Annotated in this window: 100 protein-coding genes, 1 tRNA gene and 1 pseudogene (2 of these 102 cut by a window edge); 51 read left to right on the plus strand and 51 right to left on the minus strand. The window is 65.1% G+C overall.

The window, feature by feature from the left end:
• From G5B40_RS10580 to G5B40_RS10605, 6 genes are all read right to left on the minus strand, one after another.
• A protein-coding gene (locus G5B40_RS10580) for a glutathione S-transferase (protein WP_165098308.1) crosses the window boundary here: on the minus strand, positions 1-187 show its beginning. The gene continues 443 nt to the left of window position 1, outside the view; the window shows 187 of its 630 coding nt (coding positions 1-187); the start codon lies at positions 185-187; the stop codon falls past the left edge of the window.
• Between the two features lie 3 nt (positions 188-190).
• On the minus strand, positions 191-814 hold the full coding sequence (locus tag G5B40_RS10585) for a LysE family translocator (protein WP_165098310.1): 624 nt from the start codon (positions 812-814) through the stop codon (positions 191-193).
• 248 nt (positions 815-1,062) lie between these two features.
• Positions 1,063-1,530: a MarR family winged helix-turn-helix transcriptional regulator gene (locus G5B40_RS10590; protein ID WP_165098312.1), complete on the minus strand. Its 468-nt coding sequence runs from the start codon at positions 1,528-1,530 to the stop codon at positions 1,063-1,065.
• Positions 1,531-1,584: 54 nt separating this feature from the next.
• The gene (locus tag G5B40_RS10595; RefSeq protein WP_343040103.1) at positions 1,585-2,418 is read right to left on the minus strand and encodes a carbon-nitrogen hydrolase family protein; all 834 of its coding nucleotides are present in this window, start codon (positions 2,416-2,418) and stop codon (positions 1,585-1,587) included.
• 31 nt (positions 2,419-2,449) lie between these two features.
• On the minus strand, positions 2,450-2,707 hold the full coding sequence (gene grxC / locus G5B40_RS10600) for a glutaredoxin 3 (RefSeq protein WP_165098314.1): 258 nt from the start codon (positions 2,705-2,707) through the stop codon (positions 2,450-2,452).
• Between the two features lie 46 nt (positions 2,708-2,753).
• Positions 2,754-3,590, minus strand: coding sequence for a ComFC family protein (locus tag G5B40_RS10605; RefSeq protein ID WP_165098316.1), 837 nt, complete (start codon positions 3,588-3,590; stop codon positions 2,754-2,756).
• On the opposite strand from G5B40_RS10605, the gene G5B40_RS10610 reads away from it, so the two are divergent.
• The 5 genes and pseudogenes from G5B40_RS10610 (at position 3,573) to G5B40_RS10630 (ending at position 8,038) form a co-directional block, all read left to right on the plus strand.
• Positions 3,573-4,514 (plus strand): methyltransferase domain-containing protein, encoded by a 942-nt coding sequence (locus G5B40_RS10610; RefSeq protein ID WP_246209465.1) that lies wholly within the window; start codon positions 3,573-3,575, stop codon positions 4,512-4,514. The two genes, G5B40_RS10605 and G5B40_RS10610, sit on opposite strands and share 18 nt — an antisense overlap.
• A 123-nt stretch (positions 4,515-4,637) precedes the next feature.
• Positions 4,638-5,693 (plus strand): ferrochelatase, encoded by a 1,056-nt coding sequence (gene hemH / locus G5B40_RS10615; protein ID WP_165098317.1) that lies wholly within the window; start codon positions 4,638-4,640, stop codon positions 5,691-5,693.
• A 68-nt stretch (positions 5,694-5,761) separates the two neighbouring features.
• Positions 5,762-5,837 (plus strand) — tRNA-Ala (locus G5B40_RS10620).
• Positions 5,838-6,622: 785 nt separating this feature from the next.
• Positions 6,623-7,150, plus strand: coding sequence for a hypothetical protein (locus G5B40_RS10625; RefSeq protein ID WP_246209466.1), 528 nt, complete (start codon positions 6,623-6,625; stop codon positions 7,148-7,150).
• Positions 7,151-7,204: 54 nt separating this feature from the next.
• A pseudogene (locus G5B40_RS10630) lies at positions 7,205-8,038 on the plus strand (IS5 family transposase).
• A gap of 744 nt (positions 8,039-8,782) precedes the next feature.
• On the opposite strand, the gene G5B40_RS10635 reads toward G5B40_RS10630, so the two are convergent.
• The 6 genes from G5B40_RS10635 to G5B40_RS10660 form a co-directional block, all read right to left on the minus strand.
• The gene (locus G5B40_RS10635; RefSeq protein WP_165098319.1) at positions 8,783-11,854 is read right to left on the minus strand and encodes a putative Ig domain-containing protein; all 3,072 of its coding nucleotides are present in this window, start codon (positions 11,852-11,854) and stop codon (positions 8,783-8,785) included.
• Complete coding sequence (locus G5B40_RS10640) at positions 11,851-12,264, minus strand: hypothetical protein (RefSeq protein WP_165098321.1); 414 nt, start codon at positions 12,262-12,264, stop codon at positions 11,851-11,853. The genes G5B40_RS10635 and G5B40_RS10640 overlap by 4 nt, the downstream gene beginning before the upstream one ends.
• 9 nt (positions 12,265-12,273) lie before the next feature.
• A complete protein-coding gene (locus tag G5B40_RS10645; protein ID WP_165098323.1) occupies positions 12,274-12,540 on the minus strand; it encodes a spike base protein, RCAP_Rcc01079 family in 267 nt (88 codons plus the stop codon).
• A 156-nt stretch (positions 12,541-12,696) separates the two neighbouring features.
• Positions 12,697-14,151 carry an undecaprenyl-phosphate glucose phosphotransferase gene (locus tag G5B40_RS10650; RefSeq protein WP_165098326.1) on the minus strand — a complete coding sequence of 485 codons (1,455 nt, stop codon included), beginning with the start codon at positions 14,149-14,151 and terminating at the stop codon, positions 12,697-12,699.
• Between the two features lie 170 nt (positions 14,152-14,321).
• The gene (locus G5B40_RS10655) at positions 14,322-15,521 is read right to left on the minus strand and encodes an outer membrane beta-barrel protein (RefSeq protein WP_165098328.1); all 1,200 of its coding nucleotides are present in this window, start codon (positions 15,519-15,521) and stop codon (positions 14,322-14,324) included.
• A 15-nt stretch (positions 15,522-15,536) separates the two neighbouring features.
• On the minus strand, positions 15,537-16,178 hold the full coding sequence (locus tag G5B40_RS10660) for a polysaccharide biosynthesis/export family protein (protein ID WP_165098330.1): 642 nt from the start codon (positions 16,176-16,178) through the stop codon (positions 15,537-15,539).
• Positions 16,179-16,519: 341 nt separating this feature from the next.
• Here G5B40_RS10660 and G5B40_RS10665 point away from each other — a divergent pair, with 341 nt between their 5' ends.
• Positions 16,520-17,143, plus strand: coding sequence for a sulfotransferase family protein (locus G5B40_RS10665; RefSeq protein WP_165098332.1), 624 nt, complete (start codon positions 16,520-16,522; stop codon positions 17,141-17,143).
• Positions 17,144-17,158: 15 nt separating this feature from the next.
• Here G5B40_RS10665 and G5B40_RS10670 read toward each other — a convergent pair whose 3' ends face one another.
• Complete coding sequence (locus tag G5B40_RS10670) at positions 17,159-18,385, minus strand: urate hydroxylase PuuD (RefSeq protein ID WP_165098335.1); 1,227 nt, start codon at positions 18,383-18,385, stop codon at positions 17,159-17,161.
• 80 nt (positions 18,386-18,465) lie between these two features.
• Positions 18,466-18,819, minus strand: coding sequence for a hydroxyisourate hydrolase (gene uraH, locus G5B40_RS10675; protein ID WP_165098338.1), 354 nt, complete (start codon positions 18,817-18,819; stop codon positions 18,466-18,468).
• Between the two features lie 148 nt (positions 18,820-18,967).
• Here uraH and puuE point away from each other — a divergent pair, with 148 nt between their 5' ends.
• From puuE to G5B40_RS10695, 4 genes are read left to right on the plus strand one after another with little or no spacing between them, the layout of a single operon-like run.
• Positions 18,968-20,386 (plus strand): allantoinase PuuE, encoded by a 1,419-nt coding sequence (gene puuE / locus G5B40_RS10680; RefSeq protein ID WP_165103528.1) that lies wholly within the window; start codon positions 18,968-18,970, stop codon positions 20,384-20,386.
• Positions 20,383-21,204 (plus strand): bifunctional allantoicase/(S)-ureidoglycine aminohydrolase, encoded by an 822-nt coding sequence (locus G5B40_RS10685; protein ID WP_165098340.1) that lies wholly within the window; start codon positions 20,383-20,385, stop codon positions 21,202-21,204. The genes puuE and G5B40_RS10685 overlap by 4 nt, the downstream gene beginning before the upstream one ends.
• 53 nt (positions 21,205-21,257) lie before the next feature.
• The gene (locus G5B40_RS10690) at positions 21,258-21,689 is read left to right on the plus strand and encodes an ureidoglycolate lyase (protein ID WP_246209467.1); all 432 of its coding nucleotides are present in this window, start codon (positions 21,258-21,260) and stop codon (positions 21,687-21,689) included.
• A gap of 53 nt (positions 21,690-21,742) precedes the next feature.
• A complete protein-coding gene (locus tag G5B40_RS10695) occupies positions 21,743-23,158 on the plus strand; it encodes a uracil-xanthine permease family protein (protein ID WP_165098346.1) in 1,416 nt (471 codons plus the stop codon).
• A gap of 40 nt (positions 23,159-23,198) precedes the next feature.
• On the opposite strand, the gene G5B40_RS10700 is transcribed toward G5B40_RS10695, so the two are convergent.
• Positions 23,199-24,590 (minus strand): aspartate aminotransferase family protein, encoded by a 1,392-nt coding sequence (locus G5B40_RS10700; protein WP_343040105.1) that lies wholly within the window; start codon positions 24,588-24,590, stop codon positions 23,199-23,201.
• A 112-nt stretch (positions 24,591-24,702) separates the two neighbouring features.
• Here G5B40_RS10700 and G5B40_RS10705 point away from each other — a divergent pair, with 112 nt between their 5' ends.
• On the plus strand, positions 24,703-25,401 hold the full coding sequence (locus G5B40_RS10705) for a CDP-alcohol phosphatidyltransferase family protein (protein WP_165098348.1): 699 nt from the start codon (positions 24,703-24,705) through the stop codon (positions 25,399-25,401).
• 94 nt (positions 25,402-25,495) lie between these two features.
• Here the strand turns inward: G5B40_RS10705 and ileS are convergent, their stop codons facing one another.
• Entirely contained in the window at positions 25,496-28,492 is a 2,997-nt protein-coding gene (gene ileS, locus G5B40_RS10710; RefSeq protein ID WP_165098350.1) for an isoleucine--tRNA ligase, read from the minus strand.
• A gap of 262 nt (positions 28,493-28,754) precedes the next feature.
• Between ileS and G5B40_RS10715 the strand changes: the two genes are divergently transcribed.
• Positions 28,755-29,105, plus strand: coding sequence for a hypothetical protein (locus G5B40_RS10715; protein ID WP_165098352.1), 351 nt, complete (start codon positions 28,755-28,757; stop codon positions 29,103-29,105).
• A 22-nt stretch (positions 29,106-29,127) separates the two neighbouring features.
• On the opposite strand, the gene argE is transcribed toward G5B40_RS10715, so the two are convergent.
• Positions 29,128-30,276, minus strand: coding sequence for an acetylornithine deacetylase (argE, locus tag G5B40_RS10720; protein WP_165098354.1), 1,149 nt, complete (start codon positions 30,274-30,276; stop codon positions 29,128-29,130).
• Between the two features lie 502 nt (positions 30,277-30,778).
• Between argE and G5B40_RS10725 the strand changes: the two genes are divergently transcribed.
• From G5B40_RS10725 to G5B40_RS10740, 4 genes are read left to right on the plus strand one after another with little or no spacing between them, the layout of a single operon-like run.
• Positions 30,779-31,405 carry a paraquat-inducible protein A gene (locus G5B40_RS10725; RefSeq protein ID WP_165098356.1) on the plus strand — a complete coding sequence of 209 codons (627 nt, stop codon included), beginning with the start codon at positions 30,779-30,781 and terminating at the stop codon, positions 31,403-31,405.
• Positions 31,402-32,055, plus strand: a complete 654-nt coding sequence (locus tag G5B40_RS10730) for a paraquat-inducible protein A (RefSeq protein WP_246209468.1) — start codon at positions 31,402-31,404, stop codon at positions 32,053-32,055. Before G5B40_RS10725 ends, G5B40_RS10730 begins: the two co-directional genes overlap by 4 nt.
• The gene (locus G5B40_RS10735; RefSeq protein WP_165098358.1) at positions 32,048-34,750 is read left to right on the plus strand and encodes an MlaD family protein; all 2,703 of its coding nucleotides are present in this window, start codon (positions 32,048-32,050) and stop codon (positions 34,748-34,750) included. Before G5B40_RS10730 ends, G5B40_RS10735 begins: the two co-directional genes overlap by 8 nt.
• Positions 34,751-34,755: 5 nt before the next feature.
• Positions 34,756-35,322, plus strand: a complete 567-nt coding sequence (locus tag G5B40_RS10740) for a PqiC family protein (RefSeq protein ID WP_165098360.1) — start codon at positions 34,756-34,758, stop codon at positions 35,320-35,322.
• Between the two features lie 21 nt (positions 35,323-35,343).
• Here the strand turns inward: G5B40_RS10740 and G5B40_RS10745 are convergent, their stop codons facing one another.
• Together G5B40_RS10745 and G5B40_RS10750 are read right to left on the minus strand one after the other, a co-directional pair.
• Positions 35,344-35,652 (minus strand): hypothetical protein, encoded by a 309-nt coding sequence (locus tag G5B40_RS10745; protein ID WP_165098362.1) that lies wholly within the window; start codon positions 35,650-35,652, stop codon positions 35,344-35,346.
• On the minus strand, positions 35,649-37,514 hold the full coding sequence (locus G5B40_RS10750) for an OmpA family protein (RefSeq protein ID WP_165098364.1): 1,866 nt from the start codon (positions 37,512-37,514) through the stop codon (positions 35,649-35,651). Before G5B40_RS10750 ends, G5B40_RS10745 begins: the two co-directional genes overlap by 4 nt.
• Before the next feature lie 368 nt (positions 37,515-37,882).
• Between G5B40_RS10750 and G5B40_RS10755 the strand changes: the two genes are divergently transcribed.
• Complete coding sequence (locus G5B40_RS10755) at positions 37,883-39,103, plus strand: NAD(P)/FAD-dependent oxidoreductase (protein ID WP_165098367.1); 1,221 nt, start codon at positions 37,883-37,885, stop codon at positions 39,101-39,103.
• Between the two features lie 3 nt (positions 39,104-39,106).
• Here the strand turns inward: G5B40_RS10755 and dnaA are convergent, their stop codons facing one another.
• From dnaA to mutM, 4 genes are all read right to left on the minus strand, one after another.
• Positions 39,107-40,471 (minus strand): chromosomal replication initiator protein DnaA, encoded by a 1,365-nt coding sequence (gene dnaA, locus G5B40_RS10760; protein ID WP_165098369.1) that lies wholly within the window; start codon positions 40,469-40,471, stop codon positions 39,107-39,109.
• A gap of 77 nt (positions 40,472-40,548) precedes the next feature.
• On the minus strand, positions 40,549-40,989 hold the full coding sequence (locus tag G5B40_RS10765) for a rhodanese-like domain-containing protein (RefSeq protein ID WP_165098371.1): 441 nt from the start codon (positions 40,987-40,989) through the stop codon (positions 40,549-40,551).
• 403 nt (positions 40,990-41,392) lie between these two features.
• Positions 41,393-41,659, minus strand: a complete 267-nt coding sequence (gene rpsT / locus G5B40_RS10770; protein ID WP_165098373.1) for a 30S ribosomal protein S20 — start codon at positions 41,657-41,659, stop codon at positions 41,393-41,395.
• Positions 41,660-41,828: 169 nt separating this feature from the next.
• Complete coding sequence (gene mutM, locus G5B40_RS10775) at positions 41,829-42,692, minus strand: bifunctional DNA-formamidopyrimidine glycosylase/DNA-(apurinic or apyrimidinic site) lyase (protein ID WP_165098375.1); 864 nt, start codon at positions 42,690-42,692, stop codon at positions 41,829-41,831.
• A gap of 74 nt (positions 42,693-42,766) precedes the next feature.
• Here mutM and ubiE point away from each other — a divergent pair, with 74 nt between their 5' ends.
• From ubiE to G5B40_RS10795, 4 genes are read left to right on the plus strand one after another with little or no spacing between them, the layout of a single operon-like run.
• Complete coding sequence (gene ubiE, locus G5B40_RS10780) at positions 42,767-43,549, plus strand: bifunctional demethylmenaquinone methyltransferase/2-methoxy-6-polyprenyl-1,4-benzoquinol methylase UbiE (RefSeq protein WP_165098377.1); 783 nt, start codon at positions 42,767-42,769, stop codon at positions 43,547-43,549.
• Positions 43,549-45,093 (plus strand): 2-polyprenylphenol 6-hydroxylase, encoded by a 1,545-nt coding sequence (ubiB, locus tag G5B40_RS10785; RefSeq protein WP_165098379.1) that lies wholly within the window; start codon positions 43,549-43,551, stop codon positions 45,091-45,093. The genes ubiE and ubiB overlap by 1 nt, the downstream gene beginning before the upstream one ends.
• A gap of 13 nt (positions 45,094-45,106) precedes the next feature.
• Complete coding sequence (locus G5B40_RS10790; RefSeq protein WP_165098381.1) at positions 45,107-46,222, plus strand: NADH:flavin oxidoreductase/NADH oxidase; 1,116 nt, start codon at positions 45,107-45,109, stop codon at positions 46,220-46,222.
• 55 nt (positions 46,223-46,277) lie between these two features.
• Positions 46,278-47,360, plus strand: a complete 1,083-nt coding sequence (locus G5B40_RS10795; protein ID WP_165098383.1) for a mandelate racemase/muconate lactonizing enzyme family protein — start codon at positions 46,278-46,280, stop codon at positions 47,358-47,360.
• A gap of 13 nt (positions 47,361-47,373) precedes the next feature.
• Here the strand turns inward: G5B40_RS10795 and G5B40_RS10800 are convergent, their stop codons facing one another.
• Positions 47,374-48,678 carry an NAD(P)H-dependent oxidoreductase gene (locus G5B40_RS10800; RefSeq protein WP_165098385.1) on the minus strand — a complete coding sequence of 435 codons (1,305 nt, stop codon included), beginning with the start codon at positions 48,676-48,678 and terminating at the stop codon, positions 47,374-47,376.
• Between the two features lie 98 nt (positions 48,679-48,776).
• Between G5B40_RS10800 and G5B40_RS10805 the strand changes: the two genes are divergently transcribed.
• Entirely contained in the window at positions 48,777-50,033 is a 1,257-nt protein-coding gene (locus G5B40_RS10805) for a flavin-dependent oxidoreductase (RefSeq protein ID WP_165098387.1), read from the plus strand.
• Between the two features lie 14 nt (positions 50,034-50,047).
• Here G5B40_RS10805 and G5B40_RS10810 read toward each other — a convergent pair whose 3' ends face one another.
• Positions 50,048-50,311, minus strand: a complete 264-nt coding sequence (locus G5B40_RS10810) for a hypothetical protein (RefSeq protein WP_165098390.1) — start codon at positions 50,309-50,311, stop codon at positions 50,048-50,050.
• A gap of 146 nt (positions 50,312-50,457) precedes the next feature.
• Between G5B40_RS10810 and G5B40_RS10815 the strand changes: the two genes are divergently transcribed.
• A complete protein-coding gene (locus G5B40_RS10815) occupies positions 50,458-51,639 on the plus strand; it encodes a MalY/PatB family protein (RefSeq protein WP_165098393.1) in 1,182 nt (393 codons plus the stop codon).
• 323 nt (positions 51,640-51,962) lie between these two features.
• On the opposite strand, the gene G5B40_RS10820 is transcribed toward G5B40_RS10815, so the two are convergent.
• Together G5B40_RS10820 and ubiA are read right to left on the minus strand one after the other, a co-directional pair.
• Positions 51,963-52,814, minus strand: a complete 852-nt coding sequence (locus G5B40_RS10820; RefSeq protein ID WP_165098396.1) for a DUF3800 domain-containing protein — start codon at positions 52,812-52,814, stop codon at positions 51,963-51,965.
• Positions 52,815-52,995: 181 nt separating this feature from the next.
• Positions 52,996-53,979, minus strand: coding sequence for a 4-hydroxybenzoate octaprenyltransferase (gene ubiA, locus G5B40_RS10825; RefSeq protein WP_165098399.1), 984 nt, complete (start codon positions 53,977-53,979; stop codon positions 52,996-52,998).
• 9 nt (positions 53,980-53,988) lie between these two features.
• Between ubiA and G5B40_RS10830 the strand changes: the two genes are divergently transcribed.
• Genes G5B40_RS10830 through G5B40_RS10840 form a run of 3 tightly spaced genes read left to right on the plus strand, consistent with a single transcriptional unit; the run spans position 53,989 to position 56,682 of the window.
• Positions 53,989-54,720: a 16S rRNA (uracil(1498)-N(3))-methyltransferase gene (locus G5B40_RS10830; RefSeq protein WP_165098402.1), complete on the plus strand. Its 732-nt coding sequence runs from the start codon at positions 53,989-53,991 to the stop codon at positions 54,718-54,720.
• The gene (locus G5B40_RS10835) at positions 54,717-55,259 is read left to right on the plus strand and encodes a hypothetical protein (protein ID WP_165098405.1); all 543 of its coding nucleotides are present in this window, start codon (positions 54,717-54,719) and stop codon (positions 55,257-55,259) included. The genes G5B40_RS10830 and G5B40_RS10835 overlap by 4 nt, the downstream gene beginning before the upstream one ends.
• Before the next feature lie 52 nt (positions 55,260-55,311).
• Positions 55,312-56,682, plus strand: coding sequence for a glutamate--cysteine ligase (locus G5B40_RS10840; protein ID WP_165098408.1), 1,371 nt, complete (start codon positions 55,312-55,314; stop codon positions 56,680-56,682).
• Between the two features lie 249 nt (positions 56,683-56,931).
• Here the strand turns inward: G5B40_RS10840 and G5B40_RS10845 are convergent, their stop codons facing one another.
• The 5 genes from G5B40_RS10845 to G5B40_RS10865 form a co-directional block, all read right to left on the minus strand.
• Positions 56,932-57,729 carry a ferredoxin--NADP reductase gene (locus G5B40_RS10845; protein WP_165098411.1) on the minus strand — a complete coding sequence of 266 codons (798 nt, stop codon included), beginning with the start codon at positions 57,727-57,729 and terminating at the stop codon, positions 56,932-56,934.
• Positions 57,730-57,933: 204 nt separating this feature from the next.
• Entirely contained in the window at positions 57,934-58,101 is a 168-nt protein-coding gene (gene rpmG, locus G5B40_RS10850; protein ID WP_165098413.1) for a 50S ribosomal protein L33, read from the minus strand.
• Between the two features lie 108 nt (positions 58,102-58,209).
• Entirely contained in the window at positions 58,210-59,394 is a 1,185-nt protein-coding gene (locus G5B40_RS10855) for an MFS transporter (protein ID WP_211907317.1), read from the minus strand.
• Positions 59,395-59,402: 8 nt separating this feature from the next.
• Positions 59,403-60,089, minus strand: a complete 687-nt coding sequence (locus G5B40_RS10860; RefSeq protein WP_165098417.1) for an NUDIX hydrolase — start codon at positions 60,087-60,089, stop codon at positions 59,403-59,405.
• A gap of 72 nt (positions 60,090-60,161) precedes the next feature.
• Positions 60,162-60,563, minus strand: a complete 402-nt coding sequence (locus tag G5B40_RS10865) for a DUF983 domain-containing protein (protein ID WP_246209469.1) — start codon at positions 60,561-60,563, stop codon at positions 60,162-60,164.
• Between the two features lie 171 nt (positions 60,564-60,734).
• Between G5B40_RS10865 and G5B40_RS10870 the strand changes: the two genes are divergently transcribed.
• From G5B40_RS10870 to G5B40_RS10885, 4 genes are read left to right on the plus strand one after another with little or no spacing between them, the layout of a single operon-like run.
• Positions 60,735-61,232, plus strand: coding sequence for a CREC-EF hand family protein (locus tag G5B40_RS10870; RefSeq protein WP_165098422.1), 498 nt, complete (start codon positions 60,735-60,737; stop codon positions 61,230-61,232).
• Positions 61,233-61,264: 32 nt separating this feature from the next.
• Entirely contained in the window at positions 61,265-61,855 is a 591-nt protein-coding gene (locus G5B40_RS10875) for an RNA polymerase sigma factor (RefSeq protein ID WP_165098424.1), read from the plus strand.
• 14 nt (positions 61,856-61,869) lie between these two features.
• Complete coding sequence (locus tag G5B40_RS10880; protein WP_165098426.1) at positions 61,870-62,379, plus strand: hypothetical protein; 510 nt, start codon at positions 61,870-61,872, stop codon at positions 62,377-62,379.
• A complete protein-coding gene (locus tag G5B40_RS10885) occupies positions 62,376-62,867 on the plus strand; it encodes a periplasmic heavy metal sensor (protein ID WP_165098428.1) in 492 nt (163 codons plus the stop codon). Before G5B40_RS10880 ends, G5B40_RS10885 begins: the two co-directional genes overlap by 4 nt.
• A gap of 26 nt (positions 62,868-62,893) precedes the next feature.
• Here the strand turns inward: G5B40_RS10885 and G5B40_RS10890 are convergent, their stop codons facing one another.
• Together G5B40_RS10890 and G5B40_RS10895 are read right to left on the minus strand one after the other, a co-directional pair.
• Positions 62,894-64,378 (minus strand): diguanylate cyclase, encoded by a 1,485-nt coding sequence (locus tag G5B40_RS10890; protein WP_165098430.1) that lies wholly within the window; start codon positions 64,376-64,378, stop codon positions 62,894-62,896.
• A gap of 48 nt (positions 64,379-64,426) precedes the next feature.
• Entirely contained in the window at positions 64,427-64,792 is a 366-nt protein-coding gene (locus G5B40_RS10895) for a response regulator (protein WP_165098432.1), read from the minus strand.
• Positions 64,793-64,885: 93 nt separating this feature from the next.
• On the opposite strand from G5B40_RS10895, the gene G5B40_RS10900 reads away from it, so the two are divergent.
• The 4 genes from G5B40_RS10900 (at position 64,886) to rpoD (ending at position 70,020) form a co-directional block, all read left to right on the plus strand.
• Complete coding sequence (locus tag G5B40_RS10900; protein WP_165098434.1) at positions 64,886-65,164, plus strand: DUF3572 domain-containing protein; 279 nt, start codon at positions 64,886-64,888, stop codon at positions 65,162-65,164.
• A 3-nt stretch (positions 65,165-65,167) separates the two neighbouring features.
• A complete protein-coding gene (locus G5B40_RS10905; protein WP_165098436.1) occupies positions 65,168-65,854 on the plus strand; it encodes an HAD family hydrolase in 687 nt (228 codons plus the stop codon).
• A gap of 42 nt (positions 65,855-65,896) precedes the next feature.
• Positions 65,897-67,870 carry a DNA primase gene (dnaG, locus tag G5B40_RS10910; RefSeq protein ID WP_165098438.1) on the plus strand — a complete coding sequence of 658 codons (1,974 nt, stop codon included), beginning with the start codon at positions 65,897-65,899 and terminating at the stop codon, positions 67,868-67,870.
• A 74-nt stretch (positions 67,871-67,944) separates the two neighbouring features.
• Positions 67,945-70,020 (plus strand): RNA polymerase sigma factor RpoD, encoded by a 2,076-nt coding sequence (gene rpoD, locus G5B40_RS10915; protein WP_165098440.1) that lies wholly within the window; start codon positions 67,945-67,947, stop codon positions 70,018-70,020.
• Positions 70,021-70,112: 92 nt separating this feature from the next.
• Here the strand turns inward: rpoD and G5B40_RS10920 are convergent, their stop codons facing one another.
• The 5 genes from G5B40_RS10920 to G5B40_RS10940 form a co-directional block, all read right to left on the minus strand.
• Positions 70,113-70,532, minus strand: a complete 420-nt coding sequence (locus tag G5B40_RS10920) for a PACE efflux transporter (protein ID WP_165098442.1) — start codon at positions 70,530-70,532, stop codon at positions 70,113-70,115.
• Positions 70,533-70,727: 195 nt separating this feature from the next.
• Positions 70,728-71,747, minus strand: coding sequence for a phytanoyl-CoA dioxygenase family protein (locus tag G5B40_RS10925; protein ID WP_165098444.1), 1,020 nt, complete (start codon positions 71,745-71,747; stop codon positions 70,728-70,730).
• A gap of 101 nt (positions 71,748-71,848) precedes the next feature.
• Positions 71,849-72,703, minus strand: a complete 855-nt coding sequence (locus G5B40_RS10930) for a 2-keto-4-pentenoate hydratase (protein ID WP_165098446.1) — start codon at positions 72,701-72,703, stop codon at positions 71,849-71,851.
• Positions 72,704-72,779: 76 nt separating this feature from the next.
• A complete protein-coding gene (locus G5B40_RS10935; RefSeq protein WP_246209470.1) occupies positions 72,780-73,004 on the minus strand; it encodes a hypothetical protein in 225 nt (74 codons plus the stop codon).
• A 2-nt stretch (positions 73,005-73,006) separates the two neighbouring features.
• Positions 73,007-74,161, minus strand: a complete 1,155-nt coding sequence (locus G5B40_RS10940) for an aromatic ring-hydroxylating oxygenase subunit alpha (RefSeq protein ID WP_165098448.1) — start codon at positions 74,159-74,161, stop codon at positions 73,007-73,009.
• Positions 74,162-74,569: 408 nt separating this feature from the next.
• On the opposite strand from G5B40_RS10940, the gene G5B40_RS10945 reads away from it, so the two are divergent.
• Complete coding sequence (locus tag G5B40_RS10945; RefSeq protein ID WP_165098450.1) at positions 74,570-78,226, plus strand: vitamin B12-dependent ribonucleotide reductase; 3,657 nt, start codon at positions 74,570-74,572, stop codon at positions 78,224-78,226.
• 289 nt (positions 78,227-78,515) lie between these two features.
• Here the strand turns inward: G5B40_RS10945 and G5B40_RS10950 are convergent, their stop codons facing one another.
• The 6 genes from G5B40_RS10950 to G5B40_RS10975 form a co-directional block, all read right to left on the minus strand.
• A complete protein-coding gene (locus tag G5B40_RS10950; protein WP_211907318.1) occupies positions 78,516-80,834 on the minus strand; it encodes a PHP domain-containing protein in 2,319 nt (772 codons plus the stop codon).
• Positions 80,835-80,891: 57 nt separating this feature from the next.
• Positions 80,892-82,163: a TRAP transporter large permease gene (locus tag G5B40_RS10955; RefSeq protein WP_165098452.1), complete on the minus strand. Its 1,272-nt coding sequence runs from the start codon at positions 82,161-82,163 to the stop codon at positions 80,892-80,894.
• A gap of 28 nt (positions 82,164-82,191) precedes the next feature.
• Positions 82,192-82,692, minus strand: a complete 501-nt coding sequence (locus G5B40_RS10960) for a TRAP transporter small permease (RefSeq protein ID WP_165098455.1) — start codon at positions 82,690-82,692, stop codon at positions 82,192-82,194.
• Between the two features lie 32 nt (positions 82,693-82,724).
• Complete coding sequence (locus tag G5B40_RS10965; RefSeq protein ID WP_165098458.1) at positions 82,725-83,774, minus strand: TRAP transporter substrate-binding protein; 1,050 nt, start codon at positions 83,772-83,774, stop codon at positions 82,725-82,727.
• A gap of 73 nt (positions 83,775-83,847) precedes the next feature.
• On the minus strand, positions 83,848-84,663 hold the full coding sequence (locus G5B40_RS10970) for a phosphosulfolactate synthase (RefSeq protein WP_165098460.1): 816 nt from the start codon (positions 84,661-84,663) through the stop codon (positions 83,848-83,850).
• Positions 84,660-85,466, minus strand: coding sequence for a GntR family transcriptional regulator (locus G5B40_RS10975; RefSeq protein ID WP_165098462.1), 807 nt, complete (start codon positions 85,464-85,466; stop codon positions 84,660-84,662). Before G5B40_RS10975 ends, G5B40_RS10970 begins: the two co-directional genes overlap by 4 nt.
• A 332-nt stretch (positions 85,467-85,798) precedes the next feature.
• Between G5B40_RS10975 and G5B40_RS10980 the strand changes: the two genes are divergently transcribed.
• Complete coding sequence (locus G5B40_RS10980; RefSeq protein WP_165098464.1) at positions 85,799-86,464, plus strand: GntR family transcriptional regulator; 666 nt, start codon at positions 85,799-85,801, stop codon at positions 86,462-86,464.
• Between the two features lie 4 nt (positions 86,465-86,468).
• Here G5B40_RS10980 and G5B40_RS10985 read toward each other — a convergent pair whose 3' ends face one another.
• Genes G5B40_RS10985 through G5B40_RS11000 form a run of 4 tightly spaced genes read right to left on the minus strand, consistent with a single transcriptional unit; the run spans position 86,469 to position 91,009 of the window.
• The gene (locus G5B40_RS10985) at positions 86,469-87,734 is read right to left on the minus strand and encodes a pyridoxal phosphate-dependent decarboxylase family protein (protein ID WP_165098466.1); all 1,266 of its coding nucleotides are present in this window, start codon (positions 87,732-87,734) and stop codon (positions 86,469-86,471) included.
• Between the two features lie 46 nt (positions 87,735-87,780).
• A complete protein-coding gene (locus G5B40_RS10990) occupies positions 87,781-88,830 on the minus strand; it encodes an amino acid ABC transporter permease (RefSeq protein WP_165098468.1) in 1,050 nt (349 codons plus the stop codon).
• Positions 88,827-89,996, minus strand: coding sequence for an amino acid ABC transporter permease (locus G5B40_RS10995; protein WP_165098470.1), 1,170 nt, complete (start codon positions 89,994-89,996; stop codon positions 88,827-88,829). The genes G5B40_RS10990 and G5B40_RS10995 overlap by 4 nt, the downstream gene beginning before the upstream one ends.
• Positions 89,993-91,009 carry an amino acid ABC transporter substrate-binding protein gene (locus G5B40_RS11000; protein WP_165098472.1) on the minus strand — a complete coding sequence of 339 codons (1,017 nt, stop codon included), beginning with the start codon at positions 91,007-91,009 and terminating at the stop codon, positions 89,993-89,995. The genes G5B40_RS10995 and G5B40_RS11000 overlap by 4 nt, the downstream gene beginning before the upstream one ends.
• A 414-nt stretch (positions 91,010-91,423) precedes the next feature.
• Between G5B40_RS11000 and G5B40_RS11005 the strand changes: the two genes are divergently transcribed.
• From G5B40_RS11005 to G5B40_RS11065, 13 genes are all read left to right on the plus strand, one after another.
• Complete coding sequence (locus G5B40_RS11005; RefSeq protein WP_165098474.1) at positions 91,424-92,323, plus strand: hypothetical protein; 900 nt, start codon at positions 91,424-91,426, stop codon at positions 92,321-92,323.
• A gap of 31 nt (positions 92,324-92,354) precedes the next feature.
• Complete coding sequence (locus tag G5B40_RS11010) at positions 92,355-93,974, plus strand: DUF2272 domain-containing protein (protein WP_165098477.1); 1,620 nt, start codon at positions 92,355-92,357, stop codon at positions 93,972-93,974.
• Between the two features lie 395 nt (positions 93,975-94,369).
• A complete protein-coding gene (locus G5B40_RS11015; protein ID WP_246209472.1) occupies positions 94,370-95,074 on the plus strand; it encodes a sugar transferase in 705 nt (234 codons plus the stop codon).
• Between the two features lie 256 nt (positions 95,075-95,330).
• Positions 95,331-97,040, plus strand: a complete 1,710-nt coding sequence (locus G5B40_RS11020; RefSeq protein ID WP_165098479.1) for an ABC transporter ATP-binding protein — start codon at positions 95,331-95,333, stop codon at positions 97,038-97,040.
• A gap of 18 nt (positions 97,041-97,058) precedes the next feature.
• Entirely contained in the window at positions 97,059-99,443 is a 2,385-nt protein-coding gene (locus tag G5B40_RS11025) for a glycosyltransferase (RefSeq protein WP_165098481.1), read from the plus strand.
• Positions 99,433-100,815 (plus strand): O-antigen ligase family protein, encoded by a 1,383-nt coding sequence (locus G5B40_RS11030; RefSeq protein ID WP_165098483.1) that lies wholly within the window; start codon positions 99,433-99,435, stop codon positions 100,813-100,815. Before G5B40_RS11025 ends, G5B40_RS11030 begins: the two co-directional genes overlap by 11 nt.
• Before the next feature lie 16 nt (positions 100,816-100,831).
• Entirely contained in the window at positions 100,832-101,755 is a 924-nt protein-coding gene (locus G5B40_RS11035; RefSeq protein ID WP_165098485.1) for a sulfotransferase, read from the plus strand.
• The gene (locus G5B40_RS11040) at positions 101,752-102,723 is read left to right on the plus strand and encodes a UDP-glucuronic acid decarboxylase family protein (RefSeq protein WP_165098487.1); all 972 of its coding nucleotides are present in this window, start codon (positions 101,752-101,754) and stop codon (positions 102,721-102,723) included. Before G5B40_RS11035 ends, G5B40_RS11040 begins: the two co-directional genes overlap by 4 nt.
• A 72-nt stretch (positions 102,724-102,795) precedes the next feature.
• On the plus strand, positions 102,796-103,578 hold the full coding sequence (locus G5B40_RS11045; RefSeq protein WP_246209474.1) for a glycosyltransferase family 2 protein: 783 nt from the start codon (positions 102,796-102,798) through the stop codon (positions 103,576-103,578).
• Complete coding sequence (locus G5B40_RS11050) at positions 103,571-104,542, plus strand: glycosyltransferase family 2 protein (protein ID WP_165098491.1); 972 nt, start codon at positions 103,571-103,573, stop codon at positions 104,540-104,542. Before G5B40_RS11045 ends, G5B40_RS11050 begins: the two co-directional genes overlap by 8 nt.
• 34 nt (positions 104,543-104,576) lie before the next feature.
• Positions 104,577-105,698 carry a glycosyltransferase family 4 protein gene (locus tag G5B40_RS11055; RefSeq protein ID WP_246209846.1) on the plus strand — a complete coding sequence of 374 codons (1,122 nt, stop codon included), beginning with the start codon at positions 104,577-104,579 and terminating at the stop codon, positions 105,696-105,698.
• 28 nt (positions 105,699-105,726) lie between these two features.
• Positions 105,727-106,863 (plus strand): glycosyltransferase family 4 protein, encoded by a 1,137-nt coding sequence (locus G5B40_RS11060; protein WP_165098495.1) that lies wholly within the window; start codon positions 105,727-105,729, stop codon positions 106,861-106,863.
• 40 nt (positions 106,864-106,903) lie between these two features.
• Complete coding sequence (locus tag G5B40_RS11065; RefSeq protein WP_165098497.1) at positions 106,904-108,136, plus strand: right-handed parallel beta-helix repeat-containing protein; 1,233 nt, start codon at positions 106,904-106,906, stop codon at positions 108,134-108,136.
• Positions 108,137-108,471: 335 nt separating this feature from the next.
• Here G5B40_RS11065 and scpA read toward each other — a convergent pair whose 3' ends face one another.
• A complete protein-coding gene (gene scpA / locus G5B40_RS11070) occupies positions 108,472-110,604 on the minus strand; it encodes a methylmalonyl-CoA mutase (protein ID WP_165098500.1) in 2,133 nt (710 codons plus the stop codon).
• A 322-nt stretch (positions 110,605-110,926) separates the two neighbouring features.
• Here scpA and G5B40_RS11075 point away from each other — a divergent pair, with 322 nt between their 5' ends.
• A complete protein-coding gene (locus G5B40_RS11075) occupies positions 110,927-111,334 on the plus strand; it encodes a DUF4174 domain-containing protein (protein ID WP_246209475.1) in 408 nt (135 codons plus the stop codon).
• 314 nt (positions 111,335-111,648) lie between these two features.
• Here G5B40_RS11075 and G5B40_RS11080 read toward each other — a convergent pair whose 3' ends face one another.
• Positions 111,649-113,640, minus strand: a complete 1,992-nt coding sequence (locus G5B40_RS11080; protein ID WP_165098506.1) for an acetyl-CoA carboxylase biotin carboxylase subunit — start codon at positions 113,638-113,640, stop codon at positions 111,649-111,651.
• 250 nt (positions 113,641-113,890) lie between these two features.
• Between G5B40_RS11080 and G5B40_RS11085 the strand changes: the two genes are divergently transcribed.
• A protein-coding gene (locus tag G5B40_RS11085) for a choice-of-anchor L domain-containing protein (RefSeq protein WP_165098509.1) crosses the window boundary here: on the plus strand, positions 113,891-114,866 show its 5' portion. It continues 428 nt past the right edge of the window; only the first 976 of its 1,404 coding nucleotides appear in the window; the start codon lies at positions 113,891-113,893; its stop codon lies beyond the right edge, outside the window.

Below are 114,866 nucleotides of genomic sequence, written 5' to 3' on the forward strand. Positions count from 1 at the left end.
GCTCCGCGACCGGCACATGATGGCTGCCGGCCTTCTTCCTGTGCGCGTCGGCGAAATGTTCGCCCGCCATGATGTCGACCTCGACCCGTTCGACCTCCACTCTCTTCTCCGCAAGGAAGATCGAGACCCGGCGCGGGTTCGGCGCGCGATGAGATTCAAAAATACGGACCAGCGTGGGAAGCGACATGACTCAGGCCCTCCTGACCAGGAGCGTCGCCGCGCCCATCGCGATCAGCGCGGATCCGCCGCCCCGGTTCATCCAGCGCATGACGGAGGGCCGCTGGATCCGCCCGCGCAAGGTCCCCGCGGCGAGCGCGTAGATCAGAGCATTGAGCGCGCCGAGGAGCGTGAACGTCGCCACCAGCGCCAGAAGCTGCGGCGCGGCGGGAAGCGCCGGATCGACGAATTGCGGCAGGAAGGCGATGAAGAAGACGATGCTCTTGGGGTTGGTCGCGGTGACGGCGAAGGCGTGAAGGCCCATCCGCGGGCCGGATTTCCCGGCGCCCTTCGCGGCGATCGCCCCGCCACCGACCGGCGCCCGCAGCAATTTCCAGCCAAGCCAGATCAGATAGGCCCCGCCGATCCACTTTAGCGCAATGAAGAGCGTCGCGGAGGCGAGAAGCAGCGCGCCGAGCCCCAGAACCGAAAGCGTGATCGCCAGAAGATCGCCGAGAAACACCCCGAGCGTCATCCAGAGCGCGACCCGCCGTCCGGCGCCGAGCGCATAGGCGGTGACGAGCAGGATGGTCGGTCCGGGAATGGCGAGCAGAACAGCGGAGGCGGCGGCGAAGGCGAGCCAAAGGTCGAGAGGCATGAAAGACTCCGGGCGGTTGAGCACGGAGGAAACGATGGGATGGAAGCGCGGTCAAGGGGCGCTGGACCATGCTCGGTCATCAAGGCTTCGGCGCAGGCCCATCACGGTTCTTCGCCGGATCAAGGCCCGGAAGGCCCGGCGCTTTCGGGTGTCGCATCCAGCATTCGACGGGCCGGATCGACAGCCACTCACCCGTGGCTCCGCTGGCCGCGCGTCGTCGATGGGCCGACCGCCCGCGCAGCGCCGCGTCAGCCGGATTTGCGTGGTTTCGTGTGCTCAGCCGCGGAGAGAAACAGCCTGAGTTCGCGAAGCGCCGGGAGCGCGGAGCGGAGCCGGTCGCGACCGACGCCCGCCGTGATCTCCGCGAAAACCGGGGCGAGCGCGTTGATTGCGCGATTGCGCATTTCCAGCCCGCTCTCGGTAAGTGAGACGAGCTTCCGTCGCCTATCCTTCTCGTCAGGTCGCACCCGGACATGGCCTGCCGCCTCCAACCGCTGAATGGTGTTGGTCATCGCGCCCTTGGTGAGCTGGAAGACCTTGGCGAGCTGCGCCGGGCTCTTTTCGCCCCCGAGATGAGAAAAGTGGTTGAGCACCGCGAATTGCGAAAGCTCCAGTCCATCGGGCAGCGCGCGCTGCAACCGCAACTCCACCAGTTGCTCGATCGCCCTGATCTCGGTCAGGACCGTGAACGTGATCGGATCGTCGATCGCACGCATCGTCACCCCCACAGCGAAACCCGTTCAGCATCGAACGTCCTCGCCCGCGTCGCGTCAAGGGCCGTGAAACACCCGCGCGCCGGAAAGCGACGGCACCCGCGCCCGCGCCGCATCGACAGCCGCCATGTCGAGATCGGCGAAAAGCACGCCCGCCGTCTCGCCCATCACCGAGACCTCGCCCCAGGGCGCGACGATCATCGAATGGCCCCATGTTTCTCGCGAACGGCCTTCGGCCGCTGGATGGGTCCCGCACTGCGCCGGCGCGAGAACATAGCAGCCGGTCTCTATTGCGCGCGCGCGGAGCAAAGGCTCCCAATGCGCGGCGCCGGTCGGGCGGGTGAAGGCGGAGGGAATTGCGATGAGCCGCGCGCCGGCCCGCGCCAATCTCAGATAGAGCTCAGGAAAACGGAGATCGTAACAGATCGTAAGACCGAGCCCGCCCCACGGCGTTCGCGCCAGCGTCGCCGCCTTCCCCGGCCGATAGCCGGCGCTCTCGCGGTAAGCTTCGCCGGCTCCGGGAGCGGCGTCGAACATGTGGATCTTGTCATAGCGTGCGACGATTCCGCCGTCCGGGCCGAGGAGAAAGGAACGATTGACGAAACGTCCGTCCGGGCTCTCACCGGAAAGTGCGAGCGAGCCGATGAGGACCCATACCCCCATCTCCACCGCGACGGCGCGCAGCCGGGCCAGAGTCGGATCCTCCGCCTCGCTTCGCAGCATCTCGCGCTGCCGGGCGCGGCTCATCGAGACGATATTGGTGACTTCGGGGGTCGCGATCAGTTCGGCGCCGCCCTTAGCCGCGTCGCGAACCAGCGCCTCCGTTCGCGGCATATTGGCCGCCGGATCGTCGGAGGAGGTCAGTTGAACGATGGCGGCGCGAAGCATCATCGGTGGATCATGCGGCCGGCGTCCCAACGTATCAAGCGGCGAGAATCCGGTCCAGTCGCCCCGAACGCTCCAACGCATAGAGTTCGTCGCAGCCGCCGACATGCGCGCCGCCGATGAATATCTGGGGCACCGTCCGACCGCCTTCGGCGCGCTTCGTCATCTCCACCCGTTTCGAAGGGTCGGCCATTACGTCGGTTTCGACATAGCTGACCCCCTTTTCGTCAAGGAGGCGCTTCGCCATGCGGCAATAGCCGCAGATCGGCGTGGTGTAGATTTCAACCGTGTTCATGTCTCGGAACCGCTGCTTCACTTTGTTTGACAATGCGGATTTCTATCTAGGCGGGCCAGTCATCTCGGGCAACTCTCGCAAAGACGAGCGCGTTCACGTCTGCGGCGCCGGCGGCGCGGCAGATCTCAGCGCAGCCGGAAAGCGTCGCGCCGGTGGTCAGAACGTCATCGATCAGAAGCACCCGCCGTCCGGCGACCCTGCCGCGCCAGCGGCGCGAAAGCGCGAAGGCGCCCGCGACATTCTCCATTCTCTCCGCCCGGCTCTTGCCATCCTGGCTTCCGGTCGGGCGCGTTCGGACCAGAAGGTCGAGCGCGAGCGCGGACCCGCGGCCGGCGCCGCGCGCCACTTCCCGCGCCAACTCACCCGATTGGTTGTAGCGTCGTTTCACCATGCGGCGCCAATGCAGCGGCGCCGGCGCGATCAGATCGGCTGAAGCGGCAAGCGCCGCGCCTGCGCCCGCCTGCGCGCCGAGCATCCAGCCGGCGGCGAGCGACGCAACCTCGAGCCGGTCGGCGTGCTTGAGGCCAAGCGCGAGCTTTCTTCCCGCGCCGCCATAGACCACCGCCGCCACCCCGCGAGACCACGCCGGCGGCGCATGGGCGCACGAATCGCATACGGCGTCTTCGCCAAGCCCGGCGGCGAGTGGCGCGCCGCATCCGCCGCAAGCGGGCGGCGCGATGAACGCGGTCTCTCGCCAGCAGGCGGCGCAGACGCCGCCTTCCTCGGCGATCGACGAGCGACAAGCCGGGCAGGCGACCGGATAAACCAGCCCCACCACAAAACCCGCCGCCCGGCGCAACCAGCCGGGAGCCTTGCGCCGCCGGGCTGGTGAGCTATACCGCCGGTCATAGCCGGAGGCGTCGATATGAAGCTTTTCGACCATCGCGCGCGCATCATGCGCGCCGGCAGGGTTAAGAAACTCCTAACATCGGAAGAAACAGCCGATTCCAGGTTTCTGATCGAACGCGCGGCGGCCAGCCTCGCCGAGCGGCTCGACGATATCGCGCGCGACTTTCCCCGGGTCCTGATTCACGGCGCCGGCCTCGGCGCTTTCGCTGCGGCGCTAGGCGGCCGCGCAGGGGGCGCGCGGCTGGTGCAGACGGAAAGCGCCGCGGCGTTGGCCGCGCTTGCATCCGCGCGCGCCCCCGGCGCTGAGACGCGCATCGCGCCGGAAGAAAGCCCCGGTGAAGCAAGAAGAGGGTTCGATCTCGCGATCAGCGGCATGACGCTTCACCGCGCGAACGATCCGGTTGGCGTTCTGTCGCAACTCCGGCTCGCGTTGAAGCCGGACGGGCTGCTCCTCGCCGCACTTTTCGGCGGGCGCACGCTGGCGGAACTGCGCGCCGCTCTCGCCGAGGCGGAGGCCGAGGTCGAGGGCGGCATCTCGCCCCGCGTCTCGCCGATGGGGGAGATACGCGACCTAGGCGCGCTTATGCAGCGCGCCGGATTTGCGATGCCGGTCGCCGATGTCGACCGGATCGACATCGCTTACGAAACGCCGTTCCACCTGATGCGCGACCTGCGCGCGATGGGCGAGGCGAACCCCCTTTACGCCCGTCGGCGCGTCTTCAGCCGCCGCGCCACGATGCGCCGCGCGGCGGAGATCTACGCGGCGCATTACGGACGCGCCGACGGGCGGGTGAGCGCGACGTTCGAGATCGTTCATCTCGCCGGATGGGCGCCGGCGGAAAACCAGCCGAAACCACTCCGGCCGGGCTCCGCCAGATCGCGCCTTGCAGAAGCGCTGGGCGCCGAAGAGCGTTCGGCCGGGGAAAAGGCGCCCGGCGGAGCGCCCTCGGGCGAATGAGCGCAGGCGCCTTTGCGCGGAACGCCGCGCGCGCTAGATGAGTTGGCGACCGCCTGACGCACCCGGCGCGCGGCGGCCGCGAACAGCAAAGCGGGAGACCGTCCGAGCGAATGGGGGGACGTTATGCACGACGAAACCGGACCGGCGCGCCCCCGGAACGCGCCGGATGATCACCCGGCCCTGCCGGCGCGAAAGACCGGGGTCCTCCTGGTCAATCTCGGCACGCCGAACGCAACCGATTACTGGAGCATGCGGCGCTATCTGCGGGAGTTTCTTTCCGATACGCGCGTGATCGAGGCGCCGAAATGGCTCTGGCGACCAATCCTGCATCTCTTCATTCTGACGACGCGGCCGCAGAAATCGGGCGCCGCGTACGACGCTATCTGGAACCGGGAGAATGACGAAAGTCCGTTGCGCACCGTCACCCGCGCACAGACCGAGAAGGTCGCGGCGCGGCTCAAGGCGACGCATGGAGACCAGATCGTCGTAGATTACTGCATGCGCTACGGCGATCCTTCCACCGGATCGAAAATCCAGGAACTGAGCGATCTCGGCTGCGACCGGATCGTCTTTTTCCCGCTCTACCCGCAGTATTCGGCGACAACGACGGCGACCGCGAACGATCAGGCGTTCCGCCAGTTGATGAAAATGCGCTGGCAGCCCGCCTTTCGCACAGTCGCCAACTACTGCCGCCATCCGCTCTACGCCGAGGCTCTGGCGCAATCCGTGAAGCGCGCCTACGAAGCGATGGATCGGCGCCCGGACGCGCTGGTCGCCTCCTATCACGGCTTGCCGAAAGAATATCTGGAGCGAGGCGACCCCTATCACTGCCATTGCCATCTGACGACACGGCTTCTGCGGGAAAGACTCGGCTGGCCGGAGGGGGAGGTCACGACCTGCTTTCAGTCGCGTTTCGGCCCGAAAGAATGGCTGCAGCCCTACGCCGTGGACCACGTCGCCGCGCTCGCAAGAGCCGGCAAGCGCCATATAGCGGTGCTCGCGCCCGCATTCTCCGCCGATTGCGTCGAGACGCTGGAGGAGATCAATGCCGAAATCAGGGAGGCGTTCGAAGCCGCCGGCGGCGAACGCTTCGACTATATCCCCTGCCTAAACGACGATGCGACGCATATCGACATGATGGAGGCGATCCTGAACGTCGAACTGACCGGCTGGATATGAACGCGTGAAGCTTGCCGCGCGGCCATTGACAGCGCCGCCCGCCGGCAATAACACCCGCTCACTGGTGAGGGGCCGTAGCTCAGTTGGGAGAGCGCGTCGTTCGCAATGACGAGGTCAGGGGTTCGATTCCCCTCGGCTCCACCATCTCGCCTTTTGACGTTGAAATTTCCGCTAACACCTTGAAAGGAAAGGCGGATTCAGCGGTTCGATAACCCGAATCCAGCGAGTACCGCAGAGGCTCTGCAAAGGCCAGTCTGAGGACTGTTCTCTTGAAGGCCAAGCTGCCATTTTCGTAAAGATTCCAAGGGCTTCCCAAAAATTCGAGCGCTGGTTCGATAAACTCCTCCAGCCTGCCCTTCGGCGGCACGATTCCAGTCGCTTTTTCGGTTAGCAGCAGCTTCTCACGCTCCAACTTGGCGATCTTGCCTTCATAGGCCTTGATGACGCTTGCGTTGTCGGCCTCAACGATGCGCTCCAGAAGCGTTTCGATCTGCTTCTCGGCATCGCGAAGCTGCTTTGTGATCTGTTCCTTCTCGCGCTCCGCTTGGGTCAGGCGCATGTTCCAGGCGTCCTTGAACATCGCTTTGGCAACAGTGAAGACAGTCCGCGTCGGCTGAAGGCTCTTGAGAATATCGGCAAAGCCGTCCTCAACCTTGTCGCGCGGAATCGATTTGCGCTCGTTCTCGCAGCCCCGCGTGTCGCACAGGTAATAGGGGTAGTGCTTCGTGCGACCTTTCGACCAGCACGATGTCATCGGCTGCACCCCCGTCGAAATCGTGGACTTCATAGTCCATTCGGTGAACGAAGTCTTGCAGGAAGAGTTCGGGCAGACGCTTGGTTCGAAAGGCGTCCACATCATCGACCCCTTCACAGGCACGGGGACGTTCATCACGCGCCTTCTCCAATCAGGACTCATCAAGCCCGGATAGATGGAGAACAAGTTCCGAAATGAAATCCACGCCAACGAAATTGTGCTTCTGGCGTACTATATCGCCGCCATCAATATTGAGGCCGTCTATCACGGTCTCCAGGGCAGCGACTACGTTCCGTTCGAGGGCATTTGCCTGACCGACACTTTCCAGATGTACGAGAGCGATGATCTAATCTCACACTACATGCCAGACAACTCAGAACGTCGCAAACGACAGAAAGCAACGGACATTAGAGTCATTGTTGGCAATCCACCATATTCAGCAAGCCAGGGAAGTGCAAACGATGACAATGCAAACGTTTCATACTCTGGTTTAGACGAAAGGATTCGCGCCACATATGCGGATCGATCCAGGGCGGGCATGAAGAATGCCCTGCACGACAGCTACATTCGCGCCATTCGATGGGGCAGTGACCGTATTGGAGATGCAGGAGTCATGGCCTACGTCTGCAATGCAGGATGGATAGATGGAAATGCAGCCGACGGCCTGCGTTCTTGCCTCAGAGCCTGCCCCGAAATGAGTTGAGCGATATCAGAGGGTTGTGATTCACGTCGGTTTGCAACGACTGACGGAGGCCCGATGCCCTGGGATGATATCGCCCGCGCGGAATATGCGCGACGGTCAGCGCGCTATGCAAGCGACCTGACGGATCGGGAATGGGAGGTGATCGCCGCCTACATGCCTGATCGACGCGGTCTGGGCCGCCCGCGCACGACCGATCTGCGGGAGGTGATGAACGCGATCCTTTACATCGCCTCGACCGGCTGCCCTTGGCGCTATCTACCGACGGAGTTTCCGCCTGTTTCGACCGTGCAGCGTTACTTCTACCGCTGGCGGGACGAAGGCTTCTGGCCCGCACTCAACAATGCGCTGGTGATGGTGTCACGGGAGCTGGAGGGGCGCGAGGCGTCTCCGACCGCAGGCGTGATCGACAGTCAGAGCGTGAAAACCACAGAGGCGGGAGGGGTTTGCGGCTACGACGCTGGGAAAAAGATCAGGGGCCGCAAGCGCCACATGGTGGTCGATACGATTGGGCTGATGGTTGGCCTGGTCGTTCACGGCGCCGGCGTGCAGGACCGCGACGGCGCCCCGCTCGTGCTGGCGTCCATCCGCAGACGCTGACCGTGGCTGCGCCACGTCTTCGCAGACGGCGGCTATGCCGGGAAGAAACTGCGCCGCGCCCTGACCGGGTTCGGCGACTGGCGCATCGAGATCATCAAGCGATCTGATCGCGCCGAAGGGTTCGAGATCATTCCAAGGCGATGGGTTGTCGAGCGCACCTTCGCATGGCTTGGAAGATGCCGCCGTCTCGCCAAGGACTGGGAGCGATCCATCGCCTCGTCCGAGGCGTGGGCGAACGTCGCGCATATCCGACTGCTCACCAGACGCCTCGCAAGGTATTGTTATGTTTGACCGAGTTTCGAGCCAGGCTCTCAGCTTCACGACGCCGTCTGTCAGATCAAGTGCTGACTTCTACAGATGAACGCTTCTTTTCGCAGACCGTACAATTCAGGCGTGCTTAGCGTTGCTGCTTCAAATCGAGTGACAAGTTTCATGTCATCCTCCTTTGACTTCAAGGAGGCTCTGAACCATTCAGAGCCTTTCGGCTCCGCACCCATCATCATCGGCCAGTGAAGGCGCTGATGGTTCGGCACTGACGCTAGAACGTCATAGGCGGATGCGCAGGGAGCGCGTCTGCGGTTTGCGGCGGCTATCGCCCAAAGCACTACAGGATTGATCTCGGTTGATCGGAAAGAAGCGGGCATCGGGTTTGCCCGCCGTCACAGTGCGCTCGCCAAGTGCAGCGCCAGCGTTTCCAGATGCGGATTTTCGCCAGAAGATGCGCAAGACACGAAGCAGGGCATGACGGATGCGGCTGGCTGAAGGGCAGTCGCCGCTTTTCTGACCGCGTAGCACTCACCTCTTTGATAGGGGCGGGCTTGCTTTGAGGACACCCAATAATCGCTTTGCGATTTCCTTGGCCGAACGCGGCACGGTGTTCAATGGTCTGCCCGCACCACCTGGCTGCGCCAGCCGTGTTGACCATGAATCCCGAGCCTTTGCCTTCGGCCTGACGGGAGGGCGTTAGCAAGCCAAACGCCTTGTGCGCCTCCGCATGGCCCGGGCGGCTGTAACCGCCGCCCAGGAAAGTGGCGGCTATACCGCCGTCCCTTTGGCCTGGCGCACCGGCGTTCCGATCCCGCCTTCCGCGGCGAGCTGTGGAATCGGGCCCAGCCCGTCGCCGTCGCCCTCGTAGAGAAGACCATGTTGAAGGACATCGTCCTGCATCGAGGTCCCATAGTCGAGCGGGGCTTGCCACGCGTAGCGCCAGAGCGTCCCGGCAGCCCAGGCGCCGGTCGAACGGGTCAGCACGACGCTGGAGCCGCTGATCTCGGCCGTGAATTCGACCGGAGCGGTTCCGGTCGCACTGTTGCCGTTGCTCCACGTCGCGCCGCCATCCTCGGAGACCTCGAAGCCCTGCACCGTCGGCCAGCCCGAGGGCGGCGTATCTCCGACGATGCTCCATGCAGTCTGAAGCGTCCCACCATTCGGCAGCGTCGCGGGAATGGTGATCGTCGCGCCGGAGCGCACCGCGGCGCCGAGCGTCGGGTCGGTGATGGTCGAGACGCCGAAGGCGCGGAACGCCGCCTCCGCCATGCGGATCGCCAGCCGCTCATGGCCGTAGGGAGTGTCGGGGTTCTCATGCGGGCCGCCCACGGCCTCGATGACCACATCGCTGGTCGGCGGGCCGAGCAGGATCGAGTTGGCGGCGGCGTAGGTCTCATATTGCTCGTTGATGCGCTGCATCTGGAAGCTCTGATCGCTCGTCGTCCCCGGCTGCGCGTCGAGAGGCCCGGTCGTCGCCTTGATGTGCGGCGTGACCGGGGAGATCGCGAAGCCCATCGTGGCCGGGAACGTCCCGTCATAGAGCCAGTGATCGACGTCGTAGCTCTCTCCAACCGGGGCGGCCCCGGTCAGAAGAGGATCGAGGAACGCGTCTCCTATGGAGAGGTGGCCCAGGAACGAAGTGCCCCAGTTCATCACCATGACGCCGGAAACGGCTTTCGACACGTCCGCAACCTGCGCCGCATCGGACCACGAGCGGAAAATCTCGCTGTCGTCCATCAGCTGCGCGAGAGACGAGCCCCGCTTCGCGACCGTGATGAGCCTGACCGGCGCGTCCGCGACGGCCGAGATGTATTCCGCCGCGCCCGCCACGCCGTCGCCGACCCGCGTTCCCGGCCCGAGCACCAATTGGCCGACGGTCTGCTGCCCGGTCGGGCCGGCCTGCACCACGGCCGAGACGGCGACATCGACCGGCGCGCGAAGGTCTCTGTCGCGCATGTCGAAAACGCGCTCGACCTGGCTCTGGCCAAGAAAGAAGATGTCGTAGCCGACGCCGCACTCCCTGCGGCTTCGCTGAATCATCGTCGGCGCGCTCGTGGGGCGCGCCTCGACATGGCCCCAGCCGGAGCCGAGCGGCGCGGTCATCGTCCCTGTCCACGCGCCGGACGCGATGGTCGAGCCGGTGAGGACCGTCCAGTCCTTGCGGAGCGTGCCGTCCTTGTCGAAATACCGCGCCTCGACGGTCCCCGTCACGCCGCTGGCCTTGCCGGAGAGCGTGATCGTGGACGTGGACCCGCCGGGCGCGACCGACCACACCTGGCCAGCGTTGATGGGGTTCATGCGGAACCAGTCGCCCGAGGCGTAGGCCGGGAGAACGTCGCCGCCCTTGGCGATGCCGGAGCCGGTCACGGTCAACGCGCTATAGCCGTCCGGGTCGGCCAGCGGCGTCAGGGGCGTCGCCCCGCCGAGATCGACCAGATAGCGCCAGCCGGAAAGCTGTGTCTCCGGCGCGACGCCTTTGGACATGGCGATGCAGTCGGCCTCGGAGACGCTCGCGTCGATATAGCCGAAATGCCTGATCTCGCCGTTAAAGTGCCCCTTGGTCCCGCCGGACAGGGGCGTCGGCGTGCCGACCGCGCCGAGCAGCATCGGATAGCGGATGAAGTCGGCCTTCACGTCGGCCTCGGTCGCGCGTCCGATCAGCGCGCCGTCCTCATAGACCTCGGAGAAGAAATCCGCTCCGTCGCGGCGCATGACGAGCAGGAGATTTTCCGCGTTCCCGACCTCGATCGTCTTGACCGAGCCGACCCCGTTCGGCGTCCAGTAGAACCCGATCGCGTTGGCGGCGGTGTTCTCGTTCACGCTCGGAAGCGCCCAGAACCCGCAAGTGCGTGACAACCCGACGCCGCAACCGGCGATACCCAGACTCTCGCGCGAAAAGGGAGCCGCACTCGGCGTGATCGACCGCCACGGCACGGAAACCGAGACCATCATGCAGCCGTCGCCGAGAAAGGCGCGGTTGGCGAAATTCGGCGCAATCATGGGAACCACGTAGGCCCCTATCTCGCCGTCGTCAGTGTAATTGACGTTCTTGTCAGGGAAACGCGCCGAGGCGCTGTCGATGGTGACGGAGGTGGCTACGGCGGCGACCGTGACCTCGAACGAGGAGGAGGAGACGCCGCCGGAGTTCGTGTAGCTGACCGTCACGAGCGCACGCGCGATGGGCTCGCTCGTTGAAATTGTCACGACGCCGGCGTCGTCAACGGTCGCTCCCGCGCCCTCGACCGACCAGGCCCCGCCCTCCGCGTCCCTGAAGTCGCCGGACGCGTCGATCACTTGAGCGCCGGTATTCACATCGAAGGTTCGGTCCACAAGCGCGCCCAGACTCGACGGCGGTTTTCGCCGAACGGTCGTCACGGCGCTCTCGGCGACGACGCTTCCCGCCTCGTTCGTGGCGGTGATCCGGACCCGCACGCCCGCGCCGTCATCGGCGGCGACCGGTGAATAGGCCTGAGACGTCGCTCCGTCGATCTCCAGACCGTCGCGAAGCCACTGGAACGCGAAGTCAGGCGCGCCGCTCCAGCTTCCGGTCATCGCGGTCAGCGTCGCGCCAATCTCCGCGACGCCTGCGATCCCCGGCGGCGACGCGTTGACGGGGAGTTCGACCGTCGCGGCCTCCTCCACCGTCCAGTTGAACGTGCCGACCGCTTCCCCGGCCTGGTTGGAGACGGTGACAGTAACCGTGCTGATCGCGGCCATCGAGAGCGCACCCGAGACGATTCCGGTTTTAGGGTCGATGACCAGCCCTTCGGGCAGACCCGTCGCGCTGTAATTCAGCGCCGTGCCGGAGAAATAGACCGAGAGATCGAGCGGGAGGGTCATGGCAGGAAATCCATCTGATCGGGAATCGGCCCGAGGAGAGCAGGTGGCGCCAGCGGTCGCCGGACGGTCACGCCGATTCGCGCCGTCGTGACGGTGACGCCGTCGGTCACCTCGATTGAAAGCCGCGTCAGCGCGCTCTGGCCTTCGGTGAAGCCATCGCCCAATCCGTCGCGGTCGAAGACAATCTCTACGCCGCCGCCGCTTGTGATCGCTGAAAAGAGTCCGCCTTCGTCACCAGCCGCGCCGGTGATATCGCCGCCGACAAGGGTGATCGCTCCCCTGGCGCCGCTAACGCCAATGAGGCCCAGACTCCCGGGCGCGGCGTCGTGATCGACCGTCGCGAAAAGAGAAGCGTGCAGACCCCCGCGGCGAATGACGGCCGCGAAGGGCGGAAATGGGGCGATGAGCATGGGAATCCCTCAGGTCACGACGACGGCGTGGATCGCGCCCGCAGTCGTTCCTGTCGCGCGCACCGCTCTGACGCCGCAGAGCACCCAACCGAAATCAGGCACGGTGACGATGCGGTTCTCGCCCTTCTGACTGACAAAGCTGATTGCGCCCCCCGTCTCCGCATAGAGCGCGATCGCGACATCTGCGAAGGACTGCGTGTCCGACGGCGTGACCGGCGCATAGTCGATTCCCGGTCCATGGATCGACGCCGCGCGCAACGAAAAGGGATTGTTCATCTGGGGCCTCCTTTGCGGCAGCGCCCGTAGCGCCGGGCCGCCGCTTGGTGCGGGAGGCCGGAATGTCCGGTATTTGAACTAATATTTCCTTATAGCAGCGCGCGCTGCCGCTAATCGCTGACGACGAAGCGCCCGACGGCGATCAATTCCTCCGCCTCAATAGGCGCTTTTCTGGAACAGAATGACGAAGACGGTCGTGGCGAGAATCCGCAGGTCGAAAAGCAGCGACCAGTTCTCGGCGTAATATATATCGTGCCGGATCCGCGCCTCCATCAATTCCAGCGCCTCGGTCTCGCCGCGAAGGCCGTTGACCTGCGCCCAACCGGTGATGCCCGGCTTCACCTTATGACGGGTGAAGTAGCCGCGAATCTGCCGGCCATATTCCTCGTTATGGCTGAGCGCGTGCGGGCGCGGGCCGACAAGAGACATCGAGCCATTCAGAACGTTCAGCAATTGCGGCAGCTCATCTATGGAGGTCGCGCGGATGAATCTGCCCACTCTCGTCACCCGCGGGTCGCCCTTCGTCGCCTGACGAACCGTTTCTTCCTCTCCTGCGTTCTGGTACATAGAGCGGAACTTGTAGATCTCGAAAACCTGGTTGTTGAAGCCCAGACGCTTTTGCATAAAGAACACTGGCCCATCCGGGTCGTCGATCTTGATGGCGATGGCGACCAGCAACAGCAGCGGGCTGAGCGCAAGCAGCGCGGCGCCGGCGAACACGTAATCCTCGACGCTCTTCAGGAGCGAACTCCAGCCGGCGATGGGCTTGCGTTCGACTTCGAACATCGAGAGATTCGAAAGCGAGCCGAGAACCGGTCTGAACCGCAGTCTGAAACCGACCAGATCACTGGAAATGTGGACGTTGACCGGCATTTCCTTCAGTTGCTCGACGATCGCCACGAGCTTCAGGTCCTCGTTCCACGGCAGCGCGATCACGATATCATCGATCAGACCAGCACGTACGTCGCTCAGCAGACGGTCGGACCCGCCGACGATCCTGTACCCGGCAAGTTCGTCCACATGCCCTTCGGTCTCATCCGCATATACAGCGATAACGCTGGTGAAATACGGCTTGACGTCATTGATCCTGGTCAGAAACCGGCGCGCCTGCTCGCCCCCGCCGAGAACGACGAGGCTGCGGCCGATACGACCCGACCTGGCGAGCCGAAGCAAAACCGCGCAAATCAGGAACCGCGCCCCGATGATCGTCGCGGCGCTGAGCACCGCGAACGCCATCAGCCAGTCGAGATTGTAGGCCCCGGCGACATTGAGCGAGAAAACGATGGTCAGGAGAAAGAGGAACGATGTCGCGATTCCGGCGATGATCGCGTCGGAAAAGCGCAGCGGCCGCATGATCGCGTCGAGATCGTAGAGTCCCGCCCGCTGGAAAAGCAGCAACGTCACGAAACCGACGAAGGCCGCGGCAAAGATGTATTGGCCGCGCAGATCGTCGTTCAGGATCACGAAATAGTTGCAGGTCTGCAGCGCGACGAACAGAATCAGGAGAAGGTCGATCGCCGCCAGGGCGCCGGGCACGATGGAAATTGGATAGCGATGCTCGCGCGGCCTGAGCGGCGCAATGTCCCGATCGCTCACCTGCATTTCGGACATTTGCGGCAGCTCCATCTTCACGCACGCGCACAAACCGACACATGAACCCAACGTAACGGATGTGAATACGCACCTTCATATGCCGCGCGGAAATTTCACGCAATTATCGGCGCGAAGGTCATGAAATCTGTGACGGTTCGCACGCGGCGTCGCTCATCGGCTCTGAGGTGTCAGGGCTGGAAAACCCTATCCCCCGAGAATGACAGCGTGAGCTTGTGCGACATCGCCTCGTCCCGCCCGCTTGGAACCCAGCGGAACGCATAGCCGATCCGCGCCGCAATCTCGGGCGTCACCGACAGCGAATAACCGAAACCCGTCTGGAACTGGCTGTCGTCGGTGTCGCCGGTGAACCCCGCGAAATCGTCCTGCGAGGAATATCCGAAATTGAAATCGACGCTCTCACGCGTGTTGATCAGATGGCTGACCGAGGCGCCGACGAAAGTGCGGGTCTCTAGCCCCCCTGACGCGCTTGGCTCGATCCCCCTACTCGCCACGAGAGAGAGGCTGAGATCGTCTCTGATGGCGTAGGCGGCGTCCACATCTGTCGTGAAGCCAATGCCGTTATCCGAGCCGCTGGCGCTGTCCCTGCTGTTCTGGAATGACAGGCCGATAGCGCCGTCCAGTGTAAAACGGTCGCTGATCTGTCCGCGAACACCCACGTTTGTATCGACAAGAACGTCCTTGGAGCTCGGCGTGCCGTCGGTGTCCACATAACGCGCGCCAAGTCCGGCTGTCAGCGCCAGCCTGCTGTTCAACTGGTGCGAATAGCCGCCGCTCACACCGAAGGTCGTGCTCGGCGAAAGCGCGTCGCTATCGTCCGTGTATCGAATGATGCTGAAATTGGGGCCGATATTGAATCGGTTCCCAGAGTCTATCTGGTAGCCGATCGCGGCGTCCGCGCGGAACGAAATCTGGGTCGCATCCTGATCGATCACCTCCAAGTCCGGCGCGCCGAGCTCGAGATCGTTCAATTCGCTGAACGCCGTCGGCCGCACATCGAAGATGAACCCGCCCCCGATATCGAACGCGCCGACGCGATGGTCGATCCGCGAAGAGAGCCGGGGGCTGATCGAGGTCGGATTGTCGCTGGACGACGATTCGGTGAACAGGCGGGCGGTGACGCCGGGGCTGATCACGAAACTGGTGCGCGACGTCTCCGAGCTGAACCTGAGACCGAGCGACGTTGTCGAGCCGAAAGCGCCATCGTCATCATTCGGGTCGAGCGTCAGGTTGGTGTCCCCCTCGAACGACTGGCTCAGCGAACCGGCGACAGACCAGCCATCCGCCGCCGCCGGCGCTCCCAGCGCCGCGGAAACGCCGAATGCGCCCAGCAGGAGGCGTCCCCGTCGCTGCAATCTGCCGGAATTCATCGCGGACGCCGGCGCTCAGTCGAACAGGCTGCGCTCGGGCACCACGATGATGTCCCCATCGGCGAGCACCGGACCGATCACCGCGCTGTCGCCGTCCTCGAGCGATTCATAGTCGAAGATCTCTACGGTCTCCACGCCGTCCACCATGCGGTGGATCTGGATGCGGCTGCGCGCGGCGAATGGCCCGGGCCCGCCGGCGAGAGCGAGCGTCTGCGCCACGTTCATGGGTTTCTTGAACGCGAAGGCGCCGGGGGACCGCACCTCGCCCAGCACGTAGATGACCTCGGGATTCTCCTCTTCAATGGCGCTCTGCGCAAGGCCGATGGCGGAGACGGTGACCGTTGGCGGCGTCACGAACACGCTGCTGAGCCGCCCGCGGATCTTCGCCGCAAGCTGATCCGGCGTCGAGCCCATAGCCATCACCGTGCCGGCGATCGGCAGAGAGATGCGCCCGTCCGGCAGGATCAGCACCTGGCGGTTGAGCGATGGATCCTCGAGCACCGTCACCTCGACGCTGTCGCCAGGCGAGAACCGGTAGACATCGACCTCAGTCTCAGCCTCCTGCGCGCTCGCGCCGCCGCCGCCAAACGACGTGAACGACAGGACTGCGGCGACGAAAACGATGAAAAATTGGCGCATCTGGACGAATCGCGACATTCGCGGTCTCCCCTTTACGGTTCGCTGGCTCTCAAAGCCTGGCGGACATATGTCACTCATGACCGGAATAGATCATACTCTATCTAAAGACTCCGCTGCAACCTACTAAATTCAAATCGGAATATTTGCTCCGACTGAGACGGAAAAGCCGCAACGGAAGCCCCGACCTCAACCACCCCGGAGAATTCCACCGGCAGGAAGCAAAAACAATAGGCGGCGATCCCGCGCCGCTGGGCGCTGCTTGCTTCAAAGCGTTTGATCGGGCAATGCTACATGTTCACGCCGCCGTTCTTGGCGGAGCCGGTTCAACCCTCGAAAAGTCCGACGGGAACCTGTACGATATGGCTTCAAATTCGCGCGCGAAGGTTTTCTGCGTCGGATTTCAGAAAACCGGAACCACGTCGATCAACGCGGCGCTAACCAGGCTGGGATACAATGTCGCTTCGGTCTGGGGCTACTATCGCGGATACGACAGGCTGAAGGCGACCTATGTCGAGGAATGTCTGAAGCTGGCGAAAAAGCGCGACGCCGTGGAGGACATGCCTTGGCCGCTCCTGTTCAGGGAGCTCGACCAAGCGTTTCCTGGCGCGAAATTTATCCTGACCTGGCGCGAATCCGAGCGTTGGTTGAAGAGCATATGCACGCATTTTGGCGCAAATCCGCACCCGATGCAGGAACTCACCTATGGGCGCGAACATCCCGCGCCGGTCGGTCACGAAGCGCGCTACGTCGAGGTTTACGAGGCGCATAACGCCGCCGTGCGCGCCCATTTCCAGGACCGTCCAGACGATCTGCTCGAGATGAATCTCGAGAATGGCGACGGCTGGGCGGCGCTCTGCCCGTTCATCGGCGCGCCAATCCCGGACGAGCCGTTTCCGCGGGCGAACACCGTCTCGTCGCGCGACGCGCTCAGCTACAAGCTGATGAAACGGGTCCAACATGTCCGCGGCCGGCTTTTCGGTTAACCTCCCGGGTCCGCGTCAGCGCGTCGCCGCGCGGTACCAGGCGACGAGCGCGCGCCGCTCTTCCGGTTCGATCCCGGTCAGGTTGGCGGGCGGCATCGCGTGGGTTATCCCAGCCTGAAGGTATATCGCCCGCGCCGCCCGCGCGACATCAGCCTCGGTCTCCAACAGCACCCCTTTCGGCGGCCAGCGCACGCCTTCCCAGAACGGCTCGCGCGAATGGCACATCGAACACCGCCCGAGGACGATCTCGTGCGCACCCGCGAAACCCTCCGCCGCGGCGAAAACTCGCGCCTCCCCGCTCATGGCCGGGGCTTCCCCGGCCTCATCTCGGAACATCGGTACCGACGAAAGCCAGATCAGGACGACGAAGATCACCGCCGTCGCCAGCCAGGTCCAGGTCGGATTCCCGCCGCGCGCATGGCGGACGTTGAAATAGTGCCGGATGGTGACGCCCATCAGGAAGACCAGCGAAGCGATGATCCAGTTGTACTCGGTGGCGAAAGCCAGCGGGTAGTGGTTGGAAAGCATCAGAAAGATGACCGGCAGCGTCAGGTAGTTGTTATGCGTCGAGCGCAGCTTGGCGATCTCGCCGTATTTCGGGTCTGGCGCGCGCCCCGCCTTCAGGTCGGCGACGACGACGCGCTGGTTCGGCATGATGGTGAAGAAGACGTTCGCCGTCATGATCGTCGCGGTGAAGGCGCCCAGATGCAGGAGCGCCGCCCGGCCGGTGAAGACCTGCGTATAGCCCCAGGACATCGCGACAAGCAGAAGGAAGAGCAGCAGCATCAGCGTGGTCGGCCGCGTCCCGAGCCGGGACTTGCAAAGCGCGTCATAGATCAGCCAGCCGATGGTCAGCGACCCTGCCGAAATCAGGATAGCCTGCCAGGTCGCAAGCTCGGCCTTCGCCGGGTCGATCAGGTAGAGTTCGGCCCCGGCCCAGTAGACCACCATCAGGAGCGCCGCCCCCGAGAGCCAGGTCGAATAACTCTCCCACTTGAACCAGGTCAGGTGTTCGGGCATCGCCGCCGGCGCAACGAGATACTTCCGAATATGATAGAAGCCGCCGCCATGGACCTGCCATTCCTCGCCATAAACGCCCTCGGGCATGTTCGGCGCCTTGGTCAGCCCGAGGTCGAGCGCGATGAAATAGAATGAGGAGCCGATCCAGGCGACCGCGGTGATGACGTGCAGCCAGCGAATGCCGAATCCCGCCCAGTCCCAGATCACCGCAAGGTCATGCATCGCCCATCCCCTCTCCTCGCGCGCCGCCGCGTCGGCCGATGAAACGACAGGAGGGCCCGTCTCTGCAATCCATTGCTCATTCAGCTGCCGCGATAGGTCGAATAGCCATGCGGCGCGAAAATTAGCGGGACATGATAATGGCCATCCTCCGCCATACCGAAGCGGATCGGCGCCAGGTCGAGAAAGCGCGGCGCCTCTCCCGGCGCGCCGGCGGCGTCCAGCCAGTCCCCGATGTGAAAGATCAGCTCGTAAACGCCCCGGACGAACTCATCCTCCGGCAGCATCGCACCGTCCGTCCGCCCATCCGCATTGGTTGTCGTCGTCCGGATGAGAGTCCGCGCCTCACCCTCGATCCGGTAAAGCTCGATTCGCATCCCCTCGGCCGGTCGGCCGGCCGAAGTGTCGAGCACATGGGTTGTCAGATAGCCCGCCATGTCGTTCCTTTCGGCTCGATAGATGCGTCGGCGAGCAGGATGCGCCACCGACGCGACGGGGAAAAGCCCGGAATCGCCGCCGGCGGCCAAGTTCGATGAGGACGGCGTGCGCGATCCGGCCTATCCTGAGGCGAAGGAGGAGGCGTCGATGCGTTACGATCGCGACATGCGCGGCCATGGCCCCACCCCGCCCGATCCACACTGGCCCGGCGGCGCCCGGATCGCAGTGCAGATCGTGCTGAATTACGAAGAGGGCGGCGAGAACTCGATCCAGCATGGCGACGCCGCATCGGAGGCGTTCCTATCCGAGATCGTCGGCGCCGCCCCCTGGCCCGGCCAGCGCCACGCCAACATGGAATCGATCTACGAATACGGCGCCCGCGCCGGGTTCTGGCGGCTGCACCGGCTTTTTACCGAATACGCCATCCCCCTCACAGTCTACGGCGTCGCCACCGCGCTCGCCCGTTCGCCCGAACAGGTGCGGGCGATGGCCGACGCGGGGTGGGAGATCGCGAGCCATGGCCTGAAATGGATAGACTACCGCGATCATGCGCCGGAGGCGGAACGCGCGGACATGGAGTCGGCGATCCGTCTCCATCGTGAGGTGACCGGCGAAGCGCCGCGCGGCTGGTACACCGGGCGCTCGTCCACCGCCACGATCCGGCTCGCGGCCGAAACCGGCGCGTTCGCCTATATCGCCGACGCCTACGCGGACGATCTGCCATACTGGATCAGGGTCGGTGGGCGCGATCAGCTCATCGTCCCCTATACGCTCGACGCCAACGACATGCGCTTCGCGACCCCGCAGGGCTTCAATTCCGGCGACCAGTTCTTCAGCTACCTTCGCGACAGCTTCGACGCGCTCTACGCGGAGGGAGTCGCCGGCGCGCCGAAAATGCTCTCCATCGGCCTTCATTGCCGGCTGATCGGCCGACCGGGGCGGATCCAGGCGCTGAAACGCTTCCTCGACCATGCGCGCGGTCATGACGGAGTCTGGTTCGCGCGGCGGATAGAGATCGCCGAGCATTGGGCGCGCGCGCACCCGCCTGCGCCAGCATGGGAGCGCCCCTCGCAAATGAGTTTGGCGCGCTTCGTCGAAGCCTTTGGCGGCGTCTTCGAGCATTCGCCATGGATCGCCGAGCGCGCGCACGCGCTGGAGCTCGGTCCGGCGCATGATTGCGCCGCCGGGGTCCACAACGCGCTCGCCCGGGCGTTTCGCGCCGCCAGCGAGGCCGAACGCCTCGGCGTTCTGAACGCCCATCCCGACCTCGCCGGCAAGCTCGCCGCCGCGAAACGGCTCACCGCCGCCTCCAGCGCCGAACAGGCCGCCGCCGGACTCGACGCGCTGACCGACGCGGAGCGCGCGGCTTTCACCGATCTCAACCGGCGCTATGTCGAAAAATTCGGCTTTCCCTTCATCATCGCCGTGCGCGATCATGACAAGATCGGCGTCTTCGCCGCCTTCGAGCGTCGCATCGGCAACGACCGCGACGCCGAACTGCAAGAGGCCTGCCGTCAGGTCGAACGCATCGCCTTCCTTCGCATAACGGAGCTTTTTCCTACATGACCAGTTACTACGCGCCAAAGGGCGGCCTGCCGCCGCAATCCGACCTTCTGAGCGGCCGGGCCATCTTTACCCCGGCCTATGCGGTGATCCCGCGCGGTGTGATGACCGACATCGTCACCAGCGTCTTTCCCGGCTGGACCGGCGCGCGCGGTTGGGTGCTGGCGCGCCCGCTCAGCGGCTTCGCCGAAACCTTCTCGCAGATCATCATGGAGCTCGCGCCGGGTGGCGGCGCCGACGCCCCTGAGCCGGACCCGGAAGCCGAATGCGGGATCTTCGTCGTGGAGGGCGCCCTGGAGATCACCCTCGACGGCGCGGCGCGCGAGATGAGGCCGGGCGATTACGCCTATCTGCCGCCGGCCTGCGGCTACTCCGTGCGCAACAGAGGCGAGGGCGTCTCCCGCTTCCATTGGATCCGCAAGAGCTATGAGCCGGCGTCCGGGCTCGGCGCGCCGGACCCGATCTTCACTTCCGAGTCCGAAGTCGCCCCGACGCCGATGCCCGACACCGCCGGCGCCTGGTCGACGACCCGGTTCGCGCCACCGGAGGATCTTCGCCACGACATGCATGTCACGATCGTCAACCTGGAGCCCGGCGGCGTGATCCCGTTCGCCGAGACGCATGTGATGGAGCACGGACTCTACGTCCTCGAAGGCAAGGGCGTCTATCGGCTCAACGACGACTGGGTGGAAGTGGAGGCGGGCGATTTCATGTGGCTCCGCGCCTTTTGCCCGCAAGCCTGCTACGCGGGCGGTCCGGGGCGATTCCGCTATCTTCTCTACAAGGATGTGAACCGCCTGCCGAAGCTGAGGGCGCTGTGAGGCGGATCGCGCATCATCCCCTGTCAGCGAAAGCTTTCGCGCCGTTCGGAGAGATGATCGCGCGGCGCCCCGCGCCCGACAAGATCATCAATCAGGGGCTCTGCGAGCGCCACCACGACCTCGCCGCTCCCGACATCGTGGACGGGCGCGCCGGGATCAGCCTGTTCAACGCCACACCGCGCGCCCTCCCCTACCGGCTCGACATGATGGAGCGGCATCCTTTGGGCTCGCAGGCGTTCCTGCCGATGACCCTCGCGCCGTTCCTCGTGATCGTCGCGCCAGATGAGAATGGCGCGCCGGGCTGTCCTTTGGCGTTTCGGACCGCGCCGGGCGAAGGCGTAAACATCGGGCGCAACATATGGCACGGTGTTCTGACGCCGCTGGAAGCGCCGGGCCTCTTCGCGGTGGTCGACCGGATCGGGCCGGGCGACAATCTGGAAGAACACTGGTTCGATCAGCCTTGGGAGATCATCGACGGAGGTTGAGAACGAGGCGCGCGCGAAAACGCGCCCGCCTCCGACAGGGAGGGCGATTCGGAATGGCGATTTCACGCTTGGGGACGCCGCGGCAGCTGCGCGACCCGGATTATACCCCGCCGCTGGCGCAGGCGATCCCGCTCGGCGTTCAGCATGTCCTCGCGATGTTCGTTTCCAATGTCACCCCGGCGATCATCGTCGCCGGCGCGGCTGGCTTCGGTTTCGGTTCCAATTCGCCGGATTTCCCGGAACTGCTCTACCTGATCCAGATGTCGATGCTTTTCGCCGGCGTCGCGACGCTTCTGCAGACCATCGGCGCCGGCCCGGTTGGCGCGCGCCTGCCAATCGTGCAGGGCACCAGCTTCGCCTTCATCCCGATCATGATCCCACTCGTCGCCGGCAAGGGAGTCGATGCTCTTCCCGTGCTTTTCGGCGGGGTGTTGATCGGCGGCCTCTTTCACGCCTGCCTCGGGTTCTTCATCGGCAGGATCCGCTTCGCGCTGCCGCCGCTCGTAACCGGCCTCGTGGTCACGATGATCGGCCTGGCGCTTGTCAAGGTCGGGATCCAGTACGCCGCCGGCGGCGTGCCGGCCATCGATCAGCCGGAATATGGCGGGCTTCTCAACTGGTCGACCGCCCTCGTCGTCATACTTGTGACGCTCGCGCTCAAGTTTTTCACCCGCGGCATGCTTTCGGTCTCCGCCGTCCTGATCGGCATTCTCGTCGGCTATGTCTACGCGCTGGCGATGGGCGTGGTGACATTCGAGGCGATCGGGACAAGCTGGAGCCGCGCCGCGGCTTTCGCGCCGCCGGTCCCGTTCAAATACGGGTTCGAGTTCGGCTTCGCGGCGGTCGCCGGGTTCTGCCTAATGGCCATCGTCTCGGCGGTGGAGACAGTCGGCGACGTCTCTGGCATCACGAAGGGCGGCGCGGGCAGAGAGGCGACCGACAGGGAAATCGCCGGCGCGACCTACGCCGACGGGCTCGGCACCGCCATCGCCGGCGCCTTCGGCGGGCTTCCCAACACCTCCTTCAGCCAGAATGTCGGGCTGATTGCGATGACCGGGGTGATGAGCCGGCATGTCGTCACCATCGGCGCGCTATTCCTCATTCTCTGCGGGCTGGTTCCCAAGGTCGGCGCGATCATCCGGACGATCCCGATCGAGGTGCTCGGCGGCGGGGTGATCGTGATGTTCGGCATGGTCGTCGCCGCCGGCGTCTCGATGCTGGCGGACGTGAACTGGAACCGGCGCAACATGGTGATCTTCGCCATCGCGCTTTCGGTCGGGCTCGGCCTTCAGCTTGAGCCGAAAGCGGTCCAGCACCTGCCCGACGCCGCGCAGGTGCTGATGACTAGCGGCCTCCTGCCAGCGGCGCTGATCGCCATCGTTCTCAACCTCCTGCTGCCTGAGGAGTTGACGGAGGAATCGACGGAGGAGGTCTCCGGCGGGCTCGCCGGCAAGGGCGCGGCGCGTTGAGAAAGCCAGGCGCGGCCGTCACGGCCGCGCCTGGAAAATGTCAGCCGAAGCGGCCCTCCGCTTTCGCCCAGGCATGGGCGGCGTCGAGCGCACCCTCGACGGGCGCGAAGAGTTCTTCGATCTCCGCCTCGGTGATCACCATCGGCGGGCAGAAGGCGAGCGTGTCGCCGATCGCCCGACTGATGACCCCACGCTTCAGCAACTCGTCCGCAGCATAGGCGCCGACCTTTCCGGGTTCGCAGAACGCCGCCTTCTTCGCCGGGTCGGGCGAAAGCTCCAGCCCGCCCATCAGACCGGAGGCGCGCGCCTCGCCGACCAGCGGATGCGCCGCCAGCGCGTCGAGCTTCGCCCTGAAGATGGGCGCCATCCGGCGAACATGGCCGACGATGTCGCGCCGCTGGTAGATCTCGATGGTCTTCACCCCGACGGCGCAGCCGAGGGGATGGCCACCATAGGTGAAGCCGTGGCCGAAGGTGCCGACCTCGCCCGACTGCGCCTCGATCGCATCCGCCATGTCTTGATTGATCGCGACCGCCGAAAGCGGCGCATAGGCCGCGGTCAGCTGCTTCGCCATCGAGATCGAGGTCGGCTTCATCCCGAATGTCTCCGCCCCGAACCAGTTTCCGGTGCGCCCGAAACCGCAGATCACCTCATCATCGATGCAGAGCACGTCATGGCGCTCCAGCACCGCCTGGATCGCCGGGAAATAGTCCGCCGGCGGGACCAGAACGCCGCCGGCGCCCATCACCGGCTCGGCGATGAATGCGGCGACCGTATCCGGTCCCTCGCGGATGATCATTTCGTCAAGCTCCGCCGCCAGCCGGGCGGAGAACTCCGCCTCGGTCTCGCCGTCGCGGCCTTCGCGCCAGAAATGCGGCGTTCCGGTATGGAGGATGCGGTCGACCGGCAGGTCGAACCGCTTGTGGTTATACGGAAGGCCGGTGAGCGAGCCTGAAACGATGGTGACACCGTGATAGCCCCGCACCCGGCTGATGATCTTTTTCTTTTCGGGCTTACCGCGGGCGTTGTTATAGTACCAGGCGAGCTTCACCTGAGTGTCGTTCGCCTCCGAGCCGGACGACTGATAGATCACCTTCGAGACCGGCATTGGCGCCAGTTCCTTGATCTTCTCCGCCAGCTCGATCGCCGGCTCGAAGCTCTTGCCGCCAAAGAGATGGTAATAGGGGAGCTTCCCCATCTGCTCCTTCGCCGCGTCGATCAGTTCGCTGTCGCCGAACCCGAGCCCGGCGCACCAGAGACCGGCCATGCCCTCGATGTAGCGCTTGCCGGAATCGTCGAAGACATAGACGCCCTCGCCGCGTTCGATGACATGCGGGCCGACCTTCCGGTGCTGAACCGCATTGGTGTAGGGGTGAAGAAGCGCTTCGACGTCGCGCGTCTGCGCGTTGCTGAGCGGGCCGTCCATGGCCATGATCGTCCTCCGTGAAAAATCTCCGTGCGATACAGCGCCGATCCGTCGCCCGGCGCAAGGTGGAGGTTTCACAACTCTGGTCAACCCTGCGATCAGCCATTAGGAAAGTCGGATGATCGCGCGGCTGCTCGCATTTTCGGTGCATCTCTTCACCGCCTCGGGCGCGTTTCTCGCATTTCTGGCGATGCTCGCCGCAATGCGCGGCGCATGGGCGGAGATGTTCGCCTGGCTCGGCGCGGCGCTGGTCGTCGACGGGGTGGACGGGCCGATGGCGCGCAAGCTCAGGGTCGCAGCGCGCGCGGCCCGCTGGTCGGGGGTCATCCTCGACCTGATCGTCGATTATCTAACCTATGTCTTCATCCCGGCGGTGGCGCTGGTGACTTCGGGGACGATGTACTACCCGCTGGCCATTCCGGCGGCGGCGATCATCATCATCACCGGCGCGATCTACTTCGCAGATACGCGAATGAAAACGCGGGACGCCAGCTTCCAGGGTTTTCCCGGCTGCTGGAACATGGTCGTGCTGGTGCTCTTCGCGACGGATCTGACCAACGCCACAGGGTTCTGGATCATCCTGTTGATCAGCGTCACACAGTTCATGCCGCTCCGGTTCGTGCATCCGGTGCGCACAAAGCTGTGGCGCAACGTCTCGCTCCCGGTCTGCTGCGCATGGGTCGCTTTCGCCGGCTGGGCCTGCTGGACGCATTTCCAGCAGCCGTTCATCTGCACTCTCGGGCTGATGGCGTCGTCGATCTATCTGTTGACGGTTGGCGTCGTCCAGCAGGCGATGGGTCTCGGCCGGGCCGAATAGAGCGCCGCATCCGCCGCGCCGCGCCGGCCAGGTTCCGCCCGAGGCGCGTTGCAAACGGCGCGTCTCTGGCGGTCGGCTCGGGAGCGTCTGAATCTCAGGCGAGCGCGGCGGCGCAACGGTTGCAGATATCGGGATGGGCTGCGCCGCCAACTTCCGGCAGCACCTTCCAGCAGCGCGCGCATTTCGCGCCCGACGCCAGCGCCGGGACAACCGCGACGCCGGGGACCTCGTCCAGCCGGAAGGCGTCCGCCGGCCCTTCGCCCGCCTCTATCCGGATGCCGGAGGTGATGCAGAGATCGGCGAAATCAACTTCATGCAGATGCCCGCGCGCCGCGTCGTCGGCGACGAAGACCGCGGGCGCCGCCTCCAGCGAGGCGCCGATGCGCTTTTCGCGACGTTCGACCTCCAGCGCGCCGGTGACGACGCGGCGGACGCGGCGGATCGCCTCCCATCGCGAAGCGAGCGACGGGTCGCGCCAGTCCGGCGTTTCCGGGAAGTCCTGCAGATGGATCGAACTTTCCTCCCCCGGAAACCGCTCGAGCCAGACCTCCTCCATGGTGAAGACGAGGATCGGCGCCAGCCACGCGGTCAGCCGGTGGAAGAGAATGTCGAGCACGGTCCGCGCCGCGCGCCGACGGAGCGAATCCGGCGCATCGCAATAAAGCGCGTCCTTGCGGATGTCGAAATAGAGCGTCGAGAGATCGACCGTACAGAACTGAAAGAGCTGCTGGAAGACATGCGAGAACGCGTAATCGCCATAGCCGCCGCGCACGATCCGGTCGAGCTCGGCCACGCGGTGCAGCACCCAGCGCTCCAGCTCCGGCATCTCGGCCGGGTCTACACGCTCGACCTCGGAGAACCCGTCGAGATTACCAAGGATGAAGCGCAGCGAATTCCTGAGTCGCCGGTAGCTGTCGGCGACGCCCTTCAGGATTTCCGGGCTGATCCGCTGGTCGGCGGTGTAGTCGGACTGCGCCACCCACAGGCGGAGGATATCGGCGCCGTACTGCTTCACCACCGCTTCGGGAACGATGGTGTTGCCGAGCGATTTCGACATCTTCTGGCCCTTGCCGTCGAGCGTGAAGCCGTGGGTGACGACCGCACGGTAGGGCGCGCGCCCAATCGTCCCGCAAGCCTGCAGGAGCGAGGAATGGAACCAGCCCCGATGCTGGTCGGTCCCTTCCATGTAGACGTCGGCGATGCCGTCCTCGGTCCCGTCCTCGCGGTCGCGAAGAACGAAAGCGTGGGTGGAGCCGGAATCGAACCAGACGTCGAGGATGTCGGTCACCATCTCCCACTCCGTCGGGTCGACGCCTTCGATCCCGCTCAGGAAGCGCTCTTTCGCGCCGTCCTTGAACCAGGCGTCGGCGCCCTCTTCGCGGAATGCGGCGGCGATGCGGGCGTTGACCTCGGCGTTCTTCAGCACCTCGACCTCACCCGGCGCGACCTCCCGCTTGAAGCACGTCATCGGCACGCCCCAAGCGCGCTGGCGCGACAGCACCCAGTCCGGCCGCGCGGCGATCATCGAGCGAAGGCGGTTCCTGCCCGACGCGGGGGTGAAGGCGACGAGCTTGTCGATGGAGCCGAGCGCCCGCTCGCGGATCGTCTTTCCGACCGCGTTCATGCCGTCTTCGAGCGGCTTGTCGATGGCGGCGAACCATTGCGGCGTGTTCCGGAAGATCAGCGGCGCCTTGGAGCGCCATGAATGCGGATAGGAATGGCGCATCGAGCCCTTGGCGAAGAGCGCCCCGACCTCGGCCAGTTTCCTGATGACGGCGACATTGGCGCCGGCCTCTTTGCCTTTTTCGTCGAAGATCACCTGACCGCCGAAGAACGGGATATCCTCGCGAAAGGAGCCGTCTTCGAGCACGTTATGCGTCATCGGCAGGCCGTGTTTCTGGCCGATGACGTAGTCGTCCGCGCCGTGGCTCGGGGCGGTGTGGACAAACCCGGTGCCGGCGTCGTCGGTGACGTGGTCGCCGGGGAGGAGTGGAACGTCGAAATCCCACTCGCTGTTGGCGTCCTCCGCGCCGCGAAATGGGTGGGCGCAGGTGATTGCTTTGAGTTCACCCGGATAGACGTCGCGAACCCTCTCCCATCCATCCGCCAGAATCTTTCCCTTCTCAAATATCTCGGACGCTAGCGGGTCCGCGAGAAGTAGATAGTCACCAGTCGTCGCTTTTGCGTCCGCCGTCGCATTCGTCACGCGATAAAGGCCGTAAGAGATTGATGGATTGAAACAGATCGCCCGGTTCTGCGGGATCGTCCAAGGGGTCGTGGTCCAGATTAGAACCGAGGTGTTTTCTGGTAGCGGAGAGTAATTGTCGGGAATGTCGCCAGAGAAAGAAGTTCCATCTTTCTCGCCAAGCAAATTGGTGAAGTTTTCTGTCGCGACCTCCGCCACCGGGAACTTCACCCAGATCGTATGGCTCTTGTGCTCGTGATACTCGACCTCGGCCTCCGCCAGCGCGGTCTTCTCCACCACCGACCACATCACCGGCTTCGAGCCCTGATAGAGCGAGCCGTTCATGACGAATTTCATGAACTCCTCGGCGATCACCGCCTCGGCCCGGAAATCCATCGTGAGGTACGGGTCGTCCCAGTTGCCGGTCACGCCGAGGCGCTTGAACTCTTTGCGCTGGATATCCACCCATTCGGCGGCGAATTTCCGGCATTCGGCGCGGAGTTCATTGATCGGCACATCATCCTTGTCGAGGCCCTTGGCGCGATACTGCTCCTCGATCTTCCACTCGATGGGAAGCCCGTGACAGTCCCAGCCCGGCACATAGCGGCTGTCATGGCCCATCATCTGGCGCGAGCGGACAATCATGTCCTTGATCGTCTTGTTCAACGCGTGGCCGATATGGAGATGGCCGTTGGCGTAGGGCGGGCCGTCATGGAGCGTGAAGGGCGGGCGCCCGGTCTTGGCGCGAAGCCGACCGTAGATGTCCATCGCCTCCCACTTCGCCAGCCAGTCGGGCTCGCGGGCGGGCAATCCGGCGCGCATCGGAAAATCGGTCTGCGGCAGGCGCAGCGTCGCCTTGTAATCGGTCTTGTCCTGCGCGTCGGGCGCGGTCTCTTGGGCGCACATGTTTGTCTGTCCGTCTAATGGGTGCGGTATGGTCGAAGGTGTTCGGAGGGCGCGCGACGCGCCGCCTTTTCCCGGCGCTCCCTCAGGGGGAGGCCGGGCCACTAATTCGCAACCTGCCGACCGGATTTGACATGCGCCGCCTCATAGCAGCGCGTCGCCGCCCGGTCCATCGCGCAATGGCGCCGGCGTCAGGTTCCCCGGAGCGCGACGGAAAACAGGCCGTGAGCCGTTTGAGAATCAGGACTGAGCGAAGGAGACTTGCATGTTCAGGTCATTCATAGCCGGCGCCGCGGCGCTTGGCCTCGCCGTCGCCGCGCAGCCGAACGAAGCGAAGGCGGACAACGCCATCCTCGGCGGCGTACTGATCGGCGCCGTTCTTGGCGGTACGGTCGCGGCGATCGCCGAAAGCAACCACAGGCGCGAATATCACGCGCCTCCTCCGCCACGCGTCTATCACACCCGTCGCCCGGCGCGCGGCTATTACGGCCATGTCCACCGCCGGCCGGTGGTCGTCGAGCGGCGGGTCTATCGCCGCCCCGCGCCGCGTGTCGTCTATCGCGACCACCACCGGCCCGGATATTACGGGCATGGCCACGGCCCCCACTACCGCTGAGCGCGCGCCGACGGACAGCCGATCAAAGCCCCGCCGCAAGCCGCGCCAGCAGCGCATCCAGCATGGCGTCGCATTTCGCCATCTGCTCGCGACTGACATATTCGTCGGGCTTGTGGCCCTGCGCCATCGAGCCCGGCCCGCAGACCACTGCGGGAATCCCGAGCCGGTCTGAGAAAAGCCCGCCCTCAGTGCCGAAGGCGACCTTGATCGTTCCGTTCGCGCCGGTCAGCGCCTTGACGAAATCGACGATGGCCGCGTCCGGCGCAGTGTCGAGGCCGGGATATTCCATCACCGTCTCGAAACGAATCGCGGCTTCCGGCTCGCCGGTCGCCCTGGCGATGGAATCGGCGTCCGCGGCCAGCGCGCCGAGGATCGCGTCGGCGTCATCGGTCGCGAGGTTGCGGATCTCGAAATCCACCTCCGCGCGATTGGGGACGATATTGAGCGCGACGCCGCCCGTCACCCTGCCGACATGGAGCGTCGTGTAGGGTACGTCATAATCGCCGTCGCGCCGCCCCTCGGCTGCGATCCGCGCCTGAGCAGCCCGCACCGCGCCTATGAAATCCGCCGCGAGATGCAGCGCGTTCAGCGCCAGCGGGGCGAGCGCCGAATGCCCCTCGCGCCCGACACAGGTGGCGCGCAGACCGCGCTTTCCCTTGTGTCCGGTCGCCACGGCCATATTGGTCGGCTCGCCGATGATGGCGAAAGCCGGGCGGACCGGCGCGCCGGCGAGCATGTCGATCAGACTCCGCACTCCGAGGCAGCCAACCTCCTCGTCATAGGAGAGCGCGATATGCAGAGGCGTCGCGAGATCGCGCGTCGCCGCCCGCTCGGCGGCGGAAAGCGCCGCGGCGACGAAGCCCTTCATATCGGCGGCGCCGCGTCCGAATAGCCGCCCGTCCCTTTCGGTCAGCCGGAAGGGGTCGACGGTCCAGGCCTGCCCCTCGACCGGCACGACGTCGGTATGGCCGGAAAGCATGACGCCGGGGCGGTCCTTCGGGCCGATCGTGGCGTAGAGATTGGCCTTGCCGCCATCGGAATCGGGGATCAGCGTGGTCTCCACCCCCGCCGCCTCCAGCAAATCGCGTGCATGGCGGATCAGTTCAATATTCGGGTCGCGGCTCACCGTCGGGAAGGCGATCAGCCGGTCGAGGATTTCGATTGAACGCATGTCGCTCTCCTTTGACGCCCCGGATAGCAGCGCGCACATCATTGCGCCATGTCGAAGGCGCGCGCCCGCCACCGGGCCGTATATCGGCGGGACTCTCCTTCTTCGGCGGACGGATCGCCGCCCTGCCGGAAGGCGCGCCGTGAAGGCTGGCCGCCGCGAGAGTCGCCGCCAGCGCTTCGCGCAAGCCAAACCGGATCGAGCATGCGCTCGCCACCTCGTCCGACCCCGACGCCTGAGAGAGCGTTCCGCACTATTTTTCCGGTTCGGCGGTCCGTATCTCGCCGGGTGCGCGCGGCAAGCCATCCGCCTCCGCCCCACCGCCACGATTCAGGGTTAAAGCGGGCAATGCGCCCGGGCGGAGTTTGGAATGGTCAACGCAGCGCGGGAGGCCCGCCGCACCGGGTATCCGTCCGTCCGCCCGCTGGACCCGTCCGCCGATCCGTGGTTTCCTTCGCCGGCGCCGGCGATACGGGCGCGCTCCATTATTCGAAGGCCGCCGCACTTGGCAGTTGAAGCGACCACCACCCAGACCGAAACCGGACCGGTTCTGATCGCCTGCCACGCCTGCGACGCGCTTCTTTCCGAACCGCCTGCGGGCGCCGCGCGCACGCGCTGCCCGCGCTGCGGCTCCGTCCTGACGACGGAGCGGCCCGGCGCGCTCGACGGCGTGCTGGCGACGACGCTGACGACGATCGTGCTGCTGAGCGCGGGCGTTTTTCTGCCTTTCGTCAATATCGAAGCGTCCGGACGGCGCCAGTACGCGTCGGTGCTCGACGCCGTGATCGCCGCCGGCGGCGAAGCCTGGCCGCTCGCGCTCGCGGTCGGAGCGATGGTCGTGGCGCTGCCGCTGACACGGGCGGCGGCGCTTCTCTGGGTGCTCGCGCCGATGCGGCTGGAGCGCCCGCCGCTCCCCTTCGCGCGCGCCGCCTTCAGGCTGGCGATCGAGCTCAGGCCCTGGTCGATGGTCGAGATATTCGTGATCGGCGTCATCGTCGCGCTGGTCAAGATCTCCGGCCTCGCCATCGTCGGCCTCGGCGCCGCGTTCTGGCTCTTCCTCGCACTGGCCATCGTCGTCTTTTGCGAAGACGCCGCGCTCTGCCGGCGATCGATCTGGCGGCGGCTGGCGTGAGCGGCGCTGCGATCTCCCCTCCGAACGCCCGGGCGGCCGGCCCCCCGACCGCCATCGCGGCCCATTACATCGGCTGCGAGATCTGCGGCCGCGCCGCGCCCTTCGGTCAGCGCGCCTGCCGACGTTGCGGCGCGCATCTGCCGCGCCGGGGGCGGCGCAGCTTCGCGGCGGTCTGGGTCTGGCTGGGTCTCGGACTGGCGTTCTACATCCCCGCCAATCTCTATCCGATGCTGATCACGACCAATTTCGGCAAGGTCTATCAGAGCACCATCGTCGGCGGCGCGATCGACCTCGCGGCGCATGGCTCCTGGGGGGTGGCGGGGATCGTCTTCTTCGCCAGCGTCGTCATCCCCATCGCCAAGTTTCTCGCCATCGGCCGGCTCGGCGTGATGGCCGCGGGCGGCGCCCCTCTCGCGCCGCATGCCGCGCTCCGGCTCTACGAGGTGGTGGAGTTCATCGGCCGGTGGTCGATGATCGACGTGTTCGTCGTCGCGATCCTCTCGGCGCTGGTCCGGATGGGCATGCTGGCGAATGTCGCGCCGGGGCCGGCGGCGGCGCTTTTCGCGCTCTCCGTCGGTGCGACAATGCTCTCGGCGCGCGCGTTCGACCAGCGCCTGATCTGGGATCGTATCGGGGCCGCCGATGGCTGAACCGGACCGACCCGACGCCGCCCCGCCCGAGCCGGAGATCGAAACCGCGCGGCCGCGCTTCGTCTCTCTGGTCTGGCTGATCCCGCTGATCGCGATCGGCGTCGCGCTCGGTCTCCTCTGGCGCGACTACGCCGGTCGCGGCCCGATAATCGAGATCTACTTTCCGACCGCGGCGGGACTGACCGCCGGACAAACCGTTCTGCGCTATCGTAATGTCGAGGTCGGTCGGCTGGAGGACCTGCACTTTTCGGCCGATCTGTCGCAGGTCGTCGCCAAGGTCAGGCTCGAGCCAGACATTGCGCCCTATATCGACGCGGAGGCGGAATTCTGGGTGGTCCGGCCGGAGGTCTCCGCCCGCGGCGTCACCGGATTGGAGACCGTGCTCTCCGGCGCCTATATCGAAGGCTCCTGGGACGCGGTGCGCGGCGCGCCCGCCAGCAAGTTCACCGCGCTCGACAACCCGCCGTTGACGCCGAGCGACACGCCCGGCAAGCGGGTGCGGCTGGTCAGCGCCGACGGCGGCGCGCTCTCGGTCGGTGCGCCAGTGTTCTTCCGGCGGGTCGAGGTCGGAAAGGTCGAATCGAAACATCTGTCCGAGGATGGGCAAAGCGTCGTGTTCGACGTCTTCGTCAATGCGCCGAACGATGTCAGGCTGACCGAAGACACCCGCTTCTGGGTCGTCGCTGGCGTCGATATCAGCCTCGGCGCGGATGGCGCGCGCTTCCGCATCGGCTCGCTCACCGCGCTGCTGCAGGGCGGCGTGGCGTTTCAGGATTTCTCGCAGGGCCAGCCCAAACCGGTCGAGGAAAACCATCTCTACACGCTTTACGGCACGCCGCGCGACGCCCGCTCGCAGGTCTCCGAGGCCGATGCCGGCCAACGGCTGCTGCTCGATGTCTATTTCGGCCGCTCGGTGCGCGGGCTCTCGGTCGGCGCGCCGGTGGAGTATCAAGGCATCCGCGTCGGCCGGGTCGAGGAGATCGCGGCCGAAATCGATGCCGAGTCAGGCCGCTTCGCGACCCGCACCACCATCGCGCTGGCGCCGTCTCTACTCGGGCTCGCCGATGGGGATACGACCGGCGCGCTCGAATTCATGGAACGCGCCGTCGAAAAAGGGCTCCGCGCGCAGCTCACCCAGGGCAGCCTCCTGACTGGTGAGTTGATCGTGCGTCTGGTCGACGCCCCCGATGCAGCGCCGGAACAGTTGACCCGTCCCGACGAGGGACGCCCGCGCATGCCCTCGGTTCCGACCGATCTCGATGAGCTGACGGGCTCCGTTCAGGGCGCGATGCGACGGATCGAGCAATTGCCGATCGAAGCGATCTTCGACAACGCGGTTCTGCTTCTGGAGAACGTCAACAAGCTGATCGGGTCGGAAGCGGTGCGCGACGCGCCAGGAAAAGCGGTCGCGACCCTTGAGGCGGCGACCGCGCTCCTCTCCTCGCCCGGACTCAACGCGGCGCCGGAAGAAGCGGCGAAGCTGCTCGCGTCGCTGAACGAGATCGTCGCCTCGCCGGAATTCGACGCCACAAGGGCGGATCTCGCGGCGACGCTAGCCAGCCTGAAGGCGCTGGCGGCGTCGCTCGACGAATCCGGCCTTGCGGAGGACGCCGCCGGCGCCGTCGCCGCGCTCCGCACGCGGCTGGAGGACCCGGCGCTCGCCGGGCTCGCCGCCAGCGTGGACGAGACGTCGAAGGCGGCGACGGCGCTGCTTTCCGATCCGGCGCTGAAAGCGGCGCCGGCGCACGCGGTCGCGGCGCTCGACGCGCTGGAGGCGATTCTGACGGCGCCCGGTCTCAAGGCGGTTCCGGCGGAGGCGGAGGCGCTGATCGCCTCCGTCCGCCAGCTGATCGATTCGCCGGAAACCCTCTCCGCGCGCACCGACCTCGCCGCACTTCTGGCGAGCGCGCGCGCCGTCGCCGCGAAGCTGGAGGCCGAGGACGCCGCCGGCGAGACCGCCGCCGCGATCACGGCGCTCCGGACCCGGCTGGAGGATCCGGCGCTGGACCGGCTTGTCGGCTCGGCGTCGAAGGCGATGGATTCGGCGGCGACGCTGCTTTCCGACAAGGGGCTCGCGGAGACGCCGGAGGCGCTGAACGCCGCGCTCACCTCCCTTGGCGCGCTGCTTGACGACCCGGCCCTGCGCGCCGCGCCGGCGGAACTGAACGCAAGCCTCACCTCGGCGCGCGCGCTTCTCGAAGAACTGCAGCGAGAGAACGCGGCGGCCGAGCTCGCAGGCGCCCTCAAGGCGGCGCGCGCTCTTCTCGACGACCCCTCGCTCAGGCGCCTTTCAAGCGAAGCGGCGGAGACGGCGACGGCGCTCCGCGCCATCCTCGACGCGCCCGGCGCGAAGGAACTACCAGCCTCGGCGACGGCGGCTCTCACCTCATCCGCCGCGTTCCTCGACCGGATTCGCGAGGCGGACCTCGCCGGGACCGCCGCCGCGGCGCTCGCCAGCCTCGACACCGCCGCCGCCGCCGTCGCGCGCGCCGCCGACGGGACGCCGGAACTGGTCCGACGCATTTCCACCCTCGCCGCGCGGGCCGACGACTTCCTCGCTGCGCTCGATGTCGGCTCCGAGCTGAATTACGAAGCCGTCGCCGCGATCCGCGAGATACGCGACGCGGCCCGCGCGATCAGCGACCTCGCCGATCTGGTCGAGCGTGAACCCAACGTTCTGATTCTCGGGAAATAGAGACCATGCGCCGTTTCCTCGCCGCCCTCGCCTGTCTCGTCCTCGCCGCCTGCGCCGCGGCGCCGGGACCCTATCTCTATCTGCTGGACGCGCCGGCGCCTTCGGGCGCGGGCGCCGGGGGGGCGCAATCGGTCGGATTGCGCGAAATCGGTCTGCCGCTCTACGCCCGGCGCGTCCAGATCGCCGCTCAGGATCAGTCCGGCGCGATCACCGCCGACGATCAGCACCGCTGGGCGGAGGAGCCGCCGCGCGCCGCGACGCGGCTGGTCGCGCGGAGCCTCGCTGCGCTGCGCGAGGGCGCCGTCTACGCCGATCCCTGGCCGCAGGGCGCGGCGCCGGATTTCATCGTCACTACGGAGGTCGACCGGTTCCTTGGCGCGCTCGGCGGCGAGGTGACGCTCGAGGGTCAACTCACCGTGGCGCGCGCCGGTGAGCGCGCCAGCGCCGTCACCGGCCCTTTCACGATCAGCGTTTCGACCGAAGGCGAGAATCACGCCGCGCTCGCCGCCGCCTACGGCGCGGCGCTGGCGGAGCTGGCGCGCCGGATCGAGGCGGCGCTGGAAAGTTACTGACCGGGTTCACACTGGGCCGGGTCAGCGTTCGCCCCGCAACGCCGCGAGTTCAGCCCGCGCCGCGCCGAGTCCGTCCATCGCCGCCGAAAGCTCGGCCTCACGCTCGCGCAGCAATGCTGCTGCGGCGGCGACCTCCGCCGCCGCTTCGGCGCTGATTCGGTCGCGCTCAGCCTCGATCTCCAGCAACTCCGCCGCCAGCTCATCTGCCCTGTCGCCACGTGGCGAAGCGACGCGCGCGGCGCGCGACCAGAGCCAATGCGCCAGCCAGCCGATGGCGAAAGCGGTCAGAAGCGCGCCGGCGATGGATATGGTAAGTTCGACGCGGGTCATGGCGTCTCTCCGTCTTCGAGAACGCGAAATTCGATCCGTCTGTTGAGCGCGCGCCCGGCTTCCGTGCCGTTATCGGCGATCGGCTCGGCCTCGCCGTAACCGGCCGAGGTCAGAAGCGAGAGCCGCGCCCCGGCTTTCAGCAATGCGCCGAGCACCGCCTCCGCGCGCGCCCGGCTGAGCCGCAGATTGGTCTTCTCGGAGCCCTGCGAATCGGTGTGCCCTGCGATCTCGATTCGCCCGCCGGCGCAGCGCGCCAGCGTTTCCGTGAGCCGCGCGACAACCGGCGCGCTCGCTTCGTCGATCTCCGCCGAGCCCGGCGAGAAGCGGATCGGATCGGTGGAGACAACCTCGGTCAGCGCGGCGGCGCAGCGTATGGGCGGCAAGGGTTGCGCCGCCGCCAGCCGCGCCGGCGAAACGGTGATCCTGGTTTCCGCCCTCCGCCCGTCGTCCAGACTTTGAACGAGTTCGCGCTGTAGGTCGGCGATCGCCAGCGGGTCGCGAATCTCGCCCTCGACCTCCACGCTCTCGGGACCGAGCCGCGCGCGCCCGCGCTCCAGCTTCGAAAGCGCCGAAATCATCGCCATCGCGGCGGGTCGCCAGCCGGGCGCGAAGACGCCATCATAGCTCAGCGCCGTCTCGACTTCGCCGCCCGGCATCGTCACACGCGCGTACGCGGCGACGCTTTCGCCGATCAGCGGATCCGGCGCGGCGCCCGAAATGCGCAGAGTGAGGCCGTCATGCGTGACGGCCAGCGGTAGCGCGGGCGTCCCGGACACGTCATTCGCCGCCTCCCCCGTCTCCGCCATCGGCGGGGCCTCCGCCACCTCGCCGGAAAGGAGTGAAAGTTTGAAATCCGGCGGCAGTTCCGTACGCAGCGTTTCCGCAGCGCGTTCGAAAGCCCGCCGCCGGGTCGGCGGAAGCGCGGTGAAGCGCGCGCGCTGCCCGACAATGCTGACCTCGCCCGCCGGCAGGGCGGCAAGCGCGCGGAGCGCCGCGAGCGCGGCTTCGCTCCACCCATCCGGAGCGCCAGGACCGATTGCGCACGGCGGCGCCGGCGCGGCGCCGAGGGCGGCGGCCGCGGCGATCAGGCGCGCGGCCTCCGCCATATCGCGCGCCGCGCATGCGCTCAGCCCACCGGTCTGCGGGCCTTTCTCCGCCCTCACGACGAAAGCGGCCGTGGGAACCGGCGACGAAGCAAGATCGGATTCGACGATCAGGCCGGCCGCCTCCGCCTTCGCCATCGCCGCATCAATCCGCGCCAGATCCACCGCGCCGCCCGCGACCCCGGAGAGAGAGAGCCGCCCCGGCGTGATCACCACGCCGCCATGGAGCAGCGCCGCTGCGATTTCCGCGGCCGGCTCCACCGCCTTCTCCCAATCAGCCGCGCCATCCGCCGCGTCGGCGCTGCTGAGGTCAGCGAGCGCAAGCTCCGGGGCCGCATCGCCGAGCGCGTCGGCGAGCGCCGCCCGCGCCGCGGCGCCGGGCGCGGCCCCGACGACAGCGAGGTCGTTGAGCCCGCGCATGATCTCGACCCGCGCCTCCGCCCGATGCCGCGTTTGCGCCAGCCGCGCCGTCGCGCCGTCACGCGCCGTCGCCTGGAGCAGCGCTGGCGCCTGCGCCGCGCGCGAGAGCAGCGCGAACGCCGCCTCTCTCTCCTCCTCGTCAGGGGCCTCGCCGGTCAGTTCGAGGATGAGCCCGTCCGCCAAAACGCCGGCCCAGACCATGCCGCCAGCATTCAGCGCCGATTCCGCGCGGTGCCGGCCCAAATCCTCTATCAGACGCGCGACATGAGCCCCGACGAGCCCCGCCGCCAGCGCCGCAACGGCGAAAATCAGACCCGGCAGACGCAGTTTCTCAAGCACGTGGCGTCATCCCGTCGACATCTGCGCGCGGAGCGACCGTTCCGGAATGACCGGCCTCTCGTTCCTCATTGCGGCGATGATCTGGCGCATGGAAGCGGACTTAACACTTCCGCCGACGCCCCGGAAGCCGCCTGCGCTCTCGTCGCGGCCCGCGCTTCCGCGCATCTACACCGGCTTCTTGGATCGCAGGAAAATGCGTCGTCTGCGGATTGACCTGCGTCCCGGTGCGCCGGACTATCGCTTACCACCATGACGGGAACCCCGGATCCGGCCGGCGGGGCGCCATCGGCGCCGCGACTCCCGGAACACCGGACGTTTCGGTGTGCTACGTGGCCGAAGGCGGCCGAAGATGGGTTGAGGAGCGCAACATGGATCAGCGGATCGTCATCATCGGCGGCGGACAGGCGGGCGCGGCGCTGGCGGCGAAGCTGCGCGCGCTCGGCCACAAGGGCGCGATGACGCTGATCTGCGAGGAATCCACACTTCCCTATCAGCGGCCGCCGCTCTCGAAGAAATATCTGCTGGGGCAAATGGATGAGGCGCGGCTGCATCTTCGGCCGGCGGAGTTTTACGCCGAAGAGGATATCGCGCTGATCATCGGCGTCGCCGCCACTGCGATCGACCGCGAGGCGCGCTTCGTCAACCTGAGCGACGGGCGGAAGATCCCCTATGACCAGTTGGCGCTAACGACCGGGACACGGCCTCGCCGGCTGCCGGCTTCGATCTGTGGAGAGCTGGGCGGCGTCTATCCGGTCCGCACCCGTCGCCATGTCGATATCGTCGCTCCGGAATTTCGCACCGGCGCGCGGGTTCTGATCGTCGGCGGCGGCTATATCGGCCTCGAGGCTGCCGCGGTCGCGACGCTGCGCGGGCTCGACGTGACGCTGATCGAACTCGCCGATCGCATCCTCCAGCGCGTCGCCGCACCGGTCACTTCGGATTATTTTCGCGATCTGCACCGGGGGCACGGCGTCGATATCCGCGAATCGGTCGGGCTGACGCGGCTCGAGGGCGAGGAGCGGGTGGAACGGGCCGTGCTCACCAATGGCGAGACGGTCGATATCGATTTCGTTCTGGTGGGCGTCGGCGTCGCGCCCAATCAGGAGATCGCCGCGGAAGCCGGGCTGGAGACAGAGAACGGCGTGAAGGTGGACGAGGCGGGGCGGACCTCGGACCCGCTGATCTTCGCCGCCGGCGATTGCGCGTCCTTCCCCTATGAAGGCAGGCTGATCCGACTGGAAAGCGTGCAGAACGCCATCGACCAGGCCGAGGTGGCGGCGGCGGCGATGCTGGGCGAATCGGTGTCCTACACGCCAACGCCCTGGTTCTGGTCGGACCAGTATGACGTGAAGCTGCAGATCGCCGGGCTCAACCAGGGCTATGACCACGTTCATGTCCGCCCCGGCGCGGCCGGCGCGCAATCCGTATGGTATTACCGGGCCGGACGGCTGATCTCCGTCGACGCGATGAACGATCCGCGCGCCTACATGGTTGGGAAACGCCTGATCGAAGCGGGCAAGAGCCCTGCGCCGGAAGCTGTCGCCGACCCGGCGACCGACCTGAAGACGCTACTGAAGGCGCCGGCCTGAGGCTCAGGCCTCCAGCATCCGGCGCAGCAGTTCGACATCCTCGGCGATCTGACTGTCGGTGTCGGAGAGCGACTCGACCCTCTTCACCGCGTGCATCACCGTGGTGTGGTCGCGCCCGCCAAACTTGCGGCCAATCTCTGGCAGACTCTTCGAGGTCAGCGTTTTCGCCAGATACATCGCCACCTGGCGCGGCCGGGCGACGGCGCGGGCGCGGCGCGCCGAGGTCATGTCAGAGAGACGCAGGTTATAGTGATCCGCCACCTTTCGCATGATCTCGTCGATCGTCACCTTACGATCCGAGGCGCGCAGAAGATCGGCGAGGCATTCCTGCGCCATGTCGAGGGTGATCTCCCGTCCGACCAGCGAAGCGAAGGCGAATAGTCGGGTCAGCGCGCCCTCGAGCACCCGGACGTTGGAGGAGATTCGATGCGCCAGAAACTCCAGGACCTTCGGATCAAACCGCACCGAAGGTTCGCGCGCCAACGCTTCCTCCGCCTTCGACTGCAGGATGCCGAGCCGCAGTTCGTAATCCGTGGGATGAATGTCGACCACCAGCCCCCATTGAAGGCGGGAGCGGATGCGCTCCTCCAACTGCTCGATATCGCCGGGCGCGCGATCGCCGGAGATGACGATCTGCTTGCCGCTGTCGATCAGCGCGTTGAACGTGTGAAAGAATTCTATCTGGGTGGAGTTCTTGCCGGCGATGAACTGCACGTCGTCAACCATCAGCACGTCGACGGAGCGGAACTGCTCCTTGAAGGCCATGGTGTTGTCCTTCTTGATCGCCTGGATGAAACGATACATGAACTGCTCGGCCGAGAGATAAAGCACCTTGCGCGCCGGCGTGCGCTCTGCGATCCGCCAGGAGATCGCGTGCATCAGGTGCGTCTTGCCGAGCCCGACGCCGCCATGCAGAAAAACCGGGTTGTAGACGACGCTGTCATCCTCTGCGACGCGACGCGCCGCGGCGTGCGCCAATTCATTCGGCCGGCCGACGACGAACTGATCGAAGGTGAAGCGCCGTTCCAGCGGCGCCGAACGCAGGACCGCTTCTCCCGGCTCCGGCAGAGTGCGCGCCGCCGCGCCCGCACTTACGCCGACGCCGACGCCGGCGTCGGTGACGCCCACGTTGACTTCGATCTGCGCGCAACGAGCGCCCGCCTCGTTCAGCGCGCCGGCGATCTCCTCCGCGTAGTGGCGTCGCACCCAATCGGCGGCGAACTCGGAGGGCGCGTCAAAGCGGGCCGTATCCGCGGCCAGACCGCGAAAGGCCAGCGGCTCGATCCACCGGCCCCAGGCCGCGGGTCCAATCTCCGTCTTCACGATCGAACACGCCTGATCCCAGATTCTGACGCCGTCGGCCAACATCGCCTTCTCCCCTCCTCGTTGTGCTCGTCCGGCGTCGCCCAGCGCCGTCTTTGTCGCGCTCATCGGCGCTTGAGCGCTCAACTCTGCCGCCACGGCAGACCGCGCGCTTTCCATCCGTTCAAGACGCCGCGCCTCGCGGTTGGGTCGAGTTCGCCCTCGAATCCCTCCGCGACGTTGAAACAGGCGAGCGGCCAGCCCGCGGATCCGGCCGCCTCGGCGGTGGCGAGCGCCGCCCGCATGGAGCGGACCCCGGAGCGGCAGATAAAATAGACTTCCTCCGCCCCCGCCGCTTCGATCGCCGCCAGCGCGCTCGCGGTGAAGTCTGGATTCATCGTCATGGCGGGAAAGCTCTGCCATTCGATCAGCGCCACCTCGGCCCCCGCTTCCGAAAGATCGGGCAGACCGACGAAAGACCATTCAGCGCGCGTGCGCACGTCGATCAACATGGCTTTGCGCTCAGACCGCAGCGCAGCCCACGCCGCTTCGGGGTCAACCTCGCCAATGCCGGACGGCGCCATTCGAATCTCCTCGCGCGAATCTTCCCAAGACGGAGACTGATAGCTAGGCCCAAGGAGGCGTCGCCTTCAACAAGAACTCGACTTGAGAGAGGAAGATTCTGCGGACAAGGAAGCAGCATTACAGCGAATCGTCAGAAAAACCGGAAATTGTTAAAATATTCGTCGGCCATGATCGGGCGTGCGCTACATAATCACTATACGCTCCCGTTCACTATACTATTCTATATCAGAATCGGACCAGGATCAGAACGTCGGAAGAGTGAAGCAACGGCGCGATTCCTTCAACCGGTGCAAAGAGTGAACATCACAATCCCGTGTCAAAAAAAAGACGCGCGCAGGGTTCAGGCCCCACGCGCGCGGAAAATGAGCTTTCAGGCGCCGCCACCGCGGGCGGCGGCCGACGTCAGACCGAGATCGCCTTAACCCGCGCCGCGAGGCGGGAGATCTTGCGGCTGGCGGTGTTCGCGTGCAGCACGCCCTTCGTTGCGCCGCGCATGATCTCGGGCTGGGCCGTCTGCAACGCGGTCTTCGCCGCGGCGGAATCGCCGGAGGCGATCGCCTCCTCGACCTTGCGGACGAAGGTCCGGATGCGGCTGCGGCGCGCGGTGTTTACCTCGGTGCGGCGCACGATCTGGCGCGCGCGCTTCTTGGCGGATGGCGAGTTGGCCATGACGTGATTCCGTTCTGTCATTCCTGGAAACGAGCGCCGCATATACGCCCCGGCTCCCGGCCGGTCAACCCGGACCGCGCCAAGGTCCGGCGCCGGTTCGCTGATCGTCGCGACGCCCTTATGGAGCCCCCGACCGGATGTGGAGAGACGCCGGCGGCCCCGCCCTCCCTCATCGCTGGCAGCCCGGGCAATAGAAACTCGATCGACCGGCCTGAACGATCCGTCGGACCCGCCCCGCGCATCCCTCGGTCGGACAGACGGCCCCCTCTCGATCGTAGACGCGGAAGGAATGCTGGAAATAGCCGAGTTCACCGTCGGCCTGGCGGTAGTCGCGCAGCGAGGAACCCCCGGCGTCGAGCGCGTCCGCGATTGTCGCGTTGATCGCCGCGACCAGCCGGTCGATCCCGGCGCGCGAGATTTTACCCGCCAGCCGCTTCGGCGAGATGCGCGCGCGATGCAGCGCCTCCGCCACATATATATTGCCGAGCCCGGCGACGATCTTCTGATCGAGCAGCGCCGCCTTCACCGGCATACGCCGGCCCGCGAACCGCCTCGCGAGATAGTCGCCGTGAAACTCGTTCGCCAGCGGCTCGGGGCCGAGATCCGCGAGCAGCCGGTGCGTGGCGATGGCTTCGGTCGGCCAGAGGTCCATCGCGCCGAAGCGCCGCGCGTCGTTGAAGGTGACGGTCGCGCCGCCCTCCATCTCGAACACCACGTGGTCATGCCTGGCCGCGCCGCCCGCCGGGATATAAAACTCCGCCAGCGTCGCGCCTGAAACCAGCATCCGCCCCGACATGCCGAGATGGACGATCATCGTCTCGGGTCCGGCGCCGGAATCGTCTAGATCGGCGAGGATGTATTTCGAGCGCCGGCCGAGCCGCAGCACGCGTCGCCCGCACAGGCGCTCCGCGAACCGCTCCGGCAGCGGCCAGCGGAGATCCGGCCGGCGCTGGATCGCCCGGGCGATCAGCCGCCCCTCCATCGCGGGAACGAGGCCGCGGCGCACGGTCTCCACCTCGGGCAGTTCTGGCATGCTCCATCTCCCTGCGGCGCAGCGCCGCTTCTGGGGCGTAGCGGCGACTGGCGAAGACGGCTATGTAGCGCGTTATGGCAGATGAGAGCGAGACCGGACGGGCGGACGCGTCCCCGGATGAAACCACACATTTCGGCTTCCGCGACGTGCCCGCGCCCGACAAGGCCGGGCTCGTCCACGGCGTCTTTTCATCGGTCGCGTCGAAATATGACGTGATGAACGATGTGATGTCGCTCCGCATCCATCGGCTCTGGAAGGAGGGTCTGATCGACTGGCTCGCCCCGCGCCCCGGGATGAAGCTGCTCGACGTCGCCGGCGGCACCGGCGATATCGCCTTTCGCGTACTCGATCGGCTGAAGGGGGACGGCGAAGCGACAATATGCGACATGACCGCGCCGATGCTGGTCGAGGGCCGCAAGCGCGCGGAGGCGGAGAGCCTGTCACACGCGCTCACCTGGGTCTGCGGAGACGCCATGAAACTGCCGTTCGCCGACCGCAGCTTCGACACCTACACCATCGCCTTCGGCATAAGGAACGTCACGAAGATCGACGCCGCGCTGGCGGAGGCTTATCGCGTCCTGAAACCCGGCGGACGGTTTCTCTGCCTTGAATTCAGCCGGGTGGATCCGCCGCTGATTCGCCGGGCCTATGACCTCTATTCGTTCAACGTAATCCCGCGCATGGGGCAGGCCATCGCGGGGGATCGTGAAAGCTACCAGTATCTTGTGGAATCGATCCGCAAGTTTCCGGATCAGGAAAGCTTCGCGTCGATGGTTCGCGCGGCCGGCTTCGGCCGCGTCGCCTGGCGCAACCAGACGCTCGGCGTCGCGGCGATCCATTCGGGCTGGCGCCTCTGATGCTGCGCTTCCTTCTTGAACTCGGACCCAATCTCTGGCGGCTCGCGCGGGTCGCCGCGACCTTCCGCAAGACCGGCGCGATGGAGCGGGTGCTCGAAGCGGCGGGCGCGCCGCGGCGCCTGTCCGCCCCGCTGATGTTCATCACCGCGCCGGGGCTGATCGTCGGCATGAAGGGCGACGCCTCCCTCCCCCCGGTGGCGCGGGCGATCAACGCGCTCGGTCCGGCCTATATCAAGCTCGGCCAGATTCTCTCGACCCGCCCGGACGTGATCGGCCCCGAACTCGCCCGCGACATGCGCACGCTGCAGGACAAGCTGCCGCCCTTCCCGATGGCGGAGGCGCGCAAGGCGGTGCGCGACGCGCTCGGCCGCGAGGTCGAGGAAATCTTCGCCGAGTTCGCCCCCCCGATCGCCGCCGCATCCATCGCGCAGGTCCACCCCGCGATCGACCGGGAGACCGGGCGCAAGCTGGCGGTCAAGATTCTTCGCCCGGCGATCGAGAAGCAGTTCCGAAAAGACATCGCCGCCTTCCACATGATCGCCCGGATCATGGAATGGGCGGCCCCGCAGGCGAAACGCCTCCGGCCCCGCGCCGTGGTGGACCATTTCGAGGGCGTGGTGGCGGCCGAGATGGACTTGCGCCTCGAAGCCTCTGCGGCGTCCGAGTTCGCCGACAACGTGAAGGACGACGAGGGCTTCAGGGTGCCGGATATCATCTGGCCGCTCTCGGCGCGACGCGTGATGACCGCCGGCTGGGTCGAGGGCGTCCCGATCGGCGAGCCGGAGGCGCTGGCGGCGGCGGGGCACGATCTGGTCGGCCTCGCCGAACGGGTGATCCAGATCTTCCTCCTGCAGGCGCTCCGCGACGGGTTCTGGCACGCCGACATGCATCAGGGGAATCTCAAGATCGCGCCGAACGGCGACATCCTCGCGCTCGATTTCGGTATCATGGGCCGGATCGACCGGGTGACGCGCCGCTACTACGCCGAGATCCTTCTGGGCTTTCTCAAGAGGGACTACCACCGCGTCGCCGAAGTGCATTTCGAGGCCGGCTATGTGCCTGCCGACCGCGATGTCGACCAGTTCGCGCAGGCGCTCCGCGCAATCGGCGAGCCGATCTTCGGGCAGGACGCCTCGCGCATCTCGATGGCGCGGCTGCTCTCGCATCTGTTCGAGGTTACGGAGCGCTTCGGGATGGAGACGCAGACCCAGCTCATCCTCCTCCAGCGTTCGATGGTGGTGGTGGAAGGGGTGGCGCGCTCGCTCGATCCGAACGCGAATATCTGGTCCGCCGCCGGTCCGGTGGTCGAGCTCTGGATGCGCGACAATCTCGGCCCGAAAGCCGTCCTGCGCGACGCGCGCATGACGCTGACGACCCTGTCGCGCATCGCTCCACGCCTTCCCGAACTCGCGGAGCGGCTGGTGCGATTGTCGGAGACGACGGAACCGGTGCCGACGAAACCGAACAAGGGCCGCGCCCTTGTCTGGCTCGCTCTGGGCGCGATTGCTGGCGCCGGCGCGGTCTGGCTCACGCTGCAGCATTAAAGGACCTTCCCCGATGAGCAGACTTTTCGAACCGCTCGCCCTTGGCGAGTTGACGCTTGAGAACCGCGTGATCGTCGCGCCAATGTGCCAATACGCGGTCGCGGATGGGACCGCCGCAGACTGGCACATGGTCCATCTCGGGCATCTCGCGCTTTCCGGGGCCGGGCTGCTGACGTTGGAGGCGACGGCGGTGAGCGCCGAGGGCCGAATTTCGCCACGCGATCTCGGGCTCTATTCCGATGCGAACGAGGCCGGGCTGGCGCGGGTTCTGACGGCGATCCGGTCGATCTCGCCGATCCCCGTCGCGATCCAGCTTGGCCATGCCGGCCGCAAGGCGTCCTCCCGCTCGCCCTTCGAGGGCGGCGCGCAGATCCGGCCCGATGAGGAGGGCGGCTGGCTCACCGTCGCGCCCTCCGCCATCCCCCACGCCGCCGGGGACGCGCCGCCCGAAGCGCTCGACGAGGCAGGAATGGAGCGGGTGAAGGTGGATTTCGCAACCGCCGCGGAGCGTTCCGCGCGCATCGGGATCGACGCCATCGAACTGCACATGGCGCATGGCTATCTTCTCCATCAGTTCCTCTCGCCGCTTTCGAACCGCCGGGATGACGCTTATGGCGGCGCCATCGAGGGGCGGATGCGCTTCCCCGTCGAGATATTCGAAGCGGTGCGCGCCGCCTTCCCGGTGGATCGCCCGATCTGGGTCCGGGTCTCCGCCTCCGACTGGGTTGAGGGCGGGCTTTCCATTGAGGATATCCTGACGCTCTGCCGGGCGTTGAAAGCCGCCGGCTGCGCCGCCGTTCACGTTTCCTCCGGAGGGGTCTCCACCGAACAGAAGATCCCGCTCGGCCCCGGTTATCAGGTGCACCTGGCGAAGGCGGTGAAGGATGCGGTCGAACTGCCTGTCATCGCCGTCGGCCTGATCACGAAGCCGGAACAGGCCGAGGCGATCATCGCTTCGGGCGAGGCCGACGCCATCGCTCTCGCCCGCGCCATGCTCTGGAACCCGCGCTGGCCCTGGCACGCGGCGGCGGCGCTCGGCGCGACAGTGCGCGGCCCGAAGCAATACTGGCGTTCCGCTCCCGCCGGGGTCGCACCGCCTTTCGAAGGTTTCGCGCATGGTCAGCGATAGGATTTGATCCCGCGCGCCACGCCGTTAGGCTGCCGGAAGACGCTGGAGGGAAACAATGCGGATCGTGAAGGCCGAGACCATCGCGCTCTCCATTCCGTTCTCGGATGGCGGCGGCGCGGGCGCCGGGCTGATGCCGAGCAAATGGGACCGGCTGGAGATCACCCTCGTCCGGCTCGAGACGGATGACGGCTTCGTCGGCTGGGGCGAGGCGTTCGCCTATTCCTGCCGGACCGCCGTTCTGGCGGCGCTCAACGACATGGTGTTCCCGCTCGTCATCGGCGCGGAGGTGGAGGATGTCGCCGGCTTCACCGGCTGCCTGCAACGAAAGCTCCACATTCAGGGCCGCTTCGGCGTCGTCCTCTTCGCGATTTCCGGCGTCGACATCGCGCTCTGGGATCTCGCCGCGAAACGAAAGCGCCTGCGCCTCGCGGACTTGCTCGGGGCGAAACGCGAGCGATTTCCCGCCTACGCCAGCCTCGTTCGCTATGGCGACCCGGCGATGGTCGAGGCGCGGGCGCGGATGGCCGCCGATCAGGGCTACGGCGCGGTGAAACTGCATGAGATCACCCTCCCGAATATCGAAGCCGGGCGGCGCGGCGCCTCCGATACGAAACTGATGACCGACGTGAACTGCAACTGGTCCGAGGACGAGACCCGGAAGCTGCTGCCGGAGATGAAGGCCCTCGGCCTCCACTGGGTCGAGGAGCCGATCTGGCCGCCAGACGACACCGACCGGCTCGCCGCGCTCGGCCGCGAATTCGGCGTGCCGCTCGCCTCGGGCGAGAACGCCGGCACCGCGCAACCCTTCGCGCGGATCGTGGAGGCGGTGAACTTCCCGCAACCCTCAGTCACCAAGGTCGGCGGCGTCTCCGAATACCTGAAAGTCGCCGATCTCGCGCGCGCCGCGCAGCGCGACGTGATGCCGCACTGCCCCTATTTCGGCCCCGGCTACTGGGCCAGCGCGCACCTGATGGCGGCCGGCGAGGGCGGCATGTTCGAATTCCTGCATATCGAGGCGGACGCCTGGCTTTCTCCCTCCATCCCACTACCCGACGGCGGCGAGATCGCGCTGCCGACAGGCGAGGGGCTCGGCTTCGAGCCGGACATGGCGGTCATCGAAAGGTTCCGCGCCGACTGATTTCAGGCTGATTTCAGGCGTTCGTTCGCTCCATCGCGCGGCGATAGGCGGCGACATCGTTATCCTCGGGGATCGCGACGTCTGCATAGCCGAGCGTCGCGCCCGCCTTCACGTCGCGCGCCAGCTTCACCCGGTCCGCAAGCCCGATCGGCAGCAGAGCCTCCCTCACCGAGCGCGCCGCAGGAACCAGCTTGCCCCAGACGCAATAGCCGCCTTCGCCGTCCAGGGTCTCGCCCGCCGTCAGGTCGCGCTTGGCGGTGGCGACCACGTCGCCGTTGAAAGCGCGCGTCTCTCCCGTCGCCTGCCCGAGAAGGGCGGCCGAGAGGATCGAGACGTTCAACTCCATCCCGATCAGGTGGAAGGGCTTGTACATCGCCGAGTAGCGCCCGCTCGCGTCGGTATTCATGCCGTATTGGCGAAAGCACCCCGCAGCGTAATCGTTCGGGGCCTCGAAAACCGCGTAAACCCCCCAGCGCAAATCGCGAAACACCGGTCGCCCGTCGCGCTCCTCCGACGACACCGTCTCCACCATGCCCTTCGCCTCAAGCACCCCGCCTTCGGAGGCCGGCCGCAATATGTGCGCCAGATCGTCCACCCCGCAGGGCGGAAAGAGCAGCCCGTCCGCCGGCGGCGTCAGGCCGCAGGCGTTGGCGATCGCCGCCATCTCCAGCGACGACTTGGTGCCATCGGTGAAAGAGTTGAACATTCTCGGGTTCATACCGTCACGCACCGCCTGATCCGGGTCGAACCCCATGTATTCCCAGACCGTCTCCGGCGTCGACTGGTGGTAGTGGGGGCGATATTTTGTGCCCTTTCCGGCGCAGACCACATCGAACCCGCAGGAGCGCGCCCAGTCGACGATTTCCGCCGTCAGCGCCGGCTGGTCGCCATAGGCCATCGAATAGACCATCCCCGCCGCCCGCGCTTCGCGGGCAAGCGCCGCGCCGGCGAAAACATCCGCCTCCACATTCACCATCACGACATGCTTGCCGGCGGCGATGGCGGCGCGGGCGTGGCGCACGCCGGCATGCGGATTGCCCGTGGCCTCCACCACTACATCGACATCGTCGGCCGCCAGCGCCGACGGCGCGTCATCCGAGATCTTCACCGCATCGACCCGCGCCTCGTCCCACCCGACCGTGCGGCAGGCGGAGCGGGCGGCGTCAGGGCGAAGATCGGCGATCCGCGTCACGACCAGACCCGGCGTCGTCGGAACCTGGCTGAGGAACATCGAGCCGAACTTGCCGGCCCCGATCAGGCAGACCCTGACCGGGGCGTTCCCCGCCGCCGCCTTCAAGAGCTTCTCTTGCAGAAACATGATTCCTCCATCCGGTTTTCCACATCAGGACCGGACCGTCGCCCTCGCGCAAGCCGTGGCGTGGCGATACGCTCCGAAAAACACGGGAGCGCATCGCAATGACCATCCTGATTTCCGGCGCCGGAATCGGCGGCCTAACGCTGGCGCTCACCTGCCATCAGATCGGGCTCCCCTGCCGGCTCGTCGAACAGGCCCGCGAGGTGAAGCCGCTCGGCGTCGGCATCAACCTGCAACCGAACGCGGTGCGGGAACTGATCGCTCTCGGCCTCGGCCCGCCGCTGGAGCGGATCGGCGTCAGGACGGCGGAACTCACCATGGTCGCCGCCAACGGGCGCGAGGTCTGGCGTGAGCCGCGCGGCCTCGACGCCGGCTACCGCTGGCCGCAATATTCCGTCCATCGCGGCGAATTGCAGATGCTGCTCTATCGCACGGTGCTGGAGCGGCTCGGCGCGGACGCGATCGAGACCGGGCTCAAGGGCCGCGCCTTCAGAACCGAGGGCGGCGAAGCGGTGCTGGAGACCGATGCGGGCGAACGGCGCGGCGGCGTCCTTATCGGCGCCGACGGGCTCCATTCCACTGTTCGCGCGCGGATGCACCCCGATGAAGGCCCGCCGATCTGGGCCGGCGCAATTCTCTGGCGCGGCGCGACGCGCGCCCGCCCCTTCGCCGAAACCAACACGATGGCGATGATCGGCGATTACAGCCAGAAATTCGTCACCTACCCGATCAGCGGGCCGGACGAGCGCGGCGAGGTTCTGATCAACTGGATCGCGGAGCGCGCCTTCGACCCCACCCATGGCTGGGCGCGCGAGGACTGGAGACGCGAGGCCCCGGCGACGGATTTCATCGACTGGTTCCGCGACTGGCGCTTCGACTGGATCGATATTCCGGCTCTGATTCGGGGCGCGAAGGCGATCTTCGAGTACCCGATGGTGGACCGCGACCCGCTGCCCTTCTGGACCACGGGACGCGTCACACTGATCGGCGACGCCGCGCATATCATGTATCCGACCGGCTCCAACGGCGCCTCACAGGCTATTGTCGACGCGCGCCGGCTCGGCCGGGCGTTCCTCGACCATGGCGTCGGCCCCGCCGCGCTGCGCGACTATGAAGCAGAGATGCGCCCCCGCATGGCCAAGGTGATCGCCGCCAATCGGGGCGCCGGCCCGGATTATGTGCTGGAGATCGTCAAACAGCGCTCGGGCGGCGCCTTCGACGATATCGAAGCGGTGATGCCGCTGGAGGAGCGGCGCGCCCTCGCCGCCGAATACAAGAAAACCGCCGGGTTCTCCGTTGAAGCGCTGAACGCCGCGCCACCGCTGATCCCGCCAGGCCGGCGAGCGATGGATGCCTAGACGCCGCGAAGGCTTCAGTCGCCGGAGCCGGGAATCGCGCTTGCGCCGCTGGCGGCCACGCCCTCCATGTTGGCGCCCGCCTGATCGACCTCGCTGCTCATCGAATTGATCAGATTGGTGAAGCCGCCCTCCGGTCCGAGGACGAAATAGATCGTCGCCACGCCGATAACCACCACGACCGAAGTCAGCACGACCCAGTCCGCCGTGGCGGCGCCCCCGCGATCGGCGAAAAAGCGCGCGAGCATCCCGCGCGTCTTACCATTGAAAACCATGACCATACGTACTCCACACCCCCGAGGCGTCTATTCTAGACCACATTGATTCGAATGAAAATTCGGAATGCTTGCGGTCAGCCCCGTTTTCGGCCGAAAAGAGGCGGACGCTGATCCGACACCCCAGATTCCCCCGCGAGAGAGGACCCGCCGTGACGAGCTTCGACTTTGACCGCCAGATCACCCGCCTCGGCTCCCATTCCGTGAAATGGGACGGGCTCGCCTCCCGCTTCGGCGCCCATGCGGTCGGCGCCCTGCCGATGTGGGTGGCGGATATGGAGTTCGAAGCCCCTCCGGTGGTGAACGACGCGCTCCGCGCGGCGGTCGAGCATGGCGTCCACGGCTACTACGGCGACCCGTCCGATTACCTCGCGGCGATCAAGGGCTGGATGCAGCGTCGCCACGGCTGGTCCATCGAGGAAAGCTGGATCTTGACCACCGCGGGCATCGTCAACGGGGTCAACCTCGCGATCCAGGCCTTTTGTCGGCCCGGCGACGGGGTGATTCTGCAACAGCCGATCTATCACCCGTTCGCGCCGGCGGTCCGCAACAACGGTTGCCATGTCGTCGGCAACCTTCTCGCCTATCGAGACGGGCGCTACGAGATGGATCTCGACGGGCTGGCGAACGCGGTCGACGCGAAGACCCGGATGTTGATCCTCTGCTCGCCGCACAACCCCGCCGGCCGGGTATGGACGAAGGCGGAATTGGAGGCGCTGGCGAATTTCTGCATGGAGCGCGACATCCTGATCGTCTCGGACGAGATTCATCACGATCTGGTCTTCGACGGCCCGCACACCGTGATGGCCGATATCTCTCCCGAGATCGCGGCGCACACCATCACCTTCACCTCGTCATCGAAGACCTTCAACCTCGCCGGCGGGCACACCGGCAACGCGATCATCTCCGACCCGTCTCTCCGTCGCCGCTTTCAACGGCAGATGGAGCGCTGCGGAATGATGGCGAGCAACCGCTTCGGCTACCTGATGGCGACGGCGGCCTATGCCGGCGGCGATGAATGGCTCGACGCGCTGCTCGTCTACCTGAAGGGCAACCGCGATTTCATCGACCGGCAGGTCGCCGAACGCTTGCCCGGCGTCACCTCGGTCAAGCTCGACGCCACCTATCTGAGCTGGCTGGATTTCTCCGGCACCGGCATGGAGGACGCGGAGATCATCCGCCGCTTCGAGCATGACGCCAAGGTCATATGCAACCACGGCGCCAGCTTCGGCCCCGGCGGCGCCCGCTTCATGCGCCTCAATTTCGCCTGTCCCCGCGCCATGGTGGAGGACGCGATGGACCGCATCGCGGGGGCGTTTTCGGATTTGCAGTAGGGGCCTGAGGCGGGAAAGGCCGGGCGTAGACGCGACCGCGACCTCAAGCGAGAATACGGCGCGCGCAAATGAGCGGATGCACGGGCGCGTGGTCCTGATTGGGCTGGCTGGTAGCTGTGGAGGCGTCCGGTGGATGACCGGGACGCGTGAGTCAAGGTGTCGCAACCCGTCCGCTCTCCAATCTGTGCTACCGTGAATTGCGTGGGAGACGCCGGAAGTTACCCTTGTCAAACCACATCAGTAGGTTTGACGGCATGTTGGACGGCCACCCGATGGATGGTGGCCTACAGACAGCACGCAATTAGGGTCCGGGGCCCACGCGCCTAGATCGCGTATCCGTAATGTCTAAAGATGATCTCCTGATTGTCGGTCAGGGTCGCGGCGGAGGGAGGAGAGGGCTGTAATACCAGGCCGTAGTCGGCGATAAGTCCACGCTCAGCTGCCATCCTTGGTTCAAGAGCTTTGGCGGGCGCAGTGTCCCACTTTGCACTGAGGGTGTTGGCGGCTTGAAAGAAAGCGCTGGCAATTACGTCCGCCAGTTGCAACCCGGCGTTTTGCGTATGCGGAACATAATCCACCAGTCGGAAGCTGAGCACCTGGTGCTTTATCTCGCGCTTCGCAAGGAAGGTGGTTCCTGCGCTGCTCTGGTTCTTCAATACTTCCCAATATGCTGTCGTTTGACCGTAGGAGTGCCCGCCTCGCTCACTAAATACGACCCGTAGAAAGCGCGGCTCTCCATGCCGCTTGATCGCATCCAATAGGCAGAAATCAGTGACCCTCTCCATAAGGAGGCGAACGCAGTAGTTGTAAAACCACTGCTTGCCACCTCGCGTGGCGGCACGCTCATTTCGGTGCCCCCGCATGTTCTTTTTGTTAGAACATACGCAAAAGTCTCGGACAGGCATCTTTGCGAGCGTGTCGCATGCTGCACGCTTCTTTGTCGGGCTCAAATTTCGAAAATGGAGTGCCGGACCTTGCCTTGCGTTGATTTCATAGCGAACTTCCTTGACCCAATCGACAAGCTTCCGTTCATTTTCGGCTCGAATGAGCAATCCGCCAATTGTCAGCCATTCGCTTGCACCATTCTCGTCAATGGGAAGCACCCGATGAAGGCCATCATCGCCGGCCTCATCAATAAATAAGACGTAGTCATATATTTCTTCCGAAATGAGCATCGCGAATGGGAACTAAAAAGGGCTTAAAGAGTCAACTCCGCAGCTGCGCCGCCGTCGCGATCTAGACGGTCGCCTTCGTCGACACGATGCGGACTCTTAAACGCCCCAAATACGACTAATTCTGATTTTATCAATAAAATCAATGCTAAAATCCCCATAACCATGGTTATGGCCTCCTCCCTCAAACAAACCCCGCCGCCAGAAACCCAGCGAGCAGAATCAGCCCGGTGTCCCGGTTCCTCCGGAACAGCTTCAGGCAGGTTTCCACATCGTCGATATCGAGCCGCCAGAGCTGCCAGGCGAGATGGGCGCCATAGGCGGCGACGCCCGCCAGCGCGACGGCGAGCGACGGGCCGGATAGCGCCAGCACCGCCGCGAGACCGGCGCCGAGCGCCGCTAGCGCGGCGAAGCCGACGAGATATCTCCGCGTCCGCCCGCCGAAGAGCAACGCCGTCGATTTGACCCCGATCAGCGCGTCGTCCTCCTTGTCCTGATGGGCGTAGATCGTGTCGTAATGCAGCGTCCAGGCGATGCCGGCGAGATAGAGAATGACCGGCGCCGCCGACAGCCCGCCGGTATGCGCCGCCCACCCCATCAGCGCCCCCCAGTTGAAGGCGAGGCCGAGGAAGATCTGCGGCCAGTACGTCACCCGCTTCATGAAGGGGTAGATCGCCACCGGCAGCAGCGCGACGATGCCGAGCGTGATCGCGAAATCGTTGAAGGTCAGCAGAATCACGAGAGCGGCCAGCGCCTGCGCCACCATCCAGACCGCCGCGCCCCACGCCGTGACCTGCCCCGAAGGGATCGGGCGGGAGCGGGTGCGCTCGACGCTCCCGTCGATGTTCCGGTCGGTGATGTCGTTCCAGGTGCAGCCGGCGCCCCGCATCAGGAAAGCGCCGAGCCCCATGGCGAGAAACAGCCAGAAATCGTCGATGCGCCAGTCCGTCGCGGCGATGGCCAGCGCCAGAGACTGCCAGCAAGGCAGCAGCAGCAGCCACGTCCCGGCCGGCCGGTCGGCGCGCGACAACCGCAGCCAGGGCCGCAGCGGGCGCGGCGTGAACCGGTCGACCCAGTTCCGCGCCGTCGCGTCGGCGACGCGGCCGTCATTGGATGCGGAAACGGCGGTTTCAGTGTCGGGGCTGGCGCCAGGAAAATGATCGGTCATACTCGCCTCATGACACGAGACGCGCCGAAAATCAGGCTCTTTGTGGAAGGGGCGCTCGCCCCCGGCGCATCTGTCGCGCTCAATCGCGATCAGGCGCATTATCTCTCCAACGTCATGCGCCTCGCCCCGGGGGCCGAGGCGTCGCTTTTCAACGGAAAGGACGGCGAATGGCGCGCGCGGCTGGTCTCCGCCGGCCGGCGTGGGGGTGAAATGACGGCCAAAGAGCGGCTTCGCCCGCAGACAGAGCCGCCGGACCTCTGGCTGCTCTTCGCCCCGATCAAGAAGGCGCGGACGGATTTCATCGCCGAGAAGGCCGCCGAGATGGGCGCGCGCCGGCTCTGCCCGGTCTTCACCCGCTTCACCAACGCGGAAAGGGTGAACGAGGCCCGCCTCAGGGCGCATTGCATCGAGGCGGCGGAGCAATGCGGGCATCTCTCCGTTCCCGATGTCGCGCCGGCCGAACGGCTGGATCGCGCGCTCGACCGCTGGAACCCGGCGCGCCGGATCATGTTCTGCGACGAGACTTTGGCGGGCTCCGGCCCGGCGCTCGAGGGCGCCGCGCCCGGCCCCTGGGCGATCCTGATCGGCCCCGAGGGCGGTTTCGCGCCAGAGGAAGCTTCGCGGCTTCGCGCCCTGCCCTCCGCCCATCCCGTTGCGCTCGGCCCACGTATCCTCCGGGCGGACACCGCCGCCGTGGCGGCGATGACGCTCTGGCAGTCCGCGCTCGGCGACTGGCGATGAGTTTCATCCGCCCAAAGGTCGCCGCCGCCGCGCTGCGCTGGCGGGAGACCACGCTCTGGGCCGCGCTCACGCTCGCCGGTCTGTTCTGGCTCTACGGCCCCGGCGCCGTTCGCGCCGCACTCATGCTGCTCTGGGGCATGGTCGGGCTCTGGCTGACGCGCTCCGCACTCCTTTCTGCGCTGGCCGCCGCGCGGGCCGAGGCGCCGGGCGTGGTCTCGATCGACGAGAGGCGCATCAGCTATTTCGGGCCCTATGCGGGCGGCGTGCTCGCGCTTGACGAGATCGGCCGCATCGCGATCGGCGCGGAAGAAGGCGGCGCTGTCTGGCGGCTCTGGTCGCCTGAGTCCGCCGCGCCGCTGACGATCCCGGCCGCCGCGGAGGGCGCCGGCGGGTTGATCGACGCCTTCGCCGCCCTTCCCGGCTTCGCGCCAACCCGCGCGCTCAGCACGCTTCACGGGGCTCACGGTGAGTTGACGATCTGGCGCCGCGAGCCGGCGCCAACCTTCACCGCACTTGCCCACGGCGACGCCGCGGATTAACTCCGGTCACGTGGTCGGCGCGGTTCGGCCTGAAAATGAAGGAAGAAGCGCCATGTCCATCCCGCAGCAGGGCGGCGGCCCGATCGAGAATCTGGGCCAGCTCGCCGCCTATCTCGAAGCCGGGTCGAAGCCGAAATCCGAATGGCGGATCGGCACTGAGCACGAGAAATTCGGCTATTGCCTCGAAAGGCGCAAACCGCTCCCCTATGAGGGCGAATGTTCGATCCGCGCCATGCTTGAGGGGCTGCGGGACGGCTTCGGCTGGGCGCCGGTGGAGGAAGCCGGGAACATCATCGGCCTCGAAAAGGACGGCGCGAATGTCAGCCTCGAGCCGGGCGGGCAGCTTGAGCTTTCCGGCGCGCCGCTGGAGACGATCCATCAGACCTGCGACGAAGTGAACGAACATCTCGCCGAGGTCAAAAGCGTCGCCGACCGGATCGGCGCTGGCTTCATCGGCCTCGGCGCTTCGCCCGACTGGCGCGCCGACGAGATGCCGATGATGCCGAAGGGCCGCTACCGTCTGATGACGGATTACATGGGCCGGGTCGGCACGCACGGCACGCAGATGATGTACCGGACCTGCACGGTGCAGGTGAATCTCGACTTCGCCTCCGAGGCGGACATGGTGAAAAAGCTCCGCGTCGCGCTGGCGCTTCAGCCGGTCGCGACCGCGCTCTTCGCCAATTCGCCGTTTTTCGATGGCGAGAAGAACGGCCATCTGAGCTGGCGAAGCCGGGTCTGGCGCGGGCTCGACGACGCGCGCACCGGCATGCTGCCCTTCGTCTTCGAGGACGGGTTCGGATTCGAGCGTTATGTCGACTACGTGCTCGATGTGCCGATGTATTTCGTCTATCGTGATGGGAAATACATCGACGCGCTCGGCCAGTCCTTCCGCGATTTCCTGAATGGTCGGCTGCCGGCGCTGCCGGGCGAGATCCCGACGCTCTCGGATTTCGCCGATCATCTGACGACGATCTTTCCCGAAGCGCGGCTGAAGAAATTCATCGAGATGCGCGGCGCCGATGGCGGGCCCTGGCGGCGGATCTGCGCGCTTCCGGCTTTCTGGGTCGGGCTGATCTACGACGAGACCGCGCTCGACGCCGCCTGGGATATCGCCAAACGCTGGCGCGCGGAGGAGCGCGAAGCCTTCCGCGTCGATGTCTCGGTGAAGGGACTCAAGGCAGAGGTCGCCGGCCGGTCGGCGCTGGAGATCGCGAGAGAGACGCTGGCGATCTCCGAAGCCGGACTGAAGGCGCGGGCGCGCCAGGGAGCGGGTGGAATGTTATCGGACGAGACGCATTTCCTGAACGCGCTGAAGGACATCGCCGAGACCGGCGAGACCCCTGCGGAGGAATTGCTGCGTCGGTTCGACGGCGAATGGAACAAGGATTTCGCCGGGCTTTATCGCGATTGCAGTTACTGAGAACAAATCGCGCCTCCGCCATGACAGGCGGAAGCGCGATATACGCACTCACGGTCACTCTACTCACACGCACAAGGGAATGTGGGTCCCACCCCGTTTCGCCCCTTATCGGCGCCTTGCGGCCGCCCCATGGCCGCCGTCGCCTGATAACCTTTACGTAAAGGTAAATTTGGGCGAATCTACGACGCGGATGGCGCCGAGAGAAGGCGATTTTAGGATTATTTCGAGCCAGGACCGAGCCCGCTGGCGTCAGTCGACAAAAGCCCGCTCGACGACGAACTCGCCCGGTTTGTTGTTTGCGCCCTCGTTCAGCCCCGCCGCCTCGCAAAGCGCCTTGCAGTCGCGGAGCATGTCCATCGACCCGCAGATCATCACCCGGTCGGTTTCCGGATCGAGCGCGGGAACGCCGAGCCCAGCGAAGAGCGAGCCATCCTCAATCCGGGTGGTGATCCGACCCCTGGTCGGATAATCCTCCCGCGTCGTTGCGGGCACATGGATCAATTGTTCCGTCGCCATCTCACCCAGCAACTCGTTGGCCCTTGTCGCCGCCACGATGTCATGGCCGTAGGCCAGTTCGGCGACGTCGCGGCAGGTGTGGGTGAGGATGACGCTTTCGAATTTCTCATAGGTCTCGGGATCGCGAATCAACGAAACGAAAGGAGCGATGCCGGTGCCGGTCGAAAGCATGTAGAGGCGTTTTCCGGGCAACAGCGCGTCATTGACCAGCGTCCCGGTGGGCTTCTTCCGCATCAGCAGCCGTTCACCGGGGCGGATATGCTGAAGAACCGAGGTCAGCGGTCCATTCTCCACCTTGATCGAGAAGAATTCCAGCTCGTCGTCCCAGGACGGCGAGGCGATGGAATAGGCGCGGTAGAGCGGCTTGCCCTCAATCTCCAGCCCGATCATCACGAACTCGCCGGAACGGAACCGAAAGCTGGCGGGCCGCTCGGTGCGGAAGGCGAAGAGCCGGTCGGTGTAATGCGTCACCGAAAGCACGGTTTCGGCGAAAACGCCGGCGGGGGGCGCCTTGATCATGTCCTCGGGCATCCTCGGCCCCTCTCGCGACAATCCGATGTATCGCGCGCAACCTAATCGGCGCTCCGCTGATTGCAACAAGCCTGCGGCGTATTTTACTAGTAATACAGGAACGACGATTCTTTCACTTGTTCCTACTGTTGAAAATATCCGCTCCAGAAACGCGAAAGGGCGCCGTCCCCGGCGCCCTTCGATCGGATCGACCGGATCAAGCGCTTACTTGATCTTGCCTTCCTTGTACTCGACATGCTTGCGCGCGACCGGATCATATTTTCGCACCGCCATCTTCTCGGTCATGGTGCGGGAGTTCTTCTTGGTCACGTAGAAATGTCCGGTTCCGGCGGTGGAATTGAGCCGGATCTTGACGGTCGTCGGTTTCGCCATTTCATCTCTCCTTCGGCGCGCGGCGTTCGCCCGCCGCGCGGCGGGGGAATTTCGAGCGCCCTATCTACTCTCCGACGCACCCGAGTCAAGGGCTGCCGGGCGCCGCGATCAGATCCGCCGCGGCCGGAGCGCGAGGAGCGCGACATAGGCCGCAGAGGCGGCCGCCAGCAAAAAGAACATGCCGTGCGGCGGAACCATATCCATCGCCGCGCCCAGAAGCGGCGGCGCCAGAAGCGCGCCAAGCCCGTAGGCGGACATCAACGCCCCTGTGGCGCGCGCCAGTTCGGCCCCCGAATACCGCGAGCCAAGCTCATTGAGCGCGAATGTGTAGAGCCCGACGACGAGCCCGCCCCAGATCGCTGTGGTGACCCAAAGCGCCCAGGTCGAGCCGGCGAGCGCCGGGAAAAGCGCCGCGGCGGCGCATGAGACAAGCGCGCAAAAACCGAGGAGGCGACGCCGGTCCAGCCGGTCCCCGACCCAGCCCATCGGAATCTGCATCACCACATTGCCGGCGGCGATCAGAGCGACCAAGGTCAGCGCCGCCTGCTCGTCGACGCCTGTGCGCAGCGCCCAGACCGGGAAAAGGCCCATCGCGCCCATCTCGATCGTCCCGAAGAGGCTAACCGCCCAGAGAATCGCGGGATCGGCCCGGAAGAAGCGGAATACATCACCGAGAGAGGCGCCGTCGCCGGTCCCAGCCAGATTCGGCCGGTCGCGCCAGGCGAACAGAACCGGCGGCGCGGCGAGAAGCGAGATCGCGGCGCCGGCGACGAAGGGCGTGTAGCCCGCCGTGCCGATCAGTTTCAAAAGCGCCGGGCCGGCGAAAAAACCGATCGAAAGGAATACCCCGTAGACTCCGATCGCCAGCCCGCGCTTCCCGGGCGGTGCGGCGGAAACGATCCAGATTTCCGAACAGAAGAACAGCGCGACAGCGGCGAAACCGAAGACGAAGCGCAGGCCCATCCAGACCCAGATATTCGGGACGAGCGGAAAGATCAGCAGAAGCGACGCCATCACGGCAATTCCGAGCGCCATCAACCCCGGCAGCGAAACGCGCTGAAGCGCGAACGGAAGGGCGGCGCCGCCAAGCACGACCGCTACCGCCGCCGCCGCCGTGTTGAGCCCGATGGCGACGCCGGAGGCGCCCATCCGCTCCAGCAGGATCGAGAAAAGCGGCAGCGAGAGCGAGAGTCCGAACGCGAATATCGAGACCGCGGCGATGGCGGCGATCATTCCCCGCGCCCGCCCGGACGGAGCTTCCGGCGCAACCGGATCGCCGGTCGCCGGGGGCATCGCTTCCATCAGAGGTGGTCGAGGTGCGAACGCCCCTCATCATGATGGAAGAACGGCGTCGGACGCGGCATATCGGGCGCCTTCAACCGCGCCTCGACCTCGGACAGCACCACTTCGGTGATGAACGGCAGGTCAAGCGAGCGCGCATCGGCCAGCGTCAGCCAGCGCAGATGAGCGAGTTCACCGTCCGCGTTGCTGAGATCGTCAGGATCGCCGGCGATCAGCCCCGCGTCAGCCAGAAAGAACCGCGCATCGAACCGGCGCGAGCGCGCCGGCGGCGTGATCGCGCGGAAAATGAACCGGATCCCGGTGGTGGCCGGGCGAAGTCCTGAGGCGAAGAAGCCGCGCCAGTCACCCGCTGCGGACTTCGCCAGCGCCGCCGCTCCGGAGTCCGGGGAGCCGAGCGCAAGCCCTGTCTCCTCCCAGGTTTCGCGAAGCGCGGCGAGCGCGAGCGCGGCTGGCGTCACCGCCGGGTCGGCGCGGGCGCGCAGGCGCTCCTCATCCGCTTCATGCACGTCGAACCGGGGCGCCAGCGCGTGATCCGCGTCATCTACGGCACCGCCCGGAAACACGTATTTCGAGGGCATGAAGGCTGCGCCCGCCCCGCGCTGTCCCATCAGGACGCGCGGCCCGGCGGGGGTGTCGCGGATGAGGACAAGCGTCGCAGCGTGGCGAGGGGATTTGATCTCAGTCATGCGGCTGATAATCATCAGCCGGCGCGCGCTGTCCAGCGGCAAAAGAACGCGCGCCGACGGAGGGAGCCGCGGTCAGGACCCTGTATCGGGCAGCGCGGTTTCGAAACCGTGCATCCTGTTCGCCCATTGAAATGCGACGATGCCGCCCTTGACCCGCGGCAGCAGGACGATCACGAGGGTCAGCGCGACCACCGGCCAGATCACCGCATGCGACCAGTCCGGCAACACGTTGAGCTGGTAGGCGATGATCATCAGCGGCGCGACCAAGTGCCCGGTGACGAGAATTGTGAGCCAGCTTGGCGCATCGTCCGCACGATGATGATACAGCGCCTCGCCGCAGATGTCGCAATTGTCGCGCACTGCGAGATAACCGTCGAATAGCTGGCCGCCGCCGCAGCGCGGACAACGTCGCCGCCAGCCCTTGGCGAGGGCGGCGCCGAGCGGGCGAGGGGCGAGGTCGGAATGTTCGGGCATGTCTTTCATCCCGCAGAAATACGCTGCTTCGAAAATGCATTCGACGGCGCCATTTGTCTTGCGGCGCCATGTCGCTGTGGCGCCGAACCGACGCCTTGCGACGGAACCCGGGAGCGGCGGCGTAAGACCTCATGCAAGGGGCGCTGAAGCCCCTGGTGAATGGAGATCGAGATGAAGAAGACCGCGAAGACCCTTTCGAGCGCCGCCCTGATCGCAGCGACCGCCGCCGCCGCCTACGGAGTCGCTCTGGCCAATGACGGCGACCACGGGCGTCATGACCGCGCCGAACGGCGGGCGGAAATGATCGAGCGCATGTTCACGCGACTGGACGCCAACGAGGACGGCGCGATCGACATGGCCGAGGTGGAGGCGGCGCAGGCGGCTCGCTTCTCCGCTGTCGACACCGACGGCGACGGAATGATCTCGGCCGACGAAATGAAAGCCCATGCCGCCGAGCGCGCCGCGAAACGCGCCGAAACGCGGTTCGCGAAGCTTGACGCGAATGGCGACGGCGGCGTTGATCCGACAGAGATGGCGGCGAAGCGCAAAGGTCGCCACAAGGGCATGTTCGAGCGGATGGACGCCGATGGCGACGGCCGCGTGACCAAGGAGGAGGCGACCGCGGCGAAACAGCACCGCCATCACCATGGGAAACGCGACGCCGATTGATCGAAACGAATCGGAGAGGGCCGGAAGAGCACGTGCGGATGTCTTTCGACGGCGAACCCGACGAAACCGACGAGGCGCTTCTGGCCCGCTTCTCGGCCGGCGACCAATTGGCCGCGCGCGCGCTGACGATGCGGCTGACGCCGCGTGTTCTCGCGCTCGCCCGGCGGATGCTGAACGACGCTACGGAGGCGGAGGACGTGGCGCAGGAGGCGATGATGCGGCTCTGGCGGATCGCGCCGGATTGGAGGGACGGTGAGGCGAAACTTTCGACCTGGCTGCACCGGATCGCCGCCAATCTTTGCATCGACCGACTTAGGAAACGCCGCCGCAGTGGACCGCCGCTCGACGAGATCGAAGAACCCGCCGATCCGGCCCCGAGCGCCGTCGCGCATCTGGTCGCCGGAGATCGGGCGGCGGCGGTGAGCCGCGCGATCGCGAGATTGCCCGAACGACAACGAATCGCCGTCACGCTCCGGCATTTCGAGGACCGGGCGAACCCGGAGATCGCCGAAATGCTCGAAGTGAGCGTGGACGCGGTCGAGAGTCTCCTGATGAGGGGGCGACGGGCGCTGGCCCGTGATCTTGCGGCTTTGATCGCCGCGGAAGACGGTGGTGGGACATGAATGAGGATCGGAAGATGAACCTCGAGGAATTCGAAACCGCGCTCGCGCGCCATGGCGCTGCGTTTTCCGATTGGCCGGGCGCGGCGCGGGAAGCGGCCGAGGCGCTTCTCGCGACCTCGGGCGCGGCGCGGCGCGCGCATGAAGAAATGGCCGCGCTCGCCGCGGCGCTCAGCGCGGCCCGGGCCGCGCCGCCGGATGCGCCGGAAGCGCTGATCGAGCGGGTGATTACGGACGCCGCCGATGTGGCGGCGGAGCGGGCGCGCGGCGTGCAGCGGCGCGCGCGTCCATCGCCGCTCGACATCCTCGGGCGGGCGTTTTCGACGCCGCTGCTGCGCCCCGTCGTCGCCTGCGCCGCGTCGGCGGCCTTCGGCCTCTGGCTCGGCCAGACAGGGTTGATGGCCGGGGCGGCGGAGTCACTGATCGACATTGAGACGGGCGCCGGCGATCGCTACGCGTTCGATATCGGCGACGATGCGGGAGACCCCGTATACGCCTTCCTTTCCGACAGTGAGGTCTGGAGATGAACGACAATGGAGACAATGGAAACGCGCGTGTTTTCGGCCTGACCCCGCGCGCCGCGCGCTGGGGGCTGGGTCTTTCGCTGGCGGCCAATTTTCTGGTTCTCGGCCTCATCGGGGGTATGGCGCTGAAAATGGGCGACGACGGCCGGAAGGGGCCGCGTTTTCACTTTTCGGAACAGGTGGTCAACGCGGCCGGACCGGAGCGGCGCGACGCGGTCCGCGCTCTCGTCCAACAGCCGCGCGACCGCGAAGAGCAGCGCGCGGCCAAGCGCGCGCGCTGGGAAAGGATGGTCGATCTGATCGCGAAATCGCCGTTCGACGCCGGGGCGCTCAGCGCGGCGTTCGACGATTCAGACAAGCGGCGCGCCGCGTATCTCGAAGAGCGGAACGCAGCGATGGTCAAGGCGCTCGCGCTCCTGACCGATGACGAGCGCGCCGCGCTGGCGAGCGAGCTGAGATTTCACCTGGAAAGGCGCGCCGCGCGCGACTGACGCCGCACGCGCCGTCAGCCGCTTCCTCACGCCGCGTCGACGCGAACCCGATCCCGCCCCTCGCGCTTGGCCGCGCGGAGCGCAGCGTCAGCGCGCCACAAGAGCGCGGCCGGCCCCTCGTCATGCGGGCGCAGGCTGGCGACGCCAATCGAAACCGTGATCTGCGCCAGAGCGTCCCCCGCGACCGCGACTGGCGAACCTGAAACCGCCGCCCGCACCCGCTCCGCCGCCGCCAGCGCCTCGGTCTGCCGGGCGTTTTGCAGGATCACCGCGAATTCCTCGCCGCCAGTGCGCGCGACAAGATCTGCCCCTCGAACCCCAGCGCGAAGACGATGCGCGAAGGCGCGAAGCGCCTCATCTCCCGCCGCATGTCCGTGGGCGTCGTTGACATCCTTGAATCGGTCGAGGTCGAAGACAAGCGCTGCAAGCGGGGCGCCGGTCGACTCGGCTTTCGCGCAGAGCCGCGCGACATGCAGATCGAAATAGCGCCGATTATGGAGTCCCGTCAGCGGATCGATGGCGGCGAGACGCATGCCCCCTTCGAGCCCGGCGCGCAGCGCGTCGGCGCGCCGCTTGGCCCGCAGCCGCGCGCACAGGCGGGCGGCCAGTTCCAGAGGCGCGGCCTCCGATGGGGCGCTGTCGGTCGCGCCCGCTTCAAAGGCGGCGACGGCCCGGCGCGCACGCGCAGGCCCGCTCGACGTCCCGTTCCGGCGCCGAGCCGGCGCGCCGACCGGCGCATCCGTCAAAGGCGCGGCCGGGAGGGTGGGCCGACCGCCATGATGCCCCGAAAGATGGATAATCGCAGCGTCACGCGTCTCCGGCCGGGCGTGAAGGGCGGCGATGATGCCGACTGCATCCCCGAGTTCGGCAAAGCCGGCGCCGGCCGGCGCGTCGTATCCGTCGGCGACGATCACGGCGTCGTAGGACTCGGCCTCCACCATTCGCATCGCCGCGAAACCCGAGGGCGCGGGAGAGACCGCAACGCCGGTCAGTTCGACGACCGCGGCGGTGAGCGCTTCGGTTTCGACACTGGGCGGCGCAATGAGAAGAACCCGCGCGGCTGCGGGTTCGGCCTCGGCCCGCGTCGGCTCCAGGCCTAGATCGCGCGCCGTCTTCTGGCGGAGTTCGAGCTCGTCCGCGATGATCCGGGCGCGGATCAGCCGCCGCGCCCGGGCGATCAGCAACGCCGGTTCGCCCGAAGATGCGACCGGCCATTCGAGATGATCCTCCGCCCCGGCGTTGAGCGCGCCGGCCGCGCCCGCCGATCCCGGCTCGGAGATCGCTAATACCGGCGCCGCCAGCGCCGGATCGGCCGCGACCGCGCTCAGCCGCGCCGCGCCGGCGCAGCCCGGCGCGAAATCGCATAGAACCAGATCCGGCTGCGGGCCATCCGGCGGCCTGTCGCACGCCTCCGCCACGCCAACGACATCGAAATACGCCGCCTCCAGCGCCCCGCCGAGCGCGCCGCGCCGACGGGCGTCGCGGTCAATAACGAGAATGCGGCCCGACATCGGCGTTCCCTTCCGCAACTTTAATCATCGCATCGCCTTCTCGCCATCTCAGTGCATGTGCCGCCGAACCGAAGAGAGGAAGCCTTGCAGCGTGACCGGCTTCGTCAGGTAGTCGGCGCAACCGGTCGCCATGATCCGTTCCTCGTCGCCAGCCATCGCGCAGCCGGTGATCGCGATCACCGGGATCGCGCGCGTCGTCTCGTCGCGCTTGATCCTGCGGGTCGTCTCCAACCCGTCATTCTGGGCGAGGCGCATGTCCATCACGATCAGGTCGGGTCGCGTCGTCCGCGCCAGACCGGCGATATCGCCCTCACCGTTCGATGTTACCGTATCATAACCCTCTGCCGCGAGAAGATCGTTGAAAAGTCGGAGATTGAGAGCATTGTCTTCGACGATGAGAATCTTCTTCTGCATTCCGCATCTCCCACGCCGCATCCCGCGCGGCCACTATTTTTTACGACCCGATCCCTTAACGAAACCTTTTCGAATTGTGGAAAGATTGAGGCGTTGACGCGCGCGGCGGCGGAGATTCTGGCGCTGAAGGCGTTCGGTTGGATCGTGGCGGACGACGAACTCGCGGGTAGGTTTCTCGCGGCGAGCGGCGCAGATCCGGCGGCACTGCGCGAGCGGGCGGCGGACGCAGAGTTTCTCGGCTTCGTGCTGGATTTCCTGCTCGCGGACGAGACAGCGCTCCTTGCCTTCTGCGCTGCGAACGGGGAAAAGCCGGAAGCGCCGATGCGCGCCCGCGCCGCCCTGCCGGGCGGAGATCTGCCGAACTGGACCTGATCGATGACCGAACGCCCGAACTGGCGCGCCGAGGACCTTGAGGCGATACCACCCCGGGTTTTGGCCGAACTCGAATCGGCGGGGGTGGAGCCGGGCCGGCCGCTGATCGCCGTCGACGCCGACGAAGTGCTGGTGCATTTCGCCGAGCATTTCGCCGAATGGGTGATGGAAAAGGGATTCGAGTTCGAGCTGACCGAATATCGGCTCGACACCGCAATCCGCCGTGACGGCGAGGCTCTGAGCCGGGATGAGATATTTCCGCTGGTTTGGGGATTCGTCGAGTGCGAGACACGCCGACAGCGCCAGATCGACGGCGCCGCGGCGGCGCTCCGGCGGCTAGCCGGCGTCGCGCAGATCGTCGTCCTGACCAACGCGCCGGCGCAGGTCCGCGCGGACCGCGTCGCCAACCTCGCCGGGCTCGACATGCCGTTTCCGGTGGTGATGAACGAAGGCGGCAAGGGCCGCGCCCTGGACTGGCTTGCATCGCGCGCGAACGCCCCCGTAGCCTTCATCGACGACAGCGGCGACCAGCACGCCAGCGCCCGCAGGCACGCCGGAGATGTCGCGCGGCTGCATCTCGTCGGCTCGACAATGCTGAAACCGATCGTCGGTCCGGCGGAGACGGCCGATCATCATCCGCATGACTGGCGTGAAGCCGAGGACATGATCCGCCAGATCCTTGGCGGTTGAGTTCTCCTTGCTCTCGGGGCGACGCGCCGCGATATAGAGGCCATGTCTCTTCCACCCGGCTTCCTCGATGAGATTCGCGCCCGGGTCAGCCTCGCGGGGGTGATCGGGCGCAAGCTGAGTTGGGACCAGAAGAAGACGAACGCGGCGAAGGGCGACTATTGGGCCTGCTGCCCGTTCCACCAGGAAAAGACCTCCTCCTTCCATGTCGATGACCGGAAGGGCTTCTACTACTGCTTCGGCTGCCATGCGAAAGGCGACGCCTTCACCTTCCTGAAGGACGCCGAGAACATGGGCTTCATGGAGGCGGTGGAGACGCTGGCCCGCGACGCCGGGCTGGAGATGCCGGAACGCGACCCGCGCGAGGCGGCGCGACATGACAGGCGCGCCAGCCTCGTCGAAGTGATGGAACTGGCGGCGGCGTTCTTCCGGCTCCAGCTCCGCGCCGGCAGGGGACAGGAGGCGCGCGACTACATCCGCCGCCGCGGGCTCGCCGAGGCGACGGTCGAGCGGTTCGAGATCGGCTTCGCGCCCGATACCCGGAACGCGCTCCGAAACCATCTCGAGGGCAAGGGCGTCACGCTGAAGGCGATGGACGAAGCCGGGCTGGTGATCGTTCCCGAGGATGGCGGCGCGCCCTATGACCGGTTCCGCGGTCGGGTGATGTTTCCGATCCGGGACACGCGCGGGCGGTGCATCGCCTTCGGCGGCCGGGCGCTGAGCGCCGATGCGCGGGCGAAATACCTGAATTCGCCGGAGACCGCGCTCTTCGACAAGGGCCGGACGCTTTTCAATCATGGCCCGGCGCGCAGCGCGGCGGCGAAGCGCGGCGCGCTGGTGGTCGCCGAGGGCTACATGGACGTGATCGCGCTCGCCGAAGCCGGAATCGACCACGCCGTCGCGCCGCTCGGCACCGCGATTACCGAGGATCAACTCCGGCTGATGTGGCGCATCGCTGACGAGCCGGTGATCGCGCTCGACGGCGATCGGGCCGGGCTGAAGGCTGCGGAGCGGCTGATCGACCTCGCCCTGCCGCTGCTGGAGCCGGGGCGAAGCCTTCGTTTCGCGTTGATGCCGGAAGGACGCGATCCCGACGATCTGATCCGCGCCGAGGGGCCGGCGGCGATGAAGGCGGCGCTCGACCGCGCGCTGCCTATGGTCGAGCTCCTATGGCGGCGCGAGGTGGAGGGAGCCGTTCTCGACAGCCCAGAACGCTGGGCTGCGCTGGACAAGCGTTTACACACGGCGCTTGCGACCATCACTGATCAGAATCTTCGCAAACATTACCATCTCGCGCTCAAGGAACGGCGGAAGAAGCTAATCCTATCGTCGCAAGGAACTCGGAAAGATGCGAAGCCATTTTGGCGCGAGCAAACGTTGGGCGCGCGCGCCCCGTCATTCCGTACCGCTCCACCGACGCCAGAAGTGAAATCCTCCGCTCTTGTCCGCGCCACGGGCCGTGAAGGCGAAGCGCGCGGACGCGAAGCGGTGCTTCTTCTGACGCTGATCAGCCATCCCGCGCTCGCTGAGCGGCGGATCGAAGCGCTGGAGGATATCGAATTCCTCTGTTCCGACCTTGAAACTTTGCGGCGCGCGCTCATATCCGCCTGCGAGGGCCATAACGCCGCCGAAGACAGCTCCGCATGGCTTGAAATGATCGAGCGCGAGATCGGAGAATCCCCACTGGGGCGCCTCATGGCCATTCCGCAGGCGCGCGAAACCGGATTCGCCGCCGAAGACGCGGGCGAAGATGTCGCCGAGCATGGATTCGAGGAAACTCTCGCCCGTCATCGCGCCGTTCTGGCGCTGGCGCGAGAGATCGCCGAGGCGGAGATCGAGATGACGCAGGGCGCCGGAGAAGATCTCGACAGGCGGCTCGAAACCGTTTCGCTGCGACACTTCCGGGAAGCCGCGCCCGCGCTGCCGGAAAGCGACGACGACGAATCGCACCTCGCCGCAAGGCTGGCGCGGGCGTCCGAATCGAAGATATGGATAAAGCCCAAGGGGCGGCGCGGTTGACGAATCAGTGATTCGCTGTTGATTCGCCCCTTTCCCGCGCGAACGCGCGCGGGAAATACAGAACGGAGACGCTGATGGCCGCCAAAGACGTCGAGGAAAGCCCCGCCGAGGAACAGCGCGAGACGCCCGGTCCGATGCTCGACATGAGCCAGGCCGCAGTCAAGAAGATGATCGGCCAGGCCAAAGCCCGCGGCTATATCACTTATGACGAGCTGAACGCGGTTCTACCCCAGGATCAGGTCTCCTCCGAGCAGATCGAGGACGTGATGTCGCTTCTCTCCGAGATGGGGGTCAACGTCGTCGAGGCGGAAGAGAGCGCCGACAGCGAGGACGACAAGAAGAAGGAAGAGGAGAAGAAGGAGAGCCGAGAGGTCGCGACCAGCGGGACCGAGACGGCGACCCTCGACCGCACCGACGACCCCGTGCGCATGTATCTGCGGGAAATGGGCACGGTCGAGCTTCTGTCGCGCGAAGGCGAGATCGCCATCGCCAAACGGATCGAGGCCGGGCGCTCCACGATGATTTCCGGGCTGTGCGAAAGCCCGCGCACCTTCCGCGCGATCACTGTCTGGCTCGAGGAGCTGGAAGAAGAGCGGATTATGCTCCGCGACGTGATCGACCTTGAAACCACGTTCGGTCGCTCGCTGGCCGAGGGCGAAGATGACGAGGTCGTCATCGCCGCGAGGGCCGCCGCCGCCGCCGCAGCCGCGCCCGCCGCCGACGAAACCGCGAAACCCGCCGAAGGCGTGGCGACGGCCGCCACCGAGCCGCCGGCGAACGCAGACGGGAAACCTGAGGACGCGAAGACCGGGGACGGCGAGACCGCATCGACCGATTCCGCCGCAGCCGACGACGATGATGACGAGGACGAGCAGACCAATCTCTCGCTCTCTGCGATGGAGGCGGCGCTGAAGCCGCAGGTGCTGGAGACGCTGCGTTCGATCTCGGCCGATTACGGCAAGCTGCAGAAGATGCAGGAGAGCCGGATCTCCGCCGCGCTGAACGAGGAGCAGAGCTTTTCCTCCAGTCAGGAGCGGGCCTATCAGAAGCTGCGCAGTCAGATCGTCGACGAGGTGAACTCGCTTCATCTGCACAACAACCGCATCGAGACGCTGATCGACGAGCTCTATGGCATCAACCGCCGGCTGCTGACGCTGGAGAGCGGCATCGTCAAGTTCGCCGACCTGCATCGCGTGAATCGGCGCGACTTCATCAACGAATATCGGGGCTCCGAGCTGGACCCCGGCTGGCTCGACCGCGTCGCCACGCTCAAGGGCAAGGGCTGGGCGTCGATGGTCGAGAAGGACCGAGAACGGATCGAGGCGACCCGCGCCGAGATCGGCGAGATCGGCCAATCGGTCGGCGTCGACATCACCGAGTTCCGCCGTATCGTCCAGACCGTGCAGAAGGGCGAAAAGGAAGCCCGGATCGCGAAGAAGGAGATGGTCGAGGCCAATCTCCGGCTGGTTATCTCGATCGCCAAGAAATACACCAATCGCGGCTTGCAGTTCCTCGACCTGATCCAGGAGGGGAACATCGGTCTGATGAAGGCGGTCGACAAGTTCGAGTATCGCCGCGGCTACAAGTTCTCCACCTATGCGACATGGTGGATCAGGCAGGCGATCACCCGCTCCATCGCCGACCAGGCGCGCACCATCCGCATCCCGGTCCACATGATCGAAACGATCAACAAGCTGGTCCGCACCGGCCGGCAGATGCTGCACGAGATCGGCCGCGAACCGACGCCGGAGGAACTGGCGGCAAAACTGCAGATGCCGCTCGAAAAAGTCCGCAAGGTGATGAAAATCGCCAAGGAGCCGATTTCGCTGGAGACGCCGATCGGCGACGAGGAGGATTCCCAGCTCGGTGATTTCATCGAGGACAAGAACGCCGTCCTCCCGCTCGAAGCGGCGATTCAGGGTAACCTGAAGGACACCACGACGCGGGTTCTGGCCTCCCTCACGCCGCGCGAAGAGCGGGTTCTGCGGATGCGCTTCGGCATCGGCATGAACACCGATCATACGCTCGAAGAGGTCGGCCAGCAGTTCTCGGTGACACGGGAGAGGATCAGACAGATCGAGGCGAAAGCGCTCAGAAAACTGAAGCACCCATCGCGGAGCCGCAAGCTCCGGTCGTTCCTGGAGGGCTAGACAGGGGTCGCGCGGCCATAGGTAAAGGCCGCGCCCCGCCGCGGCACTTGTCGCGCCGGCGGCTCCCGGGCTCTCGGTGAGCGCGGACCAGGCTACGCATCTTCGAGGAGCGGAAAAACCCGATCATAGGCCCAGTTGAATACGAAAGTGTAGATCAGGTAGAAAACGACGAAGGCCAGATCCATCAGGAACGCCCGCCAGAGGCCGATCCCGAGATACAGCGCGATGAAGGGCAGCGTCGCAAGCAGCAATCCGCCCTCAAACAGCACCGCATGCAGGACGCGCGCCGGCGCCGTCTTGTGGACCGTGCCGCGCCATCGCTTCATCGCCTGATCGAAGATAATGTTGTAGATATAGTTCCATAACGTCGCGGCGGTCGCCGCGGCGATGGAGACCACGCCGATATCCGCGGCCGGCATCCCGAATCCCATCGCCCCGAGCGGGATGACGAGAAGAAGGCCGATGATCTCGAAGCTGACCGCGTGACGGATACGGTCGGAGGTGGTTCGCATGGGACTCCCCGTCCATTGACCGGGTCGTCCCAGAAAAATGCGCCCTGATGGGTGAGGTCGTCCTCACAGTCACCAATATAGGTATCGCCCGCCGTCTGTCCATGCGACGCCCGTTGTCTGGGTGGCCGGCGGTCGCGGCGTCATTTCAGCGTGAGCGATTGTTTCCGGGTCAGGCCGACGACGCCGCGCTTCCATTCAGATCGCCGCCGGCGCGTCGGCCATCACCTCGCCGACATCCTTCCAGATCGTCGGTTTGTTCCAATAGTCGAGCCAAGCGAAATAAATGTCCATCTGACGGCCCTTCACGCCCGGCAGCGCCTGGATGTCGAGTCCGTTCCACGGAGTGAATGGATTGCGACGCATGTGGCCGTGAACCTCCACCCGCGTCGTCGGCTTTGATGAGGGCGTGCGCGCGTGAAAGCCGTATGTGTCTGCAATCACCAGCGTGTTGGCCTTCACGGGAACCGGTTGCGGCGGCCGGTACCCAAAGCGCTCCATCTCGTCGGCGCCGACGCGGAAAGAACCGAATGAGTGATGCGCACGCTTCGCCTCCTTCGCGGTCAGGCTCTGCTCATATTCCCATTTCAACCGTTCCGGCGTCAGCTTGTGCGAGCCGGGGGCGAACATGAACGGGCCGTCCTCCAACGTCACGTCATGCAGGAAGAGCCAGAATTTCGACGTCGAATGGAACGTGTCGGCGTGGAGCGCCGTCTGCGGGTCTGCGGGACCGCGCTGCGGCTCGGCGATCACCGTCTGGATGAAATGAATCGGCGCCCCGGTCCGCCCGGCGACATAGCCGGCGAGACGGTTGAGCGCTCGGTCATGCGCGACGCGCACGGTCTCCGGCGCGCGTCGTTTCGCGGCGTGTGTGAGCGGAATCATCCGCGTCACGGTCTGGCCCTGGCGCATCTCCCGCGCCGGGTGGCTTTGCCCGAACACCTCGGCGCGCACGCGGTCGAAGACATCGGGGGGGAGATAATTCTCCTTGATCACGAACCCATCGCGGTCATAGGCGGCGCGGTCCTCCGCCGGGATGTCGCGAAGCATCGAGCGGCGAAAGCGCGCCATGCGCTCCGCCGCGCGGACGCGGGCCCGGTGCAGGCCCAACTCGTTCAGCCTGCGGCTGCCGAGTATCGGGTTCGCAAGAAAGGACTTTTCGGCGCCGAAAACGCCGGCGGCCCAGCCCACGGCGTGAATCGGGGTCATGATCTTCATACGCGCCTCGAAGCGAAGGGGTCTCGCGCCAATCTATGCGTGAAGCTCCCGCTTCTCAACGGCCAGCCGCGGGAGGGAGCGCCTCGTCCGCAATTCGTCCGCTACTCGAACGAGGCGCTGATGCTCGGCGTTCCCGGCAGACCCTCATAGGTCAGAGTGACTTTCATGCCCGGCTTCATCGGATGGAGCGGCCCAATCGAACCGACCGAGACAAGCGAGCCCGCCTCCAGCTTCAGCCCCTGCCGGCGAAGCACGTCCGCGACCCAGATCACCGCGTTGAGCGGATTGCCGAGCACCGCCTCGCCCGGCGCTTCGGAAAGCGTCTCCCCTCCGGCTTCGGTCAGGCGGGCCTTCATGTCGGCGAGCATGGCGACGCCGCCCTCGCCTTCCGGTATCTTGATCAGCGGGCCGAGAACACCTTTCCACGCCCCGACATTGATCGAAGTGATCGCCGCGCCGTCGAGCTTCGAATCGGCGTCCACGACGAGCGCCGGAAGCTCTAGAAATGGCCGCACGCCACGGATATGCGCCAGCGCCTCCTCCGGCGTTCCGGCGTCCATCACCCCCTCGTCGGCGATCTCGACCACGAGATCGGCTTCGAAGAGCGGGCGCACGGCCTCGGCGGAGCGCACCACGGCGCCGTCCTCGAGCATCATGTCGCGAAGGAGCGTGCCGATCACCGGCTCGGTGACGCCGAAAGCCTCCTGCGCCTTTGTCGAGGTCAGACCGGCCTTCCAGCCGACCACCGGCCCGAGATCGGCGGAGAGTTTCTCGGCGACCATGCGCCCGGCGCAGAGACCGTCCTCAAGCGCGCCGCCGGCGGCCACGGGCGGCGGCGTCGGCTCGGCGGCCGCGCGCGCGGCGAGGAAGGTGTCGATTGTTTCCGCGTCCGGGCATGCGGCCATGGCGGGCGTCACGAGCGTCATGAGAGCGAGGGCGGCGAAGATGGTTCTCATCGAAATTTCCTCTTGAACGTGCGCTGTCGCGACAAGTTTAACCCTGAGTGTGAAGAGTTCCAGATATTCTGATCGCTTAAAGCCCGCCAAGCGCGCGAAGGCGGCGCTCCAGTTCCTCGACGCGGGCGTCATCCCCGGCGACGAGGGCGAAAACCCACGCATGCGTCAACTGGAAGCGCCGCGCGCCAGGGTCGTCGCTGAATACTGCGGCGGCCTTCATGTGCAGCGTGGAGAGGCGCGCCGCCGCGCTCGTGTCGCCATGGAGACGGGTCAATTCCGCGTCGAGCGTCGCCGCGCGCATCGTCAGGCCGCCAGTCGCGCCGCCACCCAAGCGTGAAAGGCGTGGGTCGGGCTGTCCATCACCGCCGAGAAGACCCCGCCGCGGAAGCCCGGCGCGCCACGTCCGCGTTGCATCCCCTCGGTGACGAACACGTCCTCCGACAGCACGGTCTTCCAGCGCGCGGCGTTCTCGACCCGCATGGCGTGATACTCGGGCGCGCGCGCCGCCTCCTCGGTGGTGTAGTAAATCTCGATCCGCTCGACGGTGCGGTCATACGCCTTGGGGTCGAGATGCGCAGCCCAGACATGGTCGCGGTGCACCGAGAAGAACGTGTTCGGATAGAAGCACGGATACTCGGCCGAACGTTCCCACCGCGCCGGCAGGCCGGGGAAATCGGGGAAGGCTTTCGGCCCGTAATCGGGGTTGTAGACCCGCGTGCCCTGACCCGAAAATCCGCCCCGCTCCTCCAGATGGTAGTGGTCCTCGAGCTTCGAGTAGGCGTTGAGACCGGGATGCACCCAGGGGAGGTGATAACTCTCCGCGTTATTCTCCAGAATCAACTTCCAGTTGGTCTTCAGGTCAAAGGAGAACCCGCTTTCCCCCCCGCCGTGGAAGATGGGCCGGTCAACGAAATCGGCGAGTTGCGCCCGGAGCCCGGCCGACCAGTCGTTGAAATCCGGGGCCTTGCCGTCGAGATTGACGAAAATGACATCCAGCAACATCGCCGAGCGCAGCTCGCTTAGCCCCGTCGTCTCCGGATTCACCGATTCGTGCGTGTTGATTCCCGGCCCGCCGACATGCGGAGTCGCCCTGAGGCGTCCGTCGAGACTGTAACACCAAGAATGGTAGGGGCAGCGGATCACGCCGCCGAAATTGCGTTTCTTCTCCACGAGAATCATGCCGCGATGGCGGCAGACATTCTCGAAAACGCGGACCGCGCCGGACCTGTCGCGAACCATCAGGAGCGGAACGCCGAGATAGTCGATCGGCGCCGCATCGCCGGCCTCCGGAATGTCGGCGCCGAAGCCGATGGAGGCCCAGCCGGAATGGAAAATCTTCTCGCGCTCCAGCGCCAGCGCCTCCGCGCTGGAGTAGAGCGCGCTTGGCAGCCCTCTGGCATCGGCGACGGGCTGCATGACGGCGGCGAGATCGGCGACGAAAGCTGGGGACGACAACATGGCCTGGCTCCTCGAATCCTTTCTCCTCTATCGCCGGGCGCAAATCAGGCGGCGCGCTTCTTCGCGACATGGCGCGACGGGATTTCGACGCAGTGCACCGCCGCACCCATCCGCGTGAACTCCATCTTAACCTTGCGTTCCTAATTCGTTCACTAGCTGTGGTGTTTGAGACTCCGTCAAGCCCAAAATATAGCGCGCATGTCGAATAAATCCGTTGACCCTGAGGGCCCTCTCAACCAGAGTTTGTGTCCCGGCGCGAGAAAGCCACCGCATCTGGTGATGTAGCGGACCGGGAATTTAATGAGCGAACCGGCGCGATCAACGCGCCGGCGTAAGGAACGCGGCGCGCAACGTCTCGCCGTGAACGAAGACATGCGGCCTGAAACCAGGCCAGCAAGGGACATAGTGATGAAGATCGACCGCCGTTTCACGTCCGCCGGGGCCTCGCCCTACGCAACCATCGAGTTCCGGAAAGCGGTGAGCGAGATCCGCAATCCGGACGGGTCGACCGTCTTCAGGCTGGACGATGTCGACGTGCCGAAACGCTGGAGCCAGGTTGCAGCGGATGTTCTCGCGCAGAAATATTTCCGCAAGGCCGGCGTTCCGGCGGCGCTGAAACCGGTGAAGGAAAAGGGCGTTCCGGCCTTCCTCTGGCGCTCCGTCGCGGATGAGAAGGCGCTGCAGGCGCTGCCCGAGGCCGAGCGGTATGTTGGCGAGACCGACGCGCGGCAGGTTTTCGACCGGCTCGCCGGGGCATGGGCCTATTGGGGCTGGAAAGGCGGCTATTTTACCGACGAGACCGACGCGCGCGCCTATCACGACGAAATGCGCTACATGCTGGCGATGCAGATGGCGGCGCCGAACTCGCCGCAATGGTTCAACACCGGGCTGCACTGGGCCTACGGCATCGACGGGCCGGGCCAGGGACATTTCTATGTCGACTACAAGACTGGCAAGCTGACGAAATCCACCTCGGCCTACGAGCATCCGCAGCCGCATGCCTGTTTCATCCAGTCGGTGAACGACGATCTGGTGAATGACGGCGGCATCATGGACCTCTGGACACGGGAAGCCCGCCTCTTCAAATACGGCTCCGGCACCGGCACGAACTTCTCATCCCTCCGCGCGGCGAACGAACGGCTCGGCGGTGGCGGAAAATCCTCCGGCCTGATGTCTTTCCTGAAGATTGGCGACCGCGCGGCCGGCGCGATCAAGTCGGGCGGCACCACGCGCCGGGCGGCGAAGATGGTGATCTGCGACATGGATCACCCGGATATCGAAGCCTTCATCAACTGGAAGGTCACGGAGGAGCAGAAAGTCGCGTCCCTCGTCGCCGGGTCGAAGATGCATGAGGAGAAGCTGAACCTGATCTTCGGCGCGATCCGCGCCTGGGACGGCGCCATCGAGGACGCCGCGGACCCGAAGAAGAACCCTGGCCTGAAAACGGCGATCCGCGAGGCGCGCAAGGTCGCGATTCCCGACGCCTATGTGAACCGCGTGCTGCAATACGCGGCGCAGGGTTTCGCCAAGATCGAGTTCCCGACCTATGACACCGACTGGGATTCGGAAGCCTATCTGACCGTCGCCGGGCAGAACTCCAACAACTCAGTCCGCGTCACCGACGCCTTTCTGAAGGCGGTGGAGACGGATGCGGACTGGGAACTGATCCGCCGCACCGACGGAACGGTCGCGAAGACGCTGAAGGCGCGCGATCTCTGGGAGCAGATCGCGCTCGCCGCATGGTCCTGCGCCGATCCCGGCATGCAGTATCACGACACGATCAACGACTGGCACACCTGCCCCGAGGACGGGCCGATCCGGGCTTCGAACCCGTGCTCGGAGTACATGTTCCTCGACGACACCGCCTGCAACCTGGCGTCGATGAACCTCCTGACCTTTCTCAAGGACGGCGTCTTCGACATTCAGGGTTATGAGCATGCGACAAGGCTCTGGACGCTGACGCTTGAGATCTCCGTTCTGATGGCGCAGTTCCCGAGCCCGGAGATCGCCGAGCGATCCTATGAGTTTCGCACGCTCGGCCTCGGCTACGCCAATATCGGCGGGCTCTTGATGACGCTCGGTCATGGCTACGATTCGGATGAAGGCCGCGCGCTCTGCGGCGCGCTGACTGCGGTGATGACCGGGGTGAGCTACGCCACATCCGCCGAAATCGCCGCCGAGGTCGGCGCCTTTCCCGGCTACGCAAGGAACGCCGACCACATGCTCCGCGTCATCCGCAACCACCGGCGCGCCGCCTATGGCGAGGTGGACGGGTACGAAGGATTGGCGACGAAGCCGGTTCCGCTCGATCACGCGCGTTGCCCCGACAAGCGGCTGGTAGAGGCCGCGCACGCGGCTTGGGACCGCGCCCTCAGCCTCGGTGAGGCGCATGGCTACCGGAACGCGCAGGCGACCGTGATCGCGCCCACCGGCACGATCGGTCTGGTGATGGATTGCGACACCACCGGGATCGAGCCGGATTTCGCACTGGTGAAGTTCAAGAAGCTGGCCGGCGGCGGCTATTTCAAGATCATCAACCGCTCGGTCCCGGCGGCGCTCGCCTCTCTCGGCTACGGCGAGAACGCCATTGCCGCGATCATCGACCATGCGGTCGGCGCCGGCACGCTGGTCGGCGCGCCAGGGGTCAATCATGTCACGCTGGCCGAGAAGGGGTTCGACGCCGAGACGCTGGCTAAGGTCGAGGGAAGTCTCGGGGCCGCGTTCGATATCCGCTTCGTCTTCAACCAGTGGACGCTCGGCGTGGATTTCTGCACCGAGAAACTGGGCCTCGACCGCCAGGCAATGGAAAACCCGGCCTTCGATCTGCTCCGCGCCATCGGTTTTTCGAAAGCCGAGATCGACGCCGCCAACGATTTCGTCTGTGGAACGATGACGCTGGAAGGGGCGCCCGGGCTCGACGAAGCCCATGTCGGGGTCTTCGACTGCGCCAACCCCTGCGGCAAGACCGGCACGCGCTATCTCAGCGTCGAGAGCCATATCCACATGATGGCGGCGGCGCAGAGCTTCATCTCCGGCGCCATCTCCAAGACCATCAACATGCCGAACGACGCCACTGTGGAGGAAGTGAAGGCGGCCTATCGCCTCTCCTGGGAGTTGGGCGTCAAGGCGAATGCGCTCTACCGCGACGGCTCCAAGCTCTCGCAGCCGCTCGCCGCGCAGATCATCGATGAGGAGGAGGATGGCGCGGACGAGCCTGTCGCCGCGAAAGTCGCCACTGTCGCCGAAAGGATCGTCGAAAAGGTCGTGGTGCGCGAGATCGCCGCGAAGCGCGAGCGCGAGCGCCTGCCCGACCGGCGGAAGTCCTACACCCAGAAGGCGACCGTGGGCGGCCACAAGGTCTATCTCCATACCGGCGAATACGATGACGGCCGGCTCGGCGAGATCTTCATCGACATGCACAAGGAAGGCGCCGCCTTCCGGGCCATGATGAACAATTTCGCCATCGCCATCTCGATGGGCCTCCAGTACGGCGTGCCGCTGGAGGAATTCGTCGAGGCCTTCACCTTCACCAGGTTCGAGCCGGCGGGAATGGTGCAGGGCAACGAGAACATCAAGACCGCCACCTCGATCATCGACTACATTTTCCGCGAGTTGGCGATCTCCTATCTCGACCGGACGGACCTCGCCCATGTCGAGCCGGAAGGCGCCCGTTTCGACGATGTCGGCCGTGGCGAAGCCGAGGGCGTGCGCAACTTCACCGAGGCGGGGGACGACGCGCTGGCGCGGATCGAGGCGATCCGGGTCGCGGCCTCCAACGGCTACCATCGCGGCCGAATGCCGAAGGACTTCTTCGTCGTGACTGGCGGGCTCTCGCCGGCGGGCGAAGCGGCGCCGGCCTCGCTCTCGGCGGCGGCCGTGGCGATGGAGACCGAAGTCTCTGTCGTCTCCGCCTCCGCCTCCGGCGCGACGATGCAGCGCCGCGCCGAGGCGAAGATGAAAGGTTACGAGGGCGACCCATGCGGGGAATGCGGGAACTTCACCCTGGTGCGCAACGGCACCTGCCTCAAATGCGACAATTGCGGCTCCACCACGGGCTGCAGCTGAAACGGCGAGGGCGCGAAGGCGCTCCGTCAGCCGGCGGAACAGGCCGCAGGCGAAACCCGGGCAGAAAAGAAGCCTGACAACAAAGAACTCCCTCAGCGGCGCCTTCGGGCGCCGTTTTTTTTCTGAAGCCGAAGCATCAGAGGCTCGCCCGGACCTCATCCGCGCGAACCAAGCTCAGCGCGGCGTATGCGCGTGCGCCGTTCGGGCGCTCTCTGAGACGGCCCGCCCGCTATCGGCGCGCTTCGAGATTCGGGGCGGAACGGAACGAGCCGCGCATGGCGGCGCGCGTTCAGCGAAATATGTAGACCGGACTTGTCCAGGCGCGGGTTCCGTCTTCCAGCGTAACGCGGATATAGACAGGGTTGTCGCGCCCGCCTTCAACCATGAGGGCGCGGCTGAACCTCAGCGAGCGGCTCCGGTTCTCGTCAGGCAAACGGAACAGTTTGAGAAACCGGGGCAATTCGGCCGAAGCGTCGTAAACGGTGTCCTCGAAGCCGATCTCCCGTATCGGGATATCGAATGAGATCAATGGCGTCCGGACCGCGAGCGTCCCGGCGGACGCATCGCTTAGGACAAGATCCGCTCCGCCGGCGTTGCCGGTGGTCAGAGCTTCCCAGCGGATCTCTCGCGCGGAGACACGGTCGAGCGACTTGTCGCGATTCAGGAAATTGATCGGCACAGCCGCTTCGATCGTATTGTCGGAAACGGTCGCGCCGCCATCCCAGATCACCTGGCGAAACCGGCCTCGATATTCCGCGCCCTCCCAGTGCAGGCGAATTCTCGCGCCGAGGTCCTCGGGCGCGTAGGGTCGGATCGTCTCCACCAGTTCAAGGCCGTTGAAGATGTCGACCCGCTCAATCGGAGATTTCGCTTCGATCGAAACCGCAAGCTGCGCGTCGCCCTCGGGCAAATGCACGATATCGCCCATCATCGCTTCCCGAGCGGGATGAGACGTCGCCGGCCCCAGCGCCGGATCGTCGTGATAGATCGCCGCCGGGGCGTCGAAACCTGTCGTGAGAGAAATCGCCATACGGCCGGCGTCGCCGCCGGTCGTGCCGTAGTGGCGGCGCTTGCGCATGCAGTCGAGAAGCGCGGGGCGCGTCAGTTCGGGCATGTTGAAACACGTCAGACCGCCTATCGCGCCGAACTTTCCGGCGCCGGGATAGCTCGCGCCCGGGCGTCCCTTGTGACCGTCCGAATTGGCGACGACTCCAACACGATAGCCGAGCTTCAGCGCGTCATGAAGGAGCCATTCGAACGTGCCCCAAGAGGAATGCACCTCCACCGAGCGCTCGAAACGGCCGTCATGGGCGATGCGGATATCGGCGTAGCGCCCGCCGCAATGGGCGTAGCAGATCGTGTCGAACTCTTCGTCCCGCGCGAGCGCTTCGAACAACTCGCCTGCCGTGAAACAGTCGGTGTCGACACCGCTCCGATCGCCGATCAGGGCATGGGAGGAGCGACGGATCCTCCGCCCCTCCTCGGGGAAGAACACGTTGCGGTCGCCGCCGAGCGACGTGTTGCCGGACCACTCGTAGCCGGGAAGCGCGATGAACGCGCCCGGCGCGTCGAATTCCGCGGTGATGCGGTTCAATTCTTCCCAGAACTCGTCGGTGATCTGGAAGTCATTGCCTTGATGACCGCAGGCGTCGACCCAGGCCTTGTCGCGTGCGAACGCGAAATATTCGCGCGCACTGCCAGTGCCGATGGTTTCCTCGGACTGGCCATGAAGATCGGCCCAGAAATGAACGAGATCGACATCCTCGACAAGCAGGGGGTTGGTGCGGGCGACGATTGCGCCCGCCTCGTCCCTGATCGTGATCGACACCTTGCCCGGCTCGGCGATGCGGAGATCCGGAACCGTGACCGAAAACGCGCCGTTGGCAAAGGTGACGCTCTCGGGAAGCCCTTCGATCGGGCGGTCGGCCTCCAGCCGGAATACGCCGCGGCAGCGATCAGACGGATTACCCCATTTGTCTTCGCCCTTGAGTTTGAGGGCGAAGCCCTCGCCCGGGCGACGCAGCGTTGGAAGCACCGCGACGAAGCGTTCGGGCGGGCCGGGAACGATGGCGATGGTCGGTTGCACCGGCAGCGGCTGAAAGTTGAAGGTCGCGATCGGGTCCGCCAGCACGCGGAACTCAAACGTCTCTTCGCAGAAAGTCTGAAGCCGCATTCCCGGACCGCCGTGATCGGTGACGCCGAAACGGGCGATGATCTTGTCGCCCTCCTGCAGAAATCCTTTCACGACCTTGATCCAGAGCGTGCGGTCCCAGGGTCGCACATTGCCCTTGGGGTCCCAGCGCAACTGGAGTGTGGCGCCGTTGGACGCCTCGACCGTGCAGAAACCGGCGCCGGCGGGGTCCTCGAATTGCGGATTCCCCTGATCGGACGCGAAGCGAAAACAGATACGCAGGCTGCCCGAATCGTCGATCCCGAACTTTCCAGCCGTATAGGTGAGTGTGAAGGAGGCGTAAGAACCCGCCTCAAAGCGGCCGGCGGGGGAAATCTCCGCATGGCCGAGATGGGCGGGGTCGATCGCATCGCGCACGACGCCGCTGTTCATGTCTTCCCACGGGCGGGACGGCGTATGGCTCTGGGCTTTGGTCATTTCATACCTTCTTGATTCCGGGTCGTTCGTATCGCCACCGCGCGACGGATCGCGCCGCTATCCCAGCAATCGCACGAGGAACAGGGAGACTGGCGGGAAATAGGTGATCAGCATCAGATCCAGCAGCAGCACTAGGATGAAGGGCCAGATCATCATCACGATGCGTTCGATCGACACTTTCGTGATCGCCGAGGCGATGAAGAGATCGACGCCGAGCGGCGGCGTGACCGTTCCGATGCTGAGATTGACGCAAACGATGATTCCGAACAGCACCGGGTCGATCCCGAAGCTCATTGCTGTCGGATAAAGAATGGACGTGAAGATCACGATCGCAGCCGCCGCGTTCATCAGACAACCGACGATCAGAAGAAAGATGTTCACCAGAAGCAGATAGACCACCGGCCCCCCGGCGGCTTCGGCCAGATAGCGCGACACGCCCTGCGGAATCTGGTCGATGGTGATCAGCCAGGCGAAAACGCCTGCCGAGTTCATGATGAACATGACCACCGCCGAGGAGATGACCGCGCGCGAAAACGCGCGATAGAGCGCAGCCAATTTCAATTCACCATACGCCGCGCCAACGATCAGCCCGTAGAAAGCGGCGACGATCGCCGCTTCGGTCGGCGTGAATACGCCGCCATAGATCCCGGAAAGGATGATGACCGGCATCAGCAGCGGCCAGAACGCCGACTTGAAGCTGGTCCAGATCGTCGGGTAGCCGGCGAACGGCTCGGGTTCGACACCTTCTCGGCGCGCGAGGACGCGATTGAGCAGCAGAAGGCTAAGGCAGATCAGAATCCCCGGCGCCAGCCCCGCGAGAAAGAGATCGGCGATGGAGACGCCGGTGACCACCCCATAGAGGATCAGCAATATGCTGGGTGGGATGATCATCCCCGTAACGCCAGCCGCGGCGACCGTCGCCGCGGTGTATTGCGGGCGATACCCCTTCTCGCGCATCGGCTCGTTCATCACGCCGCCGATGGCCGCCACCGTCGCGGCGTTGGATCCGGATAACGCGGCGAAGAAACTGGAGGCGAGGATCGCCACCGCCCCGAGTCCCCCGGTCAAGTGTCCGACCAGCGACGCGGCGAAATTCACCAGCCGCCGCGACATGCCGCCGAGCGACATGATCTCGCCCGCCAGAATGAAGAACGGAACGGCGAGAAGCGGAAAGGAGTTGTTGGTCGAGAACATCCGCTGGACGACGATCTCGAGATTGATATCGCTCACCACCAGCCCGACGACGCTGGCTAGCCCCAGCGCTACCGCGATCGGCGCGCGAAGCAGCATGAGGCCGATCAGGACGCCGAAGATCACGGCGGCCGTCATGTCGGGCGCCTCTCGCCGACGCGTCGTCTCACTGGCCGTCCTCCCTGAGCGTGGCGGCCGGAGCGAAAAGCTGGCGCAGCAGCAATTCGACCGCGTAGATCGTGAGGAAAGCCATGCCCGCCGGCGCCGCCGCGTAGACCCATGACATCGAGACCTCCAGCGCCGGTGAAATCTGCGGCCACACCCGCACCGTGATCTGCGCGCCGTAGACGAGCACGATGACGAAGAAGACGAGCCCGGCCCCGGTGGCGATGAGCAATGCGGCCTTGCGCCAGAGGTCTGGAAGGCGGTCCACCAGCGCGCCGATCGCCGCATGCGCGTTGCGTCGGTAGGTGACCGCAGAGCCGAGCGCGATCATCCAGACGAAAAGATAACGGATCAATTCGTCCGGAAAGGCGAGCGAACTGTCGAGCACGAAACGGAACACCACAGTGGCGACGCCGAGCACGAACATCACCACGAACGAGGCGACGCAGGCCGCCACAAGCAGGGCTTCGCTGCCATCGAGCAATCTTTGCAGGATACGCATGCCTCCCCCCTCCTTGCGGCGGCTTCGCGCGACTACTTCGTGTCGACCACAGACTGGATCAGTTCGGCGCCGATCTTGTCGCGATACTCATCCCAGACCGGCTCCATCGCCTTCTGGAACGCGGCGGTCTGTTCCGGCGTCAGCCGGGTGACAGTCATGCCGTCGGCCTCCATTTCGGAGAGATAAGCACCCTCGACCTTGTTCAGCTCCTTGCGCTCCCATTCCTGGGTTTCCTGCGCTGTGTCGCTGAAGAGAGTCTTGACGTGCTCCGGGAGACCGCCCCACATCTTGTCGTCGGCGAGGAACATGATGCCGGCCCATTGGTGGTTCGAAAGCGTGATGTTTTTCTGAACCGTGTCAAAGCCGAACGCCTTCACATTGCCGATGGGGTTGTCCTGACCGTCGACCGTGCCCTGCTGAAGGCCGGTGAACACCTCGCTGATCGCCATCGGCGTCGGGTTGGCGCCCAGCGCCTTGAAGGTGGCGACATTGAGCGGGTTGTTCACGACGCGGAACTTGATCCCCTCCATGTCTTCCGGCTCTTCGACCTTGGTATTGGCCGTTGTGATGGTGCGAAAGCCGCTCTCGAACATCGCCAGGGTCCGGATGCCGGTTTTCTCCAGCATGTCGGCATAGAGCTTTTGCCCGACCGGACCATCGGAGACCGCGTAGGCGTGCGCGCTGTCGCGGAAAATGAACGGCAGGTAAAAGATGTCGAGCGGCGGATAGAAGCTGGCCACATTGGTCGTCGGCACCAGCGCGAAATCAACAACGCCGATCTGGATCGCCTCGACCAGATCGCGGGAGGACCCGATGGTGTTGTTGGGAAAGACGTTGATCTTGATCTTTCCATCGGTCCGCTCGGCGATCTTGTCGGCGAACATTTGCGCGCCCTGCGCGAGCGGGTGGCTTTCGGCGTATGGATGGCCGAACTTCATCTCCATCTCGGGATAGTCCTGCGCCAGCGCCGGCGCGGCCGACAGCCCCAACAGGACGCCGGCGCCAAGCGCCAGTCGCTTCAGGGACGATCCGGCCCGCATCCGTGGCCCGGCAGGTTCATGCGTCAATCGAATACTCATCATTCTCATCTCCATTTGTTGGTTAGGGTCCCGGGCCGTTCCTCCGGCCTTCTCGCCGACGCCGCGCGCCGAAGTTTCATCCCTTCATCGCCTGTTTTCCCGCGCCGGGCGGGCCCGCGACGCCCAGCCCCGAGCGCGTCGTCTCGAGATCGAAAAGCGTGTCGAACGCGACATTGCCAAGGTTCACGTCCGGCCCCAGCGCCCTCACAAGGAGTTTGGCCATGTCGTCGATCATGTGGTGCGAGACATTGCTGATCCAGGGGCCGGGCAGCTCGATCAGAACACGCGACATGTCCAGCCGCTCCCTGATTCCCGCCAAGAGTTCATGGTTGACGCCATCGGCGGAGATCAACTCCGCCGCCTCCACCAGCACCAGGCTCGCTCCCGCGTCGAAACTGATCTCCGCCTGACGCGCCAGCGTCTCCAGATCGGTCTCGTTCTCTTTCGATCCGACCTCGCCGAATACTTTCAAACCAGCGGCGACCGCCCCGCTGATCAGCGCGTGGCGGCGCTCATCGGTCAGCGGCACCACGTTGTCGGAAACCTCGATCGCCGTGAACCCCAGCGCCAGCGCCTCCTCCCAGTAACGCGGCACGGCGTCCTGCCGGCTGGTGTGGATCACGTATTCCAGGAACTGACCGCCGGGAAAGACGTCGAGACCGTGCTCGCGATAGAGCGCGATTTTCCGCTTGAGATAGTCGCGGGGATAAAGACGCGAGCCGCCGGTCTTGATCTTGGCGATGTCGACATAGGGACCCGCCAATTCCAGCATGTCGGCGGCGCGGCCGAGCGGAACCCCGGAGTCGATCGTCATGGTCAGACCCGCCGCGCGCGGTTTGGCGGATGTGCGCCCCTCCGGCGCTGGGAGAAAATCGAACGCGTAGCGCGTCATTTGCCAGGTCTCCTTCCGGCGGCGGCGGCAAGATCGGCGGCGCGCGCCGGGGCGATCTCGAGCACACGGTCGCTTGGTGGCACGAATATGCGCTGCCATGTGATCGGCGCGTCGCGGTAGCTCATGCCGGCGATCGTCCAGACGATGCCGTATTGCCCGCTAGGCAACTGGATGCGCCGCGTCACGCGCGGCGGCAACACTTGGCACTGCATCGTCTGGCGGGTGTTCAAAGTCGGCGCGTTGAAACGCTCCGCCAGCATGTCGCGAAATGAAACGCCGTTCAGCGTCGACTGGCTCATCTTCGCAAGCGCCGCAAAGCGTCCAGCCGGGAGATAGATCTCGCTGAAGACATCGAACTCGTCATTGACGGAGGCGATACGCTGGATGCGGACATAGCCGTCGCCGGGCGCGCCGAACAGCTGGCTCCACGGACCGGCGGCGTCGGTTGTTTCGACCCCGATGATCGTGAAGCAAACCGGCAACACCCGCGTATCGCCCTCGCCCACGAACCGGAAATGCTGAAGCTGCGTCTCCTGCGCGCGAGCGCCCGAAACGAAGGTGCCGCGCCCGTGATGCCGCTCGACGACTCCCATCGCCACAAGACTGCGAAGCGCCCGTTGCACGGTCCCGAGGCTCGCGCCCATCTCGACCACAAGCTGGTCTTCCGCGGGCAACTGATCGCCCGGCATCCAGCGCCCCGCTTCGATTGCTGTCAGGATCGCCTCCGAGACCAGCTTGTGCTTCGACCGACCTGATCCGACCGCGCGCGTAGCGGGTGATCGAATACTCTGGGTCGGTCCCATCAACGATTCCTATCTAGGAGTTTCCACGAAAACGCTACAAATCCACCCCACACGTGTCAATTCCTATAAATTTCAGCGCGAAAGAAAAACATTCGGAGCGCGTCACCGCTCTTCCCCGGGTTCGCTGGCCCGCGCGGCGCCTCGATCGCCCGGTCGGCCACACCCGCATCGCCGCACGCCCATCGCAGGCTGATCGAACGTCAGAAAACCGCGCGGCCTCCGCCCATGCGCTTGTTCCCGGCAAGGCGTGAACCTATGATTTCACCGCATCTCGCAAGGGGCGGCGGCCCTTATGACGAAGGCGGCGAACAGGCTGGAAGGCGGTGCTGGCAGTGGATGATGGTTTGGGCGAGATTCAGCGAAGCGCGACCCTCGCCGAACAGGTCTATGATCGGCTGCGGCGCGGTCTCTTGCGCGGGCAATACAAGCCGGGCGAGAAGATCACCGCGCGGCGGCTCGCGCGAACGCTCGGCGTCAGCCCAACCCCCGCGCGCGAAGCGCTGACGCGGCTGGCGTCCGAGGGCGCGATCGAGATATCGGAGACCCGCTCCTTCCTTGTTCCGCGCCTCACCCGCCAGCGGTATCTGGAGATCTCCGAAATACGCAAACTGCTGGAGCCGCACGCGGCTCTGCTCGCCGCGCCGAAGGGCGGCGCAGTGTTCGCCGCCCGTCTGGACAAGCTCAACGAGCGCATGAAGGCCGGAAATCTCAGCGAGGATTTCGACGCGGCGCTGGAGCTCGACTCCGAATTCCACCTGATGTTCTATGCCCGCGCGGCGTCGCCGGTGCTGACGCGGATGATCGACGTGCTCTGGCTTCAGGTCGGCCCGATGCGGACCCTGCTGCCGCATGTGTTCAGGAAGAGTCTGACCGGATACCGCAACCATCTCGCGGTAATCGAAGCCGTGCGCGCCCGCGACCCGCAGGGCGCGAGCAACGCCATCCAGAAGGACCTGAGCGACGGGATCGAGGGCCTGCTCGCGGCCCTCGACCCCTGAACTTTCAGGAGTAGACCGCCTCGATGGACGAGGTGCCCGGCTCAAGCGTCCGGGCGATATCAACAGCTTCACCCAGATCCTTGAGGAAGGCTTCGCGCGCCGGCGCATGCATGAGGGACATCATCGCGTGAAGCCCGCGCGGGCGTCGCGTCAGCGCGGGCAGCCAGCCGCGCTTGTACATCTCCACGGCGGCGTGGAAGATGTCGAACTCGTCCGATCCGTAGTTGATCAGTGTCAGATCGGGCTTCGCCCAGAACTTCATGCCGGGGATTTCCCTAATCCCCTCGACATAGGCGTCAGTCATCGCGCCGAGGCGCTCCGCCGCCGCGCAGTAGCCGGATTCGCCGAGATGGTTCAGCACCGCCCAGGACGCGGCGACCGCGCCGCCGGGCCGGGTGCCGGCGAGGGTGGACGTCTGGAACCGCCCGCTCGGCCAGGCGTCAGCGACGAATTTCGCGCGCTCCATATCGTCGGCGTCACGGTAAAACACCGTGGAGGCGGGCTTGGGGCAGAAACCGAACTTGTGGAGATCGGCGGAGATCGAACGGACGCCAGGGTAGCGGAAGTCGAAATCCGGCGTCGGTCGGCCGATCTTCGTGAAGAAGGGCGCCATCCAGCCGCCGACGCAGGCGTCGACATGCAACCAGACCCCGGCATCCTCGGCCAGCGCGCTCAACTCCTCGATCGGGTCGACCACGCCATGCGGAAAACAAGGCGCCGAGCCGAGGATGGCGATGGTTCGATCGTCAATCAGCGGGCGCAGCGCCTCCGGATCGGCGCGCATATCGGCGCGCAATCCACCGCGCCGGATCTCGAGGTCCATCGCATCGGCGGCCTTGTCGAAAGCGGGATGGGCGGTGATCGGGATCACAATGTTGAGCGGGACTGCGGCGGCGCCATTCCCGCGCTTCGCGCGCCACGCGTCGCGCGCCGCCTTCATGGCGAGGAATATGCTCTCGCTGCCGCCGGTCGAAAAGACGCCGGCCGCGCCGGTCGGCGCATGAAAGAGCGAGAGACCGAAATCAAGCACCTCCTTCTCCATCGAACCGATGCTGAAGAAGGCGCGTTCACGGCCCAGCGCATTCTCGCTGAAAAACTCCATGAACGCCTTCTTGCCGATCTCGTAGGTTTCCTCGTCATTGCGGAACACGAAAAGCGGCGTACGCCCATTCTTCCAGTCGAGATCGCCGGAGGTCCGCCCGCGCATGTCCGCGAGAAGGTCGTCCCAGGCGCGCCCCTCCACTGGAAATGCATGTCTTGCTTCGGTCATTTCATTCTCCTCGTCATCAATCAATCAAGTCTCGGTCGCTGACCGTTCATTTCGCGCGCGTCTGCGCCAGCCGCCCCTCGATCCGCCGGCCGTAAGCGGAGATCGCGCCGCACATGATCGCGTAGATCAGCGCCGCGAAGACGAAAGCCTCGACGTGAAAGCCGATCCATTTCGGGTCCGCGAGGGCGGCTTTCGCCGCGCCGAGGAGATCGAGCATCGCGACGATCACCACCAGCGAGGTGCCCTTGAGGCAGGCGATAATCAGGCTGACCGTCGGCGGCAGCACGATCTCGAAAACCTGAGGCAGCACGACACGGACCATCATCGCGAAATAGGAAAGGCCGAGCGCGCGCGACGCCTCAAACTGGCCCGACGGGATCGCCTGCAGCCCGCCGCGCAGGACCTCCGCCATATAGGCCGCGATAAAGACCGTGAGGCCGAACAGCACCCGCACCAGCCCACTCGGCGCGAAACCCTGCGGCAGGATCACTGGGATCAGGACAGACGCCATGAAGAGAACGCTGATCAGCGGCACGCCGCGGACAAGCTCGACATAGACCGTGGCGACGTACCGGAACGCGGGCAGCTTCGAATAACGCGCGAGCGCGATCGGGATCGCCAAGAAAATGCCGAAGAAAGTGCCGAAGATCGTGAGCAGCACCGTGAGCGGCAGACCACCCCAATAGGAGCTGTCGATATAGCGAAGGCCCAGAACCCCACCCCACATCAGCACGGAGTAGAGGATCAAGCCGACCACCCAGGCGCCGGCGAGCGCCGGACGCCAGAAGCGCGGATTGAGCGAGAACGCGACCAGCGCCGCCAGAATCAGCGTCGCAATCACCGGGCGCCATTGTTCGACGTAAACGTAGCGGCCGAAGAGGATCAGTCGCGCCTTCGCGCGAATGAAGGCCCAGCATGCGCCGCCCTCCGGCGGGCAGCCGTTCATGTCCTCCGCCGACCAGACGGCGGAGAAGATCGCCCAGTCCAGGACTGGCGGGACGATCAGCATCAGCAGCGCGAGGCCGGCGAGATTGGTCGCCGCCGCGCCCGGCGTGGCGTAGAGCGGCCGGAGCCACCGGTCGAGCGCGGCGATCATCGCTCCACCAGCCTCGCGCGGGCGTTCAGCCAGTTCAGGATCAGCGAAGTGATCAGGCTGAGCACGAGATAGATGATCATCACGATCGAGATGCATTCGATCGCCTGCCCGGTCTCGAACACGGCGATGTTGGAGACCCTGACGATCTCCGGATAACCGATCGCCACCGCAAGCGAGCTTTCCTTGGTGAGGTTGAGATAGGAGTTGGTCATGCTCGGCAGGATGATCCGCAGCGCCTGCGGCAGGATGATCTTGCGCATCACCCGCCATGACGAAAGGCCGAGGGCGGCTCCCGCCTCTCGCTGGCCCTTGTCCACTCCGAGAATGCCGGCGCGGATGATCTCGGCGTTGAAGGCGCCGACATAGATCGTCAGACCGAGCAGCATTGCGGCGAATTCAGGCGAAAGCTCGATCCCGCCACGAAAGTTGAAACCGGCGAGTTCCGGCTTCTGAAGCTCCACCGGCGCGCCGTAAACGAAAAACGTGACGACGACCGGCAGGGCGAACGCGGCCATCGCCACGCCCTTGCGGCGCAGGAAGAACCAGGCCGCGCCCGCCAGCGCGACGCCGACAAGGGCGGCCAGACCGATCGGCCCGTGCGCGGGGTCCGCGACCGGCGCCGGAAGATATAACCCGCGATTGGTGAGGTAGACCCCTTCGAAGGGCGAGAGCGCCTTTCTCACCGTCGGGAGCGAACTGGTGAGAATCGTGTGCCAGAAGATGAGCTGCAGGAGGAGCGGCACGTTGCGCACCGCGTCGATATAAAGCCGGCAGGCGGTCGCGATCACCACGCTCGGCGAAAGCTGACCGAGGGCGATCACCAGCCCGACGATGGTCGAGAGAACGATGCCGATGGCCGCAACCTTCAGCGTGTTCGCGAGCCCCGCCGCAAAGGCGCGGAAATAGCTGTCGCCGGCGCGAAAAGGAATGACGCTCTCGCCAAGCTCGAAATTGGCGTCCTCGAAGAGGAAGCCGTAACCCGATTTGACCGAAAGTCGCTCCAGATTGGTCGAAACCGCGTCGACAGCCACCCAGCCGACAATCAGGAGGATGATGATGAAAAGCGTCTGCGCAAGAATGTCGGACCGTCGCGCACGCGCGACAAAGCGTGGGATGGGCGTGAGGAGACGGGCGCCGGAGCGCCCGCCACGGTCGATTTCGCTCACTGCCAGCCGGGCGCCACCATCGCACCGCCGTCGCGCCAGAGCGCGTTCATGCCGCGCGGCACGTCGAGACCGGAGCCGGAGCCGAGGTTCCGGTCATAGAACTCCCCGAAATTGCCGATCGCCTTGATGACGTTGACCATCCAGTCGTTGGAAACGCCCATGTCGGCGCCGATCGAGCCTTCGACACCCAGGAAGCGGCGAACGACCGGATCGGTCGAGGTCGCGGCGATCTCGTCGACATTATCGGAGGTGATCCCCATCTCCTCGGCCGTGATCATTCCCCAGTGCATCCATTTCAGCACTTCATGGAACGCCGGATTTCCCTGCCGAATGACCGGCGCCTCAAAGGATTTCGCGATCAGCTCGTCGAGAATCACGCTCCCGTCCGGATTGGCGGACTTGGCGCGCCGGATCGCCAGATAGGGCGGCTCCATGGTCACGGCATCGCAGCGTTGTTCGAAATAGTTTGCGAACATCTGGTCGCTGCTTTCGGTGGCGACGGGGGTGAAGCTCATCCCCTTGCCGCGAAACCAGTCGGCGAGATAACGTTCCGTCGTCGTGCCGGCGAGGACGCAGACCGTGGCGCCGTCAAGTTCGTCGACCGAGGTGACGCCAAGCTCCTTGTGGACCATGAAGCCCTGCCCGGTCAGATGGTTCGGCCCGATGAAATCGATCCCCATCGTCGTCTCGCGGGAGATCGTCTGCGTGACGCTGCGCGACAGGATGTCGATTTCGCCGGACTCGAGCGACGGAAACATCTGCGCGCCGGTCAGCACGACGAAATCGACCTTGTCGGGATCGCCGAAGATCGCCGCCGCGGCACCCTTGCAGAAGTCGACATCATAACCGGACCATTCGCCCTTGTCATTCAGAAACCCGACGCCGGCCAGGTAGTCCAGCGTCCCGCATTTCAGCGAACCGCGCTCCTTGATGTCGTCGAGAAGTTCGGCCTGAGCCGCCCCCGCCGTCAGAATCGCCAGCGCGCCGGCGGCGATCAGTCTTGATACGATCATGATCATGCTCCCGTGGACTTAGTCGTGTTTGTGCGTCTCTTGTGAGTGAAAAGCTGTCATGTGATATATCATTTTTCAACACATATCTGCCCGCCATGGCTTGTCGACGGCAGTTAACCCGGACGGTCCCGAAGCGGGGCCCGAAGCGCCTGTTGCTGAAGTGAAGCGTGAAAACGGTCTTGGTTGGATCGGGCGCGACGAAAGCCTGCAACCTCTTGAGGCGTGCTCAGCCGGCGCGGGAGGCAGCGGCGAAGCAGACAAACGCCGCATGATGGGAGGCGCAGGCCAGGGTAAAATACGCCTATATCTAATATGCTATTTATGATATTAATCAATTGTTTACGATCTTTCTCTTGACTTAAACGCGAAGTTATGAAAAACTCTCATTATCTGGCAAGGGGTGGGATCTCGAACATGAAACTCTCGGCTTTGGGCACCGCCCTCATCGTTTCGTCCATTCTGGCCGGTGGATGCTCCACCAATCGCGGCGCCGAAGAGTTCGGCTTCTATCGCGAAACCTTCCAGCAGACCCGCAGCGCTTCGGATGCGATCCTGGACCGGCTCGCAGTGACCGAGCGGCGGCTGTGGCGGAACTGCGTCAATGTGCTGGAGATCGACGACCCGCTCGATTGCGAAGCGCTGGTGCGCGGGCAGACGCCCTTCAAGCCCGACCAGGCGCTCTATTTGGTGAGCGCCGGCGATCCGCCTGCGACAGCTGCCTTCCGGCGCGCCATCGCCGCGGTCGGCGCCTACACCGAGGCGCTCAACGCGCTGGCCTCCGGTCAGTCCGCAGATGTCGTATCGGGTCAGGTCGGGCGGATCGTCGACATCGCGGCCGCTGCCGCCACGGCCGTGGCCCCGCCGGCCGCAGCCGGCGCCGGCATTACCGCGGCCATTTCCGGAGTCAATGCGCATGTGCGGGCCTTCCGGGCCCCGGCCCGCGGGGCGATCGGATTCGTCGCGCGCGCCGAATTCCGCGATCAACTTCTGGCCAATGGCGAGACGATGAAGGCGGCGCTGAAAGGCGTGCGAGACGCGACGCCCGAGATCTTCGCCGCATTCAGGGGCCATGCGATCCTGACCATTGGACGGGGTGGCGATCTGGAGGCGCGGGCCGACGCGATAGAGGAAACGCGGGTGCTGCTCGCCAACTGGGTGATCCTGCTGGACGCCGCGGACCGGGCGCTTGATGCGGCGCTCGCGGCGGCGGCTGGTGAAGGCGATGGCGGCGTCTCCGGTCTGATCGCCGCCGGCCAGTTGCTGACGATGGCGGCGGAGGAAACGCGCCGCGCATTGGCCGGCGGCGTTGAGTGATCCGAAGAATTTCGACCGGAGAGGATAGGACATGGACGCACTGGCGAAACTTGAGGCCATGCTCAACGCCGCTGATGCGGCGCATGACGCGGCCAAGAGCGCCGGCGACACCGCCGCCGCCGCCGCAATTCGCGTAGAGACGATCAGGCCGCTGGAGAGCGCCATTGCCGGCATGGTGCTCCTGCCGCTGCACGCCCAAGCGCAAAAGTTGAGCGGTGTCGCGGCAAAGCTGGAGCGATCGCTGATCGCGCTGCAGGGACGGATCAACCGGTTGTTCCTGGATCGGTTGATCGAAAAGGCGCGGAAACTCGGACTCGCGAATGTCCCGGAGGCGCCGCGACCGGAACCGGTTCGGGAAGACACGACGGTCGCGGAGACGGCGACCACGAGCGGCGCGGCCGCGGGAGAGGCGACAACTACGGCGACGACGGACGCCCCGAGAGTAACGGACGGCGCGATCGCGGGCGGCGGGGCGGCCGCCGTCAGCAGACCGACCGGCAAGGTCATAGACATCACCGATGAAGACCTTGACGCCCTGCAGCGCGTGGCGCAGAGCGAGGTCGGCCATTTCGCGAAATACGGCGAGGCGGAGCTTCGCGGCGGACTGGCGGCTGTCGTCGACACGGTTCTGAACCGCGTGGCGCATGCAAACTGGAGGGACACGATCCAGAAGGTGATCGACCAGCCCAAGCAGTTCTCCGCGATCAACGCGACGGGATCGTGGACTGGGCTGCCGAAGGCGAACGCTAACGTGACGGAGATCGTCGAAGAGCATGTGAAGGCGCGGGCCGCCGGCGGCGTGAGCGAGATCAAGGGCGCGACGCATTTTCTGAACCCGCACCTGTCAAGCGCTTCGGCTCTGGCGGCGTGGGGGAACCACGTGGTTCGCAACGCGGTCGCGATCTACGGCAGCGAAGCGAACAAGGATGTGCATTATCACGGTTTCGCGCCGGGCACGGCGTTGCCGCCGTCCTATACGGTTGCGCGTAAAGGCGTGGCGAGCAGCTTCGACGCGGTCGGACGGTCAATTGGCGGGCCGGCCTCCAACGCCGATATCCGCAACGCGATCCTGCGCATCTGCCGAGAGGAGTTGGCCAGGTTTGACGGCGGCTCCGCGAAGGAAACGGAAGACCCGCAATACCTGCGCGTCGGCGACTACTGGCGGGCGGTGGGGCAACCGAATGACGGCCGGACGCTGGACGCCAGCGGCAAAAGACCGGCCTGGTCAGCGGCCTTCATCTCGTTCGTGTTGAAAGAGGCCGGCGCGGGAGACCGGTTCAAGTACTCCGTCGGCCACTGCCACTATTTTCAGGACTGCGTCGATCGCACCGGACCGGCCCTCTACGAGGCGGTGTCGGCGGCGGACGCGATTCCGAAGCCGGGGGACATCGTGCATTACGGGCGCAGCGACGCCGAGAAGCACGATTTCGCAGCGGCGCGCGCGGACTACGGCAATGACAGTTTCTACCCTTCGCATTCCGCAATCGTGGTCGAGGTCGATCGCGACAGGGGTGAAATCAAGACGATCGGAGGCAACGAGAGCGACTCGGTCAGGATGGCGACCTATGCGCTGGACAAGGACGGGCGCCTCAAGCCGCGCCGTCGCGGGAACCGCTCTCTGCCCTGGATCGGGATGCTTCGGCTCATCTGAAGGAGAGACCGGCGCGTATTCGCGCTTCGACGCGGCGGACCAGACCTCGGCGGAGCATCCACGCTGAACGCCGCGTCGTGGGCGGAAGCGTTGCGTGCAGATGTCATGTCTGGTCGTCTCGCGAATTATTCACCAAGGTCACGCCTAGTCATCGGAGCGCGAACCCCGCGATTGGCGCGACCCCTTTCTCTTGACTCTCCGCCAATGCTATGGCCTCATCGCAGAATCAATCCTGCTTATTTGTGAGTCGTTTATCTGAGGATTGAGTGTGCCGCGCGGCGGTATTTCAGCAGCCGCTCGATTAGTAGTGTCAACAGTGTCACCAGAGTAGTTTTGTGGGTTTCCTTCCATTTTTGGAACCGGTTCAGATTGCACTTTACCGAGGAGGAAAAGTCGTGGGGGACTTTGTCGCGCGGGGCTATTCAAAGCAGAATTTTGTCTCCGCCCCGGAACTGGTCGCAGATCATGAAAGTGGAGGAGAGCCGCTATTCGCGGGTCTCACCCGCCGCCACGCATATATTACGTCAAAGCGCGTTTTCGACATTGTCGTAAGCATCCTGTGCCTTCCGCTTTTTCTCGGGCTGTGCTGCGTACTGATCGTATTGAACCCGTTCTGGAATCCCGGCGAGTTGTTCTATTTGCAGCGCCGCATGGGGAAGGACCGGAAAGGCTTCATCATGCTGAAGTTCCGCTCCATGACCCGGGAGAACAACATCAAACGCGGGGCTGACGATCCGCTGGAAACGTCTCGCATCACGCCGCTCGGACGATGGCTGCGGCGCAGCAAGGCCGACGAACTGCCGCAGATTCTGAATGTGCTGCTCGGCGAAATGAGCCTGATCGGCCCCCGGCCCGAGGTATTTTCGTTCGCACAGACCTACAGGAGCGTGATTCCAGATTATAGCATCCGGGAGTCGGTCAGACCCGGCATGACGGGCTACGCTCAGGTAAAACAGGGCTATACGGACACGATAGAGATGGCGCGCCGAAAGGCCGATCTTGACGCCTTCTATGTGCGCAACATGGGCTGGCGGCTCGACCTATACGTCCTTGCCGGGACGATCGCGATCCTGTACGCCCCGTGCAAAACGCGTCAGTAAATCACTGCGCTGCGGTGCTTCCCCCGGCGCCACGAAGGGTGCGTCCAAGGGCGCGCAAATGTCGATCCTCCTCCACGCCGGAAGATGGAAGGGTCGCCTGGCGGGAATGGCCCGAGCATCCGAGCTCGTCGCGGGCTGGGCGCGCCGGCACGACGCCATGAAAAGCCTCGCGACCGCGCTCCGGCTTCTGACAAGACGAGAACGCAGGACTGCGCTGTGCATAATGCCTCTCATCATACTGAGCGGATTCGCCGACATGGTGGGTGTCGCCATGATATTTCCGTTCCTCAAGATCCTTAATGAGCCGGGACTGATACATTCAAACCAATATCTGTCCTACGTTTATGAATACGGCGCATTCCAAACGGCTGATGATTTTCTCATCTTTATCGGCGTCAGCTTTTTCTCCGTTCTAATTGCTACAGCGGCCCTGAAGATTCTGACCGTCTACGTGGCCAATCGCTGGCTGGAAGGCCGCATACATAGCTTGTCGAAACGGTTGCTGACCGTCTATCTGCGGCAACCCTACGAAGCGATGCTCGAGCGTAACAGCAGCGAGTTGGTGGCCAACATGCTGTCCGAGACCGGGCGGGTCGTCTCACAGATATTCCGGGCGTTTTCGGAGTTCGTCGTCTCATCAGTGACGCTGATCTTCATGGTCGTCCTGCTTCTTGTCGTCAATCCGACGGTCACGATCCTGGCCATGGGCGCGTTTTCGATCCTGTACGCGATCCTGTTGCTCTGCGTCCGTCGGCTGACTTCCCGGCTTGGCGCCACGATCCTGGCCACCAACCGCGTGCGCCATCGTCTGGCCTGGGAAGCTCTGGCGGGAGGCAAGCAGGTTCGGCTGCTCAATCGCGAGCGAACACTGGTGGAGAGCTACGCGCATCCGTCGATCGAATTCGCCCGCGCCAACGCGACATCCAACACCGTAAGAATGGCGCCGCGCCATATCATAGAGAGCCTGGCCATTGGCGGCACTGTCCTCATGACGCTTGTTCTGATGACGAGAAGCGGCGGCATCGACAGCGAGACGATGGCCTCCATCATGCCGACGCTGGGCGTGTTCGTGCTTGCGGTCTATCGGATGATGCCGGCGTTTCAACGCGGTTACAACGCCGCCGTGTCGCTACGCCTGAGCAATGCGTCGGCGGAGTCGATACTCGCGGATTTCAGGAGCGCCGCCAATCTGCCGGAGCTGCCCAGCGCATCGATCCAGCCGCTGCGCTTCCGCGAGAGCATCGAGTTTCGGGACGTTTCCTATCGCTATCCGGGCGCCGACAGCAGCGGGCTGAGGAACATCAACCTGACGATCAAGGCGGGCATGTCGGTGGGGATCGTCGGGCGGACCGGCGCCGGCAAGACGACCCTAATGGATCTCATTCTCGGCCTTCTAGAACCCACGGAAGGGGATATCCTGATCGACGGCCGGAAACTGACGCCGAAGGAAGTGCGCGCCTGGCGCACGAATGTCGGCTACGTGCAGCAGGACATATTTCTCAGCGATGCGACGATCGCGCAGAACATCGCCTTCGGCGTCCCCGAGGACCAGATTGACAGGACCCGCCTTCGCACCGCCGCGCGCATGGCGCAGATCGAGGACTACATCCTCAACTCTCTTCCCGAAGGCTACGGCACGTTCGTCGGGGAACGGGGGGTCAGGCTCTCCGGCGGCCAGCGTCAGCGAATCAGCATCGCAAGGTCGCTCTACCCTGAGCCTGAGGTCATCGTCTTCGACGAGGCCACCAGCGCGCTCGACAACGCGACTGAATCGCTGGTGATGGAGGAGATTTCCAGACTGGCGGGCGCGCGCACCCTGATCATGGTGGCGCACCGGCACACAACGGTTCGCGACTGCGATCTGATCGTTACGCTCGATGCGGGCGCGATCAAGGCCAAGGGGGTCTACAGCGATCTCGTCAGCGCCGACAAAGCCGGGATTTCGGTCGTCGCTGGTGGGGGCTAAGCTGATGAAGCTTCAGCCATGCGCATGAACACCACCGCGGACGCGGGCGCGCCCTTGATCCGCGTTGCGTTCGGCTCGGTTCCCAAGGACGGGGGGACGTTCACGTTTTATCGCACGTTGCGGCCGGTATTGCTCGAGCGCGGTATCGACATGCGCTGCGCCGCGGTCGGTCGGCGACAGGCCGAGCTTACCGACGCCGCGTTCATCGACGAAGGATGTGTTCAGCTTGCGCCTCACAGCGACAATCTGAAGTTACAGGCCCGCACATTCGCGGACTGGTGCGAAGATGAGAAGATCGACATCGTTTTCGGCGTCAATTCGCCAGCGATCCTCAGCGCGCTCGCGCATCTTCCCGCGAAAATCCGGGCTCTGGCGCGCTGTGCGAACGGCTTCGACGAAGGCTATCGGCTTACCCTGATCGGGCGCGAGCGGCTGGCGCGGATCGTCGCCCTCGTCCCGCGGCTGCGTGACGATCTGGTGAACGACTACGGCGCCGATCCATCCCGCATCGTTCTGATTCCCAACGGCACATCGCCCGAGCGTTTCGCGCAGGCCGCGAGCAAGACGCGCGGGGCGGGCGACCGTCTGGAACTGGGATTCCTCGGGCGGCTCGAACACAATCAGAAAGGCGTGCTGCATCTGCCGGACGTGTTGCGTGATCTGGACCGTAAGCGCGTTTCCTATCGCCTGACCATCGCCGGCCGCGGGCGGGACGAATCTCAGCTGCGCAACGCGCTGCGCCAGCATCTTGATCGTGGTCATGTCCGCTTCGCAGGCAGCCTGTCGCCGGCGCAGATCGCCGACTTTCTGGCCGAGATCGACGTTTTTCTGTTCCCCTCTCATTTCGAAGGATGCCCAAACGCGCTTCTGGAGGCCATGACAGCGGGCGCGACGCCAGTGGCGTGGAGACTTCCAGGAATTACGGACTTCCTGATCGACGACGGAAAAACCGGACTCCTCGCCGAAACGGGGGACACCGCCTGGTTCGCGAACCATATCGCTGATCTGGCGGAAGATCACGATCGCCTGGCGGCGATGAGCCGCGCAACCTCAGAGGCGGCGCGTGCGCGATTCTCCAGAGACACTTGCGCCAACGCATACGCCGAGCTTTTCTCGAAGGTCATGGCGGAGCCGCCCCCGCAATGGGAGCCGGCGCCTTGGACGCAGTTCAAGGTCAACCCGATGTTCCGCCGGCGTCTGTTGTCGCGGATCCTACCGGCGCCGCAGCGGCAAGCGCTACGCTCATTCGCGGAGACTTTGCGCGGGCGCAAGGCGACGACGCCGGCCCATGCGCATTCGGCGGCCGGCGGCCTGCGTGTCCATCAGATCATCAATAGTTGCGATCTGAAACTGGGCGGGGCCGAACGCATCGCCCGCGCGCTGCATGAGAACCTGCGCGCGGCAGGCGTCGAATCTCATCTTGTCTCCCTGCAGGCGTTCGCCGAGGGCGACGCGCCCGAAGGCGCGGTCTCTCTCGGCCTGAAGAGCCCTTACGACCCGCGCGCGCTGACGCGACTGGCGGCGTATGCGAACCAGATCGGCCCCGGCGATATCGTCCATGCACACCTCTTTCCCGCCAGCGCGCATGTCGCCGCGCTCGCCCGCGCCGGCCGCCTCTCCGCTCCGCTCGTCTTTACCGAACACAGCACCTCGAACCGCCGCAGGTCCCACCCTCTGGGCGGCCTTGTCGACCGCCAGATCTACGCCGCGTTCGACAGGATCGTCGCGATCAGCCAGGGCGTGCAGAGTGAACTTCTTCGGTCGCAGCCATGGATCAACGGGAATACGACCGTCATTCACAACGGATGCCGTCTTCTTTTCGACGCGCCGACCGCACGAGAGCGACAGCAAGAACCGTTTCAGTTGCTCTCGGTCGGGCGTCTGACGCCCGCCAAGAATTATGGGGTCGCGCTCGAGGCGATCGCCAGCCTCGCGCCGCGCGAGATACGCTATGTCATCGCCGGCGATGGCCCCGAACTTCAGCCGCTGCAAGAAAAGGCGGCGTCGCTAGGCATCGCTCGGAGAGTGGAGTTCGCGGGCTACGTGCCCGACATTCGCGAACTCCTCCGCGCCGCCGATATCTTTCTGATTCCCTCGGCATGGGAGGGTTTCGGCCTGGCCGCGGTCGAGGCCATGAACGCCTCGCTGCCTGTGATCGCTTCGGACGTGCCAGGGCTGAGAGAGGTGGTCGGCGCCGACGCCAAGGCCGCCATTCTGGTCGATCCAGGCAAGCCTGAAGCGATCGCCGAAGCGATCCGCCGCCTGCTCGACGAGCCAGACACACGCCGCGCGCTGGGCCGATCCGGATATGAACGCGCGCGGGCTTTCGACATGGAAGCATTTCTGCACGGGCATCTTAGGCTATACAAAGGCCTGAAGGGACGCGCGGCGCATGAAACATAAACGTATAAGCACTACGCCCGGCATCGGCTTTTTCGCGCTCTTCGTCTTTGTGCTCGTCGCCATTCCGAAGATCAACGTGAGCCTCGGGCCGGTCCCGCTCTATTTCATAGACCTTATGATCGTCTCGCTTCTCTGGATGGCGCAAAGACGCCCCGCGATGAAGCCCGGCCAAAGGCGCTTCGCCGGCGCGATATCGACGATCCTGCTTTTCGCGTTGATCAGCGAACTGGTCGGCGCCTTCACATTCGGCGCACTGCCGGAGTCCATCTACATTGCGGTCCGGACTTGCCTGGCGGTCAGCGTCTTTTTCATCACCGGGCAATTCGTGAGAACGCCGCGCGACGTCGAGATCGTCTTGCGCGCCGTGGTTGTGGGCGTGCTGTTGACCGCCTCGCTCATGATCCTCACTTCGCTGCCAATGACACGCACCGCTGTTTCGGACCTTGTCTTCTCGCACAGCTTTCTGGAGCCGGCCTCGCAGAACGTCAGAGAGCTTCTCGTGGCAGGCGAAACCGGAGTTCGCGGCCGCACGCTGGTCGGCGTCTCGATCCTCGGCGCTTCGTTCATCAATATATGCTGGCCGCTCGCCGCCCTGTTCATCCGCTGGCCCTGGCCGATGAACGGGCTCTGGCGCCAACTCGCGTTGCTGGCCTGCCTGCTGGCGCCGATGGGGGTCCTGATGAGCTATTCGCGCGGACCGATCATTGGCGCCATCCTGATCGTTCTCGCCGCGCTGTTTCTTGGTCTAAAGCACGTCCGACGCGGCGTGATCTTTCCCGTGCTTGTCGGGGCGACGGTCGTTGCGTCAGTGGGAATCACATCGCAGATTTTCTTTTTCGATCGCCTCACGAAGCGCAGCGAGGCGATGCTGGAGAAACCTTTCGCCGACGAGCGTGAAAGCGAACGCATTCTGGCCTATGTTGAGCCGTTCGAGCACATGATGCAGCATCCACGCTTTCTCGTCGCTGGAGAGGGTCTCACCGTCAGATACGCGGAGATCCAACAGGCGCCCGAACAGGCCGGCAAGGCGACACACGCAATATTCGCCATGGCCTACTACTGCTATGGCCTGATCGCGTCGATAATCTATCTATCGCTGATTATCCGGGCGCTCTTTTTCACCGGCGCGCTTTCCCGCCAGGGGCGATCATTCACCGGGCTCATGTCACAATCGCTGTTTCTCTCGATGGTCGCGATTGTGCCATGGGCGGTGTTCGGACACGCCGCCATATCGACGCCGCGCGGCGCCATGCTCTTTTTCCTTATCTTCGGGCTGATATCGTCGCTTGTTCATTTTCGCGCGCCAGTCCGCCGGTTCAAGCCAGTGAATGGGGTTACACATGTCCAGCGTCGTACTCCTGCTTTCCGATAAACGCTCTGGTTCAACCATGTTCCAGGACGAGATCTGTCGTCATCCGGACGTACGGACCGTTCAATATTCGCCGCATTCGAACCTTGAAACGCACTGGTGGCTGATGGCGGCCGTGCTTCTGGGAAAACCGGGCCAGCTTTTCAACTCGGGGCGGCCCTATGACGGGTACGGGGGACGCGAGAACGCTCGCGCCTACATGATCGATCTGCTCGCGGAATGCGCACCGGACTTCAGCCCCCCTCTGGACGACCGGGCGCTGGTTTTCGATGGGTGGGAAGCGCTGTGCCGGACATTGGCTCAACCGGTCTTTTTCGAGAAGTCGCCGCAGTTTCTGGCGCAATGGGCCGCCCTCAGCCTGATCCTTGAATGGATGCAGCAAACCACATTCGACGTGAAGATCATCGGCCTGGTCCGCAACCCGCATGGAACGATGTATTCTGCCGCCGCCCTGTTCGGCACCGATCCCGCGACGCGGCAGTTCGGTTGGCTAGAAATCTGCCGCAACCTGCTTGTGGTCGAGCAGATGTTGCCCGCCGACCGATTCATGAAAATCCGATACGAGGATCTGATAGATGAGAAAGCCGCCGGCTTCGCCGACATTTGTCAGTTCATCGGCGTTCCGCCCATTGACGCCGTCGGTTCCGGCGCTCATGGCCGCTCCACCGACAAATGGAGGCGCGACGTCGGCTATCGGCTGAAACTGGACCCGGCTGTCCGGCAGATGGCGCGCCACCTGGGATACTCGGACGCCGATCTCGACAATCCGAACGCCGCTGACGCCGGGGAGGCGCAAACCGTGATGCGGCGCAATTCGCCGCGCATCTGGTTCAATCGCAGGCGTGACAGATTCCTGCAGCCGATGTGGCTGAGGCTGCGCGCCATGCTGCGCCAGAATGGTTCGACGGACGCCAACGCAAGTCGTAGCCTGGACATGAAATGAGCATCAGCAAGCAAATCCTCGTCACCGGCGGCGCCGGCTTCATCGGATCCCACCTGATCGAACGGCTGATCGCCGATGGACACGACGTGCTGTGCGTGGACAATTTCTACACCGGCACGAAACCCAATATCCGTCACCTTATCGACAACCTCCAGTTCGAGCTGATCCGCCACGATGTGACGTTTCCTCTCTATGTGGAGGTGGATTCGATTTTCAATCTGGCGTGCCCGGCCTCTCCGATTCACTATCAGCGCGATCCGGTCCAAACGACGAAGACCAGCGTTCACGGCGCCATCAACATGCTGGGGCTCGCGAAGCGGCTGAAGTGCAGGATCTTCCAAGCGTCCACAAGCGAAGTCTACGGCGACCCGAAGATCAATCCGCAGACGGAGGACTATTGGGGGAATGTCAATCCGAACGGCCCGCGCTCCTGCTACGATGAAGGCAAGCGGTGCGCCGAAACATTGTTCTTCGATTATCACCGGCAGACCGGGCTCGACATCAAAGTCGCGCGGATATTCAACACCTACGGCCCGCGCATGCACCCGAACGACGGAAGAGTCGTTTCCAATTTCATCGTGCAGGCGTTGAAAGGGGAGCCGATCACGCTGTTTGGCGACGGCTCGCAAACGCGTTCATTCTGTTACGTGAGCGATCTCGTGGAAGCGATCATTCGCTTCATGAATACCGGGCCTGACTGCCCAGGGCCCCTGAACCTCGGCAATCCGGTTGAGATCACCATCGGTGAACTGGCGGATCGAATCGTGAAGATGACCGGCTCTCGCTCGAAGATCGCCTATCACCCGCTGCCCCAGGACGATCCGGTACAGCGTCGCCCCGACATCTCGCGGGCGCGCGCCGCGCTTGACTGGGAGCCGACGGTGACGCTGGAACAAGGACTGGAGAAAACCATCGCCTATTTCGACACGCTGCTTTCGGATTCCGGAACCGGGCGGCCCGAGAGCTGATCGATGAGCGCGCAAGACCCCCGGCCCCCATCGCTTGGCGTTGTAGCCATCTGCTACAACGAGGAGGAGGACATGCCCGGCTTCCTGGACCATCTGTCCAGCTGGGTGGATGAAATCGTCATCGTCGACGACGGCTCGACGGACAGAACCGAGGCGATTTGCGCCGCCGCGGGACCAAAGGTCCGTTTCCTGCGCCTGCCACGGCGAGAAGGTGAATATTACAGCGACCAGCGCAACAAAGGAATCGACGCGGCCAGAAGCGACTGGCTGCTGCACATGGATATCGACGAACGCGTAACTTCGGATCTCGCCGCCGAAATCCGGCAAGCCATTCGCGATACGGCGAAGGACGGATACAGGTTTCGCCGCCTCAACCACTTCATGCACCGTCCGATGCGTGGCGGCGGCTGGCAAGACTGGAACCTTATCCACCTCGCCCGTCGCGACCTGTTTCGCTTCGGAGGCATGTTTCATGAGACGTGCCATCTCGACGCCCCTAGCGAACGGATCGGACAATTGAAACGCAGGATGATCCATTTTAACGAACATAACTTCGAAAAACGACTGACGAAAAGCGGGGTTTATCTGGAGGAGATTGTAAAAAATATCGAAGATCGTGGAAAGAAGATCAAAGGATGGCTGTTGATTTGGGCGCCAATTAAAGAATTTATCAAGAAGTATTTCTACAAGCTCGGAGTCAGAGATGGCGTCCCGGGCCTGATCTCGGCCCTTCATTCAGCAACTGCGGTATTTCGCGCATACGCCCTGGTTTGGGACAGGCAGAATCGTATCTCGCGAGATGAACTTGAAAGACAGGTCGCCTGGAAGCCGACCGATACATGGTTCGATGGTTGAAGGCGCGCCCGCTGTATCGGTCGTGATCCCGACACATAACCGGGCGCATCTGATTTGTGACGCGCTTCGGAGCGTTCAGACCCAGACCTACAGCGACATGGAGATCATCGTCGTGGACGACGGGTCCGACGATGATACCGAGACAACAGTCGCGCGCTGGGCCGGAAGCGCCTCCATTCCGCTGCGCTACATCCGGCAGGCGCGCGGCGGCGGGAATGCGGCGCGGAACAGGGGAATCGACGCCGCGAGGGGCCGATATGTCGCGTTCCTCGACAGCGACGACGTCTGGCGGCCTCGAAAGGTCGAAAAACAGATCGCGCTGCTCAAGGCGCTGCCGGGCTATGGCGCGGTCTACACCGGCCTGCGCGAAGTCGAGGTGGAAAGCGGCGCCGTGATCGCGGCGCCCCAACACGCCTATCCGGAGGGCGACCTGCTTCGCGCGCTTCTGGTGCGGGACGCCACCGCGCCGACATCGACCTACCTTATCGAGAAGCGGCTGCTGCAGGAGGCCGGATGCTTCGACCTCGAACTGGCCGCGCGTCAGGACTGGGACATGTGGATCCGGATCGCCCAGCGAACGAAAATCGGCTGCGTGCCCGAGGCCCTTGTCGATCTTCGCCATCATCAGGGGCCGCGCACGGCGTCAGACCCCACAAGAGAGCTGCGCGCGCACCGGCGAATTCTGGAAAAGTACGCGGCGCTTCGGCGCCGCCAAGGCCTGCGCGTGCGCCTGTCGGCGCATGCCGCCTTTCACCGGCGCGCGGGTCGCGTCCATTTCCACTATCTCGACAAGCGCTGGTCCGCCACGGGCCACTACATCCTCGCCATCGCGTTCTGGCCCTTCGCGCTGGATTCATGGGCGGCGCTCCTCGGGGTCGCGTTGCCCGCCGGCCTGCGCAGCCGATTGCGGCGGCGCTGGAACACGGCATTCGGGGGCACGATTCTTGCCATACGCAGCCATTGACCCCCTTCCGGCCGGCGGCGATGGCGTGTTGAACGTGGCCTGTTTCGCCAATCAGTTCGCCGATGCGCAAGGACACGGACTCGCGCGATACGCGCGCGAGCTGTTTTCCTCCCTTCAGGAGCTTGACTGCCTGCGGGTCACGCCGGTTGCCGGATGGTCCGCATTGTCTCCAGATGTCTTGGACGCCCGGCGACGGGAAGTCGGCCTCAAGCTGACCGGGCTGGGGCGGCGGGGAACATCGCTCCTCTGGACCTTTCTCGACTTTCCGACGCTCGAGTCGCGCCTCGACGCTCGGGTGGATGTGGTTCATGCCGTGTCGCTCGGCTACCCTGTAGCCACGAGAAAGCCCTTTGTCGTCACGATTCACGATCTCGGACCGCTCACCCATCCGGAATTTTTCGGGAATACCCGTCCATGGGTCATGAAACGCAGCCTCGATCAGGCTGTCCGCAAAGCCGATGCGATCGTATGCGTGTCGCAATCCACCGCTGATGAAGTTCGGGATTATGTCGGCCCGGCGGTCGACGGACGGCTGCGCGTTGTGTTGGAGGGGGTCTCGGAACGGTTCTTCGCGCCCGCGGACCCGACGCTTCTCGCCGGTCTGGACCTGCCGCCCGAGGATACGCCCTTCATACTCTCGGCGGGAGCGGTCAGCCCGCGAAAGAACCTGCATGGGCTGTTGAGCGCGATGGCGCTTGCCTTGGACAGCATCCCCCATCATCTGGTCCTTGTCGGCGGGGACGGATGGGACGGCGGCCAGTTCGAAAGGATGCTTGAGACGCCCGCGCTTCGCGGCCGTGTGCACCTCACCGGTTATGTTTCGGATGGCGCGCTCCGGGCGCTCTATCAGGCCGCGGCGCTCTATGTTCATCCCTCGCTCTACGAGGGTTTTGGACTTCCGGTTCTGGAAGCCATGGCCAGCGGAACGCCGGTCGTATCTTCTGACAGGACTTCGCTGCCCGAAGTCGTGGGCTCGGCGGGGCGCCTGTCGGACGCCGCCAATCCCGAAACATTGGCTGGGGATATCGTCGCCATGTGCAATGCGGGAGAGCGGCGCGCCAAAATCATCCAGGAAGGCAGGGCGCACGCGGCGCGCTTTCGCTGGCCGACCTGCGCCCGCGCCATGGCGGAAATATATCGGGAGGTCTCATGCTGAAGGTCTCGCTTGCAGCGAACGTGATCGAATGAAGATCGTCGTCACCGCCAATACGTCCTTCAATCTCGTGAATTTTCGCTCGGGGTTCATCCGCGCGTTGCAACACGAGGGCCATGAGGTCATCGCCCTCGCGCCATTCGACGAATGCACGGACGCGGTGCGCACGGAACTGGGCTGCAGGATCGTCGAGCTGAAACTCGACCGTCGGGGAACGTCGCCGCCGCGCGAGGTCGCCTCCCTTTTCGCCATGTTCAGGGCGATCAGGCGGATCAGACCGGACATCATATTCAGCTATACGATCAAGAATAACCTGTATGGCGGCATGGCCGCCCGGCTGACCGGCACGCCGATCATCCCAAACATCACAGGACTCGGCACGTTGTTTTCCAGTAACGGCGCTCTGACCGCGTTCGCGGGCGCCATGTATCGTCAGTCCTTCCGAACAGCGCCGGTCGTCTTCTTCCAGAATCTGGAGGACCGCGATGAATTCATTCGGATGCGAGCGATTTCGGCCGAAAAAGCCAGGCTTCTGCCGGGCTCGGGCGTTGACCTGGAGCGATTTTCCGTCTCTCCGCCGCCCAGCCGTCCAGATGCGCCCGTTTTCCTTCTGATCGGAAGGCTCCTGTGGGAAAAGGGGGTCGGTCAGTTCGTCGAGGCCGCACGGCAGGTTCGTGCGGTCTGCCCCGGAGCTGAATTCAGGATCGCCGGCGGGCTTGAGGCGCCGAGTTCGGCGGCGATCCCCGAAAAGACCGTCGCGGAGTGGGTCGACGAAGGAATAATCGACTATCTTGGGCAGGTCCGCGACGTGCGGCCAGCCCTGCGAGACGCAACCTGCGTGGTCTTGCCGACCTATTACCGTGAGGGCACGCCGCGCTCGCTTCTCGAAGCGGCTGCCTGCGGTCGGCCTGTCATCACCACGGACACCGCCGGGTGCCGCACTGTCGTCCGAGATCATGTGACCGGCTATCTGATTGCGCCGAAGAACAGCGACGATCTCGCCAGAGCCATGGCCGCCATCGCGCGCGCGTCGCCCGCCGAACTGACGGCGATGGGAAGCGCCGGGCGCGCGCATATCGAAGAGCATTTCGACGAGCGGATCGTGATCAAAGCCTGTATCGACGCCATGGGCGCGATTGAAAAACGCCCGGAAGTCGGAGTTCGCTGATGTCCACAGAGACATCAAATCGGTTGAGGACGCCAGACAAATGAGAGCTCGAATCAAGTTCAGCGCCCTGATCGGAGTGATCGGTTTCATCGCGATTTCCGGCGCCTACCTCCAGTCGGAGACGCGCCTCCATGGCGCCGTCTATTCCTCTGATCTGGGGTGGAATTCGGGTCAGGATGTTTCTGGGGAGATCGGATCGCTTCTGGCCAATCGGTTCAAGGCTGGCGATACGCTTGTTCTTGAAGACACCTATCAGATCTCGGGGGCGAATCTGCGGCTTCCGAAGGACTTCACGCTGACCGCGGTGGATGGCGGCGGGTTCGATGTCCGGACGAGTGCGAAGGACAGCTCGGCGCTCTTCGTGCTTTCCGACGGGGTGACGATCGACAACATGACCTTCACGGCGATCGACGCGCCGGGAACGGGGTATCGCGGGGCGAACCCGCAATCGGGGACGGATTATCACGCCAAGCGGGTGCTGGTCGTCGATGGCGACGACGTGACCATCGAGGACAGCGCCTTCACCGGCAACGTGGCGATGCATGTGGACGTTCCGGGCGGCGACGACCTGACGATCCGGAGCAGCTATTTCGAGGGCGGCTTCTACCAGGTGCGGCTTGTGGGCGGCGCCGACGACGCGCGCATCCTGAGCAGCCATTTCCGGAAATCCCTCGGCGACGGGATCAAGACGGAAGGCGACAACACCGACCACGGCCCGCAGCGCATGCAGGTGATCGACAGCTTCTTCGATCACAACGCGCGCGACGGGATCGACACCGCCGGCGGCTTCCGGGACGGCCATGTCCAGAACAGCGTGTTCTATGGCAATGGCGTCAGCGGCATGGACATCAAGAGCCTGTATTACGACAGCGGAGATCTGAACCCGACCAAGATGAACTCCGGGATCGTCGTGGAAGGCAGCCAGTTCATCAACAGCCCGAACGGCGTCGTCGTCACCGTGCTCGACCGGGGGAACGTACTGACGGCGGCGAATGTCGACGCCATCCCGCACGACATCCACGTCACCGACAGCATCTTCGAGAACACCTCGCCGACGGCCGGCATGCGGGCCTTCCTGGTCAAGGACGGCTACGACATCACCTGGGACGACCTGACCTTCAACGGCGAAGTCGCCGAGCTGCGCTTCATGAAGGCCGAAGTCCCCTTCAACCTCTCCGGCGTCAACGTCCAGGGCGATGTCGCAAATTACGGAGAACCGAGAAATGTCGAGGAAATCGAGAAACTCGGTCGGGGGCGCCGGAAAGGCCGATAGAGCGATTTCAAACGTGAACCGATCCCGCACCCCATGCGGCGGCCCCGGTTGCCCGGAAGCGCGGCGTTCAGGTTTCATGCCCTCGGCCTGAGGTCCAGACCGGCCTGACATCCATAACTTTGATGCTGCGCGTCAAGAGGCGAAAGCGGCCGCCCGGCATGCCTGAAGTCCATCCTCGGCACCCGCGTCGTGACGGCATTCGGCTCCAGTATGTGCTCTCGCGCCCGGTCACGGCGCGTGTCCGGCCTCCATGGTCAAGCCACGGCGAGAGGGTCGCCTGTGAAAACGCCGCCGCGAAGAGACACGACGCGCCTGACCCGAACGCCTCCAGGCCCTCACGCCGCAGAAGGAATCAGCGCCAGAATTTCCTTCGCCGCCGCCGGGATGTTCGTGCCGGGGCCGAAGATCGCCTTCACGCCGGAATCTTTCAGGAATTGATAATCCTGACTGGGGATCACGCCGCCGCAGATCACGATCACGTCCTCCGCTCCCGCGGCGCGCAGCGCCTCGACCAGTTTCGGCGCCAGCGTCATGTGCCCCGCCGCCTGTGACGAGATGCCGACAACATGCACGTCATTATCGACCGCATCCTGCGCCGCCTCCTCCGGTGTCTGAAAAAGCGGCCCGACATCGACGTCGAAGCCGATATCGGCGAAGGCGGTGGCGATCACCTTCGCACCCCGGTCGTGGCCGTCCTGGCCCATCTTCACCACCAGCATCCGGGGGCGGCGCCCCTCGCGCGCCGCGAAATCCTCGACGTCCTTCTGGATCGCGGCGAACCCCGCGTCGCCCTCGTAAGCCGCACCGTAGACCCCCGCCAATGTCTTCACCTCCGCCCGGTGGCGCCCGAAGGCGCGCTCCATCGCATCCGAAATCTCGCCGACCGTGGCGCGCGCCCGCGCCGCCTCCACCGCCAGCGCGAGGAGGTTTCCGCTCCGTTCACGCGCCCCGGTCTCCAGCGACGCGAGCGCGGCGTCGCAACCCTTCTGATCGCGGATCTCGCGCACCTGTTTCAACCGCGCGACCTGCGCGCGCAGCACTTCGGCGTTGTCGATGCTGCGGATCTCGAGGTCGTCCTCCTTTTCGAGCCGGTACTTGTTGACCCCGACGATCACCTCTTCGCCGCGGTCGATCGCCGCCTGCCGCTTCGCCGCGCTCTCCTCGATCCGGAGCTTCGGCATGCCGGAGGCGACGGCTTTGGTCATGCCGCCCATATCGTCAACCTCCTCGATGATCGCCCAGGCGGCGTCGGCCAGCTCCTTCGTCAGGCTCTCGACATAATAGGAGCCGGCGAGCGGATCGACGACATTCGTGATCCCGGTCTCATGTTGCAGGATGAGCTGGGTGTTGCGCGCAATCCGCGCAGAGAAATCCGTCGGCAACGCCAGCGCCTCGTCGAAGCTGTTGGTGTGAAGCGACTGCGTGCCGCCAAGCGCGGCCGACATCGCCTCATAGGCGGTGCGTACGATATTGTTGTACGGGTCCTGCTCGGCGAGGCTGACGCCCGATGTCTGGCAATGGGTGCGCAGCATCTTCGAGCTGTCCTTCTGCGCGCCGAACCCCTCCATTATCCGGTGCCAGAGCAGGCGCGCCGCGCGCAGCTTCGCCGCCTCCATGAAGAAATTCATGCCGATCGCGAAAAAGAAGGAGAGCCTTCCCGCGAACCGGTCGACATCCATGCCGGCGTCGATCGCCGCCTTCACGTATTCCTTGCCGTCGGCCAGCGTGAACGCCAGCTCCTGCGCCAGGTTCGCGCCCGCCTCCTGCATATGGTAGCCGGAGATCGAGATGGAATTGTAACGGGGCATGTTCTCGGCGGTGTAGGCGATGATGTCGCTCACGATCCGCATCGAGGCTTCGGGCGGATAGATATAGGTGTTCCGCACCATGAATTCCTTCAGGATGTCGTTCTGGATCGTGCCGGAAAGATCGGCGAGATCGCAGCCCTGCTCCTGTCCCGCGACGATGAAGCTGGCCAGCACCGGGATCACCGCGCCGTTCATGGTCATGGAGACCGACATCTCCTTCAGCGGGATGCCGTCGAACAGGATTTTCATGTCCTCGACGCTGTCGATCGCGACCCCGGCCTTGCCGACATCGCCGATCACCCGCGGATGGTCGCTGTCATATCCACGATGCGTCGCCAGATCGAAGGCGACCGAAAGCCCCTTCTGCCCGGCCGCCAGCGCCCGCCTGTAGAAGGCGTTCGATTCCTCCGCGGTCGAGAACCCGGCGTATTGCCGGATCGTCCACGGGCGCCCGGCGTACATCGTCGCGCGCGGCCCGCGTGTGAAAGGCGCCAGACCGGGGAGCGTGCCGAGATGGTCCGCGCCCTCGAGATCCGCCTCCGTGTAGAGCGGCTTCACCTCGATTCCCTCCGGCGTCTTCCAGGTCAGGCTCGAAGGGTCGCGTTTCAGCTCCTTCGCGGCGAGCGCGCGCCAGGCGGCAAGGTCCGTGTCGTTCGTCATGTTGGTCTCCTCGGCGCAGGCGCGATCCGCGCGGCGCTACGCTGTTGCTCATCCGGTTCTATACCGTTTTGCGTTCAGATTGAGAGGTTTTGCAATGCGACCGCGTCTATCGCCCCCATCGCCGTCCCGCATCCCCAAGCGCCGGAAGATTCGACGTAGGCGCGATACGCCTTGACCCGCCGGCGGCTCGCTAGGCGGGGCGCAGGGCGTTCACAGCTTCGTCATTGACGGCGCGCGACGCAGCGAACCGCCGCGCTTTACGCATCGGCCTCTCGCATTGCGCGCGGACGCGGTTATGTTCGAAACCATGATAAGACCTTGCATGCACCTCCTCCATGCGCTCGGCGTCATAGCCCTGCTCGCCTCCGGCCCGCTTCACGCGGCGGAGAACCCGCTCGCCGGATATCTTTGGGAGGCGCGGCCCGTCGTTGTATTCGCCGACAGTCCGAAGGACCCGCGCTATCAGAAGCAAATGGAGGATTTCGCACGGCGCGAGCCCGATATCCTCGAGCGCGACGTGGTGCTTCTGACCGATACCGACCCGGCCGCCAACGGCCCGCTCCGCCAGAAACTCCGACCGCGCGGCTTCATGATGGTGCTGATCGGCAAGGATGGCGAGATCAAACTCCGCAGACCGAATCCAATGTCGGTCGATGCGCTAACCCGCCTGATCGATCGGATCCCGCTCCGTCAGCAGGAGATCGACGAGCGCCGACGCCTTCAGGACTGACCGCGCCGAACCGGCGGTCCCAGATCATGACGCGTTCGTCATCATGCACGGGTCGGTCCAGCCAGGCGCCGGTTCGCTGAGCCGCGACGTCAGCGCCTCTTCCGAGGCGAGCCCCCTAAGGAAGGACGCCGCAGGAAGGCCGGTCACATCCCCGAGCGGCGGCGGATAGCGCTGCATGTGGCTGTCCGCGAGCGGCGCCGGCAACAGCGGATAGAGGATCGAGGACGCGGCGGAGGCGTATTCGCCCGCATTGACGCAGTGCGAACTGTTCGGTCCGATCCGGACGCGCCTCCCGAATTGGCGCCGGCGATCACCTATTCAAATTTCATGATGATCTCGTCGACCGCGAGGCTGGCCCCCGCCTCGACGCAGATTTCCGAAACAGTGGATTTTCGCTCCGCCCGCAGCACGTTCTCCATCTTCATCGCTTCGACGGTGCAAAGCGCCTGCCCTTCCTGCACCTCGTCGCCAACCGCAACCCGGATCGAGACGACGAGCCCCGGCATCGGGCAGAGGAGCAGTTTCGAGGTGTCCGCAGCGACCTTCTCGGGCATCAGCGCCGCAAGTTCCGCCTGACGCGGTGTGCGCACATGCACTTTCAGATCGGCGCCGCGGTGCCGGATACGAAATCCGGATACGATCTTGTCGACCTTCAGCGCCAGCCGCTCGCCATCCACCCTGATCACCGCGAGGCTCTTGCCCGGCATCCAGTCGGACACGACGCGATGGCGCCCACCATCCTCGAACCCGACCGTCGCGCCCTCGGGATCAGCGTCAATAGTGACTCGCATCTCCACCCCCTGCAGGGTGACCGACCAGTCGCGCCCGACCTTCCGCTCATGATTCGACATCCGCCCGGAAACCCGCGCCCGGCGAATCTCCGCCACGCGGTGCATCGCCGCCGCCGCCGCCGCGATTTGACGGAGCGTCGCGTCGCCGAGCGTCGCGCCTGCAAACCCGTCGGGCCATTCCTCGGCGATGAAGGCGGTGGTCATTTCGCCGGCGATGAATTTCTGGTGGTCCATGACGGCGGAAAGGAAGGGGAGGTTATGGCCGATCCCTTCAACCTCGAACGAGTCGAGCGCGCCGCGCATCTCATCGATCGCCGCGCTCCGCGTTTCGCCCCATGTGCAGAGCTTGGCGATCATCGGGTCGTAGAACATGGAGATTTCGCCGCCTTCGAACACCCCGGTGTCGTTTCGGACGCGCCCCTCCACCTCTTCCGGCGGGCGATAACGGCTGAGCCGGCCGATCGAAGGCAGGAAGCCGCGATAGGGGTCCTCGGCGTAGAGCCGGCTTTCAAGCGCCCAGCCGTTGATGCTGATATCCGCCTGGCTCATCGCCAGTTTCTCGCCGTTCGCCACGCGGATCATCTGCTCGACAAGATCGATCCCGGTGATCAGTTCGGTCACCGGATGTTCAACCTGAAGCCTCGTGTTCATCTCTAGGAAATAGAAGTTTCGTTCACCATCGACGATGAACTCCACCGTCCCGGCGGAGCAGTAATCGACCGCCTTCGCCAGCGCGACGGCCTGTTCGCCCATCGCCCGCCGCGTCCCGGCGTCGAGAAAGGGCGAGGGCGCCTCCTCGATCACCTTCTGGTTCCGACGCTGGATCGAGCATTCGCGCTCATTGAGCCAGAGGCAGGCGCCATGTTTGTCGCCCAGCACCTGAATCTCGATATGCCGGGGTTGCGTGACGAATTTCTCGATGAAGATGCGGTCATCGCCGAATGACGACGCCGCCTCGTTCTTGGACGATTCGAAGCCTTCACGCGCCTCGTCGTCGTTCCAGGCGATCCGCATCCCCTTCCCGCCGCCGCCGGCCGATGCCTTGATCATCACCGGATAGCCGATATCGCTGGCGATCTTCACAGCTTCCCCGGCATCCGCGATCAGCCCCATATGTCCGGGAACGGTGCTGACCCCAGCCTCCGCCGCCAGCTTCTTGGAGGTGATCTTGTCGCCCATGGCCTCGATGGCGCCGGCCGGCGGGCCGATAAACGCGACGCCCTCCTTCTCCAGCGCCTCTGCGAAAAGGCGGTTCTCGCTCAGAAACCCATAGCCCGGATGCACCGCTTCGGCGCCGGTCTCGCGGATCGCGGCCATGATCTTATCGATGACGATATAGGACTGGTTCGCCGGCGCCGGACCGATATGCACCGCCTCGTCCGCCATCCGCACATGCAGCGCGCCCCGGTCGGCGTCCGAATAGACCGCGACCGTCGCGATCCCCATCTTCTTCGCGGTCTTGATGACCCGGCAGGCGATCTCTCCGCGATTGGCGATCAGGATCTTCTTGAACATCCGGCGGTCCCTCTTGGCTTGATGCGGCGCGGCGCGGCCTCAGTCGGAGACGTCGCCGCCCCCTTTCTATTATTTTCCGCGACCGGGTCCAGCCGCGCCCGTCTCGACACGTTCCGACGCCGCGCGCGCCAGTGTGACATTATGCACAGGAACCGTCTGCGAAAAATATGCTAACAATCTTCGAATGTTTGTCTGTATCCGACCTGTGTCCGACCATCGAGTACGTTAGACACCTTCACTGGGGGACCACATGAGGACCGCATTCTGCTCCGCCGCTGCGGCGTTGGCCGTTGGTGCGCTCGCCGCACCGGCTTCGGCGCTTAGCATTACGGAGACGGACAATGCCGGCGCGCTGGCCAGTTCGCTCTTCATCAACACCGACCTGAGCATCACCAACACCAGCCTGTCCGGCGATTTCGGGCAGGCCGGGCTCTACACCAATCTCGCCGGCACCTACGGGCTGCCGAACGCCGGCATTGTGCTCTCGACCGGCTATGTTTCGGATTACGAGACCGGACCGAACCAGAGCGACAGCACATCGGGCTCCTTCGGCAATTTCGAGCTCGATGACGATGGCGGCGAATCCGAAGGCGGCGGCTCTGGCGGCCCGATCTCGATCGGTGACGAGTTTTTCGGCTCGGCTACGCCGGCGCAGCACGAGCTGCTCAACCCGATCACCGGCGAGAACGAGCATTACGACGTCGTCCAGCTCGATATCGACTTCTTCGCCGAAACCGCGGCGGAGACCGTCACCTTCTTCGCGACCTTCGGCTCGGAGGAGTATCCGGAATTCGTGGACAGCGGCTTCAATGACGGGTTCGGCCTCTACGTCAACGGCCAGAATGTCGCCGGCGCGCTTCAGACGGGCGGGCAGCCGGGCGACGCGCTCCTGCCGATCAACATCGATCATCCAGATTTCGCGCCCATCGAAGGGACCGAGCTGAACGGCGTTCTCGCGCCGAACGGCAGCCCGGTGCTGCGCTTCGACGTGCCGATCAACCCAAGCGCGGCGAACAGTTTCAGCATCATCCTCGCCGACACTGGCGACGACGGTTATGACTCGACGGTCTATCTCTCCAGCTTCTTCGCCAAGCCCGATGATGGCGGCGGCGCCGGCGTCGGCGTCACCGAGTTCGACCCGATCCTGCCGAGCAATCCGCCGGATCCAGAGACAGACGCTTTCGTGATCGAGATTCCCGATGGCGTCAATGCGGGCGAGACCGCGT

Origin of the sequence: Pikeienuella piscinae (genome assembly GCF_011044155.1) — a bacterium.
Classification (GTDB): Bacteria; Pseudomonadota; Alphaproteobacteria; order Rhodobacterales; family Rhodobacteraceae; genus Pikeienuella; species Pikeienuella piscinae.

Excerpts from the sequence above, each read along its gene's own strand:
- G5B40_RS10585 (WP_165098310.1), bottom strand. The coding sequence starts at position 814 with ATGCCTCTCGACCTTTGGCTCGCCTTCGCCGCCGCCTCCGCTGTTCTG.
- G5B40_RS10810 (WP_165098390.1), bottom strand. The coding sequence starts at position 50,311 with ATGGTCATGGTTTTCAATGGTAAGACGCGCGGGATGCTCGCGCGCTTT.
- G5B40_RS10920 (WP_165098442.1), bottom strand. The coding sequence starts at position 70,532 with ATGCGAACCACCTCCGACCGTATCCGTCACGCGGTCAGCTTCGAGATC.
- G5B40_RS10700 (WP_343040105.1), bottom strand. The coding sequence starts at position 24,590 with ATGGCCATGGACGGCCCGCTCAGCAACGCGCAGACGCGCGACGTCGAA.
- dnaG (WP_165098438.1), top strand. The coding sequence starts at position 65,897 with ATGTCTCTTCCACCCGGCTTCCTCGATGAGATTCGCGCCCGGGTCAGC.
- G5B40_RS10650 (WP_165098326.1), bottom strand. The coding sequence starts at position 14,151 with ATGTCCGAAATGCAGGTGAGCGATCGGGACATTGCGCCGCTCAGGCCG.
- uraH (WP_165098338.1), bottom strand. The coding sequence starts at position 18,819 with ATGGCGGGCTATCTGACAACCCATGTGCTCGACACTTCGGCCGGCCGA.
- G5B40_RS10845 (WP_165098411.1), bottom strand. The coding sequence starts at position 57,729 with ATGCCCGAGGACATGATCAAGGCGCCCCCCGCCGGCGTTTTCGCCGAA.
- G5B40_RS10935 (WP_246209470.1), bottom strand. The coding sequence starts at position 73,004 with ATGCGCGCGGCGACGCTCGACGCGGAATTGACCCGTCTCCATGGCGAC.
- G5B40_RS10865 (WP_246209469.1), bottom strand. The coding sequence starts at position 60,563 with ATGCCCGAACATTCCGACCTCGCCCCTCGCCCGCTCGGCGCCGCCCTC.
- G5B40_RS10765 (WP_165098371.1), bottom strand. The coding sequence starts at position 40,989 with ATGGCGCCGTCCGGCATTGGCGAGGTTGACCCCGAAGCGGCGTGGGCT.
- G5B40_RS11050 (WP_165098491.1), top strand. The coding sequence starts at position 103,571 with ATGGTTGAAGGCGCGCCCGCTGTATCGGTCGTGATCCCGACACATAAC.
- G5B40_RS10745 (WP_165098362.1), bottom strand. The coding sequence starts at position 35,652 with ATGACCCGCGTCGAACTTACCATATCCATCGCCGGCGCGCTTCTGACC.
- G5B40_RS11045 (WP_246209474.1), top strand. The coding sequence starts at position 102,796 with ATGCCCGGCTTCCTGGACCATCTGTCCAGCTGGGTGGATGAAATCGTC.
- G5B40_RS10860 (WP_165098417.1), bottom strand. The coding sequence starts at position 60,089 with ATGACTGAGATCAAATCCCCTCGCCACGCTGCGACGCTTGTCCTCATC.
- mutM (WP_165098375.1), bottom strand. The coding sequence starts at position 42,692 with ATGCCAGAACTGCCCGAGGTGGAGACCGTGCGCCGCGGCCTCGTTCCC.
- G5B40_RS10965 (WP_165098458.1), bottom strand. The coding sequence starts at position 83,774 with ATGATGAGTATTCGATTGACGCATGAACCTGCCGGGCCACGGATGCGG.
- G5B40_RS10960 (WP_165098455.1), bottom strand. The coding sequence starts at position 82,692 with ATGCGTATCCTGCAAAGATTGCTCGATGGCAGCGAAGCCCTGCTTGTG.
- G5B40_RS10715 (WP_165098352.1), top strand. The coding sequence starts at position 28,755 with ATGTTCAGGTCATTCATAGCCGGCGCCGCGGCGCTTGGCCTCGCCGTC.
- G5B40_RS10880 (WP_165098426.1), top strand. The coding sequence starts at position 61,870 with ATGAACCTCGAGGAATTCGAAACCGCGCTCGCGCGCCATGGCGCTGCG.
- G5B40_RS10800 (WP_165098385.1), bottom strand. The coding sequence starts at position 48,678 with ATGTTTCTGCAAGAGAAGCTCTTGAAGGCGGCGGCGGGGAACGCCCCG.
- G5B40_RS10790 (WP_165098381.1), top strand. The coding sequence starts at position 45,107 with ATGAGCAGACTTTTCGAACCGCTCGCCCTTGGCGAGTTGACGCTTGAG.
- G5B40_RS11035 (WP_165098485.1), top strand. The coding sequence starts at position 100,832 with ATGTTCCAGGACGAGATCTGTCGTCATCCGGACGTACGGACCGTTCAA.
- puuE (WP_165103528.1), top strand. The coding sequence starts at position 18,968 with ATGCGTTACGATCGCGACATGCGCGGCCATGGCCCCACCCCGCCCGAT.
- G5B40_RS10670 (WP_165098335.1), bottom strand. The coding sequence starts at position 18,385 with ATGCATGACCTTGCGGTGATCTGGGACTGGGCGGGATTCGGCATTCGC.
- rpoD (WP_165098440.1), top strand. The coding sequence starts at position 67,945 with ATGGCCGCCAAAGACGTCGAGGAAAGCCCCGCCGAGGAACAGCGCGAG.
- G5B40_RS10610 (WP_246209465.1), top strand. The coding sequence starts at position 3,573 with ATGAAGCTTTTCGACCATCGCGCGCGCATCATGCGCGCCGGCAGGGTT.
- G5B40_RS10925 (WP_165098444.1), bottom strand. The coding sequence starts at position 71,747 with ATGAAGATCATGACCCCGATTCACGCCGTGGGCTGGGCCGCCGGCGTT.
- G5B40_RS10665 (WP_165098332.1), top strand. The coding sequence starts at position 16,520 with ATGGCTTCAAATTCGCGCGCGAAGGTTTTCTGCGTCGGATTTCAGAAA.
- G5B40_RS10970 (WP_165098460.1), bottom strand. The coding sequence starts at position 84,663 with ATGACGCGCTACGCGTTCGATTTTCTCCCAGCGCCGGAGGGGCGCACA.
- G5B40_RS10940 (WP_165098448.1), bottom strand. The coding sequence starts at position 74,161 with ATGTTGTCGTCCCCAGCTTTCGTCGCCGATCTCGCCGCCGTCATGCAG.
- G5B40_RS10990 (WP_165098468.1), bottom strand. The coding sequence starts at position 88,830 with ATGATCGCCGCGCTCGACCGGTGGCTCCGGCCGCTCTACGCCACGCCG.
- G5B40_RS10985 (WP_165098466.1), bottom strand. The coding sequence starts at position 87,734 with ATGACCGAAGCAAGACATGCATTTCCAGTGGAGGGGCGCGCCTGGGAC.
- G5B40_RS10950 (WP_211907318.1), bottom strand. The coding sequence starts at position 80,834 with ATGACCAAAGCCCAGAGCCATACGCCGTCCCGCCCGTGGGAAGACATG.
- G5B40_RS10795 (WP_165098383.1), top strand. The coding sequence starts at position 46,278 with ATGCGGATCGTGAAGGCCGAGACCATCGCGCTCTCCATTCCGTTCTCG.
- grxC (WP_165098314.1), bottom strand. The coding sequence starts at position 2,707 with ATGAACACGGTTGAAATCTACACCACGCCGATCTGCGGCTATTGCCGC.
- G5B40_RS11060 (WP_165098495.1), top strand. The coding sequence starts at position 105,727 with ATGAAGATCGTCGTCACCGCCAATACGTCCTTCAATCTCGTGAATTTT.
- G5B40_RS10830 (WP_165098402.1), top strand. The coding sequence starts at position 53,989 with ATGACACGAGACGCGCCGAAAATCAGGCTCTTTGTGGAAGGGGCGCTC.
- G5B40_RS11025 (WP_165098481.1), top strand. The coding sequence starts at position 97,059 with ATGCGCATGAACACCACCGCGGACGCGGGCGCGCCCTTGATCCGCGTT.
- G5B40_RS10955 (WP_165098452.1), bottom strand. The coding sequence starts at position 82,163 with ATGACGGCCGCCGTGATCTTCGGCGTCCTGATCGGCCTCATGCTGCTT.
- rpsT (WP_165098373.1), bottom strand. The coding sequence starts at position 41,659 with ATGGCCAACTCGCCATCCGCCAAGAAGCGCGCGCGCCAGATCGTGCGC.
- G5B40_RS10690 (WP_246209467.1), top strand. The coding sequence starts at position 21,258 with ATGATCGCGCGGCGCCCCGCGCCCGACAAGATCATCAATCAGGGGCTC.
- G5B40_RS10685 (WP_165098340.1), top strand. The coding sequence starts at position 20,383 with ATGACCAGTTACTACGCGCCAAAGGGCGGCCTGCCGCCGCAATCCGAC.
- G5B40_RS10820 (WP_165098396.1), bottom strand. The coding sequence starts at position 52,814 with ATGCTCATTTCGGAAGAAATATATGACTACGTCTTATTTATTGATGAG.
- G5B40_RS10805 (WP_165098387.1), top strand. The coding sequence starts at position 48,777 with ATGACCATCCTGATTTCCGGCGCCGGAATCGGCGGCCTAACGCTGGCG.
- G5B40_RS10840 (WP_165098408.1), top strand. The coding sequence starts at position 55,312 with ATGTCCATCCCGCAGCAGGGCGGCGGCCCGATCGAGAATCTGGGCCAG.
- G5B40_RS10885 (WP_165098428.1), top strand. The coding sequence starts at position 62,376 with ATGAACGACAATGGAGACAATGGAAACGCGCGTGTTTTCGGCCTGACC.
- G5B40_RS10660 (WP_165098330.1), bottom strand. The coding sequence starts at position 16,178 with ATGTCGCGATTCGTCCAGATGCGCCAATTTTTCATCGTTTTCGTCGCC.
- G5B40_RS10855 (WP_211907317.1), bottom strand. The coding sequence starts at position 59,394 with ATGCCCCCGGCGACCGGCGATCCGGTTGCGCCGGAAGCTCCGTCCGGG.
- G5B40_RS11075 (WP_246209475.1), top strand. The coding sequence starts at position 110,927 with ATGCACCTCCTCCATGCGCTCGGCGTCATAGCCCTGCTCGCCTCCGGC.
- G5B40_RS10595 (WP_343040103.1), bottom strand. The coding sequence starts at position 2,418 with ATGATGCTTCGCGCCGCCATCGTTCAACTGACCTCCTCCGACGATCCG.
- G5B40_RS11080 (WP_165098506.1), bottom strand. The coding sequence starts at position 113,640 with ATGTTCAAGAAGATCCTGATCGCCAATCGCGGAGAGATCGCCTGCCGG.
- G5B40_RS10705 (WP_165098348.1), top strand. The coding sequence starts at position 24,703 with ATGATCGCGCGGCTGCTCGCATTTTCGGTGCATCTCTTCACCGCCTCG.
- G5B40_RS10625 (WP_246209466.1), top strand. The coding sequence starts at position 6,623 with ATGGAGAACAAGTTCCGAAATGAAATCCACGCCAACGAAATTGTGCTT.
- G5B40_RS10605 (WP_165098316.1), bottom strand. The coding sequence starts at position 3,590 with ATGGTCGAAAAGCTTCATATCGACGCCTCCGGCTATGACCGGCGGTAT.
- scpA (WP_165098500.1), bottom strand. The coding sequence starts at position 110,604 with ATGACGAACGACACGGACCTTGCCGCCTGGCGCGCGCTCGCCGCGAAG.
- G5B40_RS10975 (WP_165098462.1), bottom strand. The coding sequence starts at position 85,466 with ATGGGACCGACCCAGAGTATTCGATCACCCGCTACGCGCGCGGTCGGA.
- hemH (WP_165098317.1), top strand. The coding sequence starts at position 4,638 with ATGCACGACGAAACCGGACCGGCGCGCCCCCGGAACGCGCCGGATGAT.
- G5B40_RS10870 (WP_165098422.1), top strand. The coding sequence starts at position 60,735 with ATGAAGAAGACCGCGAAGACCCTTTCGAGCGCCGCCCTGATCGCAGCG.
- G5B40_RS11065 (WP_165098497.1), top strand. The coding sequence starts at position 106,904 with ATGAGAGCTCGAATCAAGTTCAGCGCCCTGATCGGAGTGATCGGTTTC.
- G5B40_RS11040 (WP_165098487.1), top strand. The coding sequence starts at position 101,752 with ATGAGCATCAGCAAGCAAATCCTCGTCACCGGCGGCGCCGGCTTCATC.
- G5B40_RS10635 (WP_165098319.1), bottom strand. The coding sequence starts at position 11,854 with ATGACCCTCCCGCTCGATCTCTCGGTCTATTTCTCCGGCACGGCGCTG.
- G5B40_RS10740 (WP_165098360.1), top strand. The coding sequence starts at position 34,756 with ATGCGCCGTTTCCTCGCCGCCCTCGCCTGTCTCGTCCTCGCCGCCTGC.
- G5B40_RS10735 (WP_165098358.1), top strand. The coding sequence starts at position 32,048 with ATGGCTGAACCGGACCGACCCGACGCCGCCCCGCCCGAGCCGGAGATC.
- G5B40_RS11010 (WP_165098477.1), top strand. The coding sequence starts at position 92,355 with ATGGACGCACTGGCGAAACTTGAGGCCATGCTCAACGCCGCTGATGCG.
- G5B40_RS10695 (WP_165098346.1), top strand. The coding sequence starts at position 21,743 with ATGGCGATTTCACGCTTGGGGACGCCGCGGCAGCTGCGCGACCCGGAT.
- G5B40_RS10640 (WP_165098321.1), bottom strand. The coding sequence starts at position 12,264 with ATGCTCATCGCCCCATTTCCGCCCTTCGCGGCCGTCATTCGCCGCGGG.
- G5B40_RS11005 (WP_165098474.1), top strand. The coding sequence starts at position 91,424 with ATGAAACTCTCGGCTTTGGGCACCGCCCTCATCGTTTCGTCCATTCTG.
- G5B40_RS10835 (WP_165098405.1), top strand. The coding sequence starts at position 54,717 with ATGAGTTTCATCCGCCCAAAGGTCGCCGCCGCCGCGCTGCGCTGGCGG.
- argE (WP_165098354.1), bottom strand. The coding sequence starts at position 30,276 with ATGCGTTCAATCGAAATCCTCGACCGGCTGATCGCCTTCCCGACGGTG.
- ubiA (WP_165098399.1), bottom strand. The coding sequence starts at position 53,979 with ATGACCGATCATTTTCCTGGCGCCAGCCCCGACACTGAAACCGCCGTT.
- G5B40_RS10645 (WP_165098323.1), bottom strand. The coding sequence starts at position 12,540 with ATGAACAATCCCTTTTCGTTGCGCGCGGCGTCGATCCATGGACCGGGA.
- G5B40_RS10755 (WP_165098367.1), top strand. The coding sequence starts at position 37,883 with ATGGATCAGCGGATCGTCATCATCGGCGGCGGACAGGCGGGCGCGGCG.
- G5B40_RS10590 (WP_165098312.1), bottom strand. The coding sequence starts at position 1,530 with ATGCGTGCGATCGACGATCCGATCACGTTCACGGTCCTGACCGAGATC.
- ubiE (WP_165098377.1), top strand. The coding sequence starts at position 42,767 with ATGGCAGATGAGAGCGAGACCGGACGGGCGGACGCGTCCCCGGATGAA.
- G5B40_RS10895 (WP_165098432.1), bottom strand. The coding sequence starts at position 64,792 with ATGCAGAAGAAGATTCTCATCGTCGAAGACAATGCTCTCAATCTCCGA.
- dnaA (WP_165098369.1), bottom strand. The coding sequence starts at position 40,471 with ATGTTGGCCGACGGCGTCAGAATCTGGGATCAGGCGTGTTCGATCGTG.
- ubiB (WP_165098379.1), top strand. The coding sequence starts at position 43,549 with ATGCTGCGCTTCCTTCTTGAACTCGGACCCAATCTCTGGCGGCTCGCG.
- G5B40_RS10945 (WP_165098450.1), top strand. The coding sequence starts at position 74,570 with ATGAAGATCGACCGCCGTTTCACGTCCGCCGGGGCCTCGCCCTACGCA.
- ileS (WP_165098350.1), bottom strand. The coding sequence starts at position 28,492 with ATGTGCGCCCAAGAGACCGCGCCCGACGCGCAGGACAAGACCGATTAC.
- G5B40_RS10655 (WP_165098328.1), bottom strand. The coding sequence starts at position 15,521 with ATGAATTCCGGCAGATTGCAGCGACGGGGACGCCTCCTGCTGGGCGCA.
- G5B40_RS11030 (WP_165098483.1), top strand. The coding sequence starts at position 99,433 with ATGAAACATAAACGTATAAGCACTACGCCCGGCATCGGCTTTTTCGCG.
- G5B40_RS10930 (WP_165098446.1), bottom strand. The coding sequence starts at position 72,703 with ATGAGAACCATCTTCGCCGCCCTCGCTCTCATGACGCTCGTGACGCCC.
- G5B40_RS10890 (WP_165098430.1), bottom strand. The coding sequence starts at position 64,378 with ATGTCGGGCCGCATTCTCGTTATTGACCGCGACGCCCGTCGGCGCGGC.
- G5B40_RS11020 (WP_165098479.1), top strand. The coding sequence starts at position 95,331 with ATGGTGGGTGTCGCCATGATATTTCCGTTCCTCAAGATCCTTAATGAG.
- rpmG (WP_165098413.1), bottom strand. The coding sequence starts at position 58,101 with ATGGCGAAACCGACGACCGTCAAGATCCGGCTCAATTCCACCGCCGGA.
- G5B40_RS10905 (WP_165098436.1), top strand. The coding sequence starts at position 65,168 with ATGACCGAACGCCCGAACTGGCGCGCCGAGGACCTTGAGGCGATACCA.
- G5B40_RS11000 (WP_165098472.1), bottom strand. The coding sequence starts at position 91,009 with ATGATCGTATCAAGACTGATCGCCGCCGGCGCGCTGGCGATTCTGACG.